Annotated in this window: 109 protein-coding genes, 4 tRNA genes, 1 riboswitch and 1 other annotated feature (1 of these 115 running past the window's edge); of the genes, 44 read left to right on the plus strand and 69 right to left on the minus strand. The window is 41.0% G+C overall.

Annotation, left to right across the window (positions count from 1 at the left end; all coding sequences use genetic code 11):
• Positions 1-45: 45 nt before the first annotated feature.
• On the minus strand, positions 46-990 hold the full coding sequence (locus NSS80_RS19175) for a sugar-binding transcriptional regulator (RefSeq protein WP_041118292.1): 945 nt from the start codon (positions 988-990) through the stop codon (positions 46-48).
• Positions 991-1,050: 60 nt separating this feature from the next.
• Positions 1,051-1,926 (minus strand): aldose 1-epimerase family protein, encoded by an 876-nt coding sequence (locus NSS80_RS19180; protein ID WP_041118294.1) that lies wholly within the window; start codon positions 1,924-1,926, stop codon positions 1,051-1,053.
• A 226-nt stretch (positions 1,927-2,152) separates the two neighbouring features.
• On the opposite strand from NSS80_RS19180, the gene NSS80_RS19185 reads away from it, so the two are divergent.
• Complete coding sequence (locus NSS80_RS19185; RefSeq protein ID WP_041118470.1) at positions 2,153-3,976, plus strand: acyltransferase family protein; 1,824 nt, start codon at positions 2,153-2,155, stop codon at positions 3,974-3,976.
• Between the two features lie 27 nt (positions 3,977-4,003).
• On the opposite strand, the gene NSS80_RS19190 is transcribed toward NSS80_RS19185, so the two are convergent.
• Positions 4,004-5,101: a saccharopine dehydrogenase NADP-binding domain-containing protein gene (locus NSS80_RS19190; protein WP_317221741.1), complete on the minus strand. Its 1,098-nt coding sequence runs from the start codon at positions 5,099-5,101 to the stop codon at positions 4,004-4,006.
• Positions 5,098-5,805 carry a class I SAM-dependent methyltransferase gene (locus NSS80_RS19195; RefSeq protein ID WP_041118299.1) on the minus strand — a complete coding sequence of 236 codons (708 nt, stop codon included), beginning with the start codon at positions 5,803-5,805 and terminating at the stop codon, positions 5,098-5,100. The genes NSS80_RS19190 and NSS80_RS19195 overlap by 4 nt, the downstream gene beginning before the upstream one ends.
• Before the next feature lie 129 nt (positions 5,806-5,934).
• Here NSS80_RS19195 and NSS80_RS19200 point away from each other — a divergent pair, with 129 nt between their 5' ends.
• Positions 5,935-6,942 (plus strand): helix-turn-helix transcriptional regulator, encoded by a 1,008-nt coding sequence (locus tag NSS80_RS19200; protein ID WP_041118301.1) that lies wholly within the window; start codon positions 5,935-5,937, stop codon positions 6,940-6,942.
• Between the two features lie 35 nt (positions 6,943-6,977).
• Here NSS80_RS19200 and yidA read toward each other — a convergent pair whose 3' ends face one another.
• Positions 6,978-7,790 carry a sugar-phosphatase gene (gene yidA, locus NSS80_RS19205; RefSeq protein WP_252049939.1) on the minus strand — a complete coding sequence of 271 codons (813 nt, stop codon included), beginning with the start codon at positions 7,788-7,790 and terminating at the stop codon, positions 6,978-6,980.
• Positions 7,791-8,091: 301 nt separating this feature from the next.
• On the opposite strand from yidA, the gene NSS80_RS19210 reads away from it, so the two are divergent.
• On the plus strand, positions 8,092-8,451 hold the full coding sequence (locus NSS80_RS19210) for a MerR family transcriptional regulator (protein WP_024423948.1): 360 nt from the start codon (positions 8,092-8,094) through the stop codon (positions 8,449-8,451).
• Positions 8,452-8,579: 128 nt separating this feature from the next.
• Positions 8,580-9,563: a Gfo/Idh/MocA family oxidoreductase gene (locus tag NSS80_RS19215; RefSeq protein ID WP_024427559.1), complete on the plus strand. Its 984-nt coding sequence runs from the start codon at positions 8,580-8,582 to the stop codon at positions 9,561-9,563.
• Between the two features lie 40 nt (positions 9,564-9,603).
• Here the strand turns inward: NSS80_RS19215 and NSS80_RS19220 are convergent, their stop codons facing one another.
• Positions 9,604-11,118: a PAS domain-containing protein gene (locus NSS80_RS19220; RefSeq protein ID WP_317221740.1), complete on the minus strand. Its 1,515-nt coding sequence runs from the start codon at positions 11,116-11,118 to the stop codon at positions 9,604-9,606.
• A gap of 314 nt (positions 11,119-11,432) precedes the next feature.
• On the opposite strand from NSS80_RS19220, the gene NSS80_RS19225 reads away from it, so the two are divergent.
• Positions 11,433-12,770: an amino acid permease gene (locus tag NSS80_RS19225; protein ID WP_041118308.1), complete on the plus strand. Its 1,338-nt coding sequence runs from the start codon at positions 11,433-11,435 to the stop codon at positions 12,768-12,770.
• 31 nt (positions 12,771-12,801) lie between these two features.
• Here NSS80_RS19225 and NSS80_RS19230 read toward each other — a convergent pair whose 3' ends face one another.
• From NSS80_RS19230 to NSS80_RS19255, 6 genes are all read right to left on the minus strand, one after another.
• Positions 12,802-13,785 (minus strand): hypothetical protein, encoded by a 984-nt coding sequence (locus NSS80_RS19230; protein ID WP_241770709.1) that lies wholly within the window; start codon positions 13,783-13,785, stop codon positions 12,802-12,804.
• A gap of 215 nt (positions 13,786-14,000) precedes the next feature.
• A complete protein-coding gene (locus tag NSS80_RS19235; RefSeq protein WP_034281397.1) occupies positions 14,001-15,329 on the minus strand; it encodes a GntP family permease in 1,329 nt (442 codons plus the stop codon).
• A 24-nt stretch (positions 15,330-15,353) separates the two neighbouring features.
• Positions 15,354-16,898 (minus strand): gluconokinase, encoded by a 1,545-nt coding sequence (gene gntK, locus NSS80_RS19240; protein ID WP_041118312.1) that lies wholly within the window; start codon positions 16,896-16,898, stop codon positions 15,354-15,356.
• Positions 16,899-17,083: 185 nt separating this feature from the next.
• A complete protein-coding gene (locus NSS80_RS19245) occupies positions 17,084-17,941 on the minus strand; it encodes a MurR/RpiR family transcriptional regulator (RefSeq protein WP_024423955.1) in 858 nt (285 codons plus the stop codon).
• A 164-nt stretch (positions 17,942-18,105) separates the two neighbouring features.
• Positions 18,106-18,444, minus strand: coding sequence for a DUF3969 family protein (locus NSS80_RS19250; protein WP_317221739.1), 339 nt, complete (start codon positions 18,442-18,444; stop codon positions 18,106-18,108).
• A 3-nt stretch (positions 18,445-18,447) separates the two neighbouring features.
• The gene (locus NSS80_RS19255) at positions 18,448-18,891 is read right to left on the minus strand and encodes a hypothetical protein (RefSeq protein WP_024427564.1); all 444 of its coding nucleotides are present in this window, start codon (positions 18,889-18,891) and stop codon (positions 18,448-18,450) included.
• Between the two features lie 398 nt (positions 18,892-19,289).
• Between NSS80_RS19255 and NSS80_RS19260 the strand changes: the two genes are divergently transcribed.
• Positions 19,290-20,966, plus strand: a complete 1,677-nt coding sequence (locus NSS80_RS19260) for a hypothetical protein (protein WP_101676615.1) — start codon at positions 19,290-19,292, stop codon at positions 20,964-20,966.
• A gap of 18 nt (positions 20,967-20,984) precedes the next feature.
• Here NSS80_RS19260 and NSS80_RS19265 read toward each other — a convergent pair whose 3' ends face one another.
• A complete protein-coding gene (locus NSS80_RS19265; RefSeq protein ID WP_046312694.1) occupies positions 20,985-21,881 on the minus strand; it encodes a LysR family transcriptional regulator in 897 nt (298 codons plus the stop codon).
• Between the two features lie 172 nt (positions 21,882-22,053).
• On the opposite strand from NSS80_RS19265, the gene NSS80_RS19270 reads away from it, so the two are divergent.
• The 7 genes from NSS80_RS19270 (at position 22,054) to NSS80_RS19300 (ending at position 31,640) form a co-directional block, all read left to right on the plus strand.
• The gene (locus NSS80_RS19270; protein WP_044334886.1) at positions 22,054-23,049 is read left to right on the plus strand and encodes a LacI family DNA-binding transcriptional regulator; all 996 of its coding nucleotides are present in this window, start codon (positions 22,054-22,056) and stop codon (positions 23,047-23,049) included.
• Positions 23,050-23,221: 172 nt separating this feature from the next.
• Entirely contained in the window at positions 23,222-24,487 is a 1,266-nt protein-coding gene (locus NSS80_RS19275; protein ID WP_041118317.1) for an extracellular solute-binding protein, read from the plus strand.
• Positions 24,488-24,633: 146 nt separating this feature from the next.
• On the plus strand, positions 24,634-25,872 hold the full coding sequence (locus tag NSS80_RS19280) for a sugar ABC transporter permease (RefSeq protein ID WP_041118319.1): 1,239 nt from the start codon (positions 24,634-24,636) through the stop codon (positions 25,870-25,872).
• Position 25,873: 1 nt separating this feature from the next.
• Positions 25,874-26,716, plus strand: a complete 843-nt coding sequence (locus NSS80_RS19285; protein WP_024423962.1) for a sugar ABC transporter permease — start codon at positions 25,874-25,876, stop codon at positions 26,714-26,716.
• An 11-nt stretch (positions 26,717-26,727) separates the two neighbouring features.
• Complete coding sequence (locus NSS80_RS19290) at positions 26,728-27,936, plus strand: glycosyl hydrolase 53 family protein (RefSeq protein ID WP_041118321.1); 1,209 nt, start codon at positions 26,728-26,730, stop codon at positions 27,934-27,936.
• Between the two features lie 23 nt (positions 27,937-27,959).
• Positions 27,960-30,026 carry a beta-galactosidase gene (locus tag NSS80_RS19295; RefSeq protein WP_041118322.1) on the plus strand — a complete coding sequence of 689 codons (2,067 nt, stop codon included), beginning with the start codon at positions 27,960-27,962 and terminating at the stop codon, positions 30,024-30,026.
• A 285-nt stretch (positions 30,027-30,311) separates the two neighbouring features.
• Positions 30,312-31,640 (plus strand): citrate:proton symporter, encoded by a 1,329-nt coding sequence (locus NSS80_RS19300; protein ID WP_041118324.1) that lies wholly within the window; start codon positions 30,312-30,314, stop codon positions 31,638-31,640.
• Positions 31,641-31,681: 41 nt separating this feature from the next.
• Here the strand turns inward: NSS80_RS19300 and NSS80_RS19305 are convergent, their stop codons facing one another.
• The 8 genes from NSS80_RS19305 to NSS80_RS19340 form a co-directional block, all read right to left on the minus strand.
• Positions 31,682-32,110 (minus strand): DUF4064 domain-containing protein, encoded by a 429-nt coding sequence (locus NSS80_RS19305; protein WP_034281406.1) that lies wholly within the window; start codon positions 32,108-32,110, stop codon positions 31,682-31,684.
• A gap of 24 nt (positions 32,111-32,134) precedes the next feature.
• A complete protein-coding gene (locus NSS80_RS19310) occupies positions 32,135-33,085 on the minus strand; it encodes an ABC transporter permease subunit (protein WP_041118325.1) in 951 nt (316 codons plus the stop codon).
• A complete protein-coding gene (locus NSS80_RS19315) occupies positions 33,082-34,011 on the minus strand; it encodes an ABC transporter ATP-binding protein (protein ID WP_041118330.1) in 930 nt (309 codons plus the stop codon). Before NSS80_RS19315 ends, NSS80_RS19310 begins: the two co-directional genes overlap by 4 nt.
• Positions 34,012-34,249: 238 nt before the next feature.
• Positions 34,250-34,771, minus strand: a complete 522-nt coding sequence (locus NSS80_RS19320; protein ID WP_034281409.1) for a hypothetical protein — start codon at positions 34,769-34,771, stop codon at positions 34,250-34,252.
• A gap of 262 nt (positions 34,772-35,033) precedes the next feature.
• Positions 35,034-35,372, minus strand: coding sequence for a zinc ribbon domain-containing protein YjdM (locus NSS80_RS19325; protein WP_034281410.1), 339 nt, complete (start codon positions 35,370-35,372; stop codon positions 35,034-35,036).
• A gap of 93 nt (positions 35,373-35,465) precedes the next feature.
• A complete protein-coding gene (locus NSS80_RS19330; RefSeq protein ID WP_041118332.1) occupies positions 35,466-36,605 on the minus strand; it encodes a glycerate kinase in 1,140 nt (379 codons plus the stop codon).
• A gap of 29 nt (positions 36,606-36,634) precedes the next feature.
• Complete coding sequence (locus tag NSS80_RS19335; protein WP_046312669.1) at positions 36,635-37,906, minus strand: GntP family permease; 1,272 nt, start codon at positions 37,904-37,906, stop codon at positions 36,635-36,637.
• A 118-nt stretch (positions 37,907-38,024) separates the two neighbouring features.
• A complete protein-coding gene (locus tag NSS80_RS19340) occupies positions 38,025-39,137 on the minus strand; it encodes a sugar diacid recognition domain-containing protein (RefSeq protein WP_317221738.1) in 1,113 nt (370 codons plus the stop codon).
• 160 nt (positions 39,138-39,297) lie between these two features.
• Here NSS80_RS19340 and NSS80_RS19345 point away from each other — a divergent pair, with 160 nt between their 5' ends.
• From NSS80_RS19345 to NSS80_RS19360, 4 genes are all read left to right on the plus strand, one after another.
• The gene (locus NSS80_RS19345; RefSeq protein ID WP_041118350.1) at positions 39,298-39,948 is read left to right on the plus strand and encodes a TetR/AcrR family transcriptional regulator; all 651 of its coding nucleotides are present in this window, start codon (positions 39,298-39,300) and stop codon (positions 39,946-39,948) included.
• A gap of 69 nt (positions 39,949-40,017) precedes the next feature.
• Positions 40,018-41,271 (plus strand): MFS transporter, encoded by a 1,254-nt coding sequence (locus NSS80_RS19350; RefSeq protein ID WP_041118352.1) that lies wholly within the window; start codon positions 40,018-40,020, stop codon positions 41,269-41,271.
• Positions 41,268-43,595: an ABC transporter permease gene (locus tag NSS80_RS19355; RefSeq protein WP_317221737.1), complete on the plus strand. Its 2,328-nt coding sequence runs from the start codon at positions 41,268-41,270 to the stop codon at positions 43,593-43,595. The genes NSS80_RS19350 and NSS80_RS19355 overlap by 4 nt, the downstream gene beginning before the upstream one ends.
• Before the next feature lie 13 nt (positions 43,596-43,608).
• A complete protein-coding gene (locus tag NSS80_RS19360; protein WP_211043760.1) occupies positions 43,609-44,370 on the plus strand; it encodes an ABC transporter ATP-binding protein in 762 nt (253 codons plus the stop codon).
• A gap of 32 nt (positions 44,371-44,402) precedes the next feature.
• On the opposite strand, the gene NSS80_RS19365 is transcribed toward NSS80_RS19360, so the two are convergent.
• The gene (locus NSS80_RS19365) at positions 44,403-44,615 is read right to left on the minus strand and encodes a hypothetical protein (protein WP_041118358.1); all 213 of its coding nucleotides are present in this window, start codon (positions 44,613-44,615) and stop codon (positions 44,403-44,405) included.
• 410 nt (positions 44,616-45,025) lie between these two features.
• Between NSS80_RS19365 and NSS80_RS19370 the strand changes: the two genes are divergently transcribed.
• Positions 45,026-46,204 carry a Rap family tetratricopeptide repeat protein gene (locus tag NSS80_RS19370; RefSeq protein WP_317221736.1) on the plus strand — a complete coding sequence of 393 codons (1,179 nt, stop codon included), beginning with the start codon at positions 45,026-45,028 and terminating at the stop codon, positions 46,202-46,204.
• A gap of 97 nt (positions 46,205-46,301) precedes the next feature.
• On the opposite strand, the gene NSS80_RS19375 is transcribed toward NSS80_RS19370, so the two are convergent.
• The 4 genes from NSS80_RS19375 to NSS80_RS19390 form a co-directional block, all read right to left on the minus strand.
• The gene (locus NSS80_RS19375) at positions 46,302-47,150 is read right to left on the minus strand and encodes a PRD domain-containing protein (RefSeq protein ID WP_317221735.1); all 849 of its coding nucleotides are present in this window, start codon (positions 47,148-47,150) and stop codon (positions 46,302-46,304) included.
• A 30-nt stretch (positions 47,151-47,180) separates the two neighbouring features.
• The gene (locus tag NSS80_RS19380; protein WP_317221734.1) at positions 47,181-48,647 is read right to left on the minus strand and encodes a glycoside hydrolase family 1 protein; all 1,467 of its coding nucleotides are present in this window, start codon (positions 48,645-48,647) and stop codon (positions 47,181-47,183) included.
• Positions 48,648-48,651: 4 nt separating this feature from the next.
• On the minus strand, positions 48,652-50,511 hold the full coding sequence (locus NSS80_RS19385) for a beta-glucoside-specific PTS transporter subunit IIABC (protein WP_342498386.1): 1,860 nt from the start codon (positions 50,509-50,511) through the stop codon (positions 48,652-48,654).
• A gap of 326 nt (positions 50,512-50,837) precedes the next feature.
• Entirely contained in the window at positions 50,838-51,740 is a 903-nt protein-coding gene (locus NSS80_RS19390; protein WP_317221733.1) for a hypothetical protein, read from the minus strand.
• A gap of 190 nt (positions 51,741-51,930) precedes the next feature.
• Between NSS80_RS19390 and NSS80_RS19395 the strand changes: the two genes are divergently transcribed.
• Both NSS80_RS19395 and NSS80_RS19400 read left to right on the plus strand, forming a co-directional pair.
• Entirely contained in the window at positions 51,931-52,482 is a 552-nt protein-coding gene (locus NSS80_RS19395; RefSeq protein WP_046312650.1) for a PadR family transcriptional regulator, read from the plus strand.
• A 4-nt stretch (positions 52,483-52,486) separates the two neighbouring features.
• The gene (locus NSS80_RS19400; protein WP_046312648.1) at positions 52,487-52,969 is read left to right on the plus strand and encodes a DUF4188 domain-containing protein; all 483 of its coding nucleotides are present in this window, start codon (positions 52,487-52,489) and stop codon (positions 52,967-52,969) included.
• 11 nt (positions 52,970-52,980) lie between these two features.
• On the opposite strand, the gene NSS80_RS19405 is transcribed toward NSS80_RS19400, so the two are convergent.
• Positions 52,981-53,604, minus strand: coding sequence for a CoA pyrophosphatase (locus tag NSS80_RS19405; protein ID WP_046312645.1), 624 nt, complete (start codon positions 53,602-53,604; stop codon positions 52,981-52,983).
• A 170-nt stretch (positions 53,605-53,774) separates the two neighbouring features.
• Here NSS80_RS19405 and NSS80_RS19410 point away from each other — a divergent pair, with 170 nt between their 5' ends.
• Together NSS80_RS19410 and NSS80_RS19415 are read left to right on the plus strand one after the other, a co-directional pair.
• Positions 53,775-53,981 carry a helix-turn-helix transcriptional regulator gene (locus tag NSS80_RS19410; protein ID WP_003215336.1) on the plus strand — a complete coding sequence of 69 codons (207 nt, stop codon included), beginning with the start codon at positions 53,775-53,777 and terminating at the stop codon, positions 53,979-53,981.
• Entirely contained in the window at positions 53,978-54,658 is a 681-nt protein-coding gene (locus NSS80_RS19415) for a DUF3169 family protein (RefSeq protein WP_041118373.1), read from the plus strand. The genes NSS80_RS19410 and NSS80_RS19415 overlap by 4 nt, the downstream gene beginning before the upstream one ends.
• Positions 54,659-54,705: 47 nt before the next feature.
• On the opposite strand, the gene NSS80_RS19420 is transcribed toward NSS80_RS19415, so the two are convergent.
• Positions 54,706-56,052 (minus strand): amino acid permease, encoded by a 1,347-nt coding sequence (locus NSS80_RS19420; protein WP_317221732.1) that lies wholly within the window; start codon positions 56,050-56,052, stop codon positions 54,706-54,708.
• 164 nt (positions 56,053-56,216) lie between these two features.
• Positions 56,217-56,296: riboswitch (glycine riboswitch) on the minus strand.
• Between the two features lie 264 nt (positions 56,297-56,560).
• On the opposite strand from NSS80_RS19420, the gene NSS80_RS19425 reads away from it, so the two are divergent.
• From NSS80_RS19425 to NSS80_RS19435, 3 genes are all read left to right on the plus strand, one after another.
• A complete protein-coding gene (locus tag NSS80_RS19425) occupies positions 56,561-57,580 on the plus strand; it encodes a LacI family DNA-binding transcriptional regulator (protein WP_024427590.1) in 1,020 nt (339 codons plus the stop codon).
• Positions 57,581-58,026: 446 nt separating this feature from the next.
• Positions 58,027-59,208 (plus strand): MFS transporter, encoded by a 1,182-nt coding sequence (locus tag NSS80_RS19430; protein ID WP_070326227.1) that lies wholly within the window; start codon positions 58,027-58,029, stop codon positions 59,206-59,208.
• 18 nt (positions 59,209-59,226) lie between these two features.
• A complete protein-coding gene (locus NSS80_RS19435; RefSeq protein WP_024423990.1) occupies positions 59,227-60,129 on the plus strand; it encodes a shikimate dehydrogenase in 903 nt (300 codons plus the stop codon).
• A gap of 95 nt (positions 60,130-60,224) precedes the next feature.
• Here the strand turns inward: NSS80_RS19435 and NSS80_RS19440 are convergent, their stop codons facing one another.
• The 5 genes from NSS80_RS19440 to NSS80_RS19460 form a co-directional block, all read right to left on the minus strand.
• Complete coding sequence (locus NSS80_RS19440; RefSeq protein ID WP_252049949.1) at positions 60,225-61,418, minus strand: MFS transporter; 1,194 nt, start codon at positions 61,416-61,418, stop codon at positions 60,225-60,227.
• A 761-nt stretch (positions 61,419-62,179) separates the two neighbouring features.
• Positions 62,180-62,845: a hypothetical protein gene (locus tag NSS80_RS19445; RefSeq protein ID WP_317221731.1), complete on the minus strand. Its 666-nt coding sequence runs from the start codon at positions 62,843-62,845 to the stop codon at positions 62,180-62,182.
• 21 nt (positions 62,846-62,866) lie between these two features.
• Complete coding sequence (locus NSS80_RS19450) at positions 62,867-63,406, minus strand: DUF2247 family protein (protein WP_306654640.1); 540 nt, start codon at positions 63,404-63,406, stop codon at positions 62,867-62,869.
• A 333-nt stretch (positions 63,407-63,739) separates the two neighbouring features.
• Entirely contained in the window at positions 63,740-64,069 is a 330-nt protein-coding gene (locus tag NSS80_RS19455) for a hypothetical protein (protein ID WP_120208028.1), read from the minus strand.
• A 10-nt stretch (positions 64,070-64,079) separates the two neighbouring features.
• Positions 64,080-65,798 carry a T7SS effector LXG polymorphic toxin gene (locus NSS80_RS19460; RefSeq protein WP_342498491.1) on the minus strand — a complete coding sequence of 573 codons (1,719 nt, stop codon included), beginning with the start codon at positions 65,796-65,798 and terminating at the stop codon, positions 64,080-64,082.
• 296 nt (positions 65,799-66,094) lie between these two features.
• Here NSS80_RS19460 and NSS80_RS19465 point away from each other — a divergent pair, with 296 nt between their 5' ends.
• Positions 66,095-66,256: a hypothetical protein gene (locus tag NSS80_RS19465; protein WP_252049953.1), complete on the plus strand. Its 162-nt coding sequence runs from the start codon at positions 66,095-66,097 to the stop codon at positions 66,254-66,256.
• A gap of 4 nt (positions 66,257-66,260) precedes the next feature.
• Here the strand turns inward: NSS80_RS19465 and NSS80_RS19470 are convergent, their stop codons facing one another.
• From NSS80_RS19470 to NSS80_RS19480, 3 genes are all read right to left on the minus strand, one after another.
• Complete coding sequence (locus NSS80_RS19470; RefSeq protein WP_101677500.1) at positions 66,261-67,241, minus strand: restriction endonuclease; 981 nt, start codon at positions 67,239-67,241, stop codon at positions 66,261-66,263.
• 155 nt (positions 67,242-67,396) lie between these two features.
• Complete coding sequence (gene bglA / locus NSS80_RS19475) at positions 67,397-68,836, minus strand: 6-phospho-beta-glucosidase BglA (protein WP_144496486.1); 1,440 nt, start codon at positions 68,834-68,836, stop codon at positions 67,397-67,399.
• A 9-nt stretch (positions 68,837-68,845) separates the two neighbouring features.
• Positions 68,846-70,744, minus strand: a complete 1,899-nt coding sequence (locus tag NSS80_RS19480) for a beta-glucoside-specific PTS transporter subunit IIABC (RefSeq protein ID WP_317222487.1) — start codon at positions 70,742-70,744, stop codon at positions 68,846-68,848.
• Positions 70,745-70,899: 155 nt separating this feature from the next.
• Here NSS80_RS19480 and NSS80_RS19485 point away from each other — a divergent pair, with 155 nt between their 5' ends.
• Positions 70,900-71,610: a GntR family transcriptional regulator gene (locus NSS80_RS19485; RefSeq protein WP_034283554.1), complete on the plus strand. Its 711-nt coding sequence runs from the start codon at positions 70,900-70,902 to the stop codon at positions 71,608-71,610.
• Positions 71,611-71,652: 42 nt separating this feature from the next.
• Here the strand turns inward: NSS80_RS19485 and NSS80_RS19490 are convergent, their stop codons facing one another.
• The gene (locus NSS80_RS19490) at positions 71,653-72,246 is read right to left on the minus strand and encodes an Imm64 family immunity protein (RefSeq protein ID WP_342498492.1); all 594 of its coding nucleotides are present in this window, start codon (positions 72,244-72,246) and stop codon (positions 71,653-71,655) included.
• A gap of 176 nt (positions 72,247-72,422) precedes the next feature.
• Between NSS80_RS19490 and NSS80_RS19495 the strand changes: the two genes are divergently transcribed.
• The gene (locus NSS80_RS19495; RefSeq protein WP_317222484.1) at positions 72,423-73,319 is read left to right on the plus strand and encodes a PhzF family phenazine biosynthesis protein; all 897 of its coding nucleotides are present in this window, start codon (positions 72,423-72,425) and stop codon (positions 73,317-73,319) included.
• A gap of 39 nt (positions 73,320-73,358) precedes the next feature.
• On the opposite strand, the gene NSS80_RS19500 is transcribed toward NSS80_RS19495, so the two are convergent.
• Positions 73,359-74,234, minus strand: coding sequence for a LysR family transcriptional regulator (locus NSS80_RS19500; RefSeq protein ID WP_227001689.1), 876 nt, complete (start codon positions 74,232-74,234; stop codon positions 73,359-73,361).
• Positions 74,235-74,429: 195 nt separating this feature from the next.
• On the opposite strand from NSS80_RS19500, the gene NSS80_RS19505 reads away from it, so the two are divergent.
• Positions 74,430-76,076, plus strand: a complete 1,647-nt coding sequence (locus tag NSS80_RS19505) for a DUF2075 domain-containing protein (protein ID WP_041118396.1) — start codon at positions 74,430-74,432, stop codon at positions 76,074-76,076.
• Positions 76,069-76,374, plus strand: coding sequence for a nucleotide pyrophosphohydrolase (locus tag NSS80_RS19510; protein ID WP_041118398.1), 306 nt, complete (start codon positions 76,069-76,071; stop codon positions 76,372-76,374). Before NSS80_RS19505 ends, NSS80_RS19510 begins: the two co-directional genes overlap by 8 nt.
• 80 nt (positions 76,375-76,454) lie before the next feature.
• On the opposite strand, the gene NSS80_RS19515 is transcribed toward NSS80_RS19510, so the two are convergent.
• The 6 genes from NSS80_RS19515 to NSS80_RS19540 form a co-directional block, all read right to left on the minus strand.
• Positions 76,455-76,961: an LURP-one-related family protein gene (locus NSS80_RS19515; protein WP_041118400.1), complete on the minus strand. Its 507-nt coding sequence runs from the start codon at positions 76,959-76,961 to the stop codon at positions 76,455-76,457.
• 105 nt (positions 76,962-77,066) lie between these two features.
• Positions 77,067-77,384: a darcynin family protein gene (locus NSS80_RS19520; protein ID WP_041118402.1), complete on the minus strand. Its 318-nt coding sequence runs from the start codon at positions 77,382-77,384 to the stop codon at positions 77,067-77,069.
• Positions 77,385-77,533: 149 nt separating this feature from the next.
• Positions 77,534-78,382, minus strand: a complete 849-nt coding sequence (locus tag NSS80_RS19525) for an MBL fold metallo-hydrolase (protein WP_041118404.1) — start codon at positions 78,380-78,382, stop codon at positions 77,534-77,536.
• A gap of 66 nt (positions 78,383-78,448) precedes the next feature.
• Positions 78,449-79,615 (minus strand): MFS transporter, encoded by a 1,167-nt coding sequence (locus NSS80_RS19530; RefSeq protein ID WP_025093702.1) that lies wholly within the window; start codon positions 79,613-79,615, stop codon positions 78,449-78,451.
• A gap of 137 nt (positions 79,616-79,752) precedes the next feature.
• Positions 79,753-80,055 (minus strand): metalloregulator ArsR/SmtB family transcription factor, encoded by a 303-nt coding sequence (locus tag NSS80_RS19535; protein ID WP_025093701.1) that lies wholly within the window; start codon positions 80,053-80,055, stop codon positions 79,753-79,755.
• A gap of 251 nt (positions 80,056-80,306) precedes the next feature.
• Complete coding sequence (locus NSS80_RS19540; RefSeq protein WP_157840129.1) at positions 80,307-80,453, minus strand: hypothetical protein; 147 nt, start codon at positions 80,451-80,453, stop codon at positions 80,307-80,309.
• Between the two features lie 257 nt (positions 80,454-80,710).
• Between NSS80_RS19540 and NSS80_RS19545 the strand changes: the two genes are divergently transcribed.
• A complete protein-coding gene (locus NSS80_RS19545; protein ID WP_041118406.1) occupies positions 80,711-81,256 on the plus strand; it encodes a hypothetical protein in 546 nt (181 codons plus the stop codon).
• Positions 81,257-81,307: 51 nt separating this feature from the next.
• Positions 81,308-81,466 carry a hypothetical protein gene (locus NSS80_RS19550; RefSeq protein WP_025093698.1) on the plus strand — a complete coding sequence of 53 codons (159 nt, stop codon included), beginning with the start codon at positions 81,308-81,310 and terminating at the stop codon, positions 81,464-81,466.
• Positions 81,467-81,575: 109 nt separating this feature from the next.
• Here the strand turns inward: NSS80_RS19550 and NSS80_RS19555 are convergent, their stop codons facing one another.
• On the minus strand, positions 81,576-83,462 hold the full coding sequence (locus tag NSS80_RS19555) for a nuclease-related domain-containing DEAD/DEAH box helicase (protein ID WP_025093697.1): 1,887 nt from the start codon (positions 83,460-83,462) through the stop codon (positions 81,576-81,578).
• Positions 83,463-83,734: 272 nt separating this feature from the next.
• Between NSS80_RS19555 and NSS80_RS19560 the strand changes: the two genes are divergently transcribed.
• Both NSS80_RS19560 and NSS80_RS19565 read left to right on the plus strand, forming a co-directional pair.
• A complete protein-coding gene (locus NSS80_RS19560) occupies positions 83,735-84,478 on the plus strand; it encodes a DUF4145 domain-containing protein (RefSeq protein WP_025093696.1) in 744 nt (247 codons plus the stop codon).
• Between the two features lie 13 nt (positions 84,479-84,491).
• On the plus strand, positions 84,492-85,013 hold the full coding sequence (locus NSS80_RS19565; protein ID WP_025093695.1) for a hypothetical protein: 522 nt from the start codon (positions 84,492-84,494) through the stop codon (positions 85,011-85,013).
• A gap of 294 nt (positions 85,014-85,307) precedes the next feature.
• Here the strand turns inward: NSS80_RS19565 and rlmH are convergent, their stop codons facing one another.
• The 6 genes from rlmH to NSS80_RS19595 form a co-directional block, all read right to left on the minus strand.
• The gene (gene rlmH / locus NSS80_RS19570) at positions 85,308-85,787 is read right to left on the minus strand and encodes a 23S rRNA (pseudouridine(1915)-N(3))-methyltransferase RlmH (protein WP_056766716.1); all 480 of its coding nucleotides are present in this window, start codon (positions 85,785-85,787) and stop codon (positions 85,308-85,310) included.
• A gap of 80 nt (positions 85,788-85,867) precedes the next feature.
• A complete protein-coding gene (locus NSS80_RS19575) occupies positions 85,868-86,038 on the minus strand; it encodes a CxxH/CxxC protein (RefSeq protein WP_065215011.1) in 171 nt (56 codons plus the stop codon).
• 161 nt (positions 86,039-86,199) lie between these two features.
• Positions 86,200-87,030 (minus strand): energy-coupling factor transporter transmembrane component T, encoded by an 831-nt coding sequence (locus NSS80_RS19580; protein ID WP_034283577.1) that lies wholly within the window; start codon positions 87,028-87,030, stop codon positions 86,200-86,202.
• Positions 87,021-88,736 (minus strand): ABC transporter ATP-binding protein, encoded by a 1,716-nt coding sequence (locus NSS80_RS19585; RefSeq protein WP_317222474.1) that lies wholly within the window; start codon positions 88,734-88,736, stop codon positions 87,021-87,023. The genes NSS80_RS19580 and NSS80_RS19585 overlap by 10 nt, the downstream gene beginning before the upstream one ends.
• A gap of 19 nt (positions 88,737-88,755) precedes the next feature.
• Complete coding sequence (locus tag NSS80_RS19590; protein ID WP_024424020.1) at positions 88,756-89,313, minus strand: ECF-type riboflavin transporter substrate-binding protein; 558 nt, start codon at positions 89,311-89,313, stop codon at positions 88,756-88,758.
• A gap of 14 nt (positions 89,314-89,327) precedes the next feature.
• A complete protein-coding gene (locus tag NSS80_RS19595) occupies positions 89,328-90,188 on the minus strand; it encodes an S-adenosyl-l-methionine hydroxide adenosyltransferase family protein (protein ID WP_024427616.1) in 861 nt (286 codons plus the stop codon).
• A gap of 112 nt (positions 90,189-90,300) precedes the next feature.
• Positions 90,301-90,571: a binding site (T-box leader), on the minus strand.
• A 192-nt stretch (positions 90,572-90,763) separates the two neighbouring features.
• Between NSS80_RS19595 and NSS80_RS19600 the strand changes: the two genes are divergently transcribed.
• Together NSS80_RS19600 and NSS80_RS19605 are read left to right on the plus strand one after the other, a co-directional pair.
• Positions 90,764-91,453 (plus strand): ABC transporter permease subunit, encoded by a 690-nt coding sequence (locus NSS80_RS19600; RefSeq protein WP_034283580.1) that lies wholly within the window; start codon positions 90,764-90,766, stop codon positions 91,451-91,453.
• The gene (locus NSS80_RS19605; RefSeq protein ID WP_034283582.1) at positions 91,454-92,338 is read left to right on the plus strand and encodes an ABC transporter ATP-binding protein; all 885 of its coding nucleotides are present in this window, start codon (positions 91,454-91,456) and stop codon (positions 92,336-92,338) included.
• Between the two features lie 40 nt (positions 92,339-92,378).
• Here NSS80_RS19605 and NSS80_RS19610 read toward each other — a convergent pair whose 3' ends face one another.
• The 11 genes from NSS80_RS19610 to NSS80_RS19660 form a co-directional block, all read right to left on the minus strand.
• Positions 92,379-92,843, minus strand: a complete 465-nt coding sequence (locus NSS80_RS19610) for a GNAT family N-acetyltransferase (RefSeq protein WP_034283585.1) — start codon at positions 92,841-92,843, stop codon at positions 92,379-92,381.
• Positions 92,844-92,911: 68 nt separating this feature from the next.
• A complete protein-coding gene (locus NSS80_RS19615) occupies positions 92,912-94,099 on the minus strand; it encodes a trypsin-like peptidase domain-containing protein (protein WP_041118413.1) in 1,188 nt (395 codons plus the stop codon).
• A gap of 81 nt (positions 94,100-94,180) precedes the next feature.
• Entirely contained in the window at positions 94,181-94,975 is a 795-nt protein-coding gene (locus NSS80_RS19620; protein WP_034283589.1) for an MBL fold metallo-hydrolase, read from the minus strand.
• 6 nt (positions 94,976-94,981) lie between these two features.
• Positions 94,982-95,845, minus strand: a complete 864-nt coding sequence (gene yycI, locus NSS80_RS19625) for a two-component system regulatory protein YycI (protein ID WP_120208931.1) — start codon at positions 95,843-95,845, stop codon at positions 94,982-94,984.
• Positions 95,832-97,211, minus strand: coding sequence for a two-component system activity regulator YycH (gene yycH / locus NSS80_RS19630; protein ID WP_041118417.1), 1,380 nt, complete (start codon positions 97,209-97,211; stop codon positions 95,832-95,834). The genes yycI and yycH overlap by 14 nt, the downstream gene beginning before the upstream one ends.
• Positions 97,201-99,039 carry a cell wall metabolism sensor histidine kinase WalK gene (gene walK, locus NSS80_RS19635; RefSeq protein ID WP_024424029.1) on the minus strand — a complete coding sequence of 613 codons (1,839 nt, stop codon included), beginning with the start codon at positions 99,037-99,039 and terminating at the stop codon, positions 97,201-97,203. The genes yycH and walK overlap by 11 nt, the downstream gene beginning before the upstream one ends.
• Before the next feature lie 7 nt (positions 99,040-99,046).
• Positions 99,047-99,754, minus strand: coding sequence for a response regulator YycF (gene yycF / locus NSS80_RS19640; protein WP_024424030.1), 708 nt, complete (start codon positions 99,752-99,754; stop codon positions 99,047-99,049).
• A 347-nt stretch (positions 99,755-100,101) separates the two neighbouring features.
• Positions 100,102-100,174 (minus strand) — tRNA-Phe (locus NSS80_RS19645).
• Positions 100,175-100,201: 27 nt separating this feature from the next.
• Positions 100,202-100,278: transfer RNA gene (locus NSS80_RS19650), tRNA-Asp, on the minus strand.
• Between the two features lie 82 nt (positions 100,279-100,360).
• Positions 100,361-100,432: transfer RNA gene (locus tag NSS80_RS19655), tRNA-Glu, on the minus strand.
• 6 nt (positions 100,433-100,438) lie between these two features.
• Positions 100,439-100,514: transfer RNA gene (locus NSS80_RS19660), tRNA-Lys, on the minus strand.
• 343 nt (positions 100,515-100,857) lie between these two features.
• Here NSS80_RS19660 and NSS80_RS19665 point away from each other — a divergent pair.
• On the plus strand, positions 100,858-101,382 hold the full coding sequence (locus tag NSS80_RS19665; RefSeq protein ID WP_024424031.1) for a peroxiredoxin family protein: 525 nt from the start codon (positions 100,858-100,860) through the stop codon (positions 101,380-101,382).
• A gap of 28 nt (positions 101,383-101,410) precedes the next feature.
• Here NSS80_RS19665 and NSS80_RS19670 read toward each other — a convergent pair whose 3' ends face one another.
• The 6 genes from NSS80_RS19670 to NSS80_RS19695 form a co-directional block, all read right to left on the minus strand.
• Positions 101,411-101,620 (minus strand): hypothetical protein, encoded by a 210-nt coding sequence (locus tag NSS80_RS19670; protein ID WP_041118419.1) that lies wholly within the window; start codon positions 101,618-101,620, stop codon positions 101,411-101,413.
• A 13-nt stretch (positions 101,621-101,633) separates the two neighbouring features.
• Positions 101,634-102,767 carry a DUF418 domain-containing protein gene (locus tag NSS80_RS19675; protein WP_041118421.1) on the minus strand — a complete coding sequence of 378 codons (1,134 nt, stop codon included), beginning with the start codon at positions 102,765-102,767 and terminating at the stop codon, positions 101,634-101,636.
• A gap of 137 nt (positions 102,768-102,904) precedes the next feature.
• Positions 102,905-104,194: an adenylosuccinate synthase gene (locus tag NSS80_RS19680; RefSeq protein ID WP_024424032.1), complete on the minus strand. Its 1,290-nt coding sequence runs from the start codon at positions 104,192-104,194 to the stop codon at positions 102,905-102,907.
• A gap of 255 nt (positions 104,195-104,449) precedes the next feature.
• Entirely contained in the window at positions 104,450-104,863 is a 414-nt protein-coding gene (locus tag NSS80_RS19685) for a VOC family protein (protein WP_041118423.1), read from the minus strand.
• Between the two features lie 129 nt (positions 104,864-104,992).
• Entirely contained in the window at positions 104,993-106,357 is a 1,365-nt protein-coding gene (dnaB, locus tag NSS80_RS19690; protein ID WP_003214779.1) for a replicative DNA helicase, read from the minus strand.
• A gap of 213 nt (positions 106,358-106,570) precedes the next feature.
• Positions 106,571-107,527, minus strand: coding sequence for a DUF4885 family protein (locus NSS80_RS19695; protein ID WP_041118425.1), 957 nt, complete (start codon positions 107,525-107,527; stop codon positions 106,571-106,573).
• A gap of 109 nt (positions 107,528-107,636) precedes the next feature.
• On the opposite strand from NSS80_RS19695, the gene NSS80_RS19700 reads away from it, so the two are divergent.
• Complete coding sequence (locus tag NSS80_RS19700; RefSeq protein ID WP_041118427.1) at positions 107,637-108,494, plus strand: hypothetical protein; 858 nt, start codon at positions 107,637-107,639, stop codon at positions 108,492-108,494.
• 161 nt (positions 108,495-108,655) lie between these two features.
• On the opposite strand, the gene NSS80_RS19705 is transcribed toward NSS80_RS19700, so the two are convergent.
• A complete protein-coding gene (locus NSS80_RS19705; protein WP_041118429.1) occupies positions 108,656-108,874 on the minus strand; it encodes a hypothetical protein in 219 nt (72 codons plus the stop codon).
• Between the two features lie 534 nt (positions 108,875-109,408).
• On the opposite strand from NSS80_RS19705, the gene NSS80_RS19710 reads away from it, so the two are divergent.
• The 6 genes in view from NSS80_RS19710 to NSS80_RS19735 are tightly spaced (at most 27 nt apart) and all read left to right on the plus strand, a layout consistent with a single transcriptional unit that may run on beyond the window.
• Positions 109,409-110,293 carry an alpha/beta hydrolase-fold protein gene (locus tag NSS80_RS19710; protein ID WP_041118431.1) on the plus strand — a complete coding sequence of 295 codons (885 nt, stop codon included), beginning with the start codon at positions 109,409-109,411 and terminating at the stop codon, positions 110,291-110,293.
• Positions 110,294-110,297: 4 nt separating this feature from the next.
• The gene (locus NSS80_RS19715; RefSeq protein WP_217008626.1) at positions 110,298-111,083 is read left to right on the plus strand and encodes a 2,3-dihydro-2,3-dihydroxybenzoate dehydrogenase; all 786 of its coding nucleotides are present in this window, start codon (positions 110,298-110,300) and stop codon (positions 111,081-111,083) included.
• Between the two features lie 26 nt (positions 111,084-111,109).
• On the plus strand, positions 111,110-112,288 hold the full coding sequence (gene dhbC, locus NSS80_RS19720) for an isochorismate synthase DhbC (RefSeq protein ID WP_252049962.1): 1,179 nt from the start codon (positions 111,110-111,112) through the stop codon (positions 112,286-112,288).
• A gap of 27 nt (positions 112,289-112,315) precedes the next feature.
• Positions 112,316-113,935, plus strand: a complete 1,620-nt coding sequence (locus tag NSS80_RS19725) for a (2,3-dihydroxybenzoyl)adenylate synthase (protein ID WP_317222463.1) — start codon at positions 112,316-112,318, stop codon at positions 113,933-113,935.
• A gap of 18 nt (positions 113,936-113,953) precedes the next feature.
• Positions 113,954-114,862 carry an isochorismatase family protein gene (locus NSS80_RS19730; protein ID WP_144496506.1) on the plus strand — a complete coding sequence of 303 codons (909 nt, stop codon included), beginning with the start codon at positions 113,954-113,956 and terminating at the stop codon, positions 114,860-114,862.
• Positions 114,863-114,877: 15 nt separating this feature from the next.
• Positions 114,878-115,343, plus strand: the 5' portion of a protein-coding gene (locus tag NSS80_RS19735) for an amino acid adenylation domain-containing protein (RefSeq protein WP_342498387.1). Its footprint extends 6,683 nt past the window's final position; the window shows 466 of its 7,149 coding nt (coding positions 1-466); it begins with the start codon at positions 114,878-114,880; its stop codon lies off the right edge, out of view.

Raw genomic sequence — 115,343 nt, forward strand, 5'->3', positions numbered from 1 at the left:
ATGACAGATGAACAATTGTAAACATGGTTATGAAATTTTGTTCATCTATTTTGTGACATTTAAAAGAGCCCTCGCTGTGTGCTGATCGATGATCAATACATTCGCATATTTTCCTCTTAGTGCGCCGTGTATAGAAGCCACCTTTCGATGACCGCCAGCGACAAGAATGGATCGTTCTTTTGTCCTTAAATCATCTAACTCCACGCCAATTGTGCGATTGTTAATGGCTTCACTGCAAATGCGTCCATCTTGATCATAAAAGCGCGAGCAAATGTCTCCGACACTGGATTGCTTGAGGAGCGCTTTTTCTTCTTCACGGAAATAACCTAGTCTAAACAATAGCGCCTCATCTCTTACCGTTCCAACAGTAAACACAGCGATATTCGCCTGCTTGCCCATTTCAATAATTCGCTGAATATGTCTGTCCTGCTCAACCATTTCCTTGACGGCAGCACTATCAAATACAACAGGAAGCGGCAAATAGCGCGGTGCTGTTTGAAAGGCCTCAGCAAACAGCTGGATGGTTTCCGCAGAATATGTATTCACATGAGAGTGGCTGATTCCACCCTTGAGCTGGACAACCTCTACACCTTTTACCTGTTTAGGTTGCATCTTTTGTGCAATTTGATACATAGTCGTTCCCCAGCTCACGCCAACGATATCACCGTCTTTCACCGTTTCTTGCAAGTAATCTGCACCAAATCGGCTCAAATAATCGGTGATGGTTGGATAGTCGTCCTTTGGCGAAAACACCACATGAGCTTCGAGCAGGTCATATTTTTCCTTGAGCAATGAAGAAAGCTCATTTAAATCCTCAAACGGATCCATCACCGTAATCTGGACGTACCCCTTCTCTTTCGCATATTGAAGCAGACGAGATACAGTCGGTCTCGACAGGTCGAGCTGTTTGGCAATTTCCTGCTGGCTGTAATCAGACAAATAGTAAAGCCTTGCCGCTTCAATACTCAGCTGTTGTTTCTCTCGATCCATTCATACGCCCCCTTTTTTCTTCTATCATAACAAATTGTTCACCTCAGCATGCACAAATGTTCATTTGAAGAAAATTGTATAAGCGGCATGAAAGGTCTCATTCTTTTCTAATGTTTGAATCCCAAACTTCTCTTTATACTGTCCATTCGTCCCTTCCCTATCGGCGATGCCATACCACGGCTCAATACAAACAAAAGGAGCCATCGTTCCTTTTTCTTGATCATAAGGCGACCAAATGCCAACGAAAGGAAAGCCTGTGAGATCGACCTCAACTCCGTGACCTGCACCTGAAGTCAATGACACTCGATTGATATGGCTAAAGATCATCGCATCAAGCTGAAAAAGCTCCGGTCGAAGCTGGATCGACTCAAGTTCAATACCTTTTTCTTTCTCTCTGACAAGTGAATTCCGCAGTTCATATTGCACAGGGAGATGCTCAGTGGAAGGTGTCAATGTGAGTGAATAATCTGCTGTTTGCTCGCCTTCAAGAAGAGGAATACGAAATGCTGGGTGCCCTCCAATGGAGAAATACATCGTATCCTCTCCGTCATGATCAATTTCCCAGGAAATCTTCAGTCCATTTTCCAATAGTTCATAACGAATTCGCGCTGTAAATTCATACGGGTATTGCTTCACATGCCGGCCTCTTGATTCATATTGAAAGGTCACCGTATGCTTCGTTTCTTCATATAAATCAAAATTGACATCACGTAAAAAACCATGCTGCGTGAGCTCAAAGGTTTGCTCGTCAATCTTGTATTGGTCATTCATTAATCGCCCAACAATCGGAAATAAGACAGGCGACACCCTGCCCCAATAAGCTGGATCACCAGACCACATATAGTGACGCCCGCTTTCCTTGTCAAGCACCTCCCTGACCTCCGCTCCCTTTTCATGAATCTGAACCAATAACTGATCATTTTCGATCGTTCTCATTCAACACATCCCCTTTCCTTCTTCATTTATTATGACAGGGATTTTGGTTTTGAGTATCAAATTCGACATTTCTTAACCCATCAATTAAAAAAATTTTAAAAAAGACAGAAATTCGCCAACAAAATGTAATGCTGATTCGTCTAATCTTATATAAAATAAAAGAATCGTTGCTCTTTTGAATGAACAACAAAAAGAAGCGTTTGACATTGATGGGGGATTCATTTTCATGAACAGCAAGGAAAATCGTTTTCGTTATATTTTAGGATTAGATGGACTAAGAGCCGTTGCTGTATTGGCAGTCATTGCTTATCACTTACATATCGGACCCGCAAGCGGCGGGTTTCTTGGCGTTGATTTATTTTTTGTCATTTCTGGTTACTTGATTACAACGATCTTGTTACATAAGCAGGAATTAGGCTATCAAGAGCTTTTGCCATTTTGGATGGGACGGATCAGGAGGCTTCTTCCAGCCGCTTACGTCATGATTTTTATAACCGTCAGCTGGTGCGCGATTGCTGGATCAAATGCATTATTGTCCATTCGTGGCGATGCCATATCGTCCTTTTTTTATGTCAGTAACTGGTGGTACATTTTTCACCAGCTTTCATATTTTGATAGCTTCAATGCCCTATCTCCACTGAAAAATTTGTGGTCTCTGGCAATAGAAGAGCAATTTTATATCATTTGGCCGGTACTGTTGATTGCAGGGCTGAAATGGGTAAAAAACAGATCCCATCTTCCTATGATCACCTTTGGACTTGCACTTGTCTCTGCCTTATGGATGGCGATTCTTTATTCACCAGATACCGATCCAAGCAGGGTTTATTATGGAACAGATACTCGTGCATTTGCGCTCCTGATTGGATGCAGCCTGGCATTTGTGTGGCCTATGCAAAGACTATCCAGCAAAAGATTACTTCCTGTTGGCAGACGTATTTTACATATTGCCGGTTTCGGTTCGTTTGCGATTTTCCTTTTTTGTGTTTATGCAGTGGACGATTTCGATGCCTTTCTCTATCAGGGCGGCATGCTTTTATTCTGTCTGAATGCGGCCATCTTAATTGGGTGCGTCTGCCACCCTGCAAGTCTTATAGGGAAATGGCTGTCCTTTCAGCCGCTCGTCTGGCTTGGTAAGCGGTCTTATGGTATTTATCTGTGGCATTATCCCATTATCGTACTGACCACACCGGTCATTGAAATTGGACAGCCTTCCATAGCGCGTGTCACATTGCAGCTCATCGCTATTTTACTAGTTGCTGAGGCTTCCTATCGCTTCATCGAACAGCCGATCCGCCAGCATGGCTTCAGACAATATTTTTCCTCTTGGTCTATTTGGAAAAAAGGAATCAAACAGTGGTCTACATCTAATAAGGTGTTCCTTGGGATCACCGCAGCTCTTTTGATCTTATTTATCATTGGCATGTCTAACTCGTCCACTTCCTCCCCACATGTGAAGGAAGTGACGCAAATTAAGACAGCACCGAAAAAAACAGCCGAACCATCGGAATCAAAAGCGAAGAAAAAGAAAGAAAAGCACGAGAAAAAAGCAGCTGATCAAAAACAATTTCACCAAGTTCTTGCCATTGGTGATTCTGTCATGCTAGACATTGCGCCGAATCTCGAAAAAGCATATAAACAAATCACCATCGATGGGAAAGTTGGCAGACAAATGAACGAAGCCGTCAGCATTGCCCCTCAATACAAATCATTTAATCAATCTGATGCCGCTGTTATCATTGAACTCGGCACAAATGGTTATTTTACTGAGGACACGCTGAAAGCATTCATTCAAAACTTTTCTAAGGCACATATTTTCCTAGTGAATACGAGGGTTCCAAGGTCATGGGAAAATGATGTGAATGCGGTCATTCAGCGAGTGGCTGATCAAGATCAAAATGTCACCTTGGTCGATTGGCATTCAGCCGCTACTGGACAGCCATCCTATTTTCAGTCCGATGGTGTCCACCTTTCAAAAAAAGGTTCTGACACACTGACACAGCTCATCACAGCAAGCATTAAGAAAAAAGGGGATGTGTCAACGTCATCATAAAAAGACTAGCAGAATGCTAGTCTTTTTTTATGCCGTCAAAAGGCTGGCCCTTATCGCTAATGTCTGCTCTTCCCTTGTTTTTTGATCCACCAAAGCAAAATGCCCGTTCTCATATGCTAGTGAAAATAATTCTTCAATATGAAAAATCCCTGGCTGAAACCGCCTGTTCAATAAATGCAGGGCCGCAGCACAGGCGACTTGAGCTGTTGCTTGAGACTCGTCGTGTCCTTTTATTCCAAGCGCGGCATGATGAACCTTTTTCCCATCCGTCCCTGCCGCTTCCACTTTGACCGCATATTGATCTGTTCCCACTTGAGAAGATTGTATCATTGAAATGGCTCGATCCTTCATTTTCGGTAATGTAAGGAACGACGTCAGTCCAAGGCTCCTTGTAAAGGCCAATGCACCCGTCGCTAGACGTGAATCAAAACAAAGCCTTGTCGTCACAGATGGCACATGAATTGTGGAAGGCAATGTCTGTTGATCAGAGAAGGGGAATCGATAGGCATACCGCTTTCCAAGCTGTCCACCAAAGTTGACCGGTCTGCCTCCAGTAAAGCTTTTCACTCTTTTCTGCTGATCATGTTCAGTGAGTTCATATTCAGTATGGACATGATCAATCGTCCATTCAATCGCGGCTTTTCCATGCTGATCCCCCAATCCAAGCATAATCCCAATATCTATTTGATCCACTGATGAAAGCATAGAAGCCGCTTTCGCAGCTAATAAATTTGTAAGACCGGGCGCGAGGCCTACACTGAGCAAAGCCGTTGCACTGATTTGCTGCTGATCCAGCTGTGCCATTTGCTCCATATACGCCCCTTTTGCAGAAATATCGATATAATCAATGCCTGCCCGCAGAACGGTTTCAGCAAATGACGTGTCTTCTTGATCGAGACACATGATCACCAGCTTTGTTTCATTCATCCAGTCAGAATCTAATGGCTTTCTAACATCTAGTTTGTAAGGACGGACTCTGCCTTTGGTCTGCTGTGAAAATTGTTCAGCCTTCTCATAGCTTCTCCCCGCCGCAACAATTTGCCCTTTATACACTTCACTTAACTGTAGACATATTTGCTGTCCGACATGTCCATAGCCGCCAATTACCATTACCTGTGATCTCATCTCTCATCCGCCTTTCTACGACCTCGCTTGCAAACAAGCCCTTTGATCATTCCTGCCTGAAAATAAGGTCTGATGTCTCGAAACCCCGCCTCAATTAAATGTCCCCTCATTTCCTCCTCAGGCACAGGATATGTTGCACGTCCCAGTCTGTCATGAAAGGACGAAAACACTTCTTTTCCTAGACCTTGCCGCTTCATGAAAAGAGACAGCATATGAAGCTCTTGCTGAAATGCGCTGGAATTCATCTCTCCTTGTATAAATGCGAGTACAAACGGGGCCCCTGGTTGAAGCCTTTGTGCAATCTCCTGTAAAAATGGCAGCCGATTTTCTACAAAATGAATCACGAGCAGGCTCACTGCGGCATCGTAAACAGCTTCAGCAGACACCTTGTTTAATGCGGTCTCATACCATGTGACACGCGCCTCCATATGGAGCTTTGAAACCCGCTGTTTCGCCATATCCAGCATAGATGCAGACGGATCGACTCCTGTGATGAGCCAGTCTTCTTTTCTCTGAAGCATGTTGATGATCTCTTCGCCCCCACCCGCTCCGACAGTTAGAATACGAGAGGCCGCTCCCTTTATTTCAGTTTCTAATACATCTACTGTTAACTCATGCAAAAGGTGATAGCCGGGTACTTTATGTGAAATCGTTGCTGCGTATAATTCAGCAACAGGGTCGTGCCAATGCTGGTTTCCTTTCATATGATTCTCCTCCAGTTCCTTTCCGCTTTCCATTGTTTCCTGTACACTAACGATATGACACCTTTATTGTAAAAAGAGGCACCAGAAAAAACGATCCCTAAAAGTGGGGGTTTTTGAGGAGGAGATCCTGTGGTCAATCCAGCCACTCATTTTCAGCAGCTAAGGCAGCACATTCGGGACGAGCTTGCTGCTGTCATTGATTTTGATGCCGCCTGTATCACAACCATCGATCCAGCCACTCTCCTCTCGACAGGTTCCTACACTGATGAACCGATTGAAGAAATTCATGACCAGCTCTTTCAAAATGAATTTTTAAAAAAGGACGTGCATCAGCATGAGTTTCTAGCCAAAGGCCCTATTCATGCTGCGAGTCTCGTCCAAAGCGGAGAATATCTGAGCAGCGAGCGCTATCTGCATATTTTAATACCTAACGGTTGGTCTGATGAATTGCGGGCAGCCCTTGTGATCCAAGGAGAATGCTGGGGTATCGCCAGCCTTTATCGTCAACAGGGCAAGGAACCTTTTCAGAAGCGAGATATACAAGCAGTCATCGATCTAACACCGTCACTTGCAGCCAAGCTGAGAGATGAGATTTTCAAAAAAAGGGACACTGAAGATGATGATGCGGCGGAGCAGCAAGGATTTCTCATTCTTACAACTCATTACAAGCTTCTTTATGGAAATGAGACAGGGCTCCATTGGCTTCATACATTTCAAGTCTTTGAGCAAATCCATGACCAAGCCGTCATGCCCCGGCCGTTCAGAGCATTAGGCGCTAAACTTTTATACGGCGGTACCGATCAAACAGCAGCAAGCATCACAAGAATGCCTATGGGGGTCTTTCTTTCCCTTCAAGCCTTTCGATTGGCGCAGGCTGACAGGCAGGAGAAGGCTGTCATGATTCACATCAAACGAGCCCAAACAAATGATATTCTTCCTTATGCAGCGAAAACGTACAGGCTGACAGAAAGAGAGATGAACGTCCTCGACTGCTTATTAAAGGGCCAGTCGACAAAGGAAATTGCGAGTACGTTATATATTTCACCCCATACCGTTCATGATCATGTGAAAGCGATGCTGCAAAAGACGAATTTAAGCAGCAGACGTATGCTTGTTTACTTTTTCTCCAATATATAAAAAAGCGGCTACCGCACTGGCAGACCGCTCTTTTCTTATTTTCCTAAAACCAGCTCATGCAGGACATGTGCTACTCCGGCTTCATTATTAGATTTTGTTACAACATCTGCTACGGCTTTGACATCATCAATGGCATTTCCCATAGCGACGCCGCAGCCCGCAAACTCTAGCATTGAGACGTCGTTCCCGTTATCACCAATAGCCATGACTTCTTCACGAGGAATTCCCAGCTCCTTCGCTAGAAGCTTCACGGCATTTCCCTTACTCACATCAGGATGCAGGATTTCAAGGAAGAAATCTGTACTTTTCACCATCATATACTTTTCCTTCACTTCAGATGGGATGGCTTGTATCGTTTTTTCCAAACGTTCTGGCTGATCAATATACATCATCTTCGGAAGCCTCATAGATGAATCTGCCTCTTCGACAGGTAAATACTTAAGCGGCAGTTTTGTTAAATAGGATTCAAGCACTGTGTATTCACTAATATCGCGATTCGGTGTGTATAAATTGGCTGAATCGAAATAATGCATCGGCGTGTCCAGCTGACGGCTCAATTCATATAATGAAGTTAAGTCATCATAGGATAATGTCAGCTCTGACACCACTTCATTTGTATGGCTGTTTTGAACAAGCGCTCCATTATAGGCGATCACATAATCTCCCTCTTGATCAAGCTGAAGATCAGCTAAATAGCGATTTACCCCGCCAATTGGCCGGCCTGTACATAAAACAATTTTAATTCCTTCTGCCTTAGCCTGTTGAATGGCTTCAAACACTTCATCCGGCACCATATGTTGATCATTTAATAACGTACCATCCATATCAATTGCGACTAATTTATACATTCACTGGTCCCCTTTTCTCAGCAAAAACGTGCTGTCACTATTTTGAGCCACCATGACGATGATGACAGGTTATTTCATTACTATTTACCTATTTTAGCCTATCGTTTTTTCTTCACGCTGTCTACTTGTTCTTATCTGTAACAAATATCACAAGAGTCTACTCTATTATAACGCATTCTATTCATCGTGCTGATTACCCATTTGAAACAAGTAATACAGAACAATTGTCCACCACTATAGAATGTTTTGAAACGAGCAAATCTAATTGTATGATGAATAGCAAAGAAAGGAGGTGCAGGGAATGATTACGTTTACGAGAGGTAAATTGTCAAAAATGTCTGGAGTACATATTGAAACCATTCGTTTTTACGAAAATGAAGGGGTGCTCCCAGAGCCCAAAAGAGCGCATAACGGCTATCGTCTATATGATAAAAAATATGTACTTATGCTGTCATTTATCACCGAAGCGAGAAAGCTAGATTTCTCACTTAAAGAAATTCGTGAAATTATCAAATCACTTTTCGAAAAAAAGTCAAAAACAGAAGCTGAACAGCTGCTCGAGCAAAAAGTCGAAGATATCCAGCACTCTATTCAAGAGTTAAAAAAAAGGAAGGCAGCTATTCAATTGTTAACAAAGCAAACATTAGCAAATATCAGCTGATTGTAAGGGCTGCCAAAGTGTGCCGGTGTTGATCACTGGCACACCTTTGCTCAGGTATCTCAGTACACGTTCAATGAAAACATCGGTTATACTAGAGTCAGCTTAAACGAGTGGAAGGGGTTTTGAGAATGAACATCGCAACCATCGGAACAGGTATCATTGTGGAAGGCTTCCTGCAAGCGATTGAACAGCTCGACGGTGCTTCTTGTCACGCTGTCTATTCAAGAAAGGAAGCAACGGCAAAGAAGCTCGCAGACAAATTTGGGGTGCAGACAACTTATACGGATCTAACTGCTATGCTAGAAGATCCTCACGTAGAAGCCGTTTACATCGCATCACCGAATCGTTTACATAGCGAGCATGCAACCGCTGCATTGAAACACGGAAAACATGTGATATGCGAAAAGCCTTTCACCTCTAATGTGAAAGAGCTGGAAGCCTTAATCGCTCTCGCAAAGGAAAAGCAGCTTCTCCTATTTGAAGCCATTACGACCGTTCATATGCCAAACTATCATTTGATCAAAAAGCACCTTCATCAATTAGGTAAAATCAAACTGGTTCAATGCAACTATAGTCAATATTCAAGCAAATATAATCAGCTGCTAGCCGGCGAAACGCCAAATGTCTTTAACCCTGCGTTCTCTGGAGGAGCGCTGATGGATATTAACATCTATAATGTCCATTTCATCATGAACCTCTTTGGATCACCAGAGCAAGTCCGATATCAGGCAAACCGCCATCCAAACGGTATAGACACATCTGGTGTTTTGACGTTCACTTACAATGATTTTATTGCGACAAGTGTCGGCAGTAAGGATACAAGCAGCATGAACTTTGCATTGATTCAAGGAGAAAAAGGCTTCATTCATGTGAAAAATGGGGCGAATGGCTGCGAGGAAGTGCTGCTGCATGTTGATGACAGGGTCATCTCACTCAATGCACAAACGAACCCAAATCGGCTGTTTTATGAAGCAGAAGCTTTCCAGCAGATCATTGAAACAAAAAATCATGAACAGTGCTATGCATGGCTTGATGAAAGTCTCTCCGTGATGAAAGTTCTTGATGCCGCAAGAAAAGATGCAGGTATTGTTTTCCCAGCAGATCAAATTTAATGAAAAAAACCGCCTTCTATGAGAGGGCGGTTTTTGACGATTAAATACTCTTTGAATACGCCACAAGACGCTGAGACATGTGATTCACTTCATCGACTGCAGCATTCACCTGCTCTGTTAAAGCAGCCTGAGTTTGCGTAAGAGCTGTCATATTCGAGATATTTTCAAGAATTTCATCAATTTGTGTTTTCATATCTGTTAAACTAGATTCGATATTTTCCGTTGCATTGGCACTATGCAGCGCAAGTTTTCGTACTTCATCTGCAACGACAGAGAATCCGCGGCCCTGTTCACCAGCTCTAGCTGCTTCAATCGCAGCATTTAGACCAAGCAGGTTCGTTTGGTTCGCCACTTCTTTGATTAAGTCAGAAATATTTTTCGTCTCATCTGCACTATTTTTTGCTAAGTGGGCGGCAGACGTTGACTGCTCTTGAGCAACAGCAAGCTCCTGTGCTTGATTGGTCACAGAGCTAATGCCCGATACCATCTCGCTAATAGAACTTGAAAGCTGTTCTACTTGTGACGCCATTTCATTCGCTGTTTTCTCTTTGTTTTTTTCTAACGTGATATCACGAATGGTTCCTGCCAAACGAAGAGGCACACCTTTTTCATCACGAATGGTTTCACCACCTGCATGATACCAGCGGTACTCACCATTTTTACTTTGTAATCTGTAATCAATGTCGAATGGTGTGCGGCCAGAGTGATCATTTAAATGATCTTCAAAGGCTTGAAGAGCCATTTCTTGATCTTCAGGATGCAGACGGTCGCTCCAGCTGCTTAACACGTTCGGGAAATCTTTTTCGTCTGTAAAACCAAGCGTTTTTCTGAACTGCGGAGACCACCAAAATTCGTTATTTGGATTGACTGGATCACCGGCCTCTACCACCATGTCCCAAGGAGCTTCGACAAGCGCACGGTTGATTAAGTCATATCTTGTGACGAATGCTTGCAGCTCTTCTTCTTTCAATTTCTGATCATGGATATCAAAAAGAGCTCCCGCCACACGAAGAGGGACACCATTTCGATCACGAACGGTCGTTCCAGTTGCTTTGAACCAGCGATAATCTCCATTTTTTAACTTTAAGCGATATTCGATATCATATGGCGTACGCCCTGAATGATCCAATAAATGCGAAGAAAATGCATCTAATGTATATTCTTGTTCATCCGGATGTATTCGAGATGCCCAGCTGTCTAATAGATTTGGAAAATCGTGCTCATTTTGAAAGCCGAGCATTCTGCGGAATTCATCCGTCCATGTGAATTCATTTTTTGGATTGACCGGGTCTCCAGCGATGACGACCATATCCCATAAGCCAACTTGAATGGCTTTTGTCACTAATTCCACCCGCATTTGAATATTTTCATGTGCTTCCTGCATCTTTTGCAGCGCTTCATTCATTTGTGCCACTGCTTCTATTGTTTGGCTAGAAGAAAATGCAGCAGTATCTAATCTTGCTGAAAGGTCTCCCTTTTCGATTCGTTCTATTAATTGGCTGCTTTCACTCAGAAGGATTCCAGCCGATGAATCATTTGCTTTTTTCATAAACATCTTTCATAACTCCTTTCAACTCTTACATTTTTGAAATATTTTACAGTTATAAACAATTCTTTATTAGGACTTTAGTAATACAAAAGATATATCGACAAAAACTGAAAATTGTTTATGTCATAAATAAGGCAAATGTTCATTTATTTGAAGTTTCATTTTTAGAATATGGATGAAATAAGGGGATTATGGATATAAGTATATGTTTTGATAGAATCAACCACTATTTTTGTCTGAAAAATCTCTTTTTTTATATTGACACTGACGTCTTGAAAAAAGAAAATGGAACATAAGCATTTTTAAAAAAGGAGAACGTCATGAGCGCGAATCAGGAGCAACAAGAATTAAAAAAGCTTTTATCACCGCGTCACATTCGCATGATTGCGATGGGCGGGGTCATTGGTACAGGAATCTTTAAAGGAAGTGCCGATACAATTGGTTTAGCAGGCCCTGGGGTCATTTTTTCCTATGTATTTGCTGGATTGCTGCTCCTCATTGTGATGGCAGCATTAGCCGAAATGGCCATTGTGTATCCGGGAAATAATCTTCGCGACCTTATACAAATTGCGCTTGGTCAACGTTTTTCATTTGTCGTCGGCTGGGTTTACTGTTTTATGTGGCTCACTGTATGTGTCATTGAGATTATTGCAGCTGGCAGTCTGCTTCAATACTGGCTGCCGAACGTGCCGCTATGGTCACTATGTTTACTTTGTTCACTCTTAGTCATCGGAATTAACTTAAATAATGTAAAATACTTTGGTGAAATTGAGTTTTGGTTCGCTGGAATGAAGATTTTCGTTATTATTGTCTTTATTATTCTTGGTGCAGCATTATTATTTGGGATCATTCCAAACGAACAAAGCACACCAGCCTTTACCAACTATCAAAACTTCGTCCCGAACGGATGGGGTGCGATCTTTGCATCACTTTTAGTGGTTATTTTCTCTTATGGAGGCTCTGAATTGATCGGGCTGACCATTACTGAAACAAAGGATGCGGAGAAGGTCCTGCCTGGAGTAGTCAAAAGTATGATGTGGCGGATTATCTTATTTTACACATTGCCGATTTTGATCATCTGCGGCCTTATTCCTTGGAATCAAATTGACCCAAATAACAGTCCTTTTGTCCAAGTCTTTTCTGCTGCTGGTATGCAAGGCGCCTCTCACTTCATTAATTTCGTCTTGATTACAGCCGTTCTATCTGCGGCTAATTCCGGAATTTATGGAACGACGAGAATGATTCATTCACTGGCTAAATCAGACGGCGGTCCGAAAAAACTGGCACGGGTCAACAAAAGAGGCGTACCCATTTTAAGTTTATGGGTTACCGTTCTATTTCTTCTTATCGGAACATTTTTTGCTTACTTATATCCGGACCAAATTTTCAGCTATATGCTGGCTATTCCTGGTTTTGCTGTTTCACTCATTTGGATCAGCATTTGTCTGGCACATCTGAAACTGCGTCCAAAATATCCACAGGAGCCGTATTTCAAGGTGTGGCTGTTTCCGTATCTAACTTTATTTGCAGGTCTTGTACTCAGTTTGAGCTTTGTTTTGTTCCTATTCAGACAAGAAAACCTGCCTAGCTCCATTATCAGCATTGGTTTCTTAGTCGCTGCCATCATCGCTTCATTCTTAATGAAAAAGAAGGCTTAAACGCCAAAACCCGCCGAATTGGCGGGTTTTTTTATGAGCTGCTATCTTCTGTTACCTCAAAATCAATCGACGCTTTTGGAATGCCGTTGATGATAATCGTTAAAGTATGGGTTCCCTCATAGTGTTTTCTCGTCGTCATATTTTGAAAGGACTGAGACCTGATAAATTCTCTATGTAACGCTGAACTTGTTTCAAACTCTGTGATTTTAAATACCTTTTGATTGCGGGTACCCCGAGCTTTGACATAGTCTATGGCATACTCTACACGCAGCTTTAGTGGCTTAGCGGCCTGAAGTGTAAATTGAAAGGTCATTTTCTCTCCAATACGAATAGGGTCCTGCACTACCTTCAAATCTGTTACTTGAACAGATGGATCATCCCCATAGCCAAACAAAGCCATGATATCTGGATCGCCTTTTTTTAGTAAGGTACGAGATGCATGTTTGATGATCCAGTTCGTATGTTCATTCGTTCCATACCAGCTTTTAGCCGTTTTCTTCATCAAATCAGGCTGAATTGCAGAAATATCATTTAGGTGGTTCGCTACACTTTTTTGCACATAGCGCGCTGGGTCCGACTTCAAGTTTTCTAAAATAGGCAGCGTAACCGAAGGATTCTTTTTAAGCGCAGGAACAGTTAATCCCCATGGCAAACGTGGTCTGCATCCTTCACTAGCCAGCCGCCGAATATGCTCATTTTGATTCTGTGACCATACAAGCATTTGCGCCAGCATTTTGTCTTGATCCTGAATCAGAAAAGGCCGAACGGCAAATTCAGAAGTGGAAAAAGGCGTAAAGAATTCGAGCGCCTTGATCGAGATATCCCAATGTGCTAGGCCATATGTTTCGACGTAGTCTGGAAATACAAGCGCACTAAGTCCTGAAAAATGCGGGGCTGTCTGACGCAGCACTTCAATGGCCTGCTCATAATCCTTAGGCAGACAGGCATGCATCGATTCAGTGACTCTTCTCATTCTGCCTTTTAACTCAAGCTGCTGCCAATCCTTTTGAAACACAAGCCGCTGGAATTCTTCAGCATCAAACCCAGTCGACGCTTGTGCAAGTTTCTCCGCTATTTCTTCAATAAATAATTCATGATAAACGTGTTTTAATGGTTCGATCGTGTCCGCCTCCCGCTTCTCAATATCTTTATTTTACCCCAATCTGACAAAGGTGGTATTGCCAAAAGCAAAAACAGCCCAATTCCGAAGAATCAGGCTGTTGCGTTTCACTATATAAACATATTAATGATCATAATAAATGCAATGGCACTAACGGAAATGATCGTCTCCATAGCCGTCCATGTCAAAAACGTTTCTTTAATGGTCATACCAAAATACTCTTTGATCAGCCAAAAACCAGAGTCATTGACGTGAGACAAAATCAACGAACCTGCCCCTGTTGCTAACACTAGTAGCTCTCTGCTCACATCCGGCATAGTTGCAGCAATCGGTGCGACAATACCTGCTGCCGTCATCATGGAGACCGTAGCAGAACCTGTTGCCACACGAATAACCGCAGCAATCAGCCAGCTAAGCAAAATTGGCGAGATTGGCGAATGCTTGGCTAAATCCGCAATATATTCACCAACACCCGAATCGATGAGCACATTATTGAAAGCCCCGCCTGCTCCAATGACAAGCAAAATGGAAGCAATCGGTCCTAAACACTCATTACTAAAGGAAAGCACCCGGTCACGGCTCATTCCTTGCACAAAGCCAAGACTGAAGAAAGAATACACCGTTGCAATCAGCAGTGCTGTAATTGGATCTCCAATGTACTTAAATACCTGATACCAAATATTGTCCTCTGGTAAAATAATATCCGCCAGTGTGGCAAGAAGCATTAAAATCACTGGCACCAAAATCGTAAACATCGTATTTGCAAAGCCGGGAAGTTTTCGATCTTCATTGCGTTCAGTAAATTGCTTTCTCAGCAGCTCTGGAACTGGTTTATGAATCCGCTTTCCAATCCACTTTCCATACAGCGGCCCAGCAATAATAGCTGTCGGCAAACCGACAATAATGGAAAAGAAGATGGTTTTCCCCACGTTGGCATGATAGATGCCGACAGCTGCCATGGCAGCTGGATGAGGCGGCACAAGACCATGAACGACAGACAATCCAGCAATGAGCGAAATCCCAATTGTCACGAGCGAGATGCCCGTTTCAATCGCAATCGTAAACAATAAAGGAATGAGAAGAACGAATCCGACCTGGAAAAAGACAGGTATTCCCACAATAAAGGCAACAAACATCATCGCCCAATGCACATTTTTCGTCCCAAACCGGCCGATTAATGTGTGAGCAATCCGCTCAGCTCCACCTGATTCAGCCATCATTTTCCCGAGCATGGTTCCAAGCGCTAGAACTATGGCCAGCAATGATAACGTATTGCCTAACCCCGTTTTGATGGATTGAATGATTTCCTGCAGGTCCATCCCTGTGGCAAAGCCGACTAACATAGAGGTAATAATTAAACTCACAAACGGATTCAACTTAGCAACTGTTATGAGGATGAGTAAAAGGACAATTGCGGCAATCACGATGAATAAAAGCATGCTCTCCCACCTTTTCCCTGATGTTTAATGATTTTGTTTTAATTGAAGCGCACTAATGACATCAAATTCATCCTTGAGTTTGTCATAGAGACGCTCATATAAGTAAAACAGTTCTATGTATGTTTCATTGTTCTCCATATTGGGTTCATGACGGGCAGAGATTCGAATCCAATCTTGAACCTCTTCTATCTCTTCCATATAACCTAAACTATGAAGTGCGAGGACAGCCGCCCCAAGTGCTGATGCCTCGTAGCTTTCTGGAACAAGTACTTCCCTGCCCATCGTATCCGCTAAAATTTGCCGCCACAGCGGAGATCGCGCAAATCCGCCCGACGCCCTGACATCCTTTGCTGAACCGGTTAAATCCCTTAAGGCCACACCGATTGAGAAAACACTCATAATGACGCCTTCTAACACAGCTCTGATAAAATGCTCCCGCTTATGCTGAAGACCGATCCCAAAGAAAGTGCCTCTCGCATTTGGATTCCAATAAGGTGCTCGCTCACCTGTTAAAAATGGCAGAAACAGCAGCCCCTCTGAGCCGGCTGGAACTTTTTTCGCAATGTCAATCATCAGGTCGTAAGGGTCCACTCCAAGGCGCTTTGCTACCTCTACCTCCGAGGATCCAAATTCATCCTTCAGCCATCTCAGCATGATCCCGCCATTATTCGTCGGTCCTCCAACCACCCAATGCTTCTCAGTCAGCGCATAGCAGAACGTTCTTGATTGTTCATCTGTTATTGGTTTGTCCACGACCGTACGGACTGCACCGCTTGTCCCAATCGTGACAGCCACCTCACCTTTTCCAATCGCTCCCACACCTAAGTTCGCTAGAACCCCATCATTCGCACCAACAACAAATGGTGTATCTTCCGCAATGCCCATTCGCAGGGCGATCTCTGGCTGAAGCCCTCTCAGCTGATACGTCGTGGGAACAAGTTCAGACAATTGATCAGCCTCAATTCCAGCAATTCGCAGCGCCTGCTCATCCCATTGAAGCGTTTCCAAACGGAACAGGCCCGTTGCTGAAGCGATTGAATAATCGACGACATACTGACCGAAGAAATGATAAAGAATATATTCTTTGATGGAAATGAATTTCGCTGCCTTCTTGAAGACATCAGGTGCCATTTCCTTGATCCACCGTATTTTTGAAAGCGGTGACATTGGATGGATCGGCGTGCCGGTTCTTTTATACACTTGGAAGCCGTCCATGTCTGAAGTGATTCGCTTCGCTTGTTCTGCACTTCTGTTATCTGCCCAAATGATACTGTTCGTTAACGCCTTGCCATCCTTATCCATCACAATCAAGGAATGCATCGCTGTACTAATCCCGACGCCTATGAGATGTTTTGCATCAAATGCTGCTTTTGTCAACGCACCTCTTACACTTGCAATGACGGCTTCTAATATATGTTCAGGGTCCTGTTCAACCCATGCTGGCTGGGGCTGAATGAGATCATAAGGAACCGAATGCTTTGCTATCACTTTCCCCTGTGGTCCAAACAGAACCGCCTTTGTACTTGTTGTTCCAATATCCAAACCAATTACCGCCTGGTTTCCCTTCATCTGTATCACGCCCAATCATTGATTTGAAATCATATTTTATTGTTTTGATATACCTGTTAAATCCCATTATAGGAATAATTTTTTCGACATTCAACGACTAAAAAGAAAATTATTTTCACTTAAAAGCTCAAAATCGTTACCACAACGGCATTTTTCACTAATAGAAAAATTTATTTTTGAAACCACTACACCCTTTTTTGTGAAATGGTTTCTCTCATTTGTTTTAAATTGGTTAAAGTTTCCTGCTGTCTTAAGTGAGCAAGTGCAAAGTATAGTACGTCAATGACAGTGAGCTGAGCAAGTCTTGCAGACATCGCTTCTGTTCGAAAAGCCGTTTCCTGTGTCGAAGTATACAACGTGACATCGGCAAGCTGGCTCAATGGAGAGCGTTGATAACTTGTAATACCGATGGTTTTCGCTCCTTTTTCCTTTGCTGTTTTCATCGCATCGAGTAAATCTTTATTACGGCCAGAATGAGATATACCGATCACTGTACTGTGCTGGTCGAGAAGACCGGCAGACATCGCTTGAAAATGGGAATCGGTGTGAACAATACAGTTGATGCCTGTCCTCATAAATTTATGAAAAGCGTCTGTTGCAATAAGTCCGGACCCGCCACTCCCATAAAACTCTAAGCGCTTTGCTTCATGAATGATTTGAATGGCTTTTTCTACATCCTCTGGATTCAGTAATTGAAAGCTATCCTTTAATGCAGATATATTCGCCTGAAAAACCTTTTGCATAAAAACGGCCGTATCATCATCAAGACTCATTTCTTCATCTACATAATCAGGCTTTGTTTGATCTATTTCCTGGGCAATTGCAATCTTCAAATCTTGAAAGCCCTCAAATCCAAGCCTTTTACAAAGACGAAAAATCGTTGCCTCTGAACTAGCTGTCTTTTTGGCAAGCTCAACAATAGACAAATGAATAATGTCGCCGGGTTCACTCGTAATATGTTCTGCAATTCCTTTCAGTTTTGGCGGCAATCCTCTGCTTGCTGCTCGTATTTTTTCAATACTACTTAAACTAACAGAAGCCAATTGACTTCACTCCTCTCTTATTCGTGTGAGCGCATACATTTCCTCATGTTCCCATCTTATAAAAAAGAAGCCTGTTTGCACAGACTTCTTTTTTTATGAATTCATCGTTTTGATCAATAGATGAAAACAGATTTACTCAAAATTTTATAATATACACTTTTAGCTCAATAATCTACCACATTATTTTTAACTTCATTTTCTGTATTTCTTTCCAGGAATTTTAAGCATTTTACCCTTATTTCTTCTAAACTATCACTTAATTCTTGTGGTATTAAACTTTCTACATCTTCAAGTTCTGTTCCCAAATGAAGTATATTTATCAGTTCTTCATTTATCCCTTTCTTCTTTAAAACATCGATTGTTCGTGGACTGAACATGAGCTTTTCCGCTTCTTCTATAGTGATTAAACCTTCTTTTATCGATATGATTATACCAATGATATTTATAACAATAATCCTATCTAAATCTTCATGTGAAGAATATCTTAGTTCTATTTTATTCATAAATCATTTCACACTCCAACCTTTTTTAACTTTCACATCATACACCAAACCAGATTTACTTTGAAAATAATGTACAGAAACCTTTTTTCCGTCTTTATAGCCATCTTTATATACTTTTTTCCAAGTCCCTCCTTCAATCTGTTTTAACTCAGATAACAACTTCTTATTATTTACTGTAACTTTTTTAGTCCCATTTTGAACAGCTTTAAAACCAGCAGGATATTTAGGGGCATATTTTATTGATTTATACAAATGTTTACTTGCTTTCACCCCGTTTACAAAAATAGTTCGAATGACAAGACCCCATACAGCATCGGCTTCTTTATAACCAATTTGGACACTTTTGTCTCTTGAAGAAGCCTCTCGATTAATATTGAATGTTACAGACGGTGAAAATAACGATACAATTAAAGTAAAAATAATGAGAAAAGGGATACGTCTTTTCAATTTAAATTACCTCCTAATATTAACTATATAAAAAATAATATAACATAATAGGAATGTTATAACTATTTCATTCTGTAGAAAATTAAAATGAATCTTTATACTATTTAAAAGATATCTCTGTCTTTTAACATCTTATTTATTACAATATAAATTCATAAAGTAATGAATAAAAAGAATATACACTCCTCGGAGATAAAAATTAATGTTTACGTCCACAAAATATTCACTAAAATCTAATCATCTAGCGCAAAGACAATATCATTTAACCTACCGAAATATTAAAAGGCCCTTTTCAACTCATTTTTTCATAAAATCGAATTGGTATGATTCTTCTGAATCTTTTCCCCCTCTCACTCGTATATACTAAAAGAGTGATTGATTTGAAAGGAGATCTGTTTGTGGGATATATTTTGTTATTTTCGGTTGTGATCGGTCTTGTCTTGACCCTTTTGCTCACACCGCTCAGGTTGATCGTTAGAAAGAAAGGGACAAAGCAGCAGGTGCCGCTCATGTGGATTGCTGGCCTTGCTTTGCTGTTCATGATCGGTATTTTTGTTTTCTATTACATCACCAATTTAGACCGGAACCCTTCATCTCTATGGCTGATTGGACTTGTTGTGACAGCAGCAGGAGCCTTTTTGTCGGTTGGATTGGAGCGTAAAATCAAAGGCGTGCTGTTTCTTATTCTATTGCTGCTCGGTGTTTACATGGCGACAGCTTTTCTATTCAATGCGAATGAGAAATTCGATGTCTCCAAAATGGAGCAAAAAGTAGAAATCAAAGCATTTGATGAGACAGAAACACCTGCGAGTGTGCCGCCTCAATTTGCCCGGAACAAAATGAAGAAATCGTTCGGACAGGTGCCAAACACAAGCTACTATGAGCTTGGCAGCTTGCAAATTCAGAAGGTCAACGGTGAGTATGTATACATCGCTCCAGTGGAGTTCTCGGACTTCTTTAAATGGATTCGTGCAGGCAGCACGCCGGGTTACTTTACATTAAGTGCGACCGACTCCTCTGCTAATCCAAAGTTCGTGAAAACGGAGATGGTCTATACGCCTTCCTCCTATTTCAACAAAGAAATTGAGCGGCATATCCGTCTCCAGTACCCAGATTTGATTTTCTACGGCGGTACACAGCTGGAAATCAATGATGACGGCAAGCCTTATTACATTCAAACGTATGGCGATTTCATCTCTGCCCGAAACGGCTTTAAAGCTTCCGGTGTCGTCGTTGTTGATGCCAAAACGGGTGCAACGAAGAAATATGCTCTAGATCAAGTACCTGCCTTTATCGACGGTGCTGTTTCACCAGAGGCAGTCAGTCTGCAAAACAGCTATTTCGGAAACTATATTCACGGGTTCTGGAACAGTATGTTTGGAAAGTCAGATGTCAAGCTGCCTTCAGATGAAGGAACGGAAGCCAATGTGAGCCCGGTATTTGATTCAAAAGGAGATATGTATTACTTCACAGATTTCACAAGTCCGAAAGAGGGCGTTGATTCCATGCTCGGATATGCCCTGACCAATGCCCGAACAGGAAAAGCGACTTATTATACCGGAAATCTTGAAGAATCCTACATGGATTCTCAGGGCGCTCTGCAAATTATTGAGAAACGATTCATCGAGAAGAAATGGAAAGGGCGCATGCCGATTCTCTATAATTTCTATGGAGAAGCCAGCTGGCTCACACCGGTTCTCGATTCAAATGGATTCCTGCAAAACTACTTTATCGTTTCTGCAGCCAATCCTGAAATCGCCGCGTATGCTTCTACACCAAACGAAGCACTGAGAGCCTATAAGACAGCTCTTCAAAAAGGCGGCGGTACCGTTAACAGTTCCTCTAAGCAGGAAAAGAAAGAAGCGGCAGGGAAGGTCAAACGAGTCTACAAAGAAAAGACCGGTGATTATACAACCGTCACCTTCCTGCTAGACGATGGAAAAAGCTACACTATGTCATCTGAAAAGGAACCTCTCGTCATTTATTTAAAAGAGGGCGATCAGGTCACCATGAAATATACAGATACAGGTGAGATCTTCCTTCCAGTCGATGAAATCACAATTAAAGGGTTATAAAAAAAGAAGCTTCTCCTATTACGGAGAAGCTTCTTCTTTCTCTTTCCTTAACAATTCAACGAGCAATTCCTTATTTTTATTTCCCCCAGTCATCGGTGACTCGACATAGGAGAATTTTCGTTTGAAATCCATGCCTCTCACAGAAATAACAGCCAATTCACCGCCAATGCTGCCTCGCTGGAGGACATATTTAGATAAAACAGAAAGACCCATTCCATGGATCACAGCTTCTTTAATCGCTTGATTGCTGCTAAAGGTCACAAAGGTTCGCGCTTTCAGTCCATTTGATTTCAGGACATGCTGTAAATATTCTCCTGTCCCTGATCCCTCTTCTCTCGTAATCCATGTTTCGTTCTGTAATTGATCAATGGTGACATCTTTTTTCTTGGCAAAAGGATGATCTAATGGCGCCACAATATAAAGTTCGTCCTCTAGAAAAGTTTCTACAGAAAGCTCCTTGTCATTGGTCTGTCCCTCGATCAAACCGATGTCGACATGGAATAAACGGACATGTCTGGCGATCGCCTCTGTATTATCAATGACCACCTCAATATCAACATGCGGATAGAGCTGATGAAACTCTGCCAATATTTGCGGCAGCACATACTCACCAATTGTGAAGCTCGCCCCGATGGTCAGCTTTCCTCTTGCCAAATGATGATGCTCATAAATGTCCTGCTTCGCCTGTTCATAGAGACGAATGATTTGTTTTGATCGATGGTACAGCATATCCCCAGTTGGTGTAACGGTTAATTGCTTTGGTGAACGATTCAGCAGAACGGTCTGGAATTCCTGCTCCAAGTTCTTAATATGAAGACTGACACTCGGCTGAGAAATTCGCAGCTTTTGGGCTGCTTTTGTAAAGTTCTTCTCCTCCACCACTGTCACAAATGTCTTCAGTGCATCGTAATACATCGGTCCCTCTCCTATCAGAAATCTTAATCCAACACCTTACCTATATATATCTTACTAATTCCTCTCCAGCACGTAAAGAACCGCCTAAACGAAAACAATTTAATAAAAATATTTACTAATTTTTTTAAAGACTCTATACTAAGAGGAGATATTTTCTATAGGAGGTGCTGATTTGGCAGCTAAAATAAAGGACATTGCAGAAAAAGCAGGCTTATCCATTGCAACGGTGTCTCGCGTACTGAACCAAGATCCCAACCTATCCGTCACCGATCAAACACGCGAAAAAGTATATGCCGCCGCAGAAGCTTTGTCCTACCAAAAGAAGACATTCAAACATTCATTAAAAAAAATCGCCTTTCTCTATTGGATGACCGAAAAGGAAGAGCTTGAAGATATTTATTTTAAATCCATTCGACTCGGCATTGAGGAACTCACCAATACTCGGAGCTTAAATGTCACCGCTTACAATCCGTCTGATGGGCTTCATTCCATTGATTCTGCTACAGAAGGAATCATCGCCATCGGCCGCTTTAAAACGTCAGAGCTTGACCAATTATATGCGATCACTCCGCATATTGTCTTTATTGATACAACGCCAGATGAAGACCGTTTTGATTCTGTAAAGCCGAACCTGAAACGAATTGTTGAAAAGATCATCGATTCCTTTATCGAAAAAGAGCACCAATCCATTGGATTCATTGGCGGTACAGACCTTGATCTCAATACGAACGTGCACATTCCAGATATTCGTGAAACGACTTTCCGTGAATACATGCTGGCCCGCCATATGCTTGATGAGCGATTGGTCTATATCGGCCACCATTTCTCAGTAGATGAAGGCTATTCGCTGATGATGAAGGCGATCGACGAGCTTGGTGATGATCTGCCCACCGCTTTTTGTGTCGCTAGTGACCCTCTTGCCATCGGCTGCTTACAAGCATTAAATGAGCGCGGATTTTCTCTGCCGAATCGCGTCAGCGTCTTTAGTATCAACGATATTCATGTGTCTCAATATGTGTCGCCGCCGCTCACCACGTATCACATCCATACGTCATTACTTTGTGAGACAGCGATCGATTTACTTTTAGAAAGACTTGTGGATGGCAGAACATTGCCTAAGACTGTTCTGATTGCCTCAGAGCCTGTCTTTCGGAAAAGCACCATATAAACAAACTGGAAGTCCTGCCAAAGTGGAGGGCTTCTTTTCTCTCTATACGAGTAAAAAATTTTACTTAATAAATTTAATAAAATATGTTTACTTTTTTTACTTAAGTTGATATTCTCACATTAAGAAAGCGTTTTCTTACCATCTGTGAAAAAAGAACGAGAGGGGATTACCAATGAAAAAGGGAAAATGGGCGACATTATCAGCAGTCGTTGGTACTGCTGTGCTTCTGCTTTCAGCATGCGGGCCAGGAGATGACAATTCAAGCGGGACACAGCCAGCATCTACAGGTACAAAGACCTTGCTAGTATGGGAGGATGTCAAAAAGTCTGATGGGATTCAAGACGCTGTGAAAGAATTTGAAAAACAAAACGATGTGAAAATCAAAGTGGTCGAAAAAGCGTATGCCGACCAAATCGAAGCTCTCCGCCTTGATGGAGCAGCCGGGACAGGCCCAGACGTTATCACGATGCCTCACGATCAAATTGGATCAGCCGTCACTGAGGGGCTGTTACAGGAAATCAAGCCTGATCAAAAAGTGATCAATTCCTTTACAGACGAATCCATTCAATCACAAACGGTAGACGGCAAGCTGTATGGCCTTCCGAAATCCGTCGAAACGACAGTGCTTTTCTATAACAAAGACCTTGTCAAAAAGGCACCAACTACACTTGATGGCTGGTATGACCTTTCGAAAAAGCTGACAAAAGACGGGAAATACGGTTTTGTAGCGAAATGGGATGAAATTTACTATGCACAAAGTGTGTTAGGCGGGTCAGGGGGCTATATTTTCAAGCAGAAAAGCGATGGCTCCTATGATGTCAATGATATTGGCCTGAACAACGATGGCGCCATCGAAGGCGGAGCATACATTCAAAAATTCTTTAGCGAAGGACTTTTCCCGAAAGGCATCATTGGTGAACAAGGAATCAATGTCCTCAACTCCTTATTCACAGAGAAAAAGGCAGCAGCTGTCATTTCTGGTCCATGGTCATTTGGTCCATATAAAGAAGCTGGAATTGACTATGGCGTAACAGAGCTGCCAACACTCCCTAACGGAAAGCATATGAGCTCATTCTTAGGTGTAAAGAGCTACAACGTCTCCTCTTATTCTAAAAATAAAGAACTTGCTGAGAAATTTGTTGAGTTTATCACGAATGAAAAAAATTCGAAGAAGCGATTCGAAGTGACAGAGGAAATTCCACCAGTGAAAAAGCTGATGAAAGATCCAATTATTACTGGAAACGCCAATGCGGATGCTGTTTCAAAACAAACGAAATATGCCACGCTGACACCGAATACCCCTGAAATGGCAGAGGTGTGGAAGCCGATTGACAGCGCATTAGGTCTCATTGCAACCGGCCGGACAGATGTGAAAAAGGCATTTGATGATGCCGTCAATCAAATCGACTCTCAAATTAAAGCAAACCATTCTAAATAATCATCAAACACGGGTAGCCTTTAAGTCTATCAAGCTGCCCGTATTTGAGCTAATTTCATATGAAGTAGGTGTTAGACGTGACGGGTAACCTTGAACTAGACTGCACACACATAGTGGAATCAAAGACACACCGGAGACGGGCGCTAATGTTCTCTCTTATACCCGGGATGGGGCAGATTTACAACAAGCAGTACGGCAAAGGGGCACTTTTTTTCCTGTTCGGCGTCTCTTTTTTCATCGTATTTTATGATTTATTCAATATTGGCTTCTGGGGGCTGTTCACACTTGGTACGATGCTGCCTCGTGACAATTCTGTTTTTCTTTTGGCAAAAGGGATTATTGCGCTGTTAACAGCTGGTTTTGGTATCGGCTTTTACGTACTCATGATGCGTGATGCTTTTATGAACGGAAAGAAACGTGATCAAGGGGTTCCGCTCCATTCCATCCGAGCTCAATATCATCAGCTGATCGACCAAGGCTTTCCTTACTTAATGAGCACTCCTGCTTTCTTTTTACTTCTTTTTTCTGTTGTCTTTCCTATTATGTTCAGCTTTGCGCTTGCCTTTACGAACTACGATTTATACCACTCGCCTCCTGCCAATCTGATCGATTGGGTAGGGATCAAGAACTTTCAAAATATCTTTTCAATTGATATTTGGAGAGACACTTTCATTGATGTACTTGGCTGGACCGTCGTATGGACGCTGGCTGCTTCGACCCTTCAATGTGCTGTCGGCATCTTTCTAGCGGTTCTGCTCAATCAGAAGGATTTAAAAGGAAAACGGTTTTTTAGAACCATTTTGATTCTCCCTTGGGCTGTTCCGGGTTTTGTGACCATTTTGGTGTTTGCTGGACTGTTCAACGATACATTTGGAGCCATTAACAACATACTTTTTGCATCGATTGGAATTGATCCAAAATCATGGCTGACAGATCCATTTTGGAGCAAAATTGCCCTCATTGCGATGCAGACTTGGCTTGGATTTCCTTTTGTTTTCATTATGACAACCGGTGTTCTGCAGGCGATTCCAGAGGATCTATACGAAGCTGCGACCATTGATGGGGCAAACTTCTTTCAGAAATTCCGGTCCATCACGTTACCGCTTGTCCTTTATTCCATTGCGCCTATATTAATCACGCAATATACGTTTAACTTTAACAACTTTAATATCATCTACTTATTTAATGGCGGAGGACCGCCTGTGGCTGGCTCAACTGCTGGGGGAACGGACATCTTGGTTTCTTGGATTTACAAACTCACGATGCAGTCTTCTCAATATGCACTCGCTGCCGCTGTCACGATCTTACTTTCAATCTTTGTCATCGCCATTGCACTCTGGCAGTTTAAGAGAACGAATTCATTCAAAGAGGAGGACATGATGTGATATGGGATCAAAACAAAACAAGCTCATTCGCTTGAGCATCACTTATTTTATCCTTTTCATTGCCTCCATTTGTATTCTATATCCACTGCTTTGGACAATCGGTGCTTCCTTTAACCCTGGGAACAGCCTCATGAGTACAAGCATGTTTCCTAAGAATCCAACGTTCAGCCACTTCACCGAGCTGTTCTTCGGTCAGGGGGCACTTTATGCAAAATGGTATTGGAACTCAATGAAGATCAGTATTGCCACAATGGTTTTAACGCTGGTTCTTGTCAGTTTTACAGGCTATGCCTTTTCCAGATTCCGCTTCAAAGGACGGAAAAATGGACTGATGCTCTTTTTGCTGCTGCAAATGATTCCTCAATTTTCAGCACTGATTGCGATTTTTGTTCTCGCTCAAATGCTTGGACTCATTAACAGCCACCTTGCCCTGATTTTGATTTATGCAGGTGGACAAATTCCGATGAATACGTATTTAATGAAAGGCTATCTTGATGCGATTCCAAAGGATCTCGATGAATCAGCCAGAATGGACGGCGCAGGGCATTTCCGGATTTTCATCCAAATTATTATGCCGCTCGCCAAGCCCATCTTAGCTGTTGTCGCAATCAACTCATTTACAGGACCACTGGGTGATTTCATCATCTCCAGTGTCATTGTCCGCTCACCCGAAATGTATACGCTCCCAATCGGTCTGTACAATCTTGTGTCAGATAAAATGGGTGCCAGCTACACGACCTTTGCAGCCGGGGCTTTACTCATTGCGATTCCAGTTGCTTTATTGTTTCTTGTCTTACAAAAACAATTTGTATCCGGCCTTACACAAGGCGGGACAAAAGGATAAGGGGAGATTTGATGAATAAATGGTTGCTTGTCACTGTTGTCGTTTTCTTTCTGATGGGATTAGGTATTCTGCCTGAAGCAAGGGCCGATACGATTTCTGTGAAACCGATCAATGGCCTGCAAGGTGATTTCATCAAAGGAGCTGATATCTCCATACTTGCAGAAGTGGAGAGAAGCGGCGGCAGATACTACGATCAGAACGGAAAGCAGGTTGACCCGCTCAAACTATTAAAAGATAAAGGTGTCAACTACGTGCGTATCAGACTGTGGAACCATCCATATGACAATCAAGGCCGAGCCTATAACGGCGGCACAAATGATCTCAATACAGCCATCGCTTTATCAAAACGTGCAAAAGCACAAAACATGAAAGTGCTGCTTGATTTTCACTACAGTGATTTCTGGACTGATCCGGGTAAACAATTCAAGCCGAAAGCGTGGGCGTCCCTCTCACAAAGCGATTTAGAAAAAGCGGTCGGCACTTACACAGGCGATGTGCTCAAAGCGATGAGAGCGCAAAATGCCTTGCCGAACATGGTTCAGGTCGGGAATGAGTTGAACTCAGGTATGCTGTGGCCAAACGGAAAAAGCTGGGGTGAAGGCGGTGGTGAATTTGACCGGCTCGCTGCTCTGCTAAAAGCTGGCACAAATGCCGTCCGCTCTGTCGATTCAAACATCAAAATCATGCTTCACCTTGCACATGGCGGAGACAATGGTGCATCCCGCTGGTGGTTTGATGAAATCACAAAACGAGGCGTCTCCTTCGATACGATCGGTTTATCTTATTACCCGTATTGGGACGGCGGCTTTAGCGGTCTTACGTCCAATATGAATGATATTAGTGCCCGCTATAACAAAGACGTCATCGTGGTAGAAACTGCTTACGGCTTTACGACAGCAAACGGTGACAACCTAGATAACTCATTTAACCAAGACTCTGTCAATACAGCCGGCTATCCAGCCTCACCTCAAGGCCAGGCATCTTTTATACGAGATCTATCCGAAAAAATTTCACAAGTAAACAACAACCGCGGGAAGGGGTTCTTTTATTGGGAGCCGCTTTGGATTCCAGCGAAAGGTGCTCCGTGGTCTAGTCAATATGGGCTTGCTTATATCCAAACAACCGGGACTGTCGGAAATGCGTGGGAAAATCAAGCGATGTTCGATTTCAACGGAAAAGCACTGCCATCTCTTGATGTATTTAAACAAATGACACCGTAACTAAAAGGATAGGACGTGACAAAATGGGAAAGCGTTACCCACTCGTTCACCCAAATGTGAAAGGCTTTTTGCATGGTGGCGATTACAATCCAGATCAATGGCTCCATATGCCAGAGATCATAGACGAAGATTTTCGATTAATGAAGCTTGCACACTGTCAAACATTCTCCATCAACATTTTCGCATGGAGTAAGCTAGAGCCAAAAGAAGGTCAGTATGACTTTGCATGGCTGGATGACATCATGGACCGCTTAGCAGCGCAGGGGGCACACGCCATTCTCGCAACGCCAAGCGGAGCAAGACCTGCTTGGCTGTCACAAACATATCCAGAAGTATTGCGCGTCGAAGCGAATCGTCAGCGTAACTTACATGGACTGCGCCATAATCATTGCTTTACCTCTCCGGTTTATCGAGAAAAAACGAACGCACTCAACCGGCTGCTGGCGGAACGCTACAAGGATCATCCCGCACTGATCATGTGGCACATTTCAAATGAGTACGGCGGCGAGTGTCATTGCGACCTGTGCCAGGAAGCATTTCGAGACTATTTGAAGGACAAATACAATCATGATCTTGAGGCTTTAAATCAAGCATGGTGGACAGGATTTTGGAGCCATACGTATAGTGATTGGTCACAAATCGAGTCACCTGCACCGCATGGGGAGCACATGATTCACGGCATGAACCTGGATTGGAAGCGCTTTGTCACAGCACAAACGATCAATTTTTATCAAAATGAAATTAAGCCGCTGCGGGAATTGACGCCTCATATCCCAGTAACCACGAACTTTATGGGCGACTATCCGCATATGCGTCCATTCCTTGGGCTGGATTATCATCAATTTGCAAAAGAGGTCGATGTGATCTCATGGGATAGCTATCCTGCTTGGCATAGCGGCAGAGAAACAACGGCAGAATTAGCATCAAACGTTGCCTTTGTACATGATTTGTATCGTTCCTTAAAGGACGGACAGCCGTTTCTCGTCATGGAGAGTACGCCTAGCCTTGTAAACTGGCATGAAGTGAACAAGGTCAAACATAAAGGCATGGCACACCTTTCTGCCATGCAGGCAATTGCCCACGGATCAGACTCCGTACTATATTTCCAATGGCGGCAAGGCCGAGGCGCCTCTGAGAAATTCCACGGTGCCGTTGTCGATCATTCTGGCCATGAACATACGCGTGTGTTTCAAGAGGTAGCTGATCTAGGGAAACAACTGGAGCAGCTGCAGCCAATTGCGGGCACGTCCGTTCAGCCAGAGGTCGCCATCATTTACGATTGGGAAAATCACTGGGCCATTGATGATGCGCAAGGCTTAAATAACACAATCAAACGCTATGTAGAGGCTTGTCAAACTCACTATCGAAGCTTTTGGAAAAAAGGCATCCCTGTTGACATTGTCGGAATGGAAAAAGATTTCTCATCCTATCGTGTGCTCATTGGGCCAATGCTCTACATGATCAAACCAGGCGTTGCAGAAAAAATTGAAGCCTTTGTCAAAGAGGGCGGCATTTTTATCGCGACTTACTGGAGCGGCATAGTCGACGAAAATGATCTCTGTTTCCTCGGCGGTTTTCCTGGTCCTCTCCGCCATGTACTTGGCATTTGGGCAGAGGAAATCAACACATTGATGCCTGATGAACATGTGTTAATGACCACAGGGAATGGACGCACCTATCATGTCGGACAATACTGCGAATCCATACACCCTGAGACGGCCTCTGTGCTAGGGCATTTTGAGAATGGCTGCTACGAAGGACAGCCGGCCCTGACTGTCCGTTCATTAGAAAGAGGGAAAGCATACTATATGGCCTCAGAAAATGATCAGGCTTTTTATGATGAATTTTACGAAGACCTTATCGCAGGTATTGGCATACAGCCCGTCCTATCCACTGCAATTCCAGAAGGAGTCAGTGTACAAAAACGAACAGACGGTACGCAGGACTATGTGTTTTTGATGAATTTCACAGAAGAGCAGCAGAACATATCACTAGATTCAGAGGCAAGTTATGAGAATATGCTGACTGGACAGCAAGTGTCTGAGCAGCTTCAACTTGATCCTTACGAGTACGTCATCTTGAAAAAATAGATTAAAAAAAGCGTCCATTTATTGGGCGCTTTTTGATTCAAATAAGCCTAAATACCCATATTAAATATGATGAATTTAATCATTATTTTTTATCTAAATTTTTTTACAATATTTGATGCCGCGACACGACTGGTCTCTCCATCCTTTTTTACCATTGTATAGGTATGAAAGCGGTTGCTTCATACTCATAAATTTGATACCCTTTTTTTTCAATGCAGCTGTGGGAATGCATTGGATGAAAAGTATAGACAAATGTAAACGGTTTATTTGTAGGGGGAGGGGCTTATGTTAACGTTTGTTGGATTGATGATTATTTTAACGATTGTTGTGCTGCTGATTTGGGGGAAAGCAAGTCCAATTGTCGCCATGGTCATGGTGCCATTAATAGGGGCACTCATTGCGGGATTTGGGATCAATGACATTCAAACCTTCTTCGAGGAAGGGATTATCAAAGTATTGCCGGTGGCGACCATGTTTATCTTCGCCATTTTATTTTTTGGCATTTTGCAAGATACAGGGTTCTTTGAACCTGTAATTAAAACGTTAATCAAGCTGACAAAAGGAAATGTTGTCACAGTTGCAATGGGAACTGCTTTGATTGGGGTGATCGCACACTTAGACGGAGCAGGGGCTACGACCTTTTTATTAACTGTACCTGCACTGCTTCCGCTTTATAAAAAATTACATATGAGTCCTTATTTACTGCTGTTATTAATCGGGACGAGTGCTGGATTAACCAATATGATTCCATGGGCTGGACCGACTGGACGGGCAGCAAGTGTCCTGAATATGGACCCCTCTGAGCTCTGGGTGCCGCTCATTCCAATTCAGCTCATTGGCGTTGTGCTCGTGTTAGGAATGGCATTCATTTTAGGAAAAAGGGAAGAAAAACGAATTCGGGTGAAAATTGCTGCAAATGAAATAGCTGCTGTTCAACTAGAAGGCGCTGATTGGGATCGAGCCATTCAATCTATTAGTGAAACTGGAGATGCCTCTTTAAAGCGTTATCATCTCATTTGGGTGAACCTTGTTCTGTTTTTGTGTGTTGTGGTACTTCTCGTATTGAACGTGATGCCTGCTAGTTTTATGTTTATGATTGGCCTGTCACTTGCAATGTTGATTAACTTTCCGAATGTGAATCTACAAATGGAAAGGATCAAGGCCCACGCACCTAGTGCGCTGATGATGGCGGCTGTCATTTTCTCCGCAGGGTCATTTTTAGGAATTCTTGAAGGCACAGGGATGCTGAAAGCCATTGCTGTTGACAGTATTCACATTTTACCAGCCTTCTTGCTGCCATTTTTACATATCATTGTTGGGATGCTTGGGGTGCCGCTTGATATGCTGACAAGTACAGATGCCTATTATTACGCCCTTCTGCCAATTGTTGAATCCATTACATCTGAAGTTGGCGTACCAGGTACTTCTGCGGCATATGCCATGATGATTGGGAACATCATTGGAACCTTTGTCAGCCCGCTTGCTCCCGCTGTTTGGCTCGCCGTAGGTCTTGCAGGGGTTGATATGGGGAAACACATCCGCTACTCCTTCTTTTGGATGTGGGGATTCAGTATTATCCTTCTGTTTGTGGCGATGCTGATTGGCATCATTTAAAAAGAAAGACATGCGCAGATATGCGCATGTCTTTTCTTTCATTATGAAGGATATTCACTTGTGTGAATGTCTGAATTCGGCTTTCTAATAAGAGACATTAATCCAATGATAAACAATAGAACCATTGGAGCGAATGCAAGGCCAACTGTTCCAATTAAAAGAGTCACAGCAGAAACCAAGAAAAGAATACCTGAAAGCACGGCACGACGGTCAGTTTTCAAGAAAATCACACCTACAATCGACAGCACAGCCGCAATTGCGGAAACGACCATAAACTGAGTACCAAATGCATTGACAGAAGCTTGAAGTGTTTCAATCGGCAATGTTTCCCCTTCCTCTTTTAACACTTCATTGATTTCATCATAAAATGATGGACCCACAGAAAGGATTAATGCCCCAAACCCGACACCAATGGCATTGAGGACAATACTAATAATCCCCATAATTTTTTCACCTTTACGTTTAATCATGTGTAAACCTCCTAAAAAGTTAAATTAACCTGTTTTCACTTCTCGCTTTTGAAAGACGATTAAGGCAATGGCTAAGAAAATAGCCCAATAGATGACTAGGACGATTAGTGAGAATCCTAGGGACATACCTTCGATAACTGTAACCTGTTCCATAAAGTATTGGGATGGATCGTTTGCAAATAACAGATATTTTGACCAATCAAAGAAGAGCATTAAAATACCTGTGACTGATCCACCCACAATATACGCTAACACACTAATGGCAATGGAGATAGCTTCACTTCTAAACACTGTAGAAATGGCGAACGAAAGGGTTCCCAAAACGACAAACATTGCACAATGAGCGAGATAATAATAGACCATATTGGCAAACTGTGAACGTTCAATCACTTCACCATTTTGATACACCAAATTCACATAATCAGTGTTAAGTCCAAAGAAAATAGCACCCAATATGAATGACAAAATAAATAGCACCCCAACAAGTAAAAGAGCATACAGCTGCACCGTAATATATTTAGATATTAGGATCTTTAGCCTTGATGGTGGGCGAATCAATAATAATTTAATTGTACCATGCTTGTATTCAGCCGACACAATGGTGGAAGCAATAATGATCACAAACACACCGACTAGCTGAAGTAAATTGGCGTTTGTTTTCACATAATCCCATACACTGTGGCTAAACTGATCAGCTGGCGGCAAATTATGCTTGATTCGATAATCATTAATAGCGATCTCTTTTTCAAGCTCTCTTTTAAAGAAACCATTCTCTGTCTCTTTGAGCTCCTTCTTGTTTTCCTTATTCATCATTTCTAGCTGAGTTTTCCAATCACCTGAAGCTTGATCTTTGTCATTTGTTTTCACTACAAAGATCAGCGTGGCAACCATACCTAATACAAGAAGCCCAACCATAATCCAAGTACCAACACGATAACTAATCTTCATCCACTCGTTTTGAATGAGGCGAATCATACGTCTGCCTCCTTTTTACCTGTTAAGCTTAAGAACTTATCTTCTAAGGTTTGTTTTTCGATTTTGATTTCGTACAAATGAATAGACGCGCTGCTCAAATGACGGATCAATTCCGGCATCTTCTCTTCTGGCATAGAGAAGAATAAGTACTGCTCCTCTTCTCTTACAGTGACGCCTTCCTCAAATGCACCAATGAGCTTCTGTGCTTCTTCAAGCTCCCCTGCTGCCACCTTCATTCGATAATTAACCAAATCATCCTGCTTCGTCTCAGCACGCTGATCCTCAATCGCAATCAGCTTTCCGGTTTGGATAATTGCAAAGCGATCACACATCAATTCCATCTCTGACATGAGGTGACTTGAAACAATTACAGCCAGCCCTTCTTCCTTCGCAAGCCTTCTCAAGTAATCTCGTATCATTCGAATTCCCTCAGGATCAAGTCCATTGGTCGGCTCATCTAAGATTAGCAGTTTCGGTCTATGTATGAGTGCCTGCGCAATGCCCAATCGCTGTTTCATTCCTAATGAAAATGTACGCACACGTTTATGTTTCACATGCTGTAAGCTGACTAGCTCTAACAGCTCATCAATTCGCGCTTCATCCACTTTCCCATTCATTCTGGCAAAGTGAACAAGATTTTGTCTTGCCGTTAAATGATTATACATTTCTGGATTTTCAATAATCGCACCGACATGTTGGATAGCATGCTGATAGGAGGTTTGAATACTATGACCATTAATCAGAATGTCACCAGATGTAATGGGAGAAAGACCGACCATCATACGAATGGTTGTTGTTTTCCCTGCACCATTTGGTCCTAAGAAGCCAAAGACTTCGCCCGCTTGGACAGAAAAGCTCAAGTCTTGAACAATCTTTTTCCCGTGAATATGCCTAGATACATTATGCAGTTCTAAAACGTTCGTCACGTTACCTCTCCTTCTGTGTCTAAGTATCATCTATCATTCTATTTCCTGATAAACACCATGATCCGTCAAAAATAGAAGAACACTTCCATATGGTACAGCAATGCCCAAAAGTTGTGAAGGGGATTAGCCAAAATTTAGCGAATCACCTGCCTTTTTTAAGGTAGAGTTAAGGTAATGATTTAAAAAACTCTAATTCTATATTACTTAAAGACTGTGGAATTCAAAATGCGCTCCCGCCTTACTCTCGTAACATAAATATATAATAGAGGCATGCAATAAGATGTAAAGATAAGTCCCCCTGTTTTTTTTCAATACTCACTGTTGCAGGAGGTATTATTTTATCGTATGTAATTTCAGCTATCGTCTGCTCTGAGCTTTCTAATCTTACACGATTATTGGCAAAACCCTTCTTTAGATAATATGTAGTATCATCTATTACTAATTTCATCATTGGATTTATTTTGATTTTAGTTCTATCTTCTAATATTAACTTTCCTTTATCTTTACATTCTATCACCCAGTTTGAACGAAACATGGATTGGAGGGATTTATTTTCAATAGCTGTTACAACCATATTAGAATTCGAATCCATTACCTCAACATTCACATAAAACTCATCAAATATGTAATCAATCAACTTTTCCACTTTATTTGTATAAAATCTTTTTATAAATCCAATGTTAACACCATCTTTATTAATAATTGGTATACATTTGGTCGTTTTTTTGATTACAGGCTTCTTAAAATACCCAAACTCCATTTTTATCTCCCATTTATTTTTTGGACTCAATTAATTTATGAAATGTTAAGCTTAAATTATTCCAATAATGTATACGGATATTCCTTTGAATAGTTCCTCATCATTTTAAAAACTGTATAAAAATATAAAACACCTAATTTATTAAGGGATATGTTTCCTTTAACAATTTAGGTGTTTTTTGTACAACTATAACATTCTTATACTTATTTCTTGCTCAGATTTAGCCTTCATCGGCAAGTTCTAATAGTATAGCTTTTTTTGTTTATATCTTTTTCACAAACTCTGATTTTAATTTCATTGCGCCGAAGCTAGGAATTTTACAATCAATGTTATGATCGCCTTCTACTAAACGAATGCCTTTGACCTTCGTTCCTATTTTCAAAACGGATGAAGAACCTTTTACTTTTAGGTCTTTAATGACAGAGACCGTGTCCCCATCACTTAACAGGTTCCCATTCGCATCTTTGACCACAAGCTGTTCCTCTGCCGCTTGTTCTTGTTCAAGTGACCATTCATGCGCACATTCAGGACAAATCAGCAAACTGCCGTCCTCGTATGTATAAGGTGAGCTGCACGAAGGACAATTCGGTAGATTAGACATTTTTGTTTCCTCCAACTTTCTACATCATTTATATCGATTTTACCACATTTCTTATAGAAGGAATGTGATAGAAAAGGAAACATTTTTCATCGTTTACTTCTTTCTTCCAATTTTTAACGCAGCCGCGATATTCCGAGCCGTTCTCTCTACATGAAGATTCGCATCTTGTATCGCCTCAGAAAGAGAGGTAATACCTGGAACGATACTAAACAGTGCATCAATTCCATGATCGTGTACGACTGCACTGTCATTTGCAAGAGAGCCTGCGATGCCAATCACAGGCAGATGATACTGCTTCGCTGCTTTTGCTACACCGATTGGCGTTTTTCCATAAATGGTCTGCCGGTCAATTCGGCCTTCTCCCGTAATGACAAGGTCTGCCTCCTTGATGACGTCATCAAAATGAACAGCCTTCAGCACAATATCGATTCCTCTTTGCAAATCGGCTTGTAAAAAGCCTAATAAACTCGCACCAAGCCCTCCTGCCGCTCCTGCCCCTGCTGCATCTCCAAAAGAGACATTGAACTGCTTTTCAGCTACTTGTGCAAAATGAGCCAGATTCTTGTCTAACACTTGAACCATTTCTTCATCTGCTCCTTTTTGAGGACCGAAAACAGCAGACGCTCCTCTCTCACCCGTTAAAGGATTATCCACATCACAAGCCGCCTCCAGACGGACGGATTGCAGTCTTGGATCGAGTCCAGATAAATCAATTGAAGCTAATTGATGAAGTGCCCCGCCGCCTGACGTCAGGGAATGTCCTGTGTTATCAAGGAAAGCTGCACCTAATCCTTGCATCATCCCAACACCGCCATCATTTGTTGCACTTCCGCCAAGCCCAATGATCACATGCTTCGCTCCTATATCGAGCGCAGCAAGTATTAATTCACCCGTTCCTCTCGATGTCGTCCATAACGGATTACGTTTTTCTCGCGGTACAAGGTGTAAACCAGAGGCTGCAGCCATCTCTATGACAGCAGTCTGACCGTCTCCTAACATGCCAAAAAAGGCATTCACTGGACCACCAAGCGGGCCCGTGACCACTTGATGAACAATATGTCCGCCAGTCGCATCAACCAACGATTGAACGGTCCCCTCTCCTCCATCTGCCATCGGCAGTTTGATATACTCTGCGTTTGGCAAAACAGAACGAAATCCTCGTTCAATGGCACATGCTGTCTCATAAGCAGACAAACTTTCTTTAAATGAATCTGGTGCGATCACAATTTTCATCCTAAAGCCCCTCTTTTCTTGTCATGTCCTCAGCCAAACAGCTGGAAAACGCCAAAAATAATGGTCGATACAACGGTTAACGTCAAACCGATTAACGATTCAAAAGGCATGAGCTTCAAACGCTCTTTGATATCCATTTGAACACTTCCTGCTGTTGCATGGAAAAAGCTCCCGTGCGGCATATGGTCAAGCACTGTTGCGCCAGCATGAATCATGGCTGCCCCTGAAAGAGCAGATACACCAAGCCCAATCAGCGTTCCGCTAAACACACCACTCGCGACCGCCGTTCCAGCTGTTGTCGAAGCGGTCGCGGCTGACATAAATATCCCTGAAGTTGGCGCAAGTAAATATGGAGGTAAACCCGAGGCATCCAGTGCCTGAATAAACACATCTTTTAAGGACGAATTCGATACGATTCCTGCTAGTGTACCTGTCCCTAATAACATGATCGCGACACCTGACATTTTATGGAGCCCCGACATCGCATAATCATTGAGAAATTTCCCTTTTTTCATGAAAAGAGCACCTACAATCCCTCCAATCGGTAAGGCGATCATTGGGTCTATATTGATTTGAAAAAGCGGTCTTAAAGCCAACAATAAAATGGTAACCAGCGGACCAGCCAGTGCTTGAAAAAAGGCAGGTATTTGAACTTTATTTTGCCCAGTTTCCTCTTCAAGAACGGGTGTCCCTTTGTTTGCAAGCTTTTTAGCTAATACATATGTAATCGCCAACCCGAACACAGCCGGAATGATTCCTGCAGCCATCATTGAAGTCAGAGATACACCAAAAGCGTCTGAAGCGGCAATAGCATTCGGATTCGGGGACATGATATTTCCTGCCTTCCCTCCTCCAATCATAGCAAGGAGAATTCCCGTTTTTGAGAGCTTTGCGCGTTTGGCAATAGCAAGTGCGATTGGCGCTACCGTAATAACCGCAACATCTACAAAAACGCCTACTGTTGTTAAAATCATTGTTGCAAGAGCGAGTGCTAATAGTGCCCTCGCCTCACCAAGCCTTCTCACAATGGCCTCAGCGATAGATAACGCTGCACCTGATTCAATGAGAACACCAGCCAGTACACCTGCGGCCATAATTCTAAGGACAGCCGGAATCATGTCCTTAGCACCTTCCATCATAACGTTGACGGTCTGAACAATGTCTACACCGCCAACCAATCCGCCTATAAATGCACCTGCCAGCATGCCATAAGCAGGTGATACTTTTTTTAGAATGAGAACAATCGCGATCACAAGCGCCGCCATGGCTCCCAGAGTACTTACCGTCACATCTCCACCCATTCTCAATCCCCCTAAAAATATCTTTCTCCAATTGTAAGCGTTTACCAAAAGGGATTGTGTTGTGAATCTGGATGAACTTTTTTAACTGACCACTCTACCGAATTGTGCATTTGCACAATCAAGATAGTTGAGTCATTAGCTGCGCCATATAAAGCTCGATTAACTGTTTTACATGACGAGGGTCTTTTCCGGTCAATCCTTGAATTTTGTCTAAACGATAACGCAATGTATTTCGATGAATAAATAAACGATCAACAATTCTTTGCAAATCACCGCCCTCTTCAATGTAAACCCTTAATGTATGGGCGAGCTCTGCTTCTTGTGTCAAAGGCTTGTAAAAGTCAGTCCATCGACTGTTCTTTTCAGCAATTCCCGCCATCATGAAGAAGCTTTCCAGTTGATAAGACTCAAAGAAATACATACTTTCCTCCGGATCAAGAGCCTTCCCTAACCTCAGGGCTTCTCTCGCATGCTGAAAAGAAATGGGCAGCTGGCTGATGTCTTCAGCGACAGTCCCTATCCCCACTAACACTTGGCTTCCTACTGCTCTTTGCATTGTTTTTTGCAGATGACCTGCCGCCTGCTTTACTCGATGGTCAGGTATGGGCTGACTTAAAAGAATCAATTCATGACAAAAGGTCATGCCAAGTAAATCATCTGCCTTCTTATCATATTGAATCGAATGCATCAATTTATGAACAGCATCCTCTGAGGAGGGAACTGGCTGAAAAACAATAGCCATTCGGCGCTTGTCTAAATCCATTCCCAGCCAAGCCGCTCGATTTTTCAGCTGATGATCCCCAGCATCAGAATATGAAATCAGCTGATTGACAATTTCACTTTCTATTCGATGACGCCATTGAACCCGTTCAAGAAGGAAAGATTGCTCTAACACCAGTTCTGCTGCCATCTTCACCAGCTCGGCATGATGCCGAATGTCCTCTGGTTCACCAGTAATTCCAATCACACCAACTACTTTTTCATGGAAGCAGATAGGCAAGTTAATCCCAGGTTTCACCCCTTCTAAGCGCAAAGAGGTCTCCTGGTCAATTTCCACACTGTTCCCGCTTGTCAGCACAAGCCGTGCACCGTCATGTTTCTGGCCAATCCTGTTTCGTTCACCAGAACCAATAATGACACCATCTGCATTCATCACATTGATGTTTTTATGTAAAATATGCATCGTACGTTCAACCATTTCTTGAGCCAATTCACTGGATAAAAATTGCATTTTCCATCTCCCCTGAAGGTTTTTTCATTCAATGTATCATAGTGTCTTTGAACAATAAACGCAAAGTGTTTAAAAACCAGCCATTGACAAAGACACCCTGAAAAGTGTTTAATCAAATCAAGAACCGACCGACAGTCTAGTTAAAAGAAAGGATGGCTTTATGAGAACCGTTAAACATCCTGAGGAACGTAAAAATGACATATTAAACGCAGCCGAAGCGCTTTTTTCAACCAAAGGCTATCAGAAAACGACGATTATTGACATATTAAAAGCCGTTGGCATTGCAAAAGGCACCTTTTACTACTACTTTGCATCCAAAGAAGAAGTAATGGATGCCATTATTGACAGGATCATCAAAGAAGATATCATCGTGGCAAAGCGTATTGCGGCTGAGCCAGACCTTCCAGTCGTTGACAAACTATTTCGTATCATCATGGCGCAATCACCTCAGCAAGGAAGCCATAAACAGGGTATGATCGATCAGTTCCATCAGCCTTCTAATGCAGAAATGCATCAAAAAAGCTTAATCAAAGCCATTAAAGAACTTTCACCAGTGTTGGCAGATGTTATTCAGCAAGGTGTAGAGGAAGGGACATTCAAAACGAAGTATCCGCAAGAGACGGTTGAATTCCTTCTTGCTTCTGCGCAGGTCATATTTGATGAAGGCCTTTTTCAATGGACAGCCGAAGAAAGTCTACAACACGCTTTAGCTTTTATCGAAATACTCGAATCCTCATTGCATGCAGAAAAGGGAAGCTTCTCCTTCCTGCTCAAGCGTTTATCTGGAGAACTGGATGAAAATAATCAGTGATTGGTCACTTCAATACCAATCCTGCATACATTATAGACTGACGGTCGGTCTAAAAGGAGAGTGATATTCATGTCTTTGTTATCCAAAAGAGGGGCATCCCACTTTATCTACCTCGTTCTCGGACAGATTATTTCCGTTTTCGGATCTTCTCTCATTCGGTTTGTTCTATCTTTACATGTACTGGATATGACGCACCGAGTTGATTTATATGCCTTACTTTTCGCTTTATCCAATATCCCGCTCCTTCTCTCTCCCTTAGCTGGTGCCATTGCTGACCGGTTTAACAGAAGGAACTTAATGATTTTATTTGATGTCCTCACCGGCATGATGATTCTTGCCTTTTATTTTTGGTTATTTTCGGGAAATGATTCACTCTATATGATCGGAGCTGTCATGATACTGCTTGGCGTGATGAGTACGTTCTATGCTCCCGCTGTCATGTCCAGCATTCCACAGCTAGTGAAACAAGAGCAATTAGAACAAGCAAACGGCATCGTCAATGGCGTTCAGGCACTTTCAGGTGTTCTCGCACCTATTATCGGAGGAGTTCTATACGGAATGATTGGAAGCCAATCCATCATCGGTGCAAGTGCCATCGTATTTTTTCTATCAGCCTGCATGCTTTTAAGGTTAAACATTTCCTTCTCCCCTAGTCCGCTGACAGAGTCTATGGGCAATGTGCTCATAAAAGATATGAAACAAGGATTTTCTTATATTGGAAGCCAGCCATTTTTAAAAAGGGCCATGCTGCTTGCCGCAATGTTAAATTTCATCCTTACACCATTTTTTATTGTTGGGGGACCAATCATTTTAAGGTTCACAATGAAGAGCAGTGACATCATGTATGGAATAGGCATGGGCTTGATTGAGTTCGCTGTCATCGCAGGGGCTCTGCTAGTTGGACTTGTAGCGAAGCGATGGCGCATTCCTACTTTATATCGCTGGCTTCTTGTCATCGCAGTCATCTTGCTGCCTGTGGCGTTCTCAACATCCAAAACAGCTCTTCAATTTGGCACTTATCCAGCTTATTTTCTCTTTTTAGCAGGATGCCTTCCAATTGCTATGCTGCTGACTATGATCTCAATCGTTGTGATTTCACATGTTCAAAAGAAAACACCAAATCATCAGTTGGGAAAAGTGATGGCCAATCTGACAATGGTTTCTCAATGTGCTGCTCCGCTTGGTCAAATGATGTATGGATTTTTGTTCAATACGTTTTCAGCCACCGTGTATGTGACGGTGCTCATCGTCAGTACTTTCATGTTTGCACTAGCCTGCTTAACAAAAAATATGCTTCAGCATGAAGGAGAATCAGCCTCATGAGATTAGCGTTTATAAAGAAAGACTTAACCCGTCACCGCCTTATTGCAATCGGCTTAACCATTTGCATCATGATGACTTCATTTCTCGCAGCAAGTGCAGCTCAAATGATCGTACAGCTGAATGGTTCCATTTCTAACCTGCTCCATTCTGCCAAAGCGCCAGACTTTGTCCAAATGCATGACGGCGACCTAAATGAAAAAGACATTGAAGCATTTTCAAGCAAGCAGTCCATGGTAAAAGCCCATCAAATCGTCCCAATGATACCAATTGAACACGCAAACATCAGGTTCGGACATGAGCCTGCCAAAGCAGGTGTGATGGATCATTTATTTGTGAAGCAAAATCGCAACTTTGATTTTCTTTTAAATGAACAAAACGAAAAGCTCACTGTCAATAAAGGAGAAGTGGCTGTCCCAATTTATTTTCAACAAAAGTATCAGCTCAACATAGGTGAAACGTTACTGATTGAGAAAGGAGCTAATCAATTCACCTTTCGCATCAAAGCGTTCTTGCGAGATGCACAAATGAACCCCAGTCTTGTCAGTTCAAAAAGATTTCTTCTTCATAACGAGGATTGGGATGCAATAAATCAAGTGTTTCATCACAAAGAGTACTTAATCGAATTTTTACTACATGATGCCGCTCAGACAGATACCTTTCAAGCAATCTATCAATCATCACAACTGCCACAACAAGGTCCATCTGTCACATTACCTTTACTGCGTATGCTGAATGCATTGACAGATGGAATGGTCATTGCCATTCTCCTGCTTGTTTGCCTGCTGCTCATCAGTATAGCCCTTCTCTCACTCCATCTTGCTATGACGGCTTCAATAGAAGAGGATGAACGTGAAATTGGCATACTGAAGGTGCTTGGGATCCCTTTAACAAGAATCAAGCAATTATACGTTGGTAAGTATGCCGCGCTTGCTTGTGCAGGGTGTATAGCAGGATATGTGTTAACGCTTATATTTGGTGATATGTTTACAACCAATATCCACCGTTACATGGGGAATCAGCCTTCTTTTGCTCATTGGTTAATCCCGCTTTTTGTTTCTATTGCGACGGCAATGATCATCATCTCTTGCAGCTATGCTGTCTTAAGAAAGTTTGGTCAAATATCAGCTGCTCAAGCACTTCAAGGCGTTATCAACCCACTGGGTCAAAAGAAAAGAATACCTATGCACCTCAAGAAAAGCAGGTTCTTACCCGTCAATATTTGGCTTGGTTTAAAAGATCTGATATCACGAAAGAAGCTGTACACAACGATTTCTTGTATTATTGCACTCTGTACATTTTTAATGCTCATGCCTATTCAGCTATGGCATACCTTACAATCACCGGATTTCATCACATACCTTGGCTCTGGTAAAAGTGACCTTCGAATGGATATACGCCAAGGAAATCATCTAGCGAAAAATACAAACGAAATAGAATCAATGATTCGTGAAGATCAGAGCATACAAACAGCAGCCATCTATAAAACTACTTCTCTTCAGGTGAAATCAAAAGAGAACACATTAGAAACGCTCTACTTAGAAACAGGTGAGCTCTCAGCATTTCCCCTCAACTATTTACAAGGACGGCAGCCTTTAAAGAATGAAGAAATTGCCTTATCCGTATTAAATGCAGATTCACTTCAGAAAAAGATAGGAGAAAGAATCACTCTCGTAACTAATGGGCATGAAATCCAAAGAACGGTAACAGGTATTTATCAGGACGTGACCAATGGAGGCAAAACAGCAAAAGCAATATCACAGCCATTTCCTCAAACAGCTCTTTGGCAAACCGTTCAAATCCAACTAAAACCAGGAGTAAATATCGCAGAGAAAAAGACAGTATTTGAAAAGAAGGTATCTCCTGCAAAAGTGACAGATATGAAAGAATACGTTCATCAAACGATCGGTAGCACAGCAGCTATTATAAAAGTTATTGCATTTTTTGCTGCATTAGCTGCCTTTGGAACCGCCAGCTTAATGCTATTCATGTTTCTGCACATGTTAAAGGCGAAAGATTCAAGCCGAAACCACACGCTAAGAACAATTGGATTTTCTATAACAGATATAACAGTACAATATATAACGAGTTTTATCGCTGTTCTTTCTTTTGGCACCTTTATTGGAACAATCGCGGTCAATACCATTGGTCCTGCTTTGATGAGTATAGGAGGAGCAACATTAGGAGCGTCGAGCCTCCAGTGGCTGTCACCGCAATTGGTGTCAGTTGTGTACCCAGTTACACTATTTATTGTCAATTTAGCTTTGACCACCTGGTTATTGAAGACGTTTTTTTCTAGTCAAACGACAAGGCAAACACTTTTATAAGGAGATGTTTCACATGGAACACTTGATTGAAACGCAGCGATTGTCTTTGCATATCAATTCATTAAAAGGACAAAAACAAACCATTCTTAAGGATATTCATTTATCGATAAAGCATGGGGAATTCGTGACCATTATGGGACCTTCTGGATGTGGGAAAACATCATTACTTTATCAGCTTAGCGGCATAGAAACAGCTTCAACAGGAGAGATCGAATATAAAGGCCGATCACTATCAGAAATGACAGACAAACAGTTAACTGCTCTGCGCTTAACAGAGATGGGGTTTGTCTTTCAGCACAGCCACTTATTAAAAAATCTTAATTTATTTGACAACATCATAGCTGCAGCTTATTTAGCAAAGAAAAAGCCAAGACAAGAATTGAATGAACGAGCTCAATATTTAATGCAAAAACTCGATATTGATCATTTGGCAAATAGATATTTGACAGAAGTATCGGGAGGACAGCTTCAAAGAGCCGCTATCTGCCGAGCGCTCATGAATGAACCAGACATACTTTTCGCTGATGAACCAACAGGTGCTCTTAATTCCAGTACAACGAAGGAAGTGATGAATATTTTTTCAAGTATCCACTCTGAAGGAGCAACACTGCTGCTTGTCACACATGACCCCAAGGTGGCTCTTCGTTCTGAAAGAATCATGTTTATGAATGACGGGGAAATTGTAGCCAGTTTACAACTAGGAAGATATGATCACTCAACTGCCGAGAATCGAGAAATGAGATTAAATCAATGGCTGCAAGATTTAGGTTTTTAATTTGAGAACAAACAGGCAGGAAACTGCCTGTTCTATTTTTTTTGGCACTCAAACGAGTAATCCATAGACAAACTATTTGTTTCTAAGATGATTTTGCCGCCAGCTTGTTGACAAGATTCTGTCAGCAGCTCAATTTCTTTGCTATAAAAGTATCTCTTTGACATATAAACAGTCACTAAAACAAGTAACAGAGTCGCGATAATGACTGTGATTTGTCTATTTAAACTTGGAAATCTTTTTTTCATTTCAACATCCTTTCTAAAGGTCTAAGTTTGTGTTTAATACTTACTTTTGGCTACATCTATCAGTTTCTTATCTCATGATCTAGCAACATCATACATGATTTTCTTTCCTAGATCGACCTTCCATTTTCCCTCTGAAATAGCTAAAACTTCTTTATTCCAAATATACGAGTAATATTTTCGTTCATTATCATAAAATCCATATTATATATTCCTTTTTTAGACTTCCAAAAAGAGATTTTATTCATTTGTGCTAACAAGCAATCACCCTTACAATATCGTACATCACATGACCTTAGGTCCCTTTTATTACCTCTTGTCAATCACTTCACAGAAACGATTATATTTTTCCAAAAATTGTGATATCGTTTTTTATGAAACAGGTGAAAGGATCTTAAAGAGGTGAAATTTCCATGGCTATCATTTCTGCTGAACAGGTGGGGAATCGTTTAAATGATTGGAGAATTGCAATTCGCAAGCATGATGTACACAGTGCAAAAGCAATGTATACAGAATTAAAAGAATTACTTCAAAAAATGGAAGAGAATCAGGAGGTCTTGACCTATTACTCATTGCTAGAAGGCAAGTATAAGCTCTTGTTATATGAACGAAGAGGTACAAAACTGAAGGAACAGACAGAACCAGATTGCCCCTCTAAAACAAACGACTTAATTGAATACTATTTTTACCTATACAAAGCCCTTTACGCTTCATATAAAAGAGACTATGCATCAGCCATTGGACTGTTTAAAATTGCCGAGAAAAAACTACAACACATTCCTGATGAAATAGAAGTAGCAGAATTCCATACGAAAATCGCCAACTTATATATGCTGCTTCGTCAAAGCCTGATTTCTCTACACTACATTCAGAATGCTATTGATATTTTCAAAAGTCATGAAGGATATGAGAGAAGACTAGCTGCAGCCTTTGTCATCGCCGCTGCTAATTATATGGACATTGGTGACTTTATAAGAGCAGAAGACTACTACAAAAAAGCATTACACATCGCAGACAGTCTCAACGATCATTTTCTAACATCACAGCTTTATCATAATATCAGCATTTTGTACGCCGAAGCTGGCGAATCAAAAAAATGTATCGATGCCCTAGAAAAGGCTCTTAGTGATGAAGACTATCTCTCTTCGTGTTACTTTCATCACTCCATGTACATGTTAATGAAAGAGCTGCTTTCTATCGATGAAAGGACACAAGCTCTCTATTACTTCGAATTGGTGAACCAAAAACATGAATCAGAGAAATGCCCCATCTATACAGCAAAAATGAATTTGCTTTACCATCTATATTTCACTGAAGATATGGCTCAAAAAGCTCAAGCCTGTTTCGATGAAATCAGCATTCTTAAAAAATTAAAGGATGCTGAAGGAGCCTGTGAATTAAGTGCATTAGCTGCAAAATACTTTGAAGAGCTGGGAGCAATTCATCAAGCCTATCTTTTCTTAAAGGAAGCTGATCGCATGAAACATCCTATCATTGACTGGGGGAATTCTAATGAAAAAAATGAGTTTATTGATTATCGCTTTAACCATCGTTGTTTTAGGACAAACAGGGGCTTTCAATTCATTAAATGATGAAAATCCTGGTACAACAGAACGACCTATCGGAACTTAATATAAACATTGGTCATACAAAGAACCACTCGCCTCATCAAGGCAAGTGGTTCCACATTTATTTTAGTTGCTGATAAGATATGAGGCGGTGTATATGTACCGCAAGATAAGTAAGCTCATCATTAGGAATGACGATACTATGCACCTGTTTAATATAGTCTTTGATCTTAAAAGCAACATCCATCGCTTGAGGATATAAGTGTGCAATTTGTTCAAACAACTCATTTTCTTGATCTGATAATAATTTATCAGCATAAAATCTTTCTACAAAGAATTTCACATGTGTAATGAACCGGCTGTAATGAATATTCTCTTGATCCATTTTCATATTCAATGTATAGCGCACAAGATTGACAATACTCCCGATCATCTTGGCATATTTCATACCATCTTTCGAATCGGATTTTTCACCTAATGCATTAATTAAGTGAAAGGCGATATTAGCAGCTTCTTCTTTTGGTAATTGTATGCCCAATGTGTCATTGACTAACTCAAGTGCGTAATTCCCTACTTCAAATTCTTCCGTATAGTAGTTTTTGATTTCCCAATACACGCGATTCGTAATATTAATATTCTTTTTATGACGTTCCACTGCAAAATTCAAATGATCCATTAAGGTAAAATAAACACCTGAATTTAAAGTTGAGTTTAAACATTTTTCTGCATATTGGACGATGTGCTGAGTTAAATCGATAAACTCCTGAGGCATTGAATCTAACAGTTGAAGAAATTCTTTTGCTCTCATGTTATCAACTGACATAAAGACTTGGTCCGCTTTTTTCTCTTCTATCATTTGACCTGGTTTCTGTCCATAGCCAATTCCTCGGCCGAACAATACCATCTCCTGTTGGTTCTGATCTTCAGCCAGGACCACACTCGAGTTTAAAACTTTTTTGATTTTAAACATCGTCATCACCTGTTTTCATGATTGTGGTGTTCAATCAAGCGATTCACCATTTGTCTCAATGACTTTTTGGTACCAATAAAATGAATCTTTTCGAGATCGTTTTAATGTCCCGTTCCCGTCATCATCTTGATCGACGTGAATGAAGCCATAGCGTTTTGACATTTGTGATGTACCTGCACTAATAATATCAATCGAGCCCCAGCTCGTATATCCAAAGAGATCGACGCCTTCTTCAATCGCTTCTCTCATTTGACGGAAATGCTCTTTAAAATAGTTAATACGATAGTCGTCATGGATAGAGCCATCACTTTCAACTACATCCTTTGCACCCATGCCGTTCTCGACAATGATAAGAGGTTTTTGATAACGATCATACAATTCGATCAAAGAAATTTTCAGACCAATCGGATCAATTTGCCAGCCCCAGTCAGTTGAAGGAAGATAAGGGTTTTTAACCCCGCGAATTGTGTTCCCTTCTGTCTCTTCTAATCCTTCTTGGGCTGACTCCGTTAAAGACATATAGTAGCTGAATGAGATAAAATCTACTGTGTTTTCTTTTAAAATGGTAAGGTCATCTGCTTCCATTTGAATATGAATATCTTTTCTCTCAAGCATGCGCTTGATCAGTGGCGGATACTCGCCAAACACTTGAACATCTGCATAGAAATAGTTTTCTAAGTTTTGTTTCAAAGCTTGTTCCACATCATTCGGGTGGCACGTATGCGGATACGTTGTCAATTTTGTCAGCATACATCCTACCTGGCTGCCTGGGATGATGCGATGGCAATCTGCTGTTACGAGAGCAGATGCGACAAATTGATGATGAAGTGCTTGGTACACCGTTTCTTCCACTTTTCCTTCTGGGCAGCGATCAGGAATAATTCCTGCTGTAATGAAAGAGTGGCGGTGAATACTATCAATTTCATTAAAGGTGAGCCAATATTTCACATCATGTTTATATCGTTCAAAACATACATTGGCGAACTTCACAAAGAGATCAACGACTTTTCTTTCAACCCAGCCATTATATTTCACACTAAGCGCTAAAGGCATTTCATAATGAGAGAGAGTCACGATCGGTTCTATGTTGTGTTTTTTCATTTCTGCAAAGACACGATCATAAAATTGAAGCCCTTTTTCATTCGGTTCCGCTTCTTCTCCAGTAGGGAAGATACGACTCCATGCAATAGAAATCCGAAGTGTTTGAAATCCCATTTCTGCAAAGAGAGCCAAATCCTCTTTATAGTGATGATAGAAATCGACACCTCTGCGTTTTGGATATTTTTTATCGTCTGGATCTTTCATTGCACGATCTATATTTTCAGTGGTAACAGCAAGATGACCTTCATAATCTTCTACACTCAAGTTGGAACGGTACATTGCAATATCTGCAACAGACGGTCCCTTTCCATCTATATTCCAGGCGCCTTCTGCCTGGTTAGCCGCAATGGCGCCGCCCCATAAAAATCCTTTTGGAAAACCTTTGATTTTTGTCATATGATTAGCCTCCTAATTGTGTAACAACCATCAATGTATCTTGACGATTGACCTCTTGTAATGGCTGTACCTTAATATCATATTGATCTGTATTTGTGATTACAGCAAGTGTTATTGGATCATATCCTGCTTCCATGATTTTTTCTAAATCAAATTCAATCAATAAATCTCCTGCTTGAACACGATCTCCTGCCTGCACTTTTGGATGGAAATACTGTCCTTCCAACTGAACAGTGTCAATGCCGATGTGGAATAATACTTCAACCCCTTGGTCCGTTTTCATACCAAGCGCATGGTTTGTTTCGAACAGCAAGGTCACCTCACCATCTACTGGTGCATAAAGTGCTCCTTTTGAAGGTACAATGGCAATTCCGTCCCCCATGACCTTTGAAGAAAAAATATCATCTTTTACTTCAGATAGAGAGATCATTTGACCAATCACAGGGCTTTTGAAAGTTTCTCCTGCTCCAATTTGTTCAGCAAATGCAGCTTGGTCCTTTGTCTTTTCTTCTACTGTTCGATCTTTACCTAATACAAAAGCAGCGATAAATGCGACAATAAATGAAATGACTGCTCCAATGATAGCAAACATCAGATTTCGCGGAAGTTCATCTGATATAAACATCGACATGCTTGCTAATCCAGGGCCAACAAGCACAAAGGCTTGTATACCAACTAAACCAATGAAAATTCCGCCAACAAACGAACCAATCATAACACTTCCAAGGACTCGCTTATTTTGAAGTGTTACACCGTATAACGCCGGCTCTGTGATACCAAAAAAGGCTGAAATCCCTGCCGAAATGGCTGTTGATCTGAGTACCTTGTCTTTTGTTCGAAGTGCCACAGCAAAACACGCTCCACTTTCCGCAATATTATGCGCAAGTGATGCCGGTAAATAAAGTGCTTCTTTCCCAAGGGTTCCCATCGTTGTGACTGCATAAGGGACCATTGCTTTGTGCATGCCTGAAGCAACCATGAATGGGAGGACCGCTGCTAAAATTGCGACAGCTACCCAGCCTACTGTATTAAACATTGCAAGAATAATTGATGAAAAACCTTGTCCTGCTGTAAAACCAATCGGTCCTAATAGAAGCAACGTAACTGGTACAGTAATGACCAATGACATCATTGGAACGAAGAAAATTCGAATTGGTTTTGGTGAAAACCGCGTAAAGAATTTTTCCATTTGAGCGTAAAGCAATACAGAAAGGATTGCCGGAAACACTTGATACGCATAAGCTATATTTTTTACATCGAATGACAGTAATTGTGCACCTTCTGTAAGCATTGCTGTCATGTTCGGCAGAAGGAGCGCACCGACTGGTGATAATGCGACCAGTGGGTTTACTTTTAGTTTATTCGCCGTCGTTACAGCAACTAATAAAGGCAGAAAGTAAAGTGGTGCATCACCTACCATGTTCAGTATTTGATAGGTTTGTCCCTTTGCATCCATCCAGCCTAATAAAGAGAAAAGGAGAAGAAATGATTTTAAAATTCCTCCGCCTGCGATAGCTGGTACAAGAGGCTGGAAGACACCGACAATGAAATCTAACAGGACTGTGCCTGCTTTTCTCTTTTCTTTTGGCTGATTGGATGGCACGTCTTGGCTTGATGAGCTGCTGCCTATTAAACTTGTTACCTTTTGATACACTTCAATGACGTCATTCCCAATCACCACTTGGCATTGTCCTGACATTCTGACAGCTATGACACCTGGTGTTTTTTCTAGTGCTGGTACATCTGCTTTTTTCTGATCAATTAGCGTGAAGCGAAGTCTTGTTGAACAGTGCTCAAGGTGCGCAATGTTTTCTTTGCCGCCTATATGCTGTAAAACGTCTTTGGCAACTTGTGTGTAATCCATTTTTTCTCCCCCTTTTCTCATACATGAGACCTATATTTTGGCAATAAAAAAAGGACCTAAAACGACAAATAAAAGAAATTCATCGTTTTTAGATCCTGCCTGCATGACCAGTCACATGTCTAATTTATTCATATTGGATTTGTTTTTAGTATATATTGATTATATGAAAGCGTCAACATTTATTTTTCTAAAAATTATTAAGGTCTATATACCCAAATTCATTTTCCTTAATTAGTTGAAGCGTTTACCTTCCTCCTTTTTCCACAAATAACTATTTTCATTATAAAAAACCAGATAAATTTATTCATTCATCTGGTTATCAACATCTATTTTTTCTTTTCTTCTGCCTGCTTTTTAAATGCTTCAGATTGTTTTTGATATTCCTGCTTCGAGACTGGTTTAAATTCTACGATGCCGCCTGCTATTTTCAGAGGAAGTTTTATTGATTTTGCACCTCGATTCGTTGAGCCTACGATAATACCAGTTTTGTGCTCTTCGATTTGAGGATAGGTACTGATATCAAACATGATTCCATCAGAAACACCACCCGCTTTATGTTTCGTCTCTTTATAAGGTTCACCACCATCCCCTGGAACTGTTCTCATTAGAAAGGCCCCTGACCATTCAGACTCAATATGCATGTGCTTTACTTGTAGAAATAGTTGGTATGAACCATCCTCCGCAGTATACAGATAACCATAAGCACCTGTTACTTTCTTGATGTAGTCTCTTAAATAATCATAAAATCTAGTTTCTGAGTCATCAATTAACTCATCATATCGATCTTGAATGGCTTTTTGATACGCATTTAATTTTTTTTGATCAACTGCTTTGTATGTGATGCTTTTGTTTTCACCTTGTTTTTTCACAGAAAGATCTTTTCCAGCAACATGTACTTCATACATCACCGGATCTTTTCCTCGCTTCACTTCAAATTCATAACCGTTTTCTATTGCTTTTCCAGTTAATTGATATTTATGTTTAAATAAATTCGGATCAAAATGCATTTCCGGAATTTCTTCTAAAATGGTTTTATTCAAGTGACCGGTTACTTTCCCTTTTCTCTCCGTTACCTTAAACCAATTCACGCCCTCTTTTGTTTTCTGCGCAAAGGCGTAGGATTGATTTAATGCACTCTTTTTTCCGATTGCTTGATAGGCTGACCAGCTGACTGCACCAAGGACTAATACCGTCAGGACAGCCACAAACCAGATTTTCGATTTACTCATACGTACCCCTCCAATATATAATCTGATGAATGATCATCCATATATATGAGTGATTCACCTCTCTGATTAACAAAATCAGGTAAATATCCACTCCCTTTATCGAATTTATTTTCAACAACCCCTTGTATCTGCCACTTCACATCATTTATTATATATCTAAAAGATATATCTTTTAGATAGGTGTGCTGATATGAAAAAATACAATGATACGACGTATGCGATTTTAGGTATTTTAACGACTGATTGTAAGTCGGGGTACGAAGTGAAGCAATTAATTGATAGAAGCCTGCATCATTTTTGGAAAATCAGTTATGGACAAATTTATCCAGCTTTAAAGTTAATAGTCGAGGAAGGCCTTGCGGAAGTTTCACCTGCTGCTGCTTCTAGCCGCTCAGACAAGCGGGAATATCATTTGACTGAAAAAGGACTGGATACGTTAAGAGAGTGGCTGGCGCAGCCGCTTGACCAGTTACCAACAGAGCGTAATGAGGTGTTATTAAAGTTATTCTTCGGTCAATATCTTTCGTTTGAGAAAAAATTGGTGCTTTTACAGGATTATGAGAGGCAGCTCCGTATTCGTTATGAGACATATGTTGCGATTGAACAAAACATTCAAGAGCTTTATCCAGATGAAGCGGATGCGAAGTATTGGCTGTTTACTTTAGATTATGGAAAAAGAGTGGCTCAAGCAGGAATTGATTGGTGCGTGGACACATTCCATTCGATGAAGAAGGAAGGGTAAATGAATGAAAAAAGACATACGTGCGGGCAGATTTACAACGGACAATTCTGATTCGATTGTTGTGTTCATCATCGGAATGAGGATCAACAAACGCTGGGCCATTCATCAATGGCTGCCTGTGTTCATAGCGATGCCTGGCATGATCAAGGAACTGTATACCCATCAAGATGAGCTTGGCTTTCTTGGGACAGAGAATTACTTTGGATTACGCACGACAGCGATGATTCAATATTGGAAATCAACAGATGACCTCCTTGCCTATGCCAAGATGGAGAAGCATTTGGCTGCTTGGAAAGAATTTAACCAAAGAACACGAAATAATGATGCCGTCGGAATTTATCATGAAACGTACCAAATTCAAGCCGGCTCGTATGAATCCATCTACGTGAACATGCCTTCCTACGGACTGAGCCAAGCAAAATCCCCTATTTCAATAAGTAAAGGTCAACAAACAGCGAAGGACCGTCTGAATACAACAAATTCCTAGAGAGCGACTCTCTAGGAATTTCTTTTTGTAACGGTCACAAAATGCTTTAATATGCGGGCTGTTAATCCCCATATGGTGTAGTTTTCGTAATCATAAAACCATTCCTCAATCGAACGGCTTCCCCAGCTGTATTTTTCACCATTCATGATTTTTTCATAAGGGAAGTCCTCTCCTGGTGTTGGCTGAACGGATACATGATGTAAGTACGGCTCATATTGGCTGAGCCATGATAGAGGCACGGTAAAAGTCTCCTCTACTTCTTCTTGATTAAAGGAGTGTTTCACTTTTTGCTCATCAATGATACCGACATATGGGTATACCACAAAAGATGGAGAAGCGATATAAGGACTGAGCTGTCCAAGGATCTCGACCGATTCTGGCGGAATGCCCAGCTCTTCATGTGTTTCTCGCAGTGCAGCTTCCTGTGCAGTTTCGCTGCCGTCAAGCTTGCCCCCAGGAAAGCTAATATCCCCCGGCTGTTTTCTCATGGTCAACGATCGGACCTCAAATAATATATGCCAATCTCCATTTACTTGCACCAAAGGGATAAGGACTGCTGCTTTGAACGCTGTCTCTTCTCCAATGAACAACGGTTGTGATTGATGTAAGTCATTTTTTAATTGATCAATGAACACGGACATCACCTGTTTTCTGTTTCTCTTTTCTTTAGCGTATCATGGTTCACCTTTTCAATAAAGATGATCTTTCTGACAATTATTTTTATCATTTTGACAACTTTACTTGTCAAAATGAATATAATGCTTTACAATTAAGGAAAGATTTCAACCAAAATTGAGGTGACAGAATGAAAAATCGGTTAAAAGAGCTTCGTGCGCGAGATGGTTTAAACCAAACTGAGCTTGCAAAGCGTGCAAAGGTCTCTCGTCAAACCATTAGCTTAATGGAACGAGATGAGTTAATGCCGTCTCTATTGCTCGCTGTTAAACTTTCACGAATTTTTCAGGAACCCATTGAACGTATTTTTCTATTCGAGGAGGATGAACTCTCATGAAAACTGTATACAAAATGCTCTTAGGTGCTCTTCTTGGCTTTCTCGGCGCTTACTGTCTGCTGGCAGCCGAATTTGAAATGACACTTCTTGATGTTGCATTTGAAGCCACTCTTGTCATCAGTGGATTGACGATTTTATTGATTATTTATTGTTTTTCAGGGATTTCACGTATGAAAAAAAGAGTATCTCTTTCGGTTTCTGGAGATGAAGAGGATGAACTGGAGGCAAAACAATATCGGACCTTTACTGATTTGACTTTAGCCAATACGGTAAGTACCATTTTTTCCATTGTTGCCATCGGTATCGCGATCGTCACCGAGCAGCCCATTTGGTTGATTCTCGTCAATGCTGCTTTATTTATTGTCTCCATTATCAGTTCATATATAGCGATATCTGTTCTAAAGCTTGTCTACCCTAATCGCAACCTGCCAAGTCCATCTGACAAAGATTATAGTAAAAAGCTGCTCGCTATTTCAGACGAAGGCGAAAAGCATGTGATGCTTGGCGGACTGTTTCACACGTATCAAATGATGAATGTTCTATTGACCGGCGCCATGTTTATTTTGATTGTGTATTCCCTTGGAGCCAATCACTCTCAGCTTTTCTCAATCATGGTCATTGGGGTTGTTTTGATCATTTTGAATGCAAATTATGTGCTAAAGATTAGAAATCGTTAAATGAACAAAAGCACAGCCTCATGCAAAGGCTGTGCTTTTTCCGTTCATTATGACGTGCGGCGTTTCTTTCGTGCATAAATCAATAGTAAGAAACCAAACCAGACCGGCGTTAATAAGAGCGCGGGGCGTGTTGCATCTGCAAACAGCATGATCACTAGAATCGCAGCGAAGAGAACCAAAACACATATATTCACAAAAGGTGTGAACGGTGCTTTAAAGGTAGATGCTGTATGCAGTTCAGGCTTTGTTTTTTTATATTTCAAATGACAAATTAAAATAATACTCCATACCCAAATGAAACAAATGGCACTGATCGTGGTAACAATACCAAAAGCTTGCTCGGGAATCAGCTTGCTTAAAAGAGCTCCAACCGATACCACAATCGTCGAAACGAATAGCGCATTACTTGGGACAGCATGCTTGTTCAAACGTCCAAAGGAAGCTGGACCCTGCTTTTGATGACTGAGATTATACAGAATGCGGCTTGTCGAGAACATACCGCTATTACAAGCTGATGCCGCAGATGTCAGGACGACAAAGTTGATGAGCCCTGCTGCTACTGGTATCCCAATGAGTCCAAAGGTTTTCACAAAAGGACTTTCTGATGCGCTGAGTTCAGTCCATGGGTTGATACATAGTAAGACAAAGATCGCTCCCACATAGAAAAATAGAATTCTTAATGGAATCTTATTAATCGCAGAAGGGATGTTTTTTTGCGGATTGGCTGTTTCTGCTGCGGACACACCGACCAGTTCAACTCCCACATACGCAAAAATCACCATCTGGAATGACAATAAGAAACCTGTGACACCATTCGGGAATAACCCGCCATGAGACCATAAATTCGTTACTGTCACCGGTCCGGCATCTGTTTGAAAACCAATGATTAAAAGAACAATTCCAACCCCGATCAATAATAGAATTGTAATCACTTTAATGAGTGCAAACCAAAATTCCATTTCTCCGAAAAGCTTTACCGTTAATAGATTCAATCCTAGTAAAATCAATAAACAAATGATGGCAGGAATCCACTGCGGGATGTCAAACCAATACTGCACGTACACACCGACCGCAATGACATCCGCCATCGCTGTCATAATCCAGCAAAACCAATAGGTCCACCCTGTCACAAAGGAAGCCCACGGGCCGAGATAGTCCTCTGCAATATCGGTTAATGACTGATAGCCTGCCTTCGATAAAAGCAATTCTCCGAGTGCCCTCATGACAAAAAAGATGGCCATCCCGACAATTAAATAAGCAAAAATAATTGAAGGACCTGCCAATTGAATAGCTTTTCCAGATCCTAAAAACAGTCCTGTTCCAATGGTTCCGCCAATGGCAATCAATTGCACATGACGGTTTGATAAATCACGTTTTAATTCTTGTTGTGCCAATGCTAACACCCTCCTACGACACGATCTTATCCTGAAATAATGAACCCTTTAAAAAAGTCCATAAAAAAAGAGATTGGATGCGCTCCAATCTCACGGTCATAAAAGAATTGCAAAATAGAGAAAAGTCATACACGGCATCATCCATGCACCACAAATACAATATTTCGTACTCTTCTGTCCTTTTGCCTGAGATTGTGAACCCTTCGGCGCCGCACACACATGCGGTCTCTCCAGAAGCTGCTCCTGCTATAGTGTGACCCACAGCATTCATAGCCTTCGTTATTTAATTAAAATGTTGCTATTTCTGAATAATTTTATATTTTACGCCTCATTCAGAAAGCTGTCAATGGTAATCTTTTATGATTTACGGCGGTACGCATATGTCTTCACTTCATCAATCCCCCCTGATTCATGTATAATAAATCAAAAGATGTTCGGCTCGTTTGATGGAGAAATCCCTCTTGATCATGAACAAAGTTAAGCAATCCATGGAAGTTGGTGAAGATAAATGAAAAAAATGAACAAACAGCGTGTTACATTACAGGAAGTCGCCAAGCATGCCGGTGTCTCGACTTCAACGGCATCACTCGTTGTTCGAAATAATCCTAGAATCTCTGAAGCCACACGAAACAAAGTACTGCAATCCATGGAGGACTTAGGATACGTATACGACCGCGTTGCTGCTAACATGCGGTCAAAAAGCTCAAATATCGTTGGTGTGATTGTGACGGATATTTCTAACACCTTTATTTCGGAGTTTTTAATTGGCGTACAGACCACACTTGAATCGCTGGGCTATACTGTTTTACTTGGTACAACCTTTGACAGTGTCGATAAACAGGAGCGGCTCATTTCCACCATGGTAGAGCACCGAGTGGGCGGGATTATTTTAAACCCAGCTTCGAAAAGCTCTGCTCGAACGGTCAAACAATTAAATCAAATTCGCACCCCAAAAGTACTGGCAAATCGTGAATTATCAGACGTGCAATGTGACTATGTCGGCGTTGATTATGAACAAGGTACTTGGATGGCGGTTCATCATCTTCTTCAAAAAGGGCATCGCCGCATCGCTTTTTTAGGCGGCATCAAGACTTCTTCGACTTGGATTGAGCGGATGAAAGGTTTCAAAAGAGCTCATGACGAAGAAAATGTGACGATTGATGATTCTCTTATTATTGATATAGAACCTACTCGTGAAGGCGGGAAAGAAGCACTTGCCCAAGTGATGGATCAGCCTGAGCCCCCTACTGCTATTTTTTGTTTTAGTGACTTATTCGCTTTTGGGGTCATTCAAGCCCTGTCAGCACGGGGCATCAAGCCTGGTGAAGATATCGATGTCGTTGGATTCGATAATGTTCCTGAAGCAGAAATGTATCATCCGCCGCTCACCACTGTTTCCTCCTTCCCACGATCCATCGGGGTAAAAGCAGCGAACCTTTTATATCATAAAATGAACGAACAGGATGAAGAGCTGCAGCGATTGATTTTAAAGCCTCAACTTCATATTAGAGAAACCTCTCCATCATGATGAAAAAGAGAATTGTGTGCAGCAATTCTCTTTTTTTATTGATCAAGTCAACTATTTCTTTGTTTCATTTTTCTTTTTTTAAATCACAAAGTCATAAACTTGACACATTTAAAATGCAGGAGTATATTTATCTCGTTGCTTCTTTTAGTATATCGTTATACCTATTTCGTCATATCATCATTTCTATCAAAAAACAGTTAAAAGTGGTTTTTTATGATTCTGATCAAATCATGAAGTTTCACTTCCTAATCAAGGCTGTTATTATTTTTTGCATTTTAGTAGAACGATGTACTTGATTGAAGAACAGATGAATATTCATTATTTTTTCATCAATCACATAAGGGGTGTTGTGATGGGCTTCATATTATTCATTTTGAAGGAAACAATAACAAAGGGTACACAAAGAATTTGACCTTAAATGGGGTTTCAAATATAGGAGTGGGAACATGAAAAATCCTTATATAAAATCGTCACTTGGCATGTATTTAAACTACTTCATGCTTGGCATGATCAATATTATTGTAGCTTCCAACATGGACAGCTTATCTGAACGCTACCATGTGGATATTCCGAAAATCAGCTTGCTTGTATCGGCGATCGGAATTGGTAAACTCATTGCGCTTTTTTTCTCAGGCCGGTTAGCCGACAGCTGGGGACGTAAGCCTGTCATTATTACAGGAAATTTTCTTTACTTATTATTCTTAATTGGTATTCCAACGACAACAAGTTATACACTGGCATTTATCTTTGCGATTTCAGCAGGTATTGCCAACTCACTGCTTGATTCAGGAACCTATCCTGCTTTGTCAGAGTCATTTCCGAAAAAAGCAAGTTCGGCTTCTGTTTTAGTAAAAGCGTCTGTATCCATTGGGGCGACTGTTCTTCCATTTATCTTGGCGTTCCTAGTGGCACATGACATCTTCTGGGGCTGGGCGTTCTTTGGACTAGGGCTTCTTTATTTACTTGTAGGGATTTACTTAATCTTTATGCCATTCCCGAACCATAAGCAAGTTTCTTCACAAGACGCTCTTCCAGTACAGGACCAGCTGAAAGAAGAACCAAAAATGCTTGGCGAAGGTTTAGCTGTTGTACTGATGGGATTCACATCGACTGCATTGTTTGTCGTATGGCAGACATGGCTTCCGCAGCTCGGGTTAAAATTAATCGGACTTGGCACAGAACAAGCTACACAGCTTCTATCTTATTTTAGTATTGGTGCACTGGTATCTGTTCTATTGCTTTCGATCGTCTTAGATAAATTCATTTCACCGATTATGGTGGCGATCATTTATCCAATTGGAGCGTTCCTTGCGATGCTTGCACTATTCCAAGTTGAAACTTACAGCATTGTCATTGTCAGCACCTTCTTCTTAGGACTATTTACAGCGGGAATCTTCCAGCTGGCGATGAGTATTATGATGAAATTGTTCCCGACAAACAAAGCAACGGCTTCATCCTATGTAAACATTGCGGCAAGCTCAGCGTTTATACTCGTGCCGCTCATTACAAGTGGATTGGTCAGTACGTACGATATTAAAATGACGTTATTTTTCGATATGATCATCGCAGTTATTAGCATATTACTAGCGGTCTTTGTTCTTGGACGCATGAAAAAATTATTTAGATAATTAAAGGAGATGTCAATCATGACAAACATACATGAACGTAATATTGATGGGAAAACAAAATTAGTTGGTCTACTTGCTACACCAATCGGGCACAGCCTTTCACCACGTATGCATAACCTTGGCTATACACTAACAGGTATCAACTATGCTTACCTTGCATTTGAAGTAGGGAATGATGAACTAGAAGCAGCCGTAAATGGTATGAAAGCAATGGGTGCAGCTGGATTTAACGTCTCTATGCCGAACAAAATGAAAGTACTAGATTACTTAGACGAACTAGATGATTCTGCAAGATATACACGTGCTAGTAACACTGTAGTGAACAAGGATGGTAAGCTCATCGGCTACAACACAGATGGTCTTGGATATGTAAGAAACTTGATTGAACATGGTGTTGAATTAGCTGGTAAGAAGGTCACTCTCGTTGGCTCTGGCGGTGCTGCGACTCCGATTGCGATTCAGCTTGCACAGTCCGGCATTCGTGAAATTAGTATTTTTGCTCGTAATGATCAATACTTTGTTCAAGCAGAAGAAAATGTAAATTACATCAACAACGAAATGAAATCATTCGGTGTCAAAGCAAACATTTTCCCACTTGAAGACAAAGACGCGTTCCGCCGTGAAGTAGCAGAAAGTGCGATCCTGGCAAATGGGACAAGCCTTGGCATGAAACCACTGGATCAACTCAGCATTATCGATGATACACTTGATGTACTTCGTGAAGATTTGATCGTGACAGATGTCGTATACAACCCGCAAAAAACAAAGCTTCTTGCGCAAGCACAGGAAGCTGGCGCCAAAACCATTAACGGTCTTGGAATGATGCTATGGCAAGGTGCACTTGCTTATAAACTCTTTACTGGTGAAGATATGCCAGTTGATCAAGTAAAACAAATTCTTTTTGAAAATGACCGTTTCTAAAACATAAATAGACAAAGGGCTAAAATGATATCATTTTAGCCCTTTGTTTTCAGCTCTACACGCTGAGACGACTTCCTGCGGAAGTCGTCTTTTTTTTAATCATGTATCATGATTTGACGGTATCGATACAGGATATACAGTGCGCCGATAATGGCCGCAACAGCCACCACTGCATCGAACATAAAGATTTGTAAAATGGACGCGTGGCTCTGAATTAAACCTGTTACGACCGGGATGACGATAGCCGACACGCCGCCCGCTGTAGAGATAATCCCTGTCATCGTCCCTTTGTTTTTCCAGAAGAATTCAGCCATCACAGTTAACGTCAGCTGAAAAACTCCTGCCGTTGAAAATCCCAATACAAACGCATTGACGGTTCCTATGACTGGGGATTTCACGACCAAGAGCACACAAATGGAAACAAGTGTAATGATTGGGTAGATCAGCAGTACAGTGACCGGACGGACAAAGCGGCGCAAAAGAAACGCGAGCATCACGACAGACAGCAGCCCGCCCATGCTATAGTAACTGAGCAGTTTTACAGCACTGCCCGATGCCATCCCCAAGATGGCCTCACCGTACGTAGGAAGCCAAATTTGCGGCAGCGCATACAGTCCATTTGACGTAAAGCTGATCAAAATGAGTGCGATCCCTTCCCTCCAAAATGTAGGCTCTGTCGAGAAGCGCGGAAGTCCGTCATACTCCGTTACCTGGACTTGCTCCACCTTACGATGATTCGGAAATGGCAAGGTCCACAGCATCAAGACATTCACAAGATAGATCAGAGCAGGGACAAAAAATGAAATTCCATAAAACAAATCATGCTCTGCTAAAAAGAAAATCGCCAGTGGCAAAATGGTTGCCCCAATGGAGATAAAGGCCTTCACCATCACATTCGCAGATCCCGAGTTTTGCGGAAAAGCCTCCATTAACGCAGGATATGTTCCTGCATCCATTGCCGAATTCGCGACGCCTGCCAAAATCGCAAATGCAAACGCGATTTGATAATTCGGAGACAATGGGATTCCGATGAGGAACACCGCCATCAGCACACCAGAAACCAAAATGACCGGCTTACGCCCAAAACGATCTGACAGTATACCTGATAAACCATACGTGAGCACCCTGCCAATGCCAAGCGCCGAAATCATATAACTAATTCCCGCACTATTGGTATCTAACTGTTTGATTAAAAATGGCATATTTGAAGCCAAAATAATATTGACCATACCTAATAAAAAATAATTAATATACAGACTAGAAGCCGTTCTCACATACGGATTCCTCATCCTGACACACCCCTCAACACCATCGCAATGAAGTGACAAATAATGGTTACGCTTACAAGATCTCATATGTGAGGAAGAACAGCTTTTCAGCCTTCACGTTCATACATCTCATCATGTCATGCAGCTCACAGCTTACACGCCCTTCATGTATCAAGCATTTCTTCAATTTTTCACTGCTCTTATTTTATACGAATGCGAAAGGTAAAGATAGTGAATTGCTTAAATTTGAAGGGAATTCATCGATCAAGCGTATGACACCATCGATAGAAAAAAGGAGTGGTTCATTCCACTCCTTAAATGATGTCTCAATTCTGTTCATCGCAGCCCCCAAATACTTAGCTCATAAAAATATTCCGTTCTCTCGATGCGTAATCCAAAACGGAAATATTCTTCCAAAAATAAAATCCCCATACCCACTTGAAAATTTTGTTTGCTCAAGAAGGTGATTTAAATGAATAAAGACTTCATACACATTCACTTTAAGTGCTTCAATTTCATGCTCTCGATAGTATTCTCCATGTATTTAGATTTTATGTTCTCTCGATTGAAGGAAAGCAAATACCTTCTGACAAACAGTACTCAGCGATTTTATAAAATCCATATACCACTATTCGAATTCTATAGAAATTAAACAACCAGTCCTCGAAAGAGTTTCGACAACTGGCTGTTTCATACGGTGTTTTGATCCCAGTCTCTCAAAACCGGGGATCAGTCCCGAATATGGTGATTGTTTAAAATATTACGGGATCATTTTGAAAATACTATGAATGGCTTTGTATTCGCTCCCGTATTTTCTGGGTATGATCTTGATTTAAAATCATTGCCAATTCGGCCTCATTTAGAACAGATCCCCATCTAAAGATAATTTCACTATTCAAACCATACTTCAAAAAAAGCGCTTGATAATCTATTTCATCACTATTCTTATCCAATCCTGAGTAAAACAAATCTTTTATAGATTCCTCTGAGAGCATAGAATCCCTTCTACTGGCAATCATGAAACTAGATTGATACTGATCCATAATTCGCAATGCTTTATCTAAATCATGTTGAGGAACCTTGGCCATACTGACATAAAACGGTTTTTCATGTTCATCTAAAAGTAATTCTGGCCCCTTTTCAAAACCTGAAGTATTTATGTCTGAATCAATAGATTTCCATACTTTTCGGAATCTCTCTATTCGCGAATGTACATCACTTACTTTCTTACTCAGAAAGATATAAAAATGGTAATTAGTCAATTGATCGCTAAAAATTTCGATTAGTTCATTTTGACAATAACTTTGAAAAGTTTTAATTCCACCATTATCTAAAAAGTAATATCCATTAATACTATATACACTTAACTGTTTAAGTTCATTTATTTTTTGATCTAACCACTTATAGTAGTTTGTCACTTCTTGTTCAAATTCAAGTTCTAATTTCATTAGGCATCTTTTGATCAGTAATTAAAATTGCTCGAATTGAACAACTTCTTTTTCTTTTTGTAAAAACTCCTCAAAAAGAGAGACTAACCTATTTATATTCTCTTCTTTTGAATACAGTAACGGATTATAGCCATCTGAAGAAGGCATATAATGAATAAACGGTTCCATATCCTCAGGATAGCCAAAATCTGCGTATACTTCAGAAAGCTCATCCAACAACTCTTCAGGTGAATTCTTATTTTTTTCTTTTAAGTGAGACGTTATACCATATCTCCATTTCCTTTTTTCAACGTCCCATTGACTGGATTCTTCTTCTACCAAATCATTATATAATTCTACCAAAACCATTTGAAGTTTTCTATAATCCTCATCTGGGTCGCCATCTCCCCAAGCTAATTCTAGGATTAAAGAATTTTCACATTCAGTATGATTAGATAAATATTCCACAGCATACTTGCTTATTTCTTTGTATGAAATCAAATCTAGCCTAATTCCTACATATATAGTTTTCCAATTAACTTTTATTTTGTGATGTTTTAAATGCTCTAATGAAAAATTCATAATTTAATACACCTTTTGTGATTTGACAAACTCTATTGTCTCCTCCAAGCTTTACCCATTAACATTACACATTATGATTTTATTAATTGATTTTAAAGGTTTTCATCTCTCCCCCTCAACTTCCTGTGTTTCTGGTAAATGTCAAGGGTTTCATATACTTTATCTTATATACTCATCTACTTCTTCTATTGTTGAAATATCTTGCATAAAAAATACTTATTTCTTCTGGTAGTATTATTGCTAAATCATCAATTTGATCTTCCTTAAATTCAATGAATACCTCATATAAGTAATCACCTTCGTATTAAAGGTTTACTCAGTTAGGTTTAATTTTCACAAATTTAAAGTAGTCTTTACCTTGTCCAAAAGTAAATAAACTTGTGCCTTCTGTTCTGGAGTTTCAGCAACATACTCCATACAAATCTCTTCTAAGCAACTATAGAAATCTAGATTATCCATCACAATTTCATGATAAGATGCTGTGTCCATAAATATCATTACTCCATTATTAAATTCAACATCCTCTGAATGCTCTGGAAGTTCATATCCCATCATATGATCTTGCCAAGGTTCTCTGTGGGACAAACACTCTAACACCTCAACTAAATCATTCTTCAAAAAAGAAAAAAAGTCTTGAACAATCGGCTGCATTTTTTTTAACATCAAGATCCTCCTAATTACTATATTTCTTCCATTCTAATACTGGGTACAAGCTTTCAATTTCCCCTGTTTTTGGATTTTTCCACCCTTCAAATTTTATACCATTTGATGTACCTTGTATTACATGTTGACCGCCTCTAGTTACATACTCAGTACCATTTTCCATTGCCTCTTGGCCATATTTATAAATTTGCTCATCAGTAAATACATTATCATCATAAACAGTCTTCTTATGAGTAGATGCTTTAAATTCTTTTGTATACATACCACGTTCTTGTTTTGCTATTTTATAGTACACATCTTTTATTCCATGTACCGAAGGATGGCTTTCTTTTCTCTCCAATTTATAGGGAATTTCCTTTTCATTTAAATAATTAAAAAATTCCTTTTCATTATGACCACCACTTACACCTGTCTTACTAACACCTTCTGGCCGTATTAGATGATTTTTGCTATTGTCAGAATACTTATGTTTAAATCCACCTTTACCAGCACTATCCTTCACCCCCATCTTCCCATGAAACCCTTTCACCCCGATCGGCAAAAGCATCCCCAGTGCCGCGTTCATACTCGCTTCCTGCTGTTCTTTGGAGATCTTATTTCCAAACATGTCTCGGCCTGTAATCGCTTCGCTGAAGCCGTTGGTGGCGGTGAGGCCATATAGTCCTTTTTGCGATGTTTTTAAGGCGTCAAAGGATTTTTGTGATGTCTTGTAGATATCGACTGCCCTGACTGCAGCTGATGTGGCTTGGGTGGTTTTATAGACAGCTTTTCCGCCTTTGAAAATGCGGCCTGCCCAGCCGACGATTGGGATGTAGCCTGCGGCTGCCATGCCGCCTGCCGCGACTCGCTGGCCTGCGGTGAGTTCCTCGCCTGTGATTGGATCAACGCCTGTTGCGGCACGTTTTGCATCGTTCACGCCGGTCAGTTCATTCACGATGTTTCCACCATAATCGAGGGCTTTTTCATACCAAGGGCGGTTGGCGAGGGCTTCTTGTTCCTTCGCAATCTTTCGGGCTTCTTCTTGTTCTTTTTTGATTTTCAGATATTCAGAAGTTTGCTTCTCAATATCGCTTTTTGCCTTGTAGATGTCGCTATTTTGATACGCTTTCTTATCAAAATTCATAGGTGAAATCGCTTTTCCGTCATTTGTCGCATTCATCATTTCAGCATACAATGCCATTGTAGCTTGCTGTTCCGTCTCTGACAAAGCATATTCATCTTTTAAATTTTGATCAAGCTCTCTTAGTTCTTTGACCGTCTTTTTTCGTTCATCTTCCGCATCTTCTATTTTTTCATCAAAGGTTTGGCTATCAAATACTTCTAGGGAAATGAGGTCATCAATGTCTTGAAAAATCGTTTTGAGTGCCTTTTTTTGATCCTTCACAATGCTTTTAGCATTCTTGATGCCCATATGTACTGCGTTGTCTAAAAAGTGTTCTTCTACAAAGGTATCGCCGCCAAAGCTCGTATCATCCAGTGTTCCAGAAACACCTTCATGAAAGGCTTTTTGCTTATCAATGAAGCTGATAAACATGTCTACATTTCCAGCGAGCTCTTTATAGAAACTTTTAATATTATCGGCTCCTTTCCCAGTGAAATCATCACCGAGGTTGGCAACACCTTGTAATGCCTTTTTTAAATCTACCATTTGTTCGCGGAGTTCCTGGTAGTGTTTTGCCCTTGTGTCCATGGCACTGGTTAGTGCTTTTGCATCAAGTATCTTGCCCAGAAGAAGTCACTCCCTCCATTATTGATCATAAAGTCTATTTTACCGTGACCTTCAAAACGGAAAAATAGGCTAAATGACATAAAAAATGGAATAGACTTTCTATCTCAACAAAGTCAGGAAATAGAAATAGGCTAGACAATACATTTTGCTCTGTCTAGCCTTACCTTCGTCCTATTTATAATTATTGATTGGTCCTTTATTCCAAACTATGTGATAGAACCTATTAAAACATTAATCCCTGTTCAACCTCTTCAGTGATATGAGATAATGCCAACTAAATCGAAAGGAGAATCAATGTGTATAAAGGAATCATTTCTGCAATTATGGTGATATTCGGCTTTTGGATTTTTCTACAATTATCCTTGAACATCAATGTCTTTCAAAACTCAATGAACTATTTTATTGTTATTATCCTCTTCTTCCTTTGTATTCAGGCGTTATTGAAGCGTAGGCAATAAAAAATCACTCAGGTACATACACTTTTTTCAAAGGTAATAAAGATCTTGTCTCAGTTGGCATATGCTCATACCAATGTACAATAAGGTCTACGAGTTCTTCTAAATCTACTAGATGAACTTCATTATGCTTCGCAACAGCTTTGGCATTAGAAGTGAATCCACCAGTAGAAACAAATAAACTGTTTGCATTCATAGGATTAGCCCCTAATAATTGTTGTACTTCTGGGGAACTGGCTGAGTTTTGTCGATGCTTAACTTGTACTTTTATAATAGGTTTTTCAAATCCAAATGCATCTTTATAAGCTAATACATCAACACCACCATCAGGTCCTTTTGGGCTTACGCGAACATTGTATGACATGGCTTGCAGTAAGCCCCCGACTAGATCTTGCATCTGCCACGGATCCAGTTTATCTACCTTATCTGCAATCATAACAGTTGCTTTGCCGACTAAATCTTCAATAATTTCATCTTCTTCTGTTTCATCTTCGTATGCTGCAATAGAAGTAGGGTTCTTGAGTAAATGTTCAATCTCTTGCCCCCAATCATCTACACGAAAAACAGTTGATATAGAACCGAGGCTGTTCTTAGCTGGTTGACTGAGAGAATCTCGTTTAACGGCGATTGGCTCCCAATTCACCTTAATGTGATTTGGATACATTTTATCTCCAGCTGCTTCATCAAAAAAATGCGGAGCAGTCACAGTACCTACTCGATATTCACGACTTTCTTTTAAATATGTAATGATTCGATCTCCTTTTTTAATTTCTCTACTGAACCTCCATATCTGACTAACCCAGCTTCTCCTTGTAAAAGGTTTGTTCTCGGCGAATATGACATCAGCTCGAGCGTTCATCTCTTGCTTTGTTTGATATTGTTTTGGATTACCTAATTTCGACCACCCGATAGATGCGATACCTTTCTTTTCCCAAATTGAAATTAAATCATTTTGGTCACCTGCACGAACCATCCACCATTTCGTCATTAACGCTCTCTCCTATTCCATCCCATAAATATTCTTACTAAATTATAAGACTTATTTATTGTGAACAAAAGGATATACTCACCATTTTTGTCGAAAGAAAGAGAAAAACCCGAACAAGCATATACCACGCTCATCCGGGCTTCTATTTTCCTTTATTACACTTCTTCACCGTTCGTTGCGATGACGTTTTGATACCAAGTAAACGAATCTTTTTTAAGGCGCTTCATTGAGCCGTTTCCTTCGTTGTCACGGTCAACGTAGATCATGCCGTAGCGTTTTTTCATTTCACCTGTTGTGAATGACACGATATCAATGATGCCCCAAGGTGTGTAGCCAATAAGGTCCACACCGTCGTATTCAATGGCTTTTTTCAGTGCTTCGATATGAGAAGCGAGATATTGAATTCTTTCTGGATCGTGAATAGAACCGTCTTCTTCCACTTGATCTATTGCACCAAATCCATTCTCTACGATGAACAGCGGGATTTGATAACGATCGTAAAAACGATTCAATGTATACCTTAAGCCTGTCGGGTCAATGGACCAGCCCCAGTCACTTGATTTGATATAAGGGTTATCTACACCATGCGGCAGGGCTCCGTTGACAATGTCTCCGTTGTGATCAGACACCGTATCACTTTTAACCGTTGTCGACATGTAGTAGCTAAAGCCTAGATAATCCACTTTCCCTTTTCTTAAGCTTTCTTCATCGCCTTCTTCAAATGGAATATGATAGCCTTCGCGTTCGAATTCCTTTAGCGCATAGCTCGGATAGTAGCCGCGAACCTGTACATCTGGGAAGAAATAGCGCTGTCTCATATACTCCTCTGCAAGCATGACATCCTCTGGATTTGAGGAATACGGATAGATTGGCACGTGAGAAACCATTGCTCCAATTTGGAAAGCAGGATTGATCTCTTTTCCTTTGGCTACTGCCCATGCACTTGCAAGTAATTCATGGTGTCCTGCTTGATACATGACTTCTTTGGCATTTTCGCCTTCTTTGACTGATACCCCTGAATTTGTCCAAAGGAATAGTGGGTTGTTGACATCCATTTTGTTATTGATTTCATTAAATGTCATCCAGTATGTGACCTTGTCCTTGTATCGATTGAAACATACTTCTGCGAATTTTGCGAAATACTCAGCGACTTTTCGGCTGCGAAACCCGCCGTACTCTCTTGCTAAATGGAGCGGCATCTCAAAGTGAGACAGCGTAATCACAGGCTCGATGCCATGCTTGAGCAGTTCATCAAATACATCATCATAGAATTGTAAGCCTGCTTCATTCGGTTCCGCTTCATCTCCCTTAGGGAAAATCCGGCTCCAGCCGATCGATGTACGTAAGCATTTCAAACCCATTTCGGCAAACAACGCGATATCTTCCTTATAACGATGGTAGAAATCAATCGCTTCATGGTTCGGATAAAATTTATCTTCTTCTATCGTTTCAGTTATTTGTCTCGGTACTCCATGAGCACCTGCTGTCATCACATCTACAACACTTGGGCCTTTTCCTGCTTCATTCCATCCACCTTCAAATTGATGTGCAGCTAATGCTCCGCCCCATAGAAAATCTTTTGGTAATGTCATTATTCATTCCTCCTATTTCACAATTGTGATCATGACGTCTGTTGACTGGCATGTCGATTGTTCTTCTACAATCACATCTTCGTACGCTTGTGTATTGGTGATGATGACGGGTGTGATTGTTTTTAATCCCTTGCTTTCAATGGCTTCTTGATCAAATGTCATCAACAAGTCACCCTTCTTCACCTTGCTGCCTTCTTTGATATGAAGAGTAAATGCTGAGCCATCTAGCGAAACCGTATCAATTCCTACATGAACAAGTAACTCCACACCAAATTCTGAACGCAGTCCAATTGCATGCTTTGTCGGCGCAAGCATGACGACACTGCCATCAAACGGTGCATACAGCTTGTTGTCTGTCGGTTCAATCGCAAATCCTTTGCCCATTGCCCCAGAGCTAAATACGGCATCCGGCACTTCAGATAACGGGAGTACTTTCCCTGCAAGCGGTGCAGGAATGGTTTCTTCATTGTTCATCGAAGCATTCATTTTTTCTCCAACTTGATCTTTATCAGACGTTGCACCGGCTGTCTGTTCCACTGTATCTTCCCCATAACCAAACATTTGAATGAGCACAACTGGTAAGATCAGCGCAATTGCGACACCAATCAATATGCCGATGATCGATGTTGGAAAGTCTGAACTAATTCCATTTACAATCGTCAGTGGACCAGGCAACCCTGCATACGCAAAGTAATAAGGCGTAAAGAAGCTGGCAGCAATGGCCCCGACCGCTCCAGATATACATCCGAAAATAAATGGTTTCTTAAAACGAAGGGTGACCCCATAGATCGCAGGCTCGGTAATTCCAAAGAGACCCGTGATTCCCGCTGACACCCCGACTTTTCGTGTTTCGCGGTTTCTTGCTTTTAAAATAACCCCTAACACTGCGCCGACCTGAGCGATAACAGCGATGGTTTGATATGCCTGGAAGGAGTCACGTCCATATTGTTCAAAGTTGGCGAGCACCATTGGTGTGATGCCCCAGTGAACACCGAAAATGACAAGCACTTGCCAGAAACCTCCGATAATGGCGCCTGCTAAAGCTGGGACATTTTCTGCTAAGACATTGTATCCGTTTGCAATTCCATTTGCGCCTGCTGTCGAAAGTGGACCAATTAATAGAATGGTTAACGGAACCATGACAACCATACAGATAAATGGGACAAATAACGGTTTGACCACCTCGTGAATGCGTTTGTTTAAAAATCTCTCTACATATGAAAGGATCCATACCAAGAATAACGGCGGCAAAACAGATGACGTATAAACCGTTTCAGATAACGCTATGCCTAAAAAGGTAACGCCTTCCCCTGATGCCACGCGTCCAGCAATCTCCGTCCAAGCCGGACTGACAAGCGCCGCTGTACACGCTACTGCGATATACATATTCGTTTTAAAATGCTTGGCAGCTGTAATGGCAATAAAGATAGGCAAGAACGTAAACGGCGCCCAAGAAATAAAGCTAAAGACTTCATACGTTCCCGTTTTCGAGAAGCTTGGAAATAATAAATTAATGAGGATAAGTGCACCTTGTAAAATACCAGCTGCCGCCAAAATATACACAAATGGCGCAAACACAGCAGACATGGTCGCGATGACACGATTCAGCACCGTTCCCTTGTTTTCATTTACCTGGTCATCTTCAGACGGCTGCAGCTGAACAAGGCTGGAAAAATGCTCATAGACCTCACCAACATGCTGACCGATGACGACCTGAAATTGACCGCCGTTTTCCACCACGGTAATGACGCCAGGCATCGCATTGACTGCTTCCTTTGCTTTTGGATTCGAACGTTTCAAGACCAAACGCAGCCGCGTGGCGCATCTTGCGGCACTCACCACATTTTCTTCTCCGCCAACTGCCTCTAAGATGTCTTCTGCAAGCTTTTGATAATCCCTCACTTTTGACATATAAAACCCCCCTTTATCACTACTAGTATATGTACATTATAATTATACCGGTACAATATATCAATACATATATAATTTCAATTGGCATATCAAAGGAAATTTGGTATGTGCTATAATACAAGAACAATAAATCGTGAAAACAAAGAGGAATGGCCATGTTAAAGTATCAACAAATTGCGAGCGATATTGAAAAATATATTGTCACCCATGAGCTGCAGCAAGGGGATAAGCTTCCTGTACTCGAAACACTCATGAGCCAATTTGCTGTGAGCAAAAGTACCATTATCAAATCATTAGACTTACTCGAAAGAAAAGGAATTATCTATCAAGTGAGGGGCAGCGGCATCTTTGTTCGAAGACACCGCCGTAAGGGCTACATCAGCCTTTTATCCAACCAAGGGTTTAAAAAAGATTTAGAGGAATTTCAACTGACATCAGAAGTTTTAATGCTAGACACCATCAAGCCGTCCGAAGAAGCTGCACTTAATTTGAACATTGAACAAGATGAAGATGTCTTTTATCTAAAACGCATTCGTTACATCAATGGGCAAACGTTATGTTTAGAAGAATCCTATTACCGAAAAACCATCATTCCCTATCTCAACACAGAAATTGCTGCCGACTCTGTTTTTAAATTCATCAGTGAAGGGCTTGGACTCAAAGTCGGCTTCTCCGATATGTACTTACAAGTAGGCAAACTTAATGAAACCGAAGCAAAGCACCTCGGACTTAAGCAAGATGATCCCGCTCTCCGCGTCGAGACAGTCTTTCATCTCACCAATGGCCAGCCCTTCGACTTTTCGAAAATCACATATAACTACATGCAATCCCAATTTTTTATTCAAGCGAATAATTATTATGGGTGATGGATGGAAAAAGCCCCCTGGTGTCAGGAGGCTTTCTTACTATTATCTTTTAACCTTTAAACATTCCATCCTTCTTTCTTGAGAAGATAGTCCATCAATCCCAACATCACCATAATAAATGTCTATGTGATTTCCTTTGCCAATTAGTGCAACTGGAAAAGCATGCGGGTCTTGCAGACACTTTTCAAACTCATCTGGATGAATTTCGACTTCAATTTCATGTCCAATGAACGCATATTCAAACGTCATCGTATGATAAAGATCCACAAGACAGCGTATGATCTTCTGCTGAAGATGAATGACATCATGAGAAACAACCTCTGTCCAATTTAAACTGAGAACGAATCCTACGAAACCCGTTTCTTTTTGTATGTTGATTGTCCTTCCTTTTCGATCTGAACTTATGCCTGACAATTCAAACTCTGTATAATAACCTGAAAAATCATCGTCTTTGAGGATATTTTCTTTAACTCTGTGCTCAATCCATGTTTCACCGTCAGGGTCCTGACTAAATTTTACTTTCGTGATAGACATGTCTTTTTGAACTAGATAATCAATCAATTGGCGAAAAGTATTTGGTATATGAATGTCTTCATAAAAAACGAGTCCGATATTGATAAACCCACCTGTAGTTATGTCACATCCTTCGCTTCATTTTTTCTTTCATTATACTTTACTTAAACTATTATTCTATGAAAACTCCCTCTCTTACATGAACACTTCCGATTTAAAACATCAAAAAGATTCATTTTACGAATGCATCAAACAAACTTATGATAAACGTAACAAGAGTGTATAGGAGGAGTCATCAGATGAGAGACATTAGAGTGTATCATGTTGATGCGTTTACAACTGAGAAATTTGGAGGAAATGCCGCTGGGGTGGTGTTGGATGGTGAGTTTTTAACAGAAGATGACATGCAGAGCATCGCCAAGGAGTTGAATTTACCGGAATCCGTCTTCCTGCTTCCTGCCCATGATAAGAAAGCCGATTATCGCGTCAAATACTTCACCCCGACGGAAGAGGTCAATTTTTGCGGGCATGCGACTGTTGGATTGACTTGGCTTTTGGCGACGGAGCTAGGACTGGCTAAAGAGAGATCAGGGGTCGTGTTAGAAACAAAGATCGGCCATGTGCCTGTTGTATGGCACGAAGAAAATGGAAAGGTCGTTGATGTGGAAATGACGCAGGTGCCACCGCGGACGCGAGATTTTGTCATCGATTTAGAAGAGCTTAGTGACATGCTTGGTGTGAGCAGTGACCGCCTTGATTCTTCCTATCCTATCAAATTAGCAAACACCGGAAACTGGCATCTTCTTGTTCCAATGAAGCACCAACAGGACATTGATCAAGCTGCACCGAACTTAGCGGCTTTAGCTAAAATGAATAAAGAGCATGGCATCTCGACAACCCACCTTTATACGTTCCACACTTCAAAAGAATGCGATCTTTATACGAGGGATTTTGCACCTGGGATTGGTATACCGGAAGATCCTGTAACGGGGGCAGCAAACGGGGCGTTGGCTGGATATCTTTATTTGGAGGGTATCATTTCTCAGCAAGAAATCACTCGCCTGAACATTGCCCAAGGGGATGCCATCGGCAGACCTGGCATGCTTCGTATCACAGTCATTCCGAATGAATCAAAGCCGGTGATTAAAGTGGCAGGCGCAGCTGTCATCACGATCCGCGGCGTGTTAACTTTATAAAACATCAGCTTGAATGGGGACTTCCTGTTCAAGCTGATTCTATTTAAAATGATTTTTGACCGTTTCGATCCATCTTTTGGCCGATGGGGAAGCTGCTTTGAATGATTTGAGCGCCAGGTTGACCTCACGAAAGACGCTCGTCTCCAGTGGAATGACTTTCGTATGAGGTATGTGCGGCGGCAAAACCAATTTTGGAATGATCGTGACCCCAAGTCCTTCTTGAACCATAGAAATAAGCGTATTGTTGTCTTCAATTTCAAACAAAACATGAGGCTTCACGCCGCCTCTTTCTTTTAACAGCTTCTTGACGAGTATGTCACAGCCCGCTTTCGGCATGATAAAGGCTTCATCATGTAACGAGTCAACTTCAATCACTTTCTTCGTATGAAAGCGATGATTCTCTTGTATGAGCACCACCAATTCATCCTGAAAAAGTGGAACGGTCTCAAATTCCCTCGATGACTGCGTTAAAAAACCAACATCAACCGTGCCAGAAGTGATCCATTCCTCAATCTCCTCATAACCGCCTTCATATAACTCCAGTTTGATATGCGGATAGATTTGCGTAAAACGATGAATAAGGCGTGGAAGGACATTTGAAGAAAAACTAGGGAATGTCCCTATCTTGATACTCCCCACTTCCATCCCTTGAATGAGCGCCGCCTCCTGCTCAAGCAATGCCGCATGATGCATGATTTGCCGGATATGCGGCATCACCCGCTCACCTGCGTCCGTCAACGAAAGCCCGTTTCGATTCCGCCGAAGCAGCACAATCCCGAGTTCCGACTCAAGCTTCGCAATATTATGACTCACCCCAGACTGCGTCAGCCCAAGCTTCTCCCCGGCTTTTGTAAAACTGCCGCATTCGACGACTGTTAGAAATACTTTGTATTGGAATGTGATCAGTGTGCTCACCTCGTATGTTCATATGATAAATCGAAAAATATACTGCTAGTTATAAAGTTCATTTGGGTTTAGTGACTTCCCGCCATTACCAGTAAATCAAAAACACCTATCTCTCTATGAAAAATAACTCAACATGTAATCACTGAGATATTTTGCTAAATTTATGATGCGATAATAGTCAAAAAGACTACAGGGGCTAGCTATATGAGTGAACTTTTTATTGAAAAACGCGATTTTATTACAGATCGAATTCTTTCTTTACGAACAACCGTATTCCATAATCAACCTATTGTCTACATTCTTTATGATGAAAAGAAGAAACCATCTGCTTATATCGGTCAGTCAGTCCAAGCTAGCAGACGTTTGAAGGATCATTTGAAAGACCCAAAAAAGAACAAATTAACTAAAACAATTCTGATTGGACATGAACGATTTCATCAATCCGCCTCTTACAATATTGAGACAAATCTCATAAACTACTTTATTGCAGAAAATCGTTTCCAATTAAAAAATGTTAGCCAGACACGATCGAGGGAAATGCATCATTATTATCAAAAAAATTTTTACAATGAAACTGTTTTTAAAGATATATGGGAGCAACTTCAAAAAGAAAAGATCGTTACTAATTCAATTGAAACCTTAAAAAATAGAGATATTTATAAACTTTCTCCCTATAAAGAATTATCACCTCAACAAGTAGAAATTAAGCATGAAATCTTATCTTTTTGTAAAGAGCGTATCAAACAGTCAGGTCACCATGTGATTTCGATAGAAGGTGATGCAGGAACTGGGAAGAGTGTTTTACTGAGTTCTCTTTTTAATACGATTCAAGATTTATCAAATGATATGGACTCTGTCTTAAACAAAAAGAACAATTATTTACTTGTGAATCATGCGGAAATGCTTAAAACATATCAAAACATCGCAAAGAGTCTGCCAAATCTGAAAAAGAAACAAATTATGAGACCAACCTCGTTTATTAATCAGATGACAAAGTCAGGTGAAATGGCTGACATCGTGTTAATTGATGAAGCCCACCTTCTATTAACAAAAGATGATAAGTACAATAACTTCCATTACCAAAACCAACTAGAGGAAATTATTAAGCGAAGTAAAATAACCATTGTCATTTTTGATCCAAAGCAGGTACTCAAAATTAAAAGCTACTGGAATGAAAAATTACTCGAGGAAATTACAAATAGATATCAAGCCAGAACTGTGAAACTCACTGAACAGATGCGTATGTATGCTGATTCAGATACGTTAACATGGATCGATCAATTTGTCTCAAAACGATTATTACCTCTGCCTAAAAAACAGGATTCTTTCGAACTCAAAATTTTTGAGGAGCCGAACAAATTTAAAACTGCCATTCAACAGAAGGATGATGAAGTAGGCTTATCCCGCATTGTATCTACCTTTGACTTTTTACATAAAAAAGATAAAGCTACCTATATAGTAGATGAAGGTGGTATCAATATGCCGTGGAATTTCACAAGTGATAAATGGACATGGGCTGAACATGCAGATTCAGTTAGAGAAGTGGGCTCAATCTATACGGTTCAAGGATTTGATTTAAATTATGTCGGCGTCATACTTGGCCCTTCTATCAGCTATGATGAAGAAAAGGATGAACTTCTCATAGACACGTCAAATTATAAAGACACGGGTGCATTCACATCAAGAAGTGACATGTCTCCAGAGGAAATCAAACAGGCAAAAGAAAAGATTATACTAAACTCGATTAACGTTCTGATGAAGCGAGGCATTCACGGGCTTTATATTTATGCAACAGATGAAAAATTGAGAAGGAAATTACAAGAGATAAAAGAGGGAGGCAAATATGACTGAGATCAAAGAGGCAATACATTCAATTAACCAATTTAGAGATGATCGGAACTGGAGACAATATCATAACCCAAAAGACTTGGCCATCTCAATTTCGATAGAAGCCGCTGAACTGCTTGAAGACTTCCAATGGAAAAGTAATGAAGAAGCTCTTGAGGCGAACGAAGAAAACATCCGAGAGGAAATAGCCGATATCTTAATATATTCACTAATGCTTTGCTCAGACCTTCATCTAAATGTGAAAGAAATAATTGAAGAAAAATTAATAAAAAATGGAAAGAAGTACCCTATTGAAAAGTAACGAAACATGATTCATTCTACTTATTAATGAAGAAGAGTAAAGTCCTACCACTCTTCTTCATTTCATTAAACTTTAAGAGTCTAATTCGTCGTTGCCGACGACGAAGACCTAGACGCTGCTTCATCAGCCTTCACACAATCAATCGCAACAACCAATGCAATCATCACAGGCTCCATCTCTTCTTTCAAAATATCAACCTTATAGCTGTCACCCCAAGTAAACCATTCCTTCTTCACCTGGCCGATCACATCACCATTCTGGAGCACCTGGAAATTCATATCCCACCAGTTACCTTGCACTTCTATACCCGCGGCATCAATTGAATATTTTGCTTTAAAGAACGTAAACTCTTTTTTGATCGTCAATACCTCTTGACCACCAACTTCTACTAAAAACTTCGGTAAAAAGCTAAACATTTTCTTCGTAATCACAGCGATTTCTTCTCGTTCTGTATTCAGAATGGTAAACGTCTTCGGTACCTTCAAAAAACTGCCTTCGACCAAATACACATCGTTCTCCTGCTGATCCTTTACTGTAAACCTGCCGCTCAGACTAAATACTTTCTGCTTCATGTAAAGCTGTTTCATATGGACCTCCGATTCAGTTCAAAAATTTATCCGTTCTTACATTACCTCTGATTATACCAAAAAATAGAATGTACAAAAAACCACCTGCTATCAGGTGGTTTTCGATTACTGATTCATTTTCAGAGATTCTTTTTCATATGTTTGAAAAGCATTTTCCATTCCCATGATGACCTCTTTAATTTTGACATAACCACTTGTGTAAGGAATAGAATCTCTAATCTCTTCCCACATAAAATGATAGAATTTTAGGTCATCCGTTTCACACATCACAAAATCTGTGTAATCTTTATCTGGAAGAGCTTCTGCATCAAAAAAACGCACCGTCACATGTTCTTTATATTTCTGCATCAACTCTTGCAGCGAAGCCGCATGGGTTCTTATTTTGGTTTTGAAAGTGTCGTATGGGTCAGTTATTTTGTCCATCTGTTTTTTACCTCCTAATAAGGAAAACTCAAGCCTACTTGGGGATTGTTTTTATGATCAATGCTAAAAATAAGTCTGTCACAATACGTGATGCAAAAAAAGTCTCGTTTGAGGGAAATCACCCAAATGAGACTTTTTTTAGTGTTTATTTAATACCCATTTACAAAGTAAGCAATGGTTTCTAATTCATCTTCTTTCAGTTCTCTGTTCACGTACTTTTGATACTCATTCGTGATTTTCTGTTTATCTCCACCACATTGATCAGTGAATTTCGCTATCATCCGAAGTTTGTCTGTTTCCTGACGAAACTCCTCTTTTGTCCATGGTCTTTGGTGTGAAGGAATATACGTTTCGGCATCAAAAGCATCTAACTCATCTAAAAGACGCAACGTTTCCTTCACTGTATAATGAACTTTTTCGGCATACATTTTCGGATAAATACAATCACCAAGAAACAGGATTTTCTCTTCTTTCACATACACGATCACGGAATCAGCCGCATGATCGCCTCCAACATGCTGCACGATGCAAGTGACCCCGCCAAGATCAATCTCTATCCGACGGTCAAACGTAACATCCGGTAAAACCACCTGAATATCTCGATGACCCTGATATTCTTCTTTTATCGCCTTCGCGCAGAACTCAATCTCCGTTCCTTCCCTCACCCGCTCATCAATCGCCTCATCTGACCACGAAAACGGAACAAGCTTCTCCATTTCCTTTCTTGTCTTTGCAGAAGCAATCGAAAGCGAATCAGGCAGCGCAGGCAGACCAAAAATATGATCCCAATGCCAATGCGTGAGGACAACCATATCGGGCGAGGCGATCTCGTGTTCTAAGGTTTTTTGGATGAAATAGTTCGCATGATCTTCTGAGTTACCCGCATCGATCATTAATGTTTTGTTATTGCCTACGACCATGCCTAGGATGGGGCGGTCGGTGAGTGATACTGGTGTGATGTACCAAAAACTCTGACCTATTTTTTTAATTGAGTGCAAAGGTGCTTCCTACTTTCTGTCATTATTTTTTAAATTGAATCACGTTTTTTCCCATCGTTCTACTGTTTAAGTATATCGAATTTCATTACTCGAAGTAGCACGCGAAGCCAATATTGTTACAATGATCGCGATTGCAACGCCTAAAGCACCTGCCCAAGTAACGGAAGATAGAGAAACCCTCTCTACAAAGATACCTCCAATAGCTGCACCTGCGGCCATCGCCAATTGCATCATTGACTGATTGAGACCTAATAGTATACCTGATGACTCTGGCTCCATTGTAGCTAAGTGGTATTGTTGAGTCGGGCCAGAAGACCATGCAGCAAATGACCATAATATTAAAATGAGCAATACTCCAACATAAGAATGCGTAACTAGTGAGAGCAATATGAGCATGATGACATGTAATGTCATTCCACTAATCAGCGTAAAATTCACACCCCATCGATCGGTACTAAATCCACCAAACTTTGACCCAACTAGACTAGCAATCCCGAATACGAGGAGAACTCCACTCAGCAATTTGCTGCTTACACCTGATATATTTAAAAGGTAAGGGGATAAATAGGTATAGGCGATTGAATAACCACCAAGCCAGAAAAAGGTGATGGCTAATCCCAACACTACTTTTGGTTTTTTAAAAAGAGCGAGTTGTTGAATTAAAGGTACAGGTTTATCCCCTTGGATTTTTGGAATCGTAAGAGAAATGATCACCATGGCTAATAATCCGAGTAAGGCTATTCCTCCAAATACAGCTTTCCAACCAAAGAAATCACTAGTCATTCTGCCCAGTGGGACTCCAATGATCAAGGATGCTGTAAATCCCATTACTACTGTAGCAATAGCGGTACCTTGCTTACCTTTTGGTGCAATTTTTTCAGCAATTGTTAATGCAGTAACTACGACCATCCCCGCTCCAAGAGCCATAATAATTCTTGACACAATAAATAATTGATACCCAGGGAGGACGAATGCCAGAATATTACCTAGAATAAAAACGCTAAGTGAAAATAACATTAACTTGCGTTTATTCATTCCCGATGTTAAAGCCATTAATACTGGGGTGAAGATGGCATACACAAGAGAAAAAATCGTAATTAACTGGCCAGCTGCAGCTATCGTAATCCCTAATGATTCAGAAATATTATCCAAAATACCAGAGATGATATACTCTGATGTACCAACTAAAAAACTTACAATAGCTAAAATGTAAATCTTTACAGTGTTTGACAATGTAGATCACTCCTTATATATAATGAATTTACATATCTAGAATTGTTAATATGTATGGACAAAAAAACATATTACGATAAGTCGATTTGTATTTAATAAATGAAACTGAATTCTGATGTATGAATTCAGTTCATTTATTAAATGTTTTTTTCTAGAATCTCAGCAATTTTTTTTATGGCATTTTCATCTCTTTTATAATACGTGTATTTACCTATACGCTCTGTCGTAATTAATCCAGCTCGTAGTAAAATTGAAAGGTATTGAGATGCTGTTGATTGCGTCATTTTCAATTTATCTGTTATTTGACTAACACATACCCCTGTAGTATTCATATCAATCCCTTCATGGGGTGTAAAATGACGATCAGGTTCCTTTAGCCATTGTAAAATTTGCAGTCTTGATTCATTGGATAAGGCTTTGAAAACTTCTATTGGCTCCATACAAACCATTATATCGATAAATAACGATATGTCAACATGTGTTGTTTGAGAGCCCATAAAACTTTCTATTTTACTAGATCACTCCCGCCGCTTTAGGCTTAATCGGTTTTTTGCAGAGTGGTTATATCTTCCATTCTGGTGCAATGGAGATGTTTGATGGGAAAGGATTAGAGTACTTTTTTGCTGCTTGTACAGCTAAATTTAGCCTTCTCACCCCTCACTAACTTATGATAAGGCTCACCGTAATGCCTTTAAATGATTAGTTGCTCTTCTTTTATTTGGTTTGTAATTTCTATAGAACGCCCTTTGTAATCAATTTTCCACGTTTTATGTATTTCCTTTTCTACGTCTTGTACTACGTTACGCATTTCACGTTTATAGTCAGCTTTAAAACCCATGGAAGTCTCCTTAAGTAATTTATTGCTAAGAATATGATCAGTGAATGTTGTTACTACTATGTTTTTAATATTTGCTTTCATTTTATATAATACGATATTTAATAAAGAAAATCTTTAAATAATAAACTTATAAAAAATAAGAAAAAAGTCATTATTAAATTTCATTTAAAACATTATTATTTACTTATTTTATCTTTTCATCATTTAACAACGTGTATAGCTATGTTAGTATGGCATCCAAAGGAGGATGATAAGTGATGAATATTAAATTAAGAAGCACCCTAATCAAATTGGCAGCCTCTCTATTTCTGATGAGCGCCGTGGCTTTACCAATTTCACCTAAAGATGCAAATGCCACAAAGTCACAAGCCACATATAAAGTGGAGAACCTTAATGATAGTGAATTAAAGATGACGTTCGATCATGCTGATGTGCATATCGATTCTAAAGGAAATGCGATATTGGAAGATCAAATAACGAATGAAAAACAAGTTCTTCCTAAAACATCGACTGATAAAAACAATCATCCTGTTACTTTGCATTATGAAAAAATTAAAAATGGGATTTTAATTAAAGTTGTGAGTGAAAAAACAAGCGGAAAAATCAGTACTCAATCTGTTGGAAAATGTATTCTAGGTACTAGTGGTGGGGCAGTAACCGGAGGTGGTACACTTGGTCTTGCTGGTGCTGCTGTAGGAACTGTCACGATACCTGGTATCGGAACTGTAGGCGCTGGTGCAGTTGGTGCAATCACAGGTACTGTTGGTGGAGCAATGACAGGAGCTGCTGCTTCTTGTTTTTAATGAAGAGCAAAAAGGGTACTCTCTTTTTATCCTAAAGGGAAGGTGATCATGGTGTATAAAATCATCATTCCATCTATACTAATCATTTTTTTTCTCTGGATTCTATTACAGATTTCACTAGAGATGAGCATATTTAAAAATCCAATGAATTATTTTATCTTATTCATTCTTTTCTTTCTTACCATCAAGCTGGTAAAAGAGAAACAATAGGAACCTTTTGGGATGTGCTAGAGGAGATGAATAAATTCATCTCCTCATATTTAAAAACTCCTAGACACACCACTTCAATAAACAAAAATCTCTTAATAAGCTTCGAATTTTATTTATAGTCTAATATCGGCTCTTTACCCTTTACATCTTCAAAATACTTAGTAAACGATGAAACACCTGAATAAGATATTGATAAATACTCTTTAGCACGAGTCATTCCTATATACATTAAAGACACTTCTTTTTCTTGATCTTCTTCATACTTTAATGGCATTAAATCAGCTTTCACAATAAAAACTGAGTGGAAGTCGAGACCTTTACTACTATCGAGAGAACATATTTTGACTGTCTCTTCCTCTGGATTGAACTTATGTTTGGTTGCACCATTTTCAGTTATCCAATTGTAAGGAATATTCTTTGTTTGAAATGCCGATTGAATCGCGGATATATAATGACTATTATGCCCCTTTATACGATATAAAATGGCCATTTCAGAGTAAGGTATGTTCTTTTCAAAATGTTGATCCACTATCTGTTTAGTAATTTCCTCTATTTCTTCATTAAAGGTTTTACATCTTAAAAGATCTACCTCTGGTCCTTTTCGTTTCGTCTTTTTTGGAGGGATGATTTCGATTGTCTCTGTCTGTTCTTGTTTTAATTTAATATCTAAAGCTCTATGGCTATCGTAAAATTTCCATCCAAAATCCACAATTTGTGACGTATTACGATAATTTATATTTAAGATTCTAGATCTACCTCTAAAATCAAGCCCCGTATCTTTCACATAGCTTCTACTTTTCCGATAGATATCTTGGGCTCTATCTTCTACTAAAAGTAAAGATTGCGTCTTTTGATCTAAGCATAAGCTGATGAGATGCAGCCAGCTCCCTTCAAAATCTTGCCCCTCATCAATTAAAATGGCATCATACTTTACAGGAGTTAACGTATCATTTTCTATCTTTTCAATGTAATCATCTATTTCAAGTTCTGAAATACCATGATCTTTTTTAATCCAGTGATGAAAATTTAATATTTGTATATTATTTAAATTTGGTGTTTTTCTATCTTCAGATGTCAAAAACTCATCTGGTTCTGTAAATTTAGAATGAATCATTTGTTTAATATTTTGTTTCAAAGCTACATTGTAACAGAGTATTAATATCTTCCAATTCGGATGTTGTTCTGCTAACATTTTTGCTCGAGTCGCTAAGATTAAAGTTTTGCCGCTCCCTGCTACACCTCTAATTAGCCGATGTTTATCTCCAATCTGTTTAGCCAAGTTTTCTTGATGCAGATCCATCGTTTTGATGTTTCGAAAAGATAATAACAGTTTTTCTTGGTATGGGACTGGTTCAACATCTGCTCCAACGCGTATTTCTTTGTATAGATGATAACGAATCCTTTCTAATTCGTCAGATGATAGTGGCGTATTTAACTTGAAAGGCACATGAAACATATCAAACAATTTTTCTATTAAGATCTCCGGATCAAAATGGTCATTATCCGGATCAATCTGATCACGCGATAAAATAAAATGTGGATCAATAACCTCATATACTTTATTTTTTAAAAGTTGTTCTTCATGAAGCCGAGTGAAAACAACACCATAACCATAAGGAAACTTTAATTTAAACTGATATTTCCCTTCTGTATTGATTAAATCAATGTCTTTCTCAAGCATATCTTTTATTTTAAAAGCATATTCTCTTGATTGAACTAGAGGACTCTTCACTCTATGTAAATCACCAGTAGAATTTAAAATGCCCCAGGTATTGTCGTTTAGCTCTCTTATTGTATTTTTGGTGTAATCTTTTACTTCCAGAACTAATACTCCTAGATCCGGACCGATTATCACAAAGTCTGGTCTAAACCCATTGATATTAGGCTCATAATGTACAATATACTCCTCGGGTAGATATTCCTTTAATGTTCGAAATAAAATTCGTTCTCCTGCAGTAGCAGTACTTTTAATACTTTCTGGTAATGTAATTGCCATTTATACTCCACCCCTCTATTAATCCTTATATATCATATATCGGAATTATTTGGGTTTTTTAAACATGATACGAAATATTGAGTTATACTCTATATCGGTTTATTGTGAGTACGTATTGTGATGTAAAAAAATCCACCAATTTCTCAAATTCCTACATGATTAATAATATTATTTAAAAGAGCTACTTAGAATAAACTGGTGTTAGATCATCAATTGTGATTTTTTATACAATTATGGTAATATATATATATTCTAAAATTTCGAGGTACAATATGACTTTCAATCAATTTGCATATTATGTGAATTTATTTTCTCTGAGTGAACTTGAAAAAGTAAAACTTATTATATTTTATTTCCAAAATAATGATAGAGAATTTCAAATTTCTATTAATGAGATAAGTGATTATTTTGATAGTCTTGGAATGCATAAACCCAATAAGACTAGGTTGCGTAAAAACATTATTTCTTCTAGGGAATTTGTTAGAGGGAAAAACCCTGACTATTTCCGATTACACATTAAAACTTTTTCTTCTTTGTTCGATTTGTATTCACCTATTCTTAATGAAGGGAACAAAGAGGAAATAAAGATTACTTCAGATGGATTAGTATTGCATAAGGAATTATATGAAAAGTCAAGGACATATCTAATAAATTTAGCTAACCAAATTAATGCTTCATACGAGCATAACATTTTTGATGGTTGCGCTGTTTTAATGAGGAGATTATTTGAAATACTCTTGATTCATTCATATGAAAACAAACAATTAAGTTCTTTAATAAAAGATAGTTCTGGTAATTATAAAATGCTTGTAGATATTGTTAATAATGCAAAAACAAATTCACAATTAGGACTTTCACGTAATACTAGAGAATCTTTGGATGATTTTAGGGAATTAGGGAATTTTTCTGCTCATAAAATATACTTTAATGCTAAAAAAAATGATATAGATAGAATAATTCTTAATTATAGAGCATGTATTGAGGAATTACTTTATATTTCAGAAATAAAAAAATAAGGAGGAAACTTTAATGAGTAATGCAAGAGTAAAAATAAATGTCCGTTCAGGAGAATTAGATTTTGAGGGTTCAGAAGATTTCGTTAAAGAACAAATGGACCAATTAGAAGCTATTGTTGATATTATTGCTCAACTCTATGTTGATGATAAAGATAATGAAATTGAAGAATTTATCCAAGAAGAAAGAAAAGAAGTAGAAGAAAGCAAATTAAAGACAGTTGAGATAAATCCTCTTGATGTTCCCGATACCTTTGGTGAATGGCAAAATAGATTTGCTGATGATACAACAGACTTAGACAAGGCTTTGATAACAGCATATTTTGTACAAGTGAAATCGGAACAAAATGAATTTAAAACCAAAGAGGTTAGTGATACTCTAAAAGAGCATGGGATTAAATTATCAAACCCTTCCAGTTCACTTGATCGATTAACAGAAAAGAAACTAACATTTCAAGTTCGCAAATTAGGAAAATTAAAGTTCTTAAGAGTATCTGCTAACGGCTTATCATACCTTAAAACTTTGATCAGAACTTAATGTAATAGCCATCATTATGATGGCTATTACAAATAAACTATATTACAAAATTATCTTTCGATTTAATATTATTCAGTACTTATTACATCGAACCTTCATATTAGTTTAATAAAAAACTAAAAACACCTCAACGTCTTACATAGATTTTAAACTTACAAATACCCAAAATTACTCAATTAATAAAATGTTAGAATTGTAACTATAAACCTTTTTAAAATTTATTCATACTATAGTCTCTAGATAGATTGTTTATCATTACTAGGCTATTTTGTATGGTTTCTTAAAAAACCCCACCTATTTATGATAAGGCTCCCCCCGCACAATCCGAAACGCACGATAAACCTGCTCCACCAACACCAGCCTCATCAACTGATGCGGGAACGTCATCCTCGAAAACGACAGTTTCTCATTCGCACGCTGCATGACAGCGTCGCTTAAGCCAAGGGATCCGCCTATGACGAAACATACTTTGCTTTTTCCGTATGTTGCCAGCTTATCTATTGTATCGGCTAATTCTTCGGAAGTTTTCATTTTTCCTTCGATGGCGAGGGCGATGACGTGGGCGTCTGGGTTGATTTTGCTTAGGATGCGTTCGCCTTCTTTGTCTTTGATGATTTTCATGTCTTGATCGCTGAGATTCTCGGGTGCTTTTTCGTCCGCGAGCTCAATGATCTCGATTTTTGCGTAAGCCTGTAATCGTTTTGTGTATTCGGCTATTCCTTGCTTTAAATATTTCTCTTTTAATTTTCCTACTGTGATAATTGATATATTCACAGGTCATCCCCACCTTAAGAACAAGTTATTCATATAAGTTATCAACAATTGTGGATAAAATTTGTGTATTTTGTGTCCGATCATTCGTTCCCCACTATATATATTGCAGGTTCATCGCACAATTCACAGGTTGTGGATAAACTGTGTGTATGTTCGATTTTTCTGAATTCTGGCGGCGTTTCATGATCATCTATGTACATGTCTAATACGGTTTCTATGTGTTCTGCACACGCATAAAATGTTTTGTTCATAAGTTTCTGATTCCTCCAATAGGTTCTCTGGTTATTCACAAGTGTTTCGCTCATTGTCCAATATAACCGATTTATTCACATGTTAATAGTCTTTTACCATTTCTCACACCTTTTATCCACAAACCAAACAAAAAAGCCTCCACTCCTGTGAAGGCTTCCTTCTATAGAAACGGATTATAAAATCTCGTTCCTCTAACAAATGTAATCACTAGCGACACGATCAGCACCACACCAACAAACAATAATGCCACATAATCTGCTTTTTGAAAGTCTTTCGCCGTAAACCATGTGCGCTTTTTATGTTTCCCAAACCCCCGCAGCTCCATCGCATTGCTAATCGTCTCAATCCGCTCCAAGCTGGAGAAAATCAGCGGCATCACAATCGACAGCGCATTTTTAATCCGTTTCCCCAATTTTTCATTCTTCGATAAATCAATGCCTCTTGCTTGCTGAGAAATCGCAATCGTGCGAAAATCCCGCTGAATATCTGGTATATAGCGAAGAGCAATCGCTACAGCATACGAAATCCGGTAGCTGACCCCAATTCGGCTGAGAGATGAGGCGAATTCACTTGGATTTGTTGTCACAATAAATAAAAGCGCTGCTGGCATCACGGTCACATATTTCAGCGTAATATTCAACTGATAGAAAAGCTGTTCAAGTGTGACATTGTACCAGCCGGCAATATGAAACAGCTCGTGCTTCGCTCCGTAGATGGCGACACCTTGCTGGGGTGCAAAGATGTAAATGGCGATGTTATTGATCACTAGGAAAATCGCCAGGACGATCATCACGAAGGAAATATCACGAAATCGTACGTTCGACATCTGAAAGAACACGATACTGGCGGCTAACATAAAGACTAAAACGCCTGTATCATACGTGAGCATCGCTGCGGATGACCAGAGGATAAAGCAAATGAGTTTGGTTGCACCTGTCAGCCGGTGAATCGGCGACGGGCGATCGATATAGGACAGCATGTCTACAGCCATGTCATTCGTTCCTTTCTGTCAACCTCAATGAAGCGATCCACGAGTTCATTTGGATTCGGCCAATCTGCTTTCAGCGCCAGTTCATACAGCGACGTTTCCTTTAAGCTCGCCTTTTGGACAAGCAGCTGATCTGTCAGCACTTTGGCTGGTGTATCATCTGCGATTTTTTCTCCATCTGAAATGACAATGGTTCTTGTTGTGTATTCGAGCATCAAATGCATATCATGGGTGATCATGAAAATCGTGACACCCTGCTGATTTAATTGCTCTAAAAACGTCATCATCTCTGTGTAATGTTTAAAGTCCTGTCCTGCGGTTGGTTCGTCTAGGATGAGGATTTCTGGCTCTAGTACAAGTATAGATGCAATGGTGACGCGTTTTTTCTGTCCAAAGCTGAGGGCTGAAACCGGCCAGTTCCGAAATGGATACAGTCCGCACACTTTCAGGACCCGCTCCACCCGTTCTTTGATCTCTTCTTCCTTTATGCCTCTTAAAACGAGACCGAGTGCCACCTCATCAAAAATCATTTGTTTTGAAATCATTTGATTTGGGTTTTGCATGACGACGCCGATTCGTTCGGAGCGCTGTTTGATCGTATCTCCTGTGATGTCATCACCATTTAAAAGAATGGACCCCTTCGTTGGCTTTTCAAATGCACAGAGCACCTTGGACAATGTCGTCTTGCCCGCTCCATTGGCTCCTGCGATGCTGATCATTTCTCCTTTTTTGACGGTAAAAGAGATGTTGCTCAGCGTATTTGGTCTTGTTGGATAGTCAAAACTCAACTCGCGCACTTCTAGTAAATCCTGTGCTGCAATCTGCTCTACTGACGGCTCAGATGCTTCCATCCATTGCTCGATTTTCTCTTTTGCCTCATCGTCTAAAGTGAGACGCTGTAAATCAGCGATCTGATCTCCCGGTACAACCGGAATGCCTGCATATTTCATAGCTTTTACATATAAAGGCTCACGCAAATACGCCGCTTCTAAAACATTTGAGGCGAGCAATTCATCTGGGGTCATATCCGCTGCAATCTTTCCTTCATTGACAACGATGATGCGGTCCACATGACGGAAGAGGACGTCCTCTAATCGGTGCTCAACCATCACAATGGTTTTTTTCGTTTGTTTTTGCAGCCGGTCAATGAGGTCGATGACTTCTTTGCCTGTTGCAGGGTCAAGGCTTGCAAGTGGTTCATCAAACAGCAAAATGTCGACATCGTTGACAAGTACACCCGCAATGGCGACACGTTGTTTTTGCCCGCCTGACAGCTCATGCACGGACGATGCCAGCTTGCCGTCTACCTCTGTTAATCTAGCTGCTTCCTCGACACGTGTTTTCATTTCTTCGCGTGTGACTTGATCATTTTCAAGCGTGAACGCGATATCCTCTCCAACGGTCAGCCCAATGAATTGTCCATCAGGGTCCTGAAGCACCGTTCCGACAAGCTGTGAGAGCGAGAAAATGTTTTCTTTCTCTGCATTTTTCCCGCCGATGTGAAGACTTCCTTCCATAGAACCTTTATAAGACGCAGGAACTAGCCCATTGATACAATGGGCTAGTGTGCTTTTTCCCGATCCAGACGGGCCTGCGATGAGAACTTTTTCTCCTTCATAGATGGTCAGGTTGATATCCTTTAATGTTGGTTCTGCCTGACTGCGATACTTGAATCCGAAATGTTCGAATTGAATCATCGGTTTCTTCATTTATGTGTTCCACCTTGCTTCATGATGTTTCTTTCGATAGGCTGCCGCTTTTGCTTCTCGTTTTCGCATAAGCTGCAATGATGATGGTCCCTAGGACACCAACTGTGATGATGTTTGAAATCCCTGCCACGATGCCTTGGACAAACACTTTGTTCGCAGGTTCTGCATAGATCACAATGTCGAGTACAGGAGCAATGATAAACCAGCCTAATGCCTGTGCGCCTGCTTGTACGGCGTTAAAGAGCGTGATTTTCTTCCAGCCGAAGTCTCCCTCTTCTACTTTTAAACGGTTAGAAATAAAGCCGATCAATAAACCAACGACACCCGATACAATAATCCAGCTCCACCAAGGGCCAAATGTGGTCGCATCTTTAATGAGATGGCCAATAAAACCAATCAGTGCGCCTGCAACAGGACCAAATAGCACGGCCATTAATGCAAGGAATGCGTATGAGGTTTCAATTTGTGTATTCGGAATTCCAGTTGGAATGGAGACGAAGCGTCCTAAAATCACAAAGACGGCTGCGCCAATTCCAATGGCAACGACAGTTTTCGTTGAAAGTTGTTTTCCTGCCATGATGTATCCTCCTCTTATTCGTATATAATGCGCGGAGCTTTGCGAATCGAAAGGCGCCATCCTGTGCCTGTACCGATGTTATAAGCCTTTGCAAATGACCCTTGATTGATCGCCACGCCTAAATGGTCGAGTGAATTGACATATACGAGTGGTTCGCCTACCTTTAAGTCGGCAAAAGATCGTCCATAGGTCATGATATTTTTATACACATTTTTCGGCCCGTTGGCAATGGTAACTTCTATTGCATCCCCATAATTAATTGAAAGCTGTTCAAATAGCGTGTGATGAATGTTTGTCCATAGGTTTCCGAATCTCACATCTAAAATATCAATCGTCCCTGTGATCACATCTTCTTCCGCATAAGCCTGTACGACTGGAAGATGGATAATATCATCAATATTCGCCTTTGGCCCAACCTCTTCAAAAGAAATCACACCTGATGCAATTCTCGCCCCTGTATAAGCGTAAATGTCTCTCCCATGGAATGTATGTGATTTTCCCGACTTTGGCAGCCGGTTAATGGTTTCATCTAAGTAACGGGCTTCCACAATGCCAATATCCTGCGCGACGTGCGTGAGTGTCCCGTTATCTGGGGTAATGATATAGTGTGAACTTGTCGTTTTGACGACAAGACTTTTTCTCTCGGATCCAACGCCCGGGTCAACGACAGAAACGAATACCGTCTCTTCCGGCCAGTATGTGACGGTTTGAAGCAGGCGATAAGAGGCCTCCCAAATGTCATACTGCGGAATATTGTGTGTTAAATCAAAAATGCGGATGCTGCTGCTGACCGTATTTGCCACTCCGTACATTGCACTGACAGCTCCATCATCAATGCCGAAATCTGATTGTAAAACCAATGCATGTTCACTCATGTCAATCTCCCTTTCATTTGAAAAAATGGATGTGGTGTTTCACGTGGAACATTTGAACAATTGTATGAAAAAAAAGTGGACAATAAAAAATACCCCATCCTTATCTTTGAATCATAAGGACGAGGTATTTGTCTCGTGGTACCACCTTTATTTACTGTTTGCTCGCGCTAAACAGCCTCTACAAGTACAAAGCTCCAATCTGGCTCATATACTGTGGTTTTGATAACGAGTACCAACTCTCGTCGTCACCTACTAATATCATAGATATGTTCAGCACGAGGCTCAGAGACCATTTTTCGAATCATTATTTTTGCTTCTTTTCAGCTGCCGAAGCTCTCTGTGGAAAAATTGATGATTGTACTTTCTCTCGTCATTGCCTGTATAGTTATCTTGAATTAAAGCTATCATACATGATGTTTTTTGATAAATCAAGATATTTTTCTGAACATTTTTAAAAATGAGTCAACTGGTGCTGGAAGAGTCTTCTTTTTATGAAATTTAAACAAATGTTAAAGAGCAAGATATGGTGTCTTTCTTTTCTAGGGGTATAATAAAGGTGAAGGGAGGTACAGCGTGTGTGGACCATCTGTATGAATGAGTTTAAGCAGCTCTTCAAAAGCACAAAATCTATTTTAACAATTGTTATTATTTTCATTTTATCTACTTTTGTTTCAAGTCTTCCGTTTATCGCTGCTCATCAGGAAAAATGGGAACTGGCAAAGGATCCTTATTCTATTGGGAATGAACTGGTGATGTCTTTATTTGGTTTCTTCCTTATTTTTTTGTTGTCTCATGATATTTTAAGCCGCGAAATTCATTTGAAAACCATTCGTTTTCTCGTCAGTAAAACAACCCGTTTGAACATTATCATCGGGAAATATCTAGGACTGATGCTGTTTTGGCTTAGCTGTATTATGACGACATATGTGCTGAATATGGTGATTTCACACCGTTTTCTGTTCTCAGATGCCTTAAAAATCTTAACCTTTATCAGTGTCGGTATCTCATGTGCTTTATTTTTGTCCATGCTCTTTCCAACACCGCAGAAATCAATGTTTGTCGGCATGTTATTTTCCTTTCTTTTCCCAATCGTCAGTTTGATTTCTGTTCTTTCTTCAGAACGAATGATTCATTGGTTCCAATATATGACGCCTTATTATTATGCGCGCTGGAGTGAACCGCTGACCTACGTCCTAATGAACACGGCATTGACCGTTATCTTACTCATTGGAACTGCACTGCTGTTTCAAAGGAGGGATGTGTAGATGCTTCATACAAAGGGGCTCACAAAAAAATACCGTACAAAAGTCGCAATAGATCATATTAATCTTGATGTCAATCAGGGCGATATCTTCGGCCTCATTGGACCAAAGGGATCTGGTAAGACGACGTTTTTCAATATTATTACCGGGATCTCCCGCCCTACCTCTGGTACGTTTACAGTGATGAATATGCCTTCGCTAAAAAAAGTGAGACAGCATATCGGTGTTCTGCCAGAATATACGGATTTATATGAAGGTCTTACGGCTCTTGAGCATATTGCCTATTTATCAAAAGTCACCGGAACACGCCAGAAAACAAGTGATTATGAGGAATTACTCGAATTTGTCGGTTTACATCATGATCATCAGGAGAAGGTCGGTGCCTTCACACCTGGTATGAAGAAACGGCTCGGAATGGCGCAGGCCATCGCCCATCAGCCGGAATTTATTTTACTCGACGAACCTTTTGCCGATATTGATGCAGATTCGATCTTGCACATCCAGCGGGTCATTGAAACATTAAAGGATGAAGGAAAAACCGTCTTTTTAACAGCTGACCGCCCAAGGTTCACCAATAGTATTTGTACCAAAACGGCGTTCATTTCTGAAGGAAAATTAGTGTCCCCACATACTACTCATCCTCAAGAAAAAACCATCACATCCTCAAACATACGTGCAACCTTCAAGCATGCATGGATTGATGATGAGGTGAAACCTGTTCTCACGCAGTACCTGCAAACTGTCGGAACAGATCTTGTGATCAGTGATGACGAGACCTCATTGTTAATTCGTTCAGAAGCTCAAGTTCCAGCGATCATTCGCGCTTTTGTGAAGTGCAAAGTCGATTTATACAGGGTCACGGCTCAGGATGCCATGCTGTCCTCATAAAAAAGTACCGTACGCTTTCTGCACGGTACTTCTTCTTTTTTTATAAAGGTTTACTCATATAGATACCGGTTTCTGCAAATCCCGTTTTCTCGTACAGCGAACGGGCGATTTGATTGTGAGCAAAGACATGGAGCGAGAGCTTTTGCACACCTAATGACTTTGCCTGCTCCTCTAATGCAGCAATGGCCTGCTTTGCAAAGCCTTTTCCTCGATAAGCTTCAAACAAAATAAAGTTATAAATAAACCCTTCGTGCTGCGGGTGATTCGGGTCATAGCAAAGCCAAACCCAGCCAATCGCTTCATCTCCGTTTAAAAAATTCCACAGCTCATGATGCTCCGTCTGAAGTCCTTCTGGAAGCAGTCTGTCAAATTGTTCTTCTGCGTTCGCAAGTGATTCTTCCTTTTCCCATGTCCCTGCGAGTACCTTTTCTTCCGCGTACCGCTGAATGGCTTTCTCCATCAATACATCGTAATCAGTTTGTGACATCCGTTGTAGTGTAACCAATCGTACCGCCCCCTTTCCTTCATCATATGTCAGTCATGCCAAAAAAACCAGTTCCTAGTTGGAACTGGTTAGCCGCCATATCGGTCGGTTTGAGAAAGTTTGATCTCTGCTGATTTTTTCTTTCCGCTTCGGTAAAATTGCACCTTTACCTTGTCGCCGACCTTCCTTTGATATAAGTACTTACGAAGATCCACGATATTCTGTACACTCTTGCCATCAAAGGAGGTCACGACATCCAGCTCTTTTAGTCCCGCTTTTCCTGCTGGAGATAACGGCTCAACACTCATGACAACGACCCCAGATGTAACCTTAGATGGCAGTTTCAACGTTTCCTGCCAGTGGTAGCTCGCAATATCCGCTAATGATTTCATGCCGACGCCAAGGTACGGACGCTTTACCTCTCCGTAGCGCTCTAAATCCTCTATGACAGGTATGACCAGATTCGCTGGAATGGACAGCCCGATTCCTTCTACCTCTGATTCAGCAATCTTCATTGAGTTGATGCCGATCACCTTTCCGTCCATATTGATCAAGGCACCACCGCTGTTTCCAGGATTGATGGCGGCGTCTGTTTGCAGTACTTCTGCATTCCAATCCGTCTGTCCGTCCCCATTTGAGTCCACAGGGATCGCACGCTCCGTGCCTGAAATGACTCCTTGTGTGACAGAGCCTGCGAATTCAAGCCCTAATGGATTTCCAATGGCGATGACTGGCTCACCCGGCTTCACATGATCTGAGTTACCGAAGGCTGCCGTTTTCTTGATTTTATCACTTTTGACAGTGAGAACTGCTAAATCCATGAGTTGATCGCTGCCGACAAGATTGGCACCAATTCTTGTCCCATCATGGAGGCTCACTTCAAGCTGGTTGGCGCCTTTGATGACGTGATGGTTTGTGACAATATAAAACGTGTCACCCTTTTTTTTATAAATCACACCTGACCCGCTACCTGCTTCTCCGCCTTCCTCCCAAAAGCTCGACTTTTGGATATTAATGACGCCGACCACCGTATCTGACATATTAGACACCACTTTCGTGACTGCATCATTGACGTTTACATTCACAGTTTTTAAAGGGCCCTGAGATGTTTGTCCATCACCGTTCTGCTGCCATCCAAAGGGACTGCCGCTCTGTCCAGATACATAGGGGAAAAAGAATCCCATTAAAAAAGCTCCTACCAATACACCGATCAAACCAGAAAGAAAATATCCTTTTCTGCTTCGTCTCGGCTTCCACTCTACATCGCGATAATCCACTATGTTTCCTTCCTTTCAGTGAATAGATGATGTATATAGTGTTGGTAAGAAGCTCTTATCTTAATCATACGATTATAAAAATCATACGGCGCAAAGCGGGGTTGCTTTTTTCGGGTCCGTATCAAATAAATCAAAGCCGTCCCCCACAACAAAGCCCTTCATTTCAAGCGTCTGCTGGACCGCCATACGGGCTAAATCCTTCATGTTGTTATCTTGACTCAAGTGAGCCAAATAAATGCGTGAGGTGGCATCTCCAATGACATCTGTCATCGCGAGAGCAGCATCTTCATTTGATACATGTCCGACATCACTCAGAATTCTGCGCTTAATGCTCCATGGGTAGCGGCCCATTTGCAGCATCCCGACATCATGATTGCTCTCAAACACAAACGTATTGGCTGACTTAATAATGCCTTTCATGCGGTCACTCACATAGCCTGTATCTGTCATGAGGGCAAGTTTGCGCCCTCCATAATGGAACACGTAAAACATAGGCTCTGCCGCATCGTGTGAGACGCCAAATGACTCGACATCAAGGCCGCCAAAGGATTGAACGGTCTCCATATCAAAATGGAATTTCTGCTCTGTGTCAATCTTTCCGATATGAGACTCCATTGCCTTCCATGTTTTCGCATTTGCATAGACAGGAAGCTTGTACTTTCTTGCCATGACACCAAGCCCTTTAATATGATCGGAGTGCTCGTGTGTCACAAAAATGCCGTCCAAGTCCTCAGGCTTGCGGTCGATTTGGCTAAGCAGCTCGACCATCTGTTTGCCGCTTAAACCAGCATCCACCAAAAAGGCATGCTCGTCTGTTTCTAAATAAAAAGCGTTCCCCGTACTTCCGCTCGCTAGTACACTGAACTGCAAGCTCATGTTCTCTCACTCCATTGAAGATTTGTCATCTTTCTCTATATGATCAAGTGTTGAGCCATCAATGGCATTGATCAAATATTCTTCTTCTGTCTTTTTCTTTGAACCTGCTGATACGCCTTCAAGCTCCACCCGCCATACAGGTACCATGACTTGCGTGCTTGCCCCTGGGTATTGCGTATAGTAGCCAAGCTCTACCTTTTTCACGGTCGTGTTTTGGCTCAGCATATTTTGCGTATATAAGTCCTTCACTGTTTCAAGTGCCGGGACAAGGGTTTCTTTTCTCACTTCATTAATCGATGTCACCATTGATTGCTGATATGAGACGATCTCGTTTTGATCGTTGAGATTTAAGGTGATTTGCCCGATGGTTTCGGTGTCATCAAGGCCTTCTTGGAAGATGTATTTCCCTTTATACGTTTGGAAAAAGACGATTTTCCCTGTCTCTTCATCTATACTCCACAGCTTATAATTCTTCCCATCCAGCAAACGCTGGTTCACAAGGTTCGTCGCCGCTGTTTTGATATCCTTTTTCGGCAAGGCAACTGGCTTGTTGAAGGTCATTTCAAGCAGCGTGACAGGATCATCTTTGTCTGTTTTCGGGAATGTGCTTTTCGCCTTTTGATCAGCTAATCCGTCGACATCCTTTTTCGTATATTGCTTCTTTTCAGCTGTAATGCGGTATCCAATCTTCGCTTCATCTGATAGATTGCCATATTTGATCCCGTCTGCCTTCATTTCTTCCAGCGTATCCGTTTTTTCGATAATCGCAAAATGATCGGTTGACCGTTTTTCAAAGTATTGAAAACCTAGAAAGATATCGAGAACGAGAAAGGCTAGGATAAAGATCGTTTTGGTCTTATTCCACTCCATGATTCTCGCTCCCCTCTGTCAAAAGATCATTCGATAGAATCACGGTTTTGCCGTTATATTTCATGCACCATACAGGCTCCAGCCAGACAAACATCGCTTGATCTTGATCTGATGGAGTTGAAGCAGCTTGATATGCAGGGAAAATCTGTTCAATTTTCTCCAGGTCATCATATTTCGTCTGCTTGATGATCAAGTCCTTCAGCTCTGTCCCGTTCATCAGCTTGACCTGTTCACTTTGACTCGCTTTATTGCCAAGAATATAGTTTGGGCGCTTGTAATTCAAAATGTCATCATTCGCCCATTGGACTTCAAGGGAGGTCATCCCAAATGGATGCTTTGTACTGTTCACAATCGGCAGACCGTCCATAAACATATTAAAGGACAGCTGCTGGTTGCTGTTGATGCCAAAATATTGATAGTCATCAGTAAAGCTTCCCGTATCATTGAAATATTTCACACTTCGCTTAATCAAATCCCCCGTTTGGAAAACAGTGCTGGAATTGATATTGCGGTGCTGATATTGAATGCGGTGGTCTTTTTGATTGGCTTCAAGGCGGCTTGTGCCATCTGTGTACACCGTCCGGTTTAAATTAGATTCCTCACCGACAAGGCTCGGGTCCGTAAACAAAGCGTCTTTGAATTTATTTGTCTTAATCGTTTCGATAAAGAACATCTTCGCTTCAAGCTGCTTTTGCTTTCTCGGAAGAAGGAAATCTCGTTTAGAATTCGTTGAGAATGTATAAAGATCATAGCGCGGCATCTCGTTTTGAGCGGCTGCGATACTGTTCATTAGATTACGGTAGTTGGCGGACTCAATTGTCAGCTCAAGCACCGTCTCCTTGCTGTATGAGACCAAATACACTTTTTTATTCGCCTTATCCTGCTGGGCGAACGGCACGATCATCCGATCAAACGAGTTGTATTCAATGGACTTGTTCGGCCATTTAAAGAGCGCTTGAAAAATATCAATTGGAATCGGATCATTGAACACAAGATCCAAAGTCTTCCCTTGTCCTTCGCGTCCATAGAAGAAATTCTTAAATTTCTGCTCGGAATATTGATCTGACACATCGTTAATCTCTTTGACATCCCAAAGGCTCACATCATTCCAAAAGTTTTGAAAGAGTTCCTTTTGATCCACTTTAAAATGCTCCCCATTTGAATGGATGAACATCTCGCGCGGCTTCACGACATCAATGAGACTTCTAGGCTCGTCGCTTGAAATCTTCTTCGTTTCCACGACCTGTGTGCCGGTATCTGCCTGATCCTGCATGACGGGCTGGAACATCCAGATATTCCACGTAAATACAAGACTGATCGCAATTAGGATTGTCAATATTATGGTTTTAAAGGTCTCACGCTTCATCCCAATCATCCTCTTGTTCTTCATTGTACGGAAGGGTAAAGGTCACCGTTGTCCCTTTTCCTTCAATGCTGTCAGCCCAAATATCTCCGCCATGAGCCTGAACCATTTCTTTTGCAATCGCAAGACCGAGGCCGGTTCCGCCAAGCTTTCTTGTTCTTGCTTTATCCACCCGATAAAAACGTTCAAAGATTTTATCCATATCCTTCTTCGGAATACCGATTCCTTCATCTTTCACGCTGAATAACACAAGGCCTTTCTCCTCATCCAAATCGACGGTAAACGTGATGTGTCCACCCTCTGGTGAGTATTTCATGGCATTGGAAATGATATTATCGAGCACCTGAGTAATTTTATCTTGGTCGATTTCCACATATACTTCACGCTGCGGCAGGTTGCGGATAAAATCGACATGCTGCTCCTTCGTCATTTCAAAACGATCAATGACGAGCGAGATAAACCTGATAAAGTTCGTCCACTCACGGTTGAATTGATAATCCTTGCTGTCGAACTTAGACAGCTGCAGCAGGTCATTGACAAGCCGGATCATCCGCTCAGTTTCATTTTGCGTGACACTGAGGAATCTTGGTGCAAGCTCTTTATCACCAATCGCACCTTCAGCCAGCGCCTCAAGGTAGCTTCGCATCGTCGTCAGCGGTGTGCGCAGCTCATGCGATACGTTCGCGACGAATTCACGGCGTTCAGCATCAATTTTCTCCTGCTCTGTGACGTCATAAATGACCGCAATTAAGCCATCAATTTTCCCATGCTCTTTCTGAATGACGGAGAAATTCACACGCAATACAGACAGCTGGTCTTCGCGTTCAATTTCTATCAGCATAGAATCTTGATTTTCGACTAAATCTTCAAATGTATGAGTTTCCTCTAAGCCAAGCAAAGACGTGATCGGCATCTCTAGTGCTGTTTCACGTGAAACATTTAACAGCTCTAATGCAGGGCTGTTTAATAGAATAATTGCACCGTTTTGATTCGTTGCGATGACACCGTCCGTCATATAGGCAATAACAGAAGAAAGCTTTTTCCGCTCCCCCTCCGTCATCAGCTGAGCTTCCTCCAGCTCTCTCGTCAGATGGTTAAAGGTTGTCGCAAGCTGGCCAATCTCGTCATGTCCATACTTCCGGACCTTTCTGGAGAAGTTCCCTTTGGCAAGCTCAATCGCCTGCTTTCTCATATCTGAAATAGGATGAGTGATCGTTCTAAAGATGAAGATACCCAGTAGAGCAGTCGTCCCAAGTGCAATCAGTGTCCCAGTTGCTAAAATGGTGTTAATGGTTCGCATTTGGTTAAACACACTTTCCATTGAAGACACAACATAAATCACACCAACGGTCTCTTGGTTCTCATTTTTTACGGCTGTCGCAGAAATACGCACCCTTTTATTTGACTCAGGGTCATAGAATTTTTTCTCATAGTCTTTGCCGACCGCAAAAATACGGCTAATGATTTGATCAGTGATTTTCTTGCCAGCAATCTCTTGGCTGCCGTTATTTACAGAAGCAATGACCTCTCTGCTTTCGTCAATATAGCTGACTTCAGAGATTTCATTAGACTCATCTTTGTTGTTAAAATCGTTTAATATCTTTTGAGCATCCTCTTTTAATTCTGCTTTGCTTTTCGATGAATCTTGTTCTAGGTAATACGATAACGAGTAGATTCGCTGATTCAAGGAATTATCATATGAATTAATTAAGGACTGCTCTAGCTGCTTCACAAAGTACACGCCAATGATCTGCATGGCGACGATGATCAGCAGCACGTAAATCAAGGTCAATTTGAAGTGAATCGAGCGAAAAAAACCTACTTTACTCATAAGAATCTTAGTCCTGCTCTGGGTTTCTTAAATAGTAGCCTACGCCTCGTCTTGTCACGATCCAGCTCGGGTGGCTAGGATTGTCTTCAATCTTTTCACGAAGACGGCGGACTGTGACGTCTACTGTACGGACATCTCCGAAGTAATCATAGCCCCATACGGTTTGCAGCAAGTGCTCACGTGTCATGACTTGTCCGATATGTTTCGCTAAATAATGAAGCAGTTCGAACTCACGGTGCGTCAATTCAATCGTTTCCTCGCGCTTAGACACCACATACGCATCTGGATAAATAACAAGTGATCCAACCTCAATATCATTTGATTCAGATTCTTCCTCCGTCTGCGGAGCAGCGGTTTGTCTTCTCAAATTCGCTTTCACGCGGGCAAGCAGCTCACGTGTGCTGAAAGGCTTTGTCACATAATCATCTGCGCCAAGCTCAAGGCCGATGACTTTATCAATTTCAGAGTCTTTTGCTGTCAGCATGATAATCGGCATATCATATTTCTTTCTCACTTCACGGCATACTTCAACACCATCTTTATTCGGCAGCATAATGTCGAGCAGAATAATGTCCGGCTTGATTTCTTCTACCATTTCAAGGGCTTCGTTTCCATCATATGCACAATGAACCTCATAGCCCTCTTTCCTTAAATTAAATTCCAATATATCAGCAATCGGTTTTTCATCATCTACGACAAGAATCTTTTTTTCCATTGTGATTTCCTCCTGCATTTTTAGCATCTATGTCATTCCATTTTGCATGTATCATTACACCTTTTCCATTTATGAAAAAAAGGCTCACTGTCTATTATAACGTTTTACAAGGCAAAGATAAAAATAATAACGGCTTTCTTTTCTAGTAAACGTTGGATAGGAAGGCGCCGCTCGAAAAAATTGATGACTTTTTCCTTTTTTATTGAAACTTTTCCAATCACCAGCCGTCTATATAGATGTAACGTCTTCTTCTTATGGAGCCGGGCCCTACCTAGGTCCGGCTTCTCCCTTTTTATGCCTTCTTTTCATAATAAAAACGCACCTGCGATTGCAGATGCGTTTGGAAGTGGCTCGGGACGGAATCGAACCGCCGACACACGGATTTTCAGTCCGTTGCTCTACCAACTGAGCTACCGAGCCATCATCAAAAAGATGAATATGTATAAATGGCGGTCCGGACGGGACTCGAACCCGCGACCTCCTGCGTGACAGGCAGGCATTCTAACCAACTGAACTACCGGACCTCAGTAACTTGCCCGAAAAAGCAATCGTGGTGCTCCTTCAAGCAAGTGAGGAAAAAATTAGCTTAACGCTAAAGTAAATCAATGACCCGTACGGGATTCGAACCCGTGTTACCGCCGTGAAAGGGCGGTGTCTTAACCGCTTGACCAACGGGCCAATACATGGTGAGCCATGAAGGACTCGAACCTTCGACCCTCTGATTAAAAGTCAGATGCTCTACCAACTGAGCTAATGGCTCTCGGCTTGTGAAAAGTGAATCTGAAGAAGCTGTATTGCGCCAAACCAATCGCTTTAAAAAAGCTGGAACATCGCATCCTAACAAGTTTCAGAGACCTTTGCAACAACGAGATTTATAATATCATAGAGTAAATACATATGGCAATACGTTTTTCGACATTTTTTTAAAAAAAGTGTCGGATTGAAATATCTTCTATCAAAGCTCCCACTTCTGCAACCGCCTTCATTAGATAGCCCTTTTCGGATGTCTTCTGCCTACTCAAACACATAGACACGTTTCAGGCCGCTCAAAAATGGCTATACATGAAACAAGTGACATTGTCATTGAAAAAGGAGGAAGCAGTATGAGTTCATTCAAATTAGGAGATAAAATGCCCAACTTTTCACTTCCAACAATACAGGGCGATCACATTGATTTCGACAAACATTTAGAGGAGCATCAAAGCTGGCACCTGATCGTCTTCTTTAGAGGATCTTGGTGCCCGGTATGTGTAGAAGAATTAAAAGAGCTCGAACAGCAGCAATCATACTTTCAGGACAAGGATATTCACTTGATGGCGATTTCAACGGATAACCCTGATGACTTGAAGGCGTTTGCTGATAAAGAGGGACTGTCCTTCCCGATCATGTATGACCATGATCTCACGTCATTAAAGGCATATGAAGTACACTATCACGGGGAAGATGCCCCATATGAAGATCACGGGGTGCACGGTGAACCTGCTTATTTCTTATTAAATGAAAAAGGTCAAGTGCTCTATCAGCAAAGACAAACAAGTCCGTTTGGCAGACCGCACGCCAACGAACTACGCAAAATCATCCAGTACATCCGTAAAAATTTAAAAGGCCAATATAAAAGCCTGAAGTAAGGAAAAAGCCCTCGTGATGAGGGCTTTTTTATGAACGTTTTTTGTTAAATAGCCAGTCAGCTGAGAAAAAAACAAGGAGTCCCGCCATTAAAATGACAAAAGTAACCGGTGGTCTGTCACCTTGGAAAAACGCGTACAGCGCATGCCCTCCTAATGCCAGAAGATAAAAGACAAATGCCGGCACAGCAGCTTTATGTGTATTCGCTTGATCTCTTTTCGTCATTTTTTTAAAAAACATTGTGCTCTCCCCTTTATGATGCTTTTTTCATCGTCACCCTGCGAAGTGCCCGTGAACGGATATATTCCATTGGTCCAATTCTCCAAACCTTTAGGCAAACTGCTGAAATCGCGATTTGCAGAAGTGAAATCAACAGCCATGCCAATACAATAAGGGGCGCATTGATTTGACCGCCAAGACCCAATCCCCAGCTATAAAAAAGAATGGAACAGATGACATTTTGCAGGATGTAGCAGCTAAGCGCCATTTTCCCTACATATTCAAACCAAGTCCACATGAACCAAGACTCCGTGCGTGCGAGGAGCTTCGCAATGACAGCTATATAGAAAATAGAGAGAAATGGTGAAAAGGCGTAGCGAACCACAAATTCCACTAAATCGTTCGGTACGAAAACTAGTGCATTCAGCGGCAGACCAATCCACAGTCCGATTCGGAACAATATTTTCCGGAGAGATTGTCCGCGTTCATTTGCATAAAATACACCGGCTCTCATCATCCGCACACCCAATAAAAACAGAAATGTGTTCATTGGAATAATAAAGACCGCTTCTTCTCGGTACATGAAAAAGTATTGTAATCGTTCTTGAACCTGCGAGATCCATGTCTCTGGCAGCTGCTCTTCCAGCGCCGGTTCACCGCTTTGATCATCGGACGCTGACTCCATTTCAGAGAGGGAGTACAGCATCAGACATGACATCACGAGCAGATGAATCACACCTGAGAAAATCATGCCCTTTTTGATGCGCCTGCTTCCTCCCCGTACAATGTAAGCCACAAGCAGCCCCGTAACGGCATAGCTCATGAGCACATCATATTCCATCACAAGCGTAAAATGGACAAAGCCTTCGATAAATAAAAATAAAAGAATCCATAAATAAGTACCCGGCCAAGGCGTGTCCTTCCTTTTTGCCTGCTGGTATTTCAGCTCCAATCCAACACCAAACATGATCGTGAGCAGCGAGAGCATTTTTCCATAAACGAACATGGAGACAAGACTTTCTAGAAAACTGCCATTTTCATATTCATCCGCAATCTGATCTGTCGCAAAGGTATCCCCTGCATACGCAAAAAACCAGACGTTCGTTCCCAAGGTGCCTAGTATGGCAAAACCTCGTAAAATATCTAATAATCGTATTCTTTCTTTCACTAGAACGCTCCTTCCCTCCTATACAGTTATCATATTTTGGTAATGACCGGAAGTCCGTTCTAGTGAAATTAAGAAATATTTAAACAAAAAAACACCAGCAAAATGCGAGATTTTACTGGTGCTTCATCAATCTATTCTTATGGACGGTACACGCTGCGGACAACGTTCGTTTGTGAACGATCTGGTCCGACTGAGAAAATGGAAAGAGGAATACCTGTTAATTGTGAAATGCGTTCTAAATAATGGCGGGCATTTGCAGGCAGCTCACTTAAGTTCTTCACACCTGTAATATCCTCTGTCCATCCTGGCATTTCTTCGTAGACAGGCTCACATTTCGCTAATTCATTTAGGCTTGCTGGGAATTCCTCAGTGATTTCTCCATTCAATTTATAGGCGACACAGATTTTCAATTTTTCAATCCCTGTTAGTACATCAATTGAGTTAAGAGATAAATCTGTAATTCCGCTCACACGGCGTGCATGACGGACAACAACGCTGTCAAACCAGCCGACACGGCGCGGGCGTCCAGTTGTCGTACCGTATTCACGTCCAACCTCACGAATTTGATCGCCAATTTCATCATGAAGTTCTGTCGGGAATGGGCCATCTCCAACACGTGTTGTGTACGCTTTTGACACGCCGACTACATGTTGAATTTTCGTTGGTCCTACACCAGAACCAATTGTCACGCCTCCAGCTACCGGGTTAGATGACGTCACAAATGGGTATGTCCCTTGATCGATATCAAGCATGACCCCTTGTGCTCCTTCAAATAGCACGCGGCGGCCTTCATCTAGTGCATCATTCAAAACAACAGATGTGTCTACGACATATTTTTTCACTTGCTGGCCATATTCATAATACTCGTCTAAAATATCTTCAATCTTGAAGCCTTCTGTGTCATACATTTTCTCTAAGAGACGATTTTTCTCTTCTAGATTACGTGCAAGCTTCTCTTCAAATACTTCACGATCTAATAGATCTGCGACGCGGATACCAACGCGGGCAGCTTTATCCATATAAGCTGGTCCGATTCCTTTTTTCGTCGTACCGATCTTATTAGCCCCTTTCCGCTCTTCTTCTACCTCGTCCAATTTTAAATGGTAAGGCAGAATAACATGGGCTCTATTGCTGATTCTGAGGTTATCTGTACTCACATTCCGTTCGTGAAGATACGCAAGCTCAGTGACCAACGCTTTAGGATCAACCACCATTCCATTACCGATGACACAAGTTTTCTCTTTATAAAAAATACCGGATGGAATGAGGTGTAGCTTGTATGTCACTCCATCAAATTTGATCGTGTGACCTGCATTGTTTCCCCCTTGATAACGGGCAATCACCTCTGCATTTTCTGAAAGGAAATCGGTAATTTTCCCTTTCCCTTCGTCACCCCACTGCGTACCTACTACGACTACTGAAGACATATCGTGCACCTCCGTTAACCTTTCAAAACGTTATCTCTTTCAAACACATTTATTTTATCAATGCACAACGAAAAAGTCAACGCGAAATCCGAACATTAATATATCGAAATCAAATTTTGTTCGTTTTAAATATAAAGAAAAGCGCTTTAATCACTTTTCCAGTGCTTAAAAATGGAGATTTTGAGCAAAAACAACTTTTTACCGTTTCCAGCTGTTCATCAACATAAAAAAGACCCCCAACAATGGGCGTCTTTTTTAAACAGGTGTAATACCATCTGTGTTCATCAGCACAACTCGATACCCATCTGGGTCTTCAATGGTTGCTCCTCCCCGGTCCCAGTATGGATTCGTTGAGGTGACATGCCGTCCGCCAAATGAGAGCAATCTCTCTTTCATTTGCTGAAATTCTTCTGCATCTGGAATATAGAAAACAAGCAGCTGTTCTGGATGCGGGACGGGCAGGCTTTCTTCTTCTTCATGTTTGGTGATTTCTAAATGAACATGCTGGTGAGGCAGCCCGAGCATCACACCATCGTACCCTTCATGCTGATCAAATGAGCCTATTCGTTTGAGCCCTAAGCCTTCTTCATAAAAGGAAACAACCTCTTTCATGTTGACGGTTGGGCGTGCGATACGTAATTGAGCGGCTTCAAACTGTTGAAATTTCATCAGTCTTCACTCCTTTTCTCCTTTTAGTATACGCTCTCTCTTTTTCTCTCTCCTCCTCATTTTGATTGTTTTTTCAATCATTCTTTCGATGTAGATCAATCAAAAAAGCCCAGCTTCTTGAGCTGGGCTTTAAGCACCGGGCGGAACACCCGCATCATCAAATCTTCTTTCCAAGTTGACGAATTTGTTATATTCTTTGACGAACGCCAGTGATACTGTACCAACGGGACCGTTACGCTGTTTGGCAATAATGATTTCGATAATGTTCTTATTCTCTGATTCTTTGTCATAGTAATCATCACGATAAAGGAATGCCACGATATCGGCATCCTGCTCGATACTTCCTGATTCACGAATATCAGACATCATCGGACGTTTGTCCTGGCGCTGCTCTACCCCACGGGAAAGCTGAGACAAGGCAATAACCGGAACTTCAAGCTCCCTTGCCAGCGATTTTAATGCCCTAGAGATTTCAGAAACCTCCTGCTGACGGTTATCGCTTGATCGCCCGCTCCCTTGAATGAGCTGCAAGTAGTCAATCAGGATCATGCCAAGACCATTTTCTTGCTTCAATCGGCGGCATTTCGAGCGAATTTCACTTACTCTGATTCCAGGTGTATCGTCAATGAAAATTCCGCTGTTTGACAGCGAGCCCATCGCCATTGTCAGCTTGCCCCAGTCCTCTTCTGTCAGATTACCGGTTCTTAGGTTTTGTGCATTGATATTCCCCTCTGCACAAAGCATACGCATAACGAGCTGCTCAGCACCCATCTCTAAACTAAAGATGGCGACACTTTCATCCGTTTTGGTCGCGACATTTTGGGCAATGTTCAATGCGAAGGCGGTTTTCCCTACTGATGGACGAGCCGCTACAATGATTAAATCATTTCGCTGGAATCCAGCTGTCATCCGGTCAAGCTCAGAGAAACCTGTTGGAATCCCTGTGATATCGCCTTTACGGTTATGAAGCTGTTCAATATTATCGTATGTTTGAACAAGAACGTCCTTAATGTTTTGAAAGGCTCCTGAGTTTTTACGCTGCGCCACTTCCATAATGGTCTTTTCAGCATCGCTCAACAGGTCCTCTACTTCATCCTCACGTGTGTATCCATCTTGTGCAATGGTTGTCGCCGTACGGATCAGACGTCTTAAAATGGATTTTTCTTCTACAATTTTTGCATAGTATTCAATGTTTGCGGCAGTTGGGACAGAGTTCGCAATATCGGTTAAATACGAAATCCCGCCTACCTCTTCTAGTAAATCTGTATTGGCAAGCTCAGATGTCACCGTGACAAGATCGACCGGTTCTCCTCTATCGCCAAGTACAAGCATCGCATTGTAAATCTTTTGATGCGACATTCTATAGAAATCCTCTGGAATTAATACCTCAGAAGCGAGCGTTAGCGCAGATGGTTCTAAAAAAACAGCACCTAATACGGCCTGCTCGGCTTCTATATTTTGCGGCGGCAGCCGGTCATCGAGAAGTTCCGTCATGCCAAGCACCGTCCTTTCATAAAAAAATACGCTACTCATCATTTTAACATTTTCATCAATAAAAAAGTGAAAAACATCGACTATAGTCAAAATTACCATGTTGATATTTTGTGCAAACCAGCGCATTTCAATAGAAAAGACTCTGTAACATCAATTGTTATAGAGTCTTTCGTTATCGCTAATGATTTTGTATCCGTCATCGTTCAAGTTTTGTTAATCTATCGTTTTCTTAACCCCATAATTCACTTTTTGCCCAATGTCTTGTAAAGAATCGTTTTGATAACCAATAGATAACTCCAAATCTGGAATGGAATCAAACCCGTTTTTCGCTAGGTCAAATAGCTGTGCTCCGTAATGTGAAGCGGCAATGCGCGCATTTTCTGCTGTATATGGATTTTTAAGAAGTTCTTCTTTGTATAGATCAAAAATATTCGTTCCGTTATCCGTTACAAATTGACCATTTACAATGCTTAAATCCTTTAAATTGTAGCCTGTGACCGTTTTGATTTGATTAACAAGATGGAACTTGGCCAGAGAATCCGGTGTGAATTGAGTAGAATCATCATTTCTGCTTTTCATGATATGGAAAAATAATTCTCTTGTATTGTTGGTTGTATTTAATAAGTCTTCTATTTGTTTCATCAGCGTTTCGTCTTTTGAACCACTTACCACTAATTTAAAATTGTTCGGGTCAATGGTAAAAGTGAGATTTGTGTTTTTAGGAAGGGATATCCCGTTTTTAGAGAATAAATCTTGTATTTGTTCGTTCACTTTTTGGCGATTGAGTATTTTCTTTTCTACACTTTCTTGGGTAGGGTCATACCGTTTTTCATTACGAAAGGCGGCATCATTAGAATTAAAATGTCCTCCTGTTCCACTATTAGCCCATCCAATTTCAATAGAGTAAGCCGCCTCTCTTTCCGGTTTAGTTAAATCATTTCTGAAATAAGGGGAGTTTGGATTTCGATACTTATCAAATATATGACCATGAGGATCTTTGAATCGTTTATTTTGTTCATTTATTTTTTGGTATTTTTCATCTAAAATTTTCATTCTTCTATCAGCTTCGGTCATCACCTCGTTTGTACTTTTAATAGCTGATTGATCTTTAGAGTCTATTCGGTTCTGATTGTTTGAAGCAACTGCCGTGTATGACGAGTTAATATTCATTTTGATTCTCCTTTTTTAAAAAAATAGTGATTATTAAATATATCGGCAATTCAGTTAAAATTTGTTAGTTTCGATCCGATATAGTAATTATTACAAGTAGGGTTAAAATATGACAAATACTATCTTCAAACGTTTTTTGTTACCTGCATTGGTATTCGTGCTTGTTACTAGTTTTTTTGCACCTAATTCAGCAGAAGCAGCGATTACGGGGAATAACAGCCCTAACACAGCAAGCTCAATGGGATATTGGAAAAATAGTCGCCCAGATACAACAATCTTACCTGAAGGTGAAAATGAAGCGTATTATCAGTTTACGATCAATAAAGGTGAAAGAGTTTATGTCAGAAGTTCGTATAATAAGCAATATACAGGGATGAAAATCGAGGTGTATAATTCGAAAAGTTCAGATGAAAGAAGTAGGGTGATTAACCCTGATTCAATTACGCCGTTTATTTTTGCCAATACTGATGAAGTTACTTCAACTTCAGAAACTTATTTTGTGAAAGTAACTCGTGGCACATATACAGGAAATATGTATTTTACTGTATCCATTCAAGATCGAATTAAATCTGGAAATAGTACATTCAACTTTACGGGGACCGCTACCAACCTGGGGAATACTTCTTTGAATTTTTTAGGAGTTGATTCTTCTATCATTACAATGGATTTAACGAACAATTCTTCTATCCCTAAAAATGCAATCGTTAAATCGATTTCAACAACTAGTACCCAATCGCCTAACCAAGGAAATGTCACACACAAACTGATGGCTGATGAAAACAAGATTTGGAACGAATCCGTTTTTTCATCTGCAACAAGTGGTTCTTACCGTATTTCTCTGGAAGATCAATTAAGAGTGGCTCAAAAATGGAGCTTTAAGTACAACGCAAAGGCTACTGCGAGATCTACTATGAGCAATGTCAAAGCCGATATTCGTTACGAATATGATGTCACAGATGGATTCTAATTGAATGGTGTTTACAGACATGTACACCAATTGATCAAAAAGTAAGGGGACATCCCTTACTTTTTTCATTTCCGCATTTTTGATGCTATATGATATTTGGCCAACTTTAAAACAGCACCGTCCTTTCATAAGAAATACGCTGCTCATAAAAAGTGAAGGTGTTAATGGTGGTTTTGCTTGAGGGCGTGTTGAAAGAGGAGGATGGTGATCATATCGGTGGCCCGCTGGTATAAATCCCATTGTTCATAGGCCGCAAATGTCATCCGTATTTCATGTAATGATTGCTTCATTTCATGATATTCTTCCACTGTAAACGAATTTTTCAATTTGAACTGATGTTCAAGCAGTTTTAGCCTTAGCTTTCCTAATGGAGTTTTCATTCTGCCTACATTCCCTTCGATCTTGTCTTCCTTAGAAAATTGTATATGAATTTACGCATGAGATTGAATAAGTTGTGAGATATGCTCACCAGCTTTTCGAAAAATTCTCCTCTTTTTTCCTAAAAATACAAGAAGGTCTATAGACTTATTTTTCCTCAAAATGATTTCAAGAAGAAAAACCTATATATATTCCTGAATCAAACAGAAGAAAATGGTAAATATCCCGTGACGGTCAAGGTCTTTTGGCATTTCTCCTCTTTTTAAATGACTCAGTCCGGCATTCCCTATTTCCATTCATTTGGTAGTTATTTAGTCCTTTATTTTCCGAAAATTTAGATTAAATTATCAATTACACCACTTAATGAACATTTGACTTCATAATTGATAACCATTATCATTTGATTTGCTTGCGTGATAATTGAGAATCATTTTCATTTGAAGGGACCATTCTTCAATCTCTACACTCATCCTATATCCGCAAGCCTGCTTTTATCAGCATATGAGAGTCAATTTGAGGAAGGGGATTTTTTACACATGTCCAAACGCCCTGAAGGAATGGGTACTGAGGATTCTCTTTTCGGAGAAAGCCGTCCTTTTTTTATACCCGGGACGGAGCAACTGGATATCACAGCACACCCATACAGACTTTTTATATTTAAACCGAATACTACTCCTCCAGCGGCTGGTTTTCCAGTCATGTACGTGCTTGATGGGAATTCACTTTTTGGCACAATGGTCGAAGCCATTCGTTTACAGTCAAGAAGACCCGAAAAAACAGGTGTTGTACCTGCCATCATTGTTGGAATTGGCTATCAGACAGAAGCGCCCTATCATCCGCTCAGGCATTATGATCTCACTCTAACCGGCCCTGACGCTTCCATTGGTGACAAAAGAAAGGATTTCTCCACCCATACATATGGCGGCGCCTCTGCGTTCTTTTCTTTTTTAGAAAAGATTGTAAAGCCTTATATCGAGCAGCGCTTTCCGATCAACCAGAGTCGTCAAACACTATTTGGGCACTCTCTTGGCGGTCTTTTTGTATTACACACACTATTTGAGCACCCTGATGCTTATCAAACATATATTGCAGGCAGTCCTTCTATCCACTGGAACAAAAAATTATTTCTAGAAAAAGAACACCAATTCACCAGCCATATACGTCAGATGCCTATGGATGTCAGGCTGCTTGTAGGTGTAGGTGAGTTAGAAAAACATCATCCGTGTCAAATGAATGATCATGCAAATTCACTAGCAAATCGTATGCTGCCCTTATCCCCATATGGCTTGCATACAGCCTATCACGAATTCCCTAAAGAAGGACATACGTCCGTTTTACCGGTGCTGATGAATGACGCTTTTCGATTTGCACTCTATCATGATGATCCTTTCACAACCACAGACATGAAGGAAAGGCAGTGAACACATGAAACACAGTGGTCTATCTCAAAAAGTTGTCCTTATCACAGGCGCAGGACAGGGTATTGGACAAGCAGTCGCAAAAAGACTAGCCGAAGAAGGTGCGATTATTGCAGCAGTTGACGTAAAAGAAGATCAGCTGCAAAGCACCGTCCAGCAAATGAAGGATGAGGGCATACGTGCCTTTGCCTATCCAGGTAACATTACCGATCAAGCATCTGTTCAGCACATTGTCGATCAAATTGAAAAGCAGCTTGGCCCCATTTATTTACTGGTCAATGTAGCAGGCATTCTTCGAATGGGTTCTATTGACCAGCTTAGTGCAGATGACTGGCAACAAACTTTCGCAGTCAACACACATGGTGTCTTTTACGTATCTCAAGCTGTCTCCAAATACATGATGAAAAGATCAGAAGGGGTCATTGTGACCGTCAGCTCTAACGCAGGTGCCATTCCTAGAATGAATATGGCTGCCTATGCCGCTTCAAAAGCAGCAGCCACTTCATTTACAAAAACGCTTGGATTAGAACTGGCTGCCTATGGAATCAGGTGCAACGTCGTCTCTCCTGGGTCTACCGCAACACCTATGCAATGGGCTTTATGGCCTGATAAACAAGGAGAAAATCAGGTGATTAAAGGTTCACTAGAGACGTATAAAACCGGTATTCCTTTACAAAAAATCGCTGATCCTCAAAATATCGCTGATGCAGTCATTTTCTTTGCATCTGAGCAATCCAGTCATATTACGATGCAGAATCTCACGATCGATGGCGGCGCAACACTCGGAATCTAGCATTTCATTCAAAAGGAGGCCTTTTCATGAAACATTCATTATTGTCGTCCGAAGAAAAAGTACAATTGCTTCAAGACTATCAGCCAGGCGCTTTTTTTCTTGCTTCACCTAAACGCACGATACTTGCCGAAGGGATTTTCCAGCATATTGAAACCAATCAGCTAAATGAACTATCCACAAGGGTAGCGCACGTATTTGAAGATGCCAAACAAGCTGGAATTCAAACACCGATTGTGGCTGGTGCTGTCCCATTTGATCCGGCGCAGCCCGTTCGTTTAAATGTACCAGTCCATGTACAGTTTAGTGATCCACTCGAATTTCAACAAGGTGATGAGGAGTCAGAAGCGGCATCGCCATCCTATGAGGTGACACCTGTCCCTTCTCCTGAAGTCTACATGAATGGTGTGAACGAAGGGTTAGCTAAAATTGAAAAAGGAGAGCTTAGCAAAATCGTCATTTCTCGATCTCTCCATCTCAAATCAAATCAAGACATTCCTACGAAAACAATACTCGAACGACTGGCTCGTCATAATACGACTGGCTATACGTTTGCTGCAAATGTAGCTGATCCGAAGGCTTCCCAAAAGCGCACACTTCTTGGGGCAAGCCCTGAGCTGCTCCTTTCTAAAACCGGTTCATCTGTGATTTCCAATCCACTCGCTGGTTCCCGGCCGCGCAGTTCAGATCCAGTAGAAGACCAGCGCCGCCGCGATGAACTCCTTACCTCAGCGAAGGATTTACACGAGCACGCAGTGGTTGTTGAAGCTGTCACTAAAGCGCTTACTCCATACTGTCATACACTAGATGTGCCTGCATCACCATCCGTCATACAAACAGAAACGATGTGGCATTTATCTACTGTGGTCAAAGGTGACTTAATAGATTCCGGTGTGTCCTCAATTGATTTGGCGCTTAGCCTTCATCCAACACCCGCAGTATGCGGCACACCTACAGCAGATGCACGTGAAGCCATTCAAGCGATTGAACCCTTCGATCGAGGATTTTTCACAGGGATGATCGGTTGGGCAGATGCAAATGGTGATGGTGATTGGATTGTCACCATTCGTTGTGCAGAAGCTGAGGGTCATTCTCTCCGTCTCTTTGCTGGTGCAGGAGTGGTCAAAGGATCAAAGGCAGAAGAAGAGCTAGCTGAAACATCTGCAAAATTCAACACGATGCTTCACGCGATGGGCATCCATCAGTGATAAAAATAAATAGGAGATGACAAAAACATGTTTGTTCAACCACCTACATGGCCAGAAGAATTTGCAAAACGCTACCGTGAAAACGGCTGTTGGCGTGGGGAAACCTTTGGCGGTATGCTTCGTGAACGCGCCGCATCGTTAGGAAATAAAACAGCCATTACATACGCTGATACGCACATAAGCTACCAAGAACTTGACGAACGCGTCAGCAGTCTTGCTGCCGGTTTTCATCAGCTTGGAATTCAAAAAGGCAGTCGAGTTGTCGTGCAGCTTCCTAACATTCCTGCTTTTTTTGAAGTCATTTTCGCTTTATTTCGAATCGGTGCTTTACCCGTGTTCTCTCTGCCATCTCATAGAAGCAGTGAAATCACTTATTTTATTGAGTTTGCCGAAGCAGATGCATATGTCATACCAGATATTGATGGCAGCTTTGATTATCGATCACTCGCACGTCAAGTGAAAGAAAAGCTTCCCTCATTACCTCATGTCATTGTTGCAGGGGAAGCTGAGGAATTCCTTTGCTTGGATGATCTGCGAAAGGACCCAGCTCTTGATCCTCAAATTCATGTAGAGGCAAGCGATATTGCGTTTCTTCAGTTATCTGGAGGCAGCACAGGCCTTTCAAAGCTCATTTCTCGTACACATGATGACTATATTTATAGTCTTTGGAAAAGCAATGAGGTGTGCGAGCTCACACAAGAAAGTGTGTATCTAGCTGCACTTCCAGTTGCGCACAACTATCCATTAAGCTCGCCTGGCGTCCTTGGAACGTTATACGCAGGCGGAAGAGTCGTTCTTGCACCTGGATCAAGCCCTGATGTCGTCTTTCCACTCATTGAAAAAGAACGGGCGACCATTACCGCTGTCGTTCCACCTATCGCATTGATTTGGCTAGAGGCCGCTCCTCATCGATCAGATGACTTATCGAGTCTTGAAGTCTTACAAGTCGGTGGTGCTAAATTCAGTGCTGAGGCAGCAAAACGAGTGAAGCCTACACTTGGATGTAAGTTACAGCAAGTTTTTGGCATGGCAGAAGGTCTGGTCAACTATACCAGATTAGATGATCCTGAACATGTCATTATTCATACACAAGGACGCCCAATGTCTGAATATGATGAGGTACTAGTGGTAGATGATGAGGACAAGCCCGTCCCGCATGAAGTGGCTGGACATCTTTTAACAAGAGGACCTTATACGATTCGCGGCTACTATAAAGCCGATGAACAAAACAAAAAAGCATTTACACCCGATGGCTTTTACAGAACAGGTGACATCGTGCGATTAACCAAAGAAGGAAATGTTGTTGTAGAAGGCAGAGACAAGGATCAAATCAATCGTGGCGGCGAAAAAGTTGCCGCTGAAGAAGTTGAAAACCATTTACTTGCGCATCCTGACATTCATGATGCCGCCATGGTGTCTATGCCAGATCCATTTCTTGGCGAACGCTCATGTGCCTTTGTTATCGCGAAAGGAAACAACAAACCAGCACCGCACATCTTAAAATCATTTCTAAGAGAACGCGGGCTCGCAGCCTTTAAAATTCCCGACCGCATTGAATGGATCGATGCGTTCCCGCAAACAGGTGTAGGCAAAGTCAGTAAAAAAGCATTAAGAGAATTAGCTGCAACCCATACTGCCAACGTATAAAAAAGAGGAGTGAAAAACATGGCAATCCCTACTATTCCTGCATATCCAATGCCAAGCACACAAGATTTACCCGAAAATAAAGTGAACTGGATACCAGATCCGAAACGTGCTGTTCTGCTGATACATGACATGCAGCAATATTTTTTAAATGCATTTCAACAAGATACATCACCGATCACAGAGTTAGTGCAGCATATTCAACAATTACGTGATACATGCAATGAACTTGGGATCCCCGTCGTCTATACAGCGCAACCTGGTGACCAAGACCCGAAGGATCGTGCCTTATTAACAGATTTTTGGGGACCTGGACTTGGTGATGATGAAGCATTGACAAAAATCATTGATCAGCTTGCTCCATCTGAAGCAGATACAATGCTGACAAAATGGCGTTATAGCGCATTCAAGAAATCTAATTTTTTGGATATCCTTCAAGAAGGCGGGCGTGATCAACTGATCATTACTGGCGTATATGCACATATTGGCTGTATGCTGACAGCCGCAGAAGCATTCATGCTCGATATTGAAACCTTTTTTGTCGCCGATGCCGTCGCTGACTTTTCACTGAAACATCACAAAATGGCCATGACCTATGCAGCTGAACGCTGTGCAGTCACCACAACGACAAACCAAATCATCAGTCGTTTAACAGGACAAGAAGCAAACAGTGATGATTTATCCTTTGAGGCCATCGTTCACCAAGTAGCTGAGTATCTCCAAATCGAGCCAAATGAAATACCACTTGATGAGAATCTCGTCTACCTTGGACTTGATTCTATTAGAATGATGAGCCTAGCGGAAAAGTGGAGACAGCAAGGAGCGACAGTTAATTTCGTTGAGCTTGCCGCAAATCCAACGCTCGCTCATTGGCGGACTCTTCTTTTCCCAGAAAAGCAGCCATCTATCCCAAATATCGATTACTTGTAAAGGAGGTATAGACCCTTGTCGATCCAGTCAGTCGATTCATTCCCGCTAACCGGAGCCCAATCAGGCATTTGGTACGCGCAGCAGCTTGATCCAGCTAATCCTATTTTCAATACAGCTGAGTATATAGAGATTAAAGGTCCTATTGATCCCATACATTTTGAAGCCGCCATTAGAAAGACTGTCTTAGAAGCAGATTCCTTGTATATGCGCTTCATTGATGATACTGACGGTCCAAAGCAATGGATGACATCTAAGAAAGAGATTCCATTTCAATATGTTAATTTACAAAATGAAAAACAGCCTCTTGATGCGGCTAAAGCATGGATGAAGGAAGATCTTTCAACGCCAGTCTCTTTAGAGAAAGATGTATTATTCCGTGAAGTACTTTTTCAACTTGCTGACGACCGATTTATTTGGTATCAGCGCATTCATCACATTGCCATTGATGGATTCGCCTTTTCGCTCATTGCGCGTCGTGTTG

Origin of the sequence: Bacillus sp. FSL M8-0350, from assembly GCF_038593345.1 — a bacterium.
GTDB classification, from domain to species: domain Bacteria; phylum Bacillota; class Bacilli; order Bacillales; family Bacillaceae; genus Bacillus; species Bacillus safensis.

Excerpts from the sequence above, each read along its gene's own strand:
- NSS80_RS19425 (WP_024427590.1), top strand. The coding sequence starts at position 56,561 with ATGAAAAAAATGAACAAACAGCGTGTTACATTACAGGAAGTCGCCAAG.
- NSS80_RS19445 (WP_317221731.1), bottom strand. The coding sequence starts at position 62,845 with ATGAAATTAGAACTTGAATTTGAACAAGAAGTGACAAACTACTATAAG.
- NSS80_RS19715 (WP_217008626.1), top strand. The coding sequence starts at position 110,298 with ATGAAACACAGTGGTCTATCTCAAAAAGTTGTCCTTATCACAGGCGCA.
- NSS80_RS19350 (WP_041118352.1), top strand. The coding sequence starts at position 40,018 with ATGTCTTTGTTATCCAAAAGAGGGGCATCCCACTTTATCTACCTCGTT.
- NSS80_RS19300 (WP_041118324.1), top strand. The coding sequence starts at position 30,312 with ATGTTAACGTTTGTTGGATTGATGATTATTTTAACGATTGTTGTGCTG.
- NSS80_RS19225 (WP_041118308.1), top strand. The coding sequence starts at position 11,433 with ATGAGCGCGAATCAGGAGCAACAAGAATTAAAAAAGCTTTTATCACCG.
- NSS80_RS19590 (WP_024424020.1), bottom strand. The coding sequence starts at position 89,313 with ATGGCAGGAAAACAACTTTCAACGAAAACTGTCGTTGCCATTGGAATT.
- NSS80_RS19305 (WP_034281406.1), bottom strand. The coding sequence starts at position 32,110 with ATGATTAAACGTAAAGGTGAAAAAATTATGGGGATTATTAGTATTGTC.
- NSS80_RS19190 (WP_317221741.1), bottom strand. The coding sequence starts at position 5,101 with ATGAGATCACAGGTAATGGTAATTGGCGGCTATGGACATGTCGGACAG.
- NSS80_RS19555 (WP_025093697.1), bottom strand. The coding sequence starts at position 83,462 with ATGGCAATTACATTACCAGAAAGTATTAAAAGTACTGCTACTGCAGGA.
- NSS80_RS19710 (WP_041118431.1), top strand. The coding sequence starts at position 109,409 with ATGTCCAAACGCCCTGAAGGAATGGGTACTGAGGATTCTCTTTTCGGA.
- NSS80_RS19670 (WP_041118419.1), bottom strand. The coding sequence starts at position 101,620 with ATGTTTTTTAAAAAAATGACGAAAAGAGATCAAGCGAATACACATAAA.
- dnaB (WP_003214779.1), bottom strand. The coding sequence starts at position 106,357 with ATGACGGAACTTCTCGATGACCGGCTGCCGCCGCAAAATATAGAAGCC.
- NSS80_RS19435 (WP_024423990.1), top strand. The coding sequence starts at position 59,227 with ATGACAAACATACATGAACGTAATATTGATGGGAAAACAAAATTAGTT.
- NSS80_RS19235 (WP_034281397.1), bottom strand. The coding sequence starts at position 15,329 with ATGCTTTTATTCATCGTGATTGCCGCAATTGTCCTTTTACTCATCCTC.
- NSS80_RS19535 (WP_025093701.1), bottom strand. The coding sequence starts at position 80,055 with ATGGAGCCAATAGAAGTTTTCAAAGCCTTATCCAATGAATCAAGACTG.
- NSS80_RS19210 (WP_024423948.1), top strand. The coding sequence starts at position 8,092 with ATGATTACGTTTACGAGAGGTAAATTGTCAAAAATGTCTGGAGTACAT.
- NSS80_RS19325 (WP_034281410.1), bottom strand. The coding sequence starts at position 35,372 with ATGTCTAATCTACCGAATTGTCCTTCGTGCAGCTCACCTTATACATAC.
- NSS80_RS19705 (WP_041118429.1), bottom strand. The coding sequence starts at position 108,874 with ATGAAAACTCCATTAGGAAAGCTAAGGCTAAAACTGCTTGAACATCAG.
- NSS80_RS19515 (WP_041118400.1), bottom strand. The coding sequence starts at position 76,961 with ATGAAACAGCTTTACATGAAGCAGAAAGTATTTAGTCTGAGCGGCAGG.
- NSS80_RS19665 (WP_024424031.1), top strand. The coding sequence starts at position 100,858 with ATGAGTTCATTCAAATTAGGAGATAAAATGCCCAACTTTTCACTTCCA.
- NSS80_RS19455 (WP_120208028.1), bottom strand. The coding sequence starts at position 64,069 with ATGTTAAAAAAAATGCAGCCGATTGTTCAAGACTTTTTTTCTTTTTTG.
- NSS80_RS19290 (WP_041118321.1), top strand. The coding sequence starts at position 26,728 with ATGAATAAATGGTTGCTTGTCACTGTTGTCGTTTTCTTTCTGATGGGA.
- NSS80_RS19335 (WP_046312669.1), bottom strand. The coding sequence starts at position 37,906 with ATGGGTGGAGATGTGACGGTAAGTACTCTGGGAGCCATGGCGGCGCTT.
- NSS80_RS19220 (WP_317221740.1), bottom strand. The coding sequence starts at position 11,118 with ATGTTTATGAAAAAAGCAAATGATTCATCGGCTGGAATCCTTCTGAGT.
- NSS80_RS19275 (WP_041118317.1), top strand. The coding sequence starts at position 23,222 with ATGAAAAAGGGAAAATGGGCGACATTATCAGCAGTCGTTGGTACTGCT.
- yycH (WP_041118417.1), bottom strand. The coding sequence starts at position 97,211 with ATGAAGCGTGAGACCTTTAAAACCATAATATTGACAATCCTAATTGCG.
- NSS80_RS19385 (WP_342498386.1), bottom strand. The coding sequence starts at position 50,511 with ATGGATTACACACAAGTTGCCAAAGACGTTTTACAGCATATAGGCGGC.
- gntK (WP_041118312.1), bottom strand. The coding sequence starts at position 16,898 with ATGAAGGGAAACCAGGCGGTAATTGGTTTGGATATTGGAACAACAAGT.
- NSS80_RS19505 (WP_041118396.1), top strand. The coding sequence starts at position 74,430 with ATGAGTGAACTTTTTATTGAAAAACGCGATTTTATTACAGATCGAATT.
- walK (WP_024424029.1), bottom strand. The coding sequence starts at position 99,039 with ATGAGTAAAGTAGGTTTTTTTCGCTCGATTCACTTCAAATTGACCTTG.
- NSS80_RS19575 (WP_065215011.1), bottom strand. The coding sequence starts at position 86,038 with ATGAACAAAACATTTTATGCGTGTGCAGAACACATAGAAACCGTATTA.
- NSS80_RS19450 (WP_306654640.1), bottom strand. The coding sequence starts at position 63,406 with ATGAATTTTTCATTAGAGCATTTAAAACATCACAAAATAAAAGTTAAT.
- NSS80_RS19310 (WP_041118325.1), bottom strand. The coding sequence starts at position 33,085 with ATGATTCGCCTCATTCAAAACGAGTGGATGAAGATTAGTTATCGTGTT.
- NSS80_RS19680 (WP_024424032.1), bottom strand. The coding sequence starts at position 104,194 with ATGTCTTCAGTAGTCGTAGTAGGTACGCAGTGGGGTGACGAAGGGAAA.
- dhbC (WP_252049962.1), top strand. The coding sequence starts at position 111,110 with ATGAAACATTCATTATTGTCGTCCGAAGAAAAAGTACAATTGCTTCAA.
- NSS80_RS19295 (WP_041118322.1), top strand. The coding sequence starts at position 27,960 with ATGGGAAAGCGTTACCCACTCGTTCACCCAAATGTGAAAGGCTTTTTG.
- NSS80_RS19480 (WP_317222487.1), bottom strand. The coding sequence starts at position 70,744 with ATGTCAAAAGTGAGGGATTATCAAAAGCTTGCAGAAGACATCTTAGAG.
- NSS80_RS19585 (WP_317222474.1), bottom strand. The coding sequence starts at position 88,736 with ATGAAGAAACCGATGATTCAATTCGAACATTTCGGATTCAAGTATCGC.
- NSS80_RS19510 (WP_041118398.1), top strand. The coding sequence starts at position 76,069 with ATGACTGAGATCAAAGAGGCAATACATTCAATTAACCAATTTAGAGAT.
- NSS80_RS19430 (WP_070326227.1), top strand. The coding sequence starts at position 58,027 with ATGAAAAATCCTTATATAAAATCGTCACTTGGCATGTATTTAAACTAC.
- NSS80_RS19175 (WP_041118292.1), bottom strand. The coding sequence starts at position 990 with ATGGATCGAGAGAAACAACAGCTGAGTATTGAAGCGGCAAGGCTTTAC.
- NSS80_RS19440 (WP_252049949.1), bottom strand. The coding sequence starts at position 61,418 with ATGAGGAATCCGTATGTGAGAACGGCTTCTAGTCTGTATATTAATTAT.
- NSS80_RS19330 (WP_041118332.1), bottom strand. The coding sequence starts at position 36,605 with ATGAAAATTGTGATCGCACCAGATTCATTTAAAGAAAGTTTGTCTGCT.
- NSS80_RS19195 (WP_041118299.1), bottom strand. The coding sequence starts at position 5,805 with ATGAAAGGAAACCAGCATTGGCACGACCCTGTTGCTGAATTATACGCA.
- NSS80_RS19265 (WP_046312694.1), bottom strand. The coding sequence starts at position 21,881 with ATGTATTACGATGCACTGAAGACATTTGTGACAGTGGTGGAGGAGAAG.
- NSS80_RS19370 (WP_317221736.1), top strand. The coding sequence starts at position 45,026 with ATGGCTATCATTTCTGCTGAACAGGTGGGGAATCGTTTAAATGATTGG.
- NSS80_RS19380 (WP_317221734.1), bottom strand. The coding sequence starts at position 48,647 with ATGACAAAAATCAAAGGTTTTCCAAAAGGATTTTTATGGGGCGGCGCC.
- NSS80_RS19360 (WP_211043760.1), top strand. The coding sequence starts at position 43,609 with ATGGAACACTTGATTGAAACGCAGCGATTGTCTTTGCATATCAATTCA.
- NSS80_RS19415 (WP_041118373.1), top strand. The coding sequence starts at position 53,978 with ATGAAAACTGTATACAAAATGCTCTTAGGTGCTCTTCTTGGCTTTCTC.
- NSS80_RS19545 (WP_041118406.1), top strand. The coding sequence starts at position 80,711 with ATGAATATTAAATTAAGAAGCACCCTAATCAAATTGGCAGCCTCTCTA.
- NSS80_RS19595 (WP_024427616.1), bottom strand. The coding sequence starts at position 90,188 with ATGAGTGAACATGCATTGGTTTTACAATCAGATTTCGGCATTGATGAT.
- yidA (WP_252049939.1), bottom strand. The coding sequence starts at position 7,790 with ATGTATAAATTAGTCGCAATTGATATGGATGGTACGTTATTAAATGAT.
- NSS80_RS19485 (WP_034283554.1), top strand. The coding sequence starts at position 70,900 with ATGTTAAAGTATCAACAAATTGCGAGCGATATTGAAAAATATATTGTC.
- yycI (WP_120208931.1), bottom strand. The coding sequence starts at position 95,845 with ATGGAGTGGAATAAGACCAAAACGATCTTTATCCTAGCCTTTCTCGTT.
- NSS80_RS19725 (WP_317222463.1), top strand. The coding sequence starts at position 112,316 with ATGTTTGTTCAACCACCTACATGGCCAGAAGAATTTGCAAAACGCTAC.
- NSS80_RS19320 (WP_034281409.1), bottom strand. The coding sequence starts at position 34,771 with ATGGAGTTTGGGTATTTTAAGAAGCCTGTAATCAAAAAAACGACCAAA.
- NSS80_RS19280 (WP_041118319.1), top strand. The coding sequence starts at position 24,634 with ATGTTCTCTCTTATACCCGGGATGGGGCAGATTTACAACAAGCAGTAC.
- NSS80_RS19685 (WP_041118423.1), bottom strand. The coding sequence starts at position 104,863 with ATGAAATTTCAACAGTTTGAAGCCGCTCAATTACGTATCGCACGCCCA.
- NSS80_RS19340 (WP_317221738.1), bottom strand. The coding sequence starts at position 39,137 with ATGCAATTTTTATCCAGTGAATTGGCTCAAGAAATGGTTGAACGTACG.
- NSS80_RS19345 (WP_041118350.1), top strand. The coding sequence starts at position 39,298 with ATGAGAACCGTTAAACATCCTGAGGAACGTAAAAATGACATATTAAAC.
- NSS80_RS19285 (WP_024423962.1), top strand. The coding sequence starts at position 25,874 with ATGGGATCAAAACAAAACAAGCTCATTCGCTTGAGCATCACTTATTTT.
- NSS80_RS19375 (WP_317221735.1), bottom strand. The coding sequence starts at position 47,150 with ATGTTTAAAATCAAAAAAGTTTTAAACTCGAGTGTGGTCCTGGCTGAA.
- NSS80_RS19180 (WP_041118294.1), bottom strand. The coding sequence starts at position 1,926 with ATGAGAACGATCGAAAATGATCAGTTATTGGTTCAGATTCATGAAAAG.
- NSS80_RS19495 (WP_317222484.1), top strand. The coding sequence starts at position 72,423 with ATGAGAGACATTAGAGTGTATCATGTTGATGCGTTTACAACTGAGAAA.
- NSS80_RS19605 (WP_034283582.1), top strand. The coding sequence starts at position 91,454 with ATGCTTCATACAAAGGGGCTCACAAAAAAATACCGTACAAAAGTCGCA.
- NSS80_RS19540 (WP_157840129.1), bottom strand. The coding sequence starts at position 80,453 with ATGGGTTTTAAAGCTGACTATAAACGTGAAATGCGTAACGTAGTACAA.
- NSS80_RS19185 (WP_041118470.1), top strand. The coding sequence starts at position 2,153 with ATGAACAGCAAGGAAAATCGTTTTCGTTATATTTTAGGATTAGATGGA.
- NSS80_RS19565 (WP_025093695.1), top strand. The coding sequence starts at position 84,492 with ATGAGTAATGCAAGAGTAAAAATAAATGTCCGTTCAGGAGAATTAGAT.
- NSS80_RS19365 (WP_041118358.1), bottom strand. The coding sequence starts at position 44,615 with ATGAAAAAAAGATTTCCAAGTTTAAATAGACAAATCACAGTCATTATC.
- NSS80_RS19560 (WP_025093696.1), top strand. The coding sequence starts at position 83,735 with ATGACTTTCAATCAATTTGCATATTATGTGAATTTATTTTCTCTGAGT.
- NSS80_RS19400 (WP_046312648.1), top strand. The coding sequence starts at position 52,487 with ATGAAAAAAGACATACGTGCGGGCAGATTTACAACGGACAATTCTGAT.
- NSS80_RS19250 (WP_317221739.1), bottom strand. The coding sequence starts at position 18,444 with ATGAATAAAATAGAACTAAGATATTCTTCACATGAAGATTTAGATAGG.
- NSS80_RS19620 (WP_034283589.1), bottom strand. The coding sequence starts at position 94,975 with ATGAGCTTGCAGTTCAGTGTACTAGCGAGCGGAAGTACGGGGAACGCT.
- NSS80_RS19395 (WP_046312650.1), top strand. The coding sequence starts at position 51,931 with ATGAAAAAATACAATGATACGACGTATGCGATTTTAGGTATTTTAACG.
- NSS80_RS19410 (WP_003215336.1), top strand. The coding sequence starts at position 53,775 with ATGAAAAATCGGTTAAAAGAGCTTCGTGCGCGAGATGGTTTAAACCAA.
- NSS80_RS19695 (WP_041118425.1), bottom strand. The coding sequence starts at position 107,527 with ATGAATATTAACTCGTCATACACGGCAGTTGCTTCAAACAATCAGAAC.
- NSS80_RS19700 (WP_041118427.1), top strand. The coding sequence starts at position 107,637 with ATGACAAATACTATCTTCAAACGTTTTTTGTTACCTGCATTGGTATTC.
- NSS80_RS19730 (WP_144496506.1), top strand. The coding sequence starts at position 113,954 with ATGGCAATCCCTACTATTCCTGCATATCCAATGCCAAGCACACAAGAT.
- NSS80_RS19215 (WP_024427559.1), top strand. The coding sequence starts at position 8,580 with ATGAACATCGCAACCATCGGAACAGGTATCATTGTGGAAGGCTTCCTG.
- NSS80_RS19520 (WP_041118402.1), bottom strand. The coding sequence starts at position 77,384 with ATGGACAAAATAACTGACCCATACGACACTTTCAAAACCAAAATAAGA.
- NSS80_RS19580 (WP_034283577.1), bottom strand. The coding sequence starts at position 87,030 with ATGGCTGTAGACATGCTGTCCTATATCGATCGCCCGTCGCCGATTCAC.
- NSS80_RS19470 (WP_101677500.1), bottom strand. The coding sequence starts at position 67,241 with ATGACGAAATGGTGGATGGTTCGTGCAGGTGACCAAAATGATTTAATT.
- yycF (WP_024424030.1), bottom strand. The coding sequence starts at position 99,754 with ATGGAAAAAAAGATTCTTGTCGTAGATGATGAAAAACCGATTGCTGAT.
- NSS80_RS19355 (WP_317221737.1), top strand. The coding sequence starts at position 41,268 with ATGAGATTAGCGTTTATAAAGAAAGACTTAACCCGTCACCGCCTTATT.
- NSS80_RS19390 (WP_317221733.1), bottom strand. The coding sequence starts at position 51,740 with ATGAGTAAATCGAAAATCTGGTTTGTGGCTGTCCTGACGGTATTAGTC.